106 protein-coding genes and 7 tRNA genes (1 of these 113 running past the window's edge) are annotated in these 115,343 nt (G+C 51.6%); 35 read left to right on the forward strand and 78 right to left on the reverse strand.

Annotated features, from left to right (window positions below; translation table 11 throughout):
- Both AACS05_RS05825 and wzz(fepE) read left to right on the forward strand, forming a co-directional pair.
- Window positions 1–3,175 (forward strand): enterobactin synthase subunit F (locus AACS05_RS05825; RefSeq protein ID WP_045440948.1); only part of this gene is annotated, 3,175 nt, incomplete at its 5' end.
- Between the two features lie 345 nt (window positions 3,176–3,520).
- A complete protein-coding gene (wzz(fepE), locus tag AACS05_RS05830; protein WP_045440950.1) occupies window positions 3,521–4,654 on the forward strand; it encodes an LPS O-antigen length regulator Wzz(fepE) in 1,134 nt (377 codons plus the stop codon).
- Between the two features lie 45 nt (window positions 4,655–4,699).
- Here wzz(fepE) and fepC read toward each other — a convergent pair whose 3' ends face one another.
- From fepC to fepD, 3 genes are read right to left on the reverse strand one after another with little or no spacing between them, the layout of a single operon-like run.
- On the reverse strand, window positions 4,700–5,497 hold the full coding sequence (gene fepC, locus AACS05_RS05835; RefSeq protein WP_045440968.1) for an iron-enterobactin ABC transporter ATP-binding protein: 798 nt from the start codon (window positions 5,495–5,497) through the stop codon (window positions 4,700–4,702).
- Window positions 5,494–6,486 carry an iron-enterobactin ABC transporter permease gene (gene fepG / locus AACS05_RS05840; RefSeq protein WP_045440970.1) on the reverse strand — a complete coding sequence of 331 codons (993 nt, stop codon included), beginning with the start codon at window positions 6,484–6,486 and terminating at the stop codon, window positions 5,494–5,496. Before fepG ends, fepC begins: the two co-directional genes overlap by 4 nt.
- Window positions 6,483–7,490: a Fe(3+)-siderophore ABC transporter permease gene (gene fepD / locus AACS05_RS05845; RefSeq protein ID WP_045440972.1), complete on the reverse strand. Its 1,008-nt coding sequence runs from the start codon at window positions 7,488–7,490 to the stop codon at window positions 6,483–6,485. Before fepD ends, fepG begins: the two co-directional genes overlap by 4 nt.
- A 154-nt stretch (window positions 7,491–7,644) precedes the next feature.
- On the opposite strand from fepD, the gene entS reads away from it, so the two are divergent.
- Window positions 7,645–8,889, forward strand: a complete 1,245-nt coding sequence (gene entS / locus AACS05_RS05850; RefSeq protein ID WP_045440974.1) for an enterobactin transporter EntS — start codon at window positions 7,645–7,647, stop codon at window positions 8,887–8,889.
- Between the two features lie 74 nt (window positions 8,890–8,963).
- Here entS and fepB read toward each other — a convergent pair whose 3' ends face one another.
- A complete protein-coding gene (gene fepB / locus AACS05_RS05855; protein ID WP_045440976.1) occupies window positions 8,964–9,923 on the reverse strand; it encodes a Fe2+-enterobactin ABC transporter substrate-binding protein in 960 nt (319 codons plus the stop codon).
- Between the two features lie 188 nt (window positions 9,924–10,111).
- Between fepB and entC the strand changes: the two genes are divergently transcribed.
- The 7 genes from entC (at window position 10,112) to AACS05_RS05890 (ending at window position 17,647) form a co-directional block, all read left to right on the forward strand.
- On the forward strand, window positions 10,112–11,287 hold the full coding sequence (gene entC / locus AACS05_RS05860) for an isochorismate synthase EntC (RefSeq protein WP_045440978.1): 1,176 nt from the start codon (window positions 10,112–10,114) through the stop codon (window positions 11,285–11,287).
- A gap of 156 nt (window positions 11,288–11,443) precedes the next feature.
- The gene (gene entE / locus AACS05_RS05865; protein ID WP_045440980.1) at window positions 11,444–13,054 is read left to right on the forward strand and encodes a (2,3-dihydroxybenzoyl)adenylate synthase EntE; all 1,611 of its coding nucleotides are present in this window, start codon (window positions 11,444–11,446) and stop codon (window positions 13,052–13,054) included.
- Window positions 13,055–13,067: 13 nt separating this feature from the next.
- Complete coding sequence (locus AACS05_RS05870; protein WP_045440982.1) at window positions 13,068–13,925, forward strand: isochorismatase; 858 nt, start codon at window positions 13,068–13,070, stop codon at window positions 13,923–13,925.
- A complete protein-coding gene (gene entA / locus AACS05_RS05875; protein ID WP_045440984.1) occupies window positions 13,925–14,680 on the forward strand; it encodes a 2,3-dihydro-2,3-dihydroxybenzoate dehydrogenase EntA in 756 nt (251 codons plus the stop codon). The genes AACS05_RS05870 and entA overlap by 1 nt, the downstream gene beginning before the upstream one ends.
- Before the next feature lie 2 nt (window positions 14,681–14,682).
- Window positions 14,683–15,096, forward strand: coding sequence for a proofreading thioesterase EntH (gene entH / locus AACS05_RS05880; RefSeq protein WP_045449489.1), 414 nt, complete (start codon window positions 14,683–14,685; stop codon window positions 15,094–15,096).
- 184 nt (window positions 15,097–15,280) lie between these two features.
- Window positions 15,281–17,386 carry a pyruvate/proton symporter CstA gene (gene cstA, locus AACS05_RS05885; protein WP_045440986.1) on the forward strand — a complete coding sequence of 702 codons (2,106 nt, stop codon included), beginning with the start codon at window positions 15,281–15,283 and terminating at the stop codon, window positions 17,384–17,386.
- Window positions 17,387–17,449: 63 nt separating this feature from the next.
- A complete protein-coding gene (locus AACS05_RS05890) occupies window positions 17,450–17,647 on the forward strand; it encodes a YbdD/YjiX family protein (protein WP_045440988.1) in 198 nt (65 codons plus the stop codon).
- Between the two features lie 11 nt (window positions 17,648–17,658).
- Here AACS05_RS05890 and AACS05_RS05895 read toward each other — a convergent pair whose 3' ends face one another.
- A complete protein-coding gene (locus AACS05_RS05895; protein WP_045440990.1) occupies window positions 17,659–18,747 on the reverse strand; it encodes an oxidoreductase in 1,089 nt (362 codons plus the stop codon).
- Between the two features lie 132 nt (window positions 18,748–18,879).
- Between AACS05_RS05895 and AACS05_RS05900 the strand changes: the two genes are divergently transcribed.
- Window positions 18,880–20,040 carry a pyridoxal phosphate-dependent aminotransferase gene (locus tag AACS05_RS05900; RefSeq protein ID WP_045440992.1) on the forward strand — a complete coding sequence of 387 codons (1,161 nt, stop codon included), beginning with the start codon at window positions 18,880–18,882 and terminating at the stop codon, window positions 20,038–20,040.
- Here the strand turns inward: AACS05_RS05900 and AACS05_RS05905 are convergent, their stop codons facing one another.
- The 4 genes from AACS05_RS05905 to dsbG all read right to left on the reverse strand — a co-directional run bounded on the left by AACS05_RS05905 (window position 20,041) and on the right by dsbG (window position 23,889).
- Complete coding sequence (locus tag AACS05_RS05905; protein WP_045440994.1) at window positions 20,041–20,658, reverse strand: IbrB-like domain-containing protein; 618 nt, start codon at window positions 20,656–20,658, stop codon at window positions 20,041–20,043.
- Window positions 20,643–21,866, reverse strand: a complete 1,224-nt coding sequence (locus AACS05_RS05910; RefSeq protein WP_045440996.1) for a phosphoadenosine phosphosulfate reductase — start codon at window positions 21,864–21,866, stop codon at window positions 20,643–20,645. The genes AACS05_RS05905 and AACS05_RS05910 overlap by 16 nt, the downstream gene beginning before the upstream one ends.
- Before the next feature lie 168 nt (window positions 21,867–22,034).
- Window positions 22,035–22,940 carry a DNA-binding transcriptional repressor CitR gene (citR, locus tag AACS05_RS05915; protein WP_045440998.1) on the reverse strand — a complete coding sequence of 302 codons (906 nt, stop codon included), beginning with the start codon at window positions 22,938–22,940 and terminating at the stop codon, window positions 22,035–22,037.
- A 202-nt stretch (window positions 22,941–23,142) separates the two neighbouring features.
- A complete protein-coding gene (gene dsbG, locus AACS05_RS05920) occupies window positions 23,143–23,889 on the reverse strand; it encodes a thiol:disulfide interchange protein DsbG (protein ID WP_045441000.1) in 747 nt (248 codons plus the stop codon).
- Window positions 23,890–24,262: 373 nt separating this feature from the next.
- Between dsbG and ahpC the strand changes: the two genes are divergently transcribed.
- The 6 genes from ahpC to AACS05_RS05950 all read left to right on the forward strand — a co-directional run bounded on the left by ahpC (window position 24,263) and on the right by AACS05_RS05950 (window position 30,918).
- Window positions 24,263–24,826, forward strand: coding sequence for an alkyl hydroperoxide reductase subunit C (gene ahpC / locus AACS05_RS05925; RefSeq protein ID WP_002894394.1), 564 nt, complete (start codon window positions 24,263–24,265; stop codon window positions 24,824–24,826).
- A 153-nt stretch (window positions 24,827–24,979) separates the two neighbouring features.
- The gene (gene ahpF / locus AACS05_RS05930; RefSeq protein WP_045441004.1) at window positions 24,980–26,545 is read left to right on the forward strand and encodes an alkyl hydroperoxide reductase subunit F; all 1,566 of its coding nucleotides are present in this window, start codon (window positions 24,980–24,982) and stop codon (window positions 26,543–26,545) included.
- Between the two features lie 225 nt (window positions 26,546–26,770).
- On the forward strand, window positions 26,771–27,331 hold the full coding sequence (locus tag AACS05_RS05935) for a TorD/DmsD family molecular chaperone (protein WP_045441006.1): 561 nt from the start codon (window positions 26,771–26,773) through the stop codon (window positions 27,329–27,331).
- Window positions 27,321–29,597 (forward strand): molybdopterin-dependent oxidoreductase, encoded by a 2,277-nt coding sequence (locus AACS05_RS05940; RefSeq protein WP_045441008.1) that lies wholly within the window; start codon window positions 27,321–27,323, stop codon window positions 29,595–29,597. Before AACS05_RS05935 ends, AACS05_RS05940 begins: the two co-directional genes overlap by 11 nt.
- Window positions 29,594–30,151, forward strand: coding sequence for a 4Fe-4S dicluster domain-containing protein (locus AACS05_RS05945; protein ID WP_045441010.1), 558 nt, complete (start codon window positions 29,594–29,596; stop codon window positions 30,149–30,151). The genes AACS05_RS05940 and AACS05_RS05945 overlap by 4 nt, the downstream gene beginning before the upstream one ends.
- Complete coding sequence (locus AACS05_RS05950) at window positions 30,151–30,918, forward strand: dimethyl sulfoxide reductase anchor subunit family protein (RefSeq protein ID WP_045441012.1); 768 nt, start codon at window positions 30,151–30,153, stop codon at window positions 30,916–30,918. Before AACS05_RS05945 ends, AACS05_RS05950 begins: the two co-directional genes overlap by 1 nt.
- A gap of 69 nt (window positions 30,919–30,987) precedes the next feature.
- Here AACS05_RS05950 and uspG read toward each other — a convergent pair whose 3' ends face one another.
- From uspG to citC, 10 genes are all read right to left on the reverse strand, one after another.
- Entirely contained in the window at window positions 30,988–31,416 is a 429-nt protein-coding gene (gene uspG, locus AACS05_RS05955; protein ID WP_005120854.1) for a universal stress protein UspG, read from the reverse strand.
- Between the two features lie 202 nt (window positions 31,417–31,618).
- Window positions 31,619–32,029, reverse strand: coding sequence for a nucleoside diphosphate kinase regulator (gene rnk, locus AACS05_RS05960; protein WP_045441015.1), 411 nt, complete (start codon window positions 32,027–32,029; stop codon window positions 31,619–31,621).
- A 146-nt stretch (window positions 32,030–32,175) separates the two neighbouring features.
- Window positions 32,176–32,982: a ribonuclease I gene (rna, locus tag AACS05_RS05965; RefSeq protein ID WP_045441016.1), complete on the reverse strand. Its 807-nt coding sequence runs from the start codon at window positions 32,980–32,982 to the stop codon at window positions 32,176–32,178.
- Between the two features lie 110 nt (window positions 32,983–33,092).
- A complete protein-coding gene (gene citT, locus AACS05_RS05970) occupies window positions 33,093–34,556 on the reverse strand; it encodes a citrate/succinate antiporter CitT (protein ID WP_045441017.1) in 1,464 nt (487 codons plus the stop codon).
- 23 nt (window positions 34,557–34,579) lie between these two features.
- The gene (gene citG / locus AACS05_RS05975; RefSeq protein WP_045441018.1) at window positions 34,580–35,485 is read right to left on the reverse strand and encodes a triphosphoribosyl-dephospho-CoA synthase CitG; all 906 of its coding nucleotides are present in this window, start codon (window positions 35,483–35,485) and stop codon (window positions 34,580–34,582) included.
- A complete protein-coding gene (citX, locus tag AACS05_RS05980) occupies window positions 35,457–36,008 on the reverse strand; it encodes a citrate lyase holo-[acyl-carrier protein] synthase (protein WP_045441019.1) in 552 nt (183 codons plus the stop codon). Before citX ends, citG begins: the two co-directional genes overlap by 29 nt.
- 2 nt (window positions 36,009–36,010) lie before the next feature.
- Window positions 36,011–37,543 carry a citrate lyase subunit alpha gene (citF, locus tag AACS05_RS05985; RefSeq protein WP_045441020.1) on the reverse strand — a complete coding sequence of 511 codons (1,533 nt, stop codon included), beginning with the start codon at window positions 37,541–37,543 and terminating at the stop codon, window positions 36,011–36,013.
- Window positions 37,544–37,552: 9 nt separating this feature from the next.
- Window positions 37,553–38,461, reverse strand: a complete 909-nt coding sequence (locus tag AACS05_RS05990; protein WP_045441021.1) for an aldolase/citrate lyase family protein — start codon at window positions 38,459–38,461, stop codon at window positions 37,553–37,555.
- Window positions 38,458–38,754 (reverse strand): citrate lyase acyl carrier protein, encoded by a 297-nt coding sequence (citD, locus tag AACS05_RS05995; RefSeq protein WP_045441022.1) that lies wholly within the window; start codon window positions 38,752–38,754, stop codon window positions 38,458–38,460. Before citD ends, AACS05_RS05990 begins: the two co-directional genes overlap by 4 nt.
- Window positions 38,751–39,827 (reverse strand): [citrate (pro-3S)-lyase] ligase, encoded by a 1,077-nt coding sequence (citC, locus tag AACS05_RS06000; RefSeq protein ID WP_045441023.1) that lies wholly within the window; start codon window positions 39,825–39,827, stop codon window positions 38,751–38,753. The genes citD and citC overlap by 4 nt, the downstream gene beginning before the upstream one ends.
- Window positions 39,828–40,212: 385 nt before the next feature.
- On the opposite strand from citC, the gene dpiB reads away from it, so the two are divergent.
- Together dpiB and dpiA are read left to right on the forward strand one after the other, a co-directional pair.
- Complete coding sequence (dpiB, locus tag AACS05_RS06005; protein ID WP_045441024.1) at window positions 40,213–41,874, forward strand: sensor histidine kinase DpiB; 1,662 nt, start codon at window positions 40,213–40,215, stop codon at window positions 41,872–41,874.
- A complete protein-coding gene (gene dpiA / locus AACS05_RS06010) occupies window positions 41,843–42,523 on the forward strand; it encodes a two-component response regulator DpiA (protein ID WP_045441025.1) in 681 nt (226 codons plus the stop codon). Before dpiB ends, dpiA begins: the two co-directional genes overlap by 32 nt.
- A 150-nt stretch (window positions 42,524–42,673) precedes the next feature.
- Here dpiA and dcuC read toward each other — a convergent pair whose 3' ends face one another.
- Window positions 42,674–44,056, reverse strand: coding sequence for an anaerobic C4-dicarboxylate transporter DcuC (gene dcuC, locus AACS05_RS06015; RefSeq protein WP_045441026.1), 1,383 nt, complete (start codon window positions 44,054–44,056; stop codon window positions 42,674–42,676).
- Window positions 44,057–44,515: 459 nt separating this feature from the next.
- On the opposite strand from dcuC, the gene pagP reads away from it, so the two are divergent.
- Both pagP and cspE read left to right on the forward strand, forming a co-directional pair.
- Window positions 44,516–45,079: a lipid IV(A) palmitoyltransferase PagP gene (pagP, locus tag AACS05_RS06020; protein ID WP_045441027.1), complete on the forward strand. Its 564-nt coding sequence runs from the start codon at window positions 44,516–44,518 to the stop codon at window positions 45,077–45,079.
- A 188-nt stretch (window positions 45,080–45,267) separates the two neighbouring features.
- Window positions 45,268–45,477, forward strand: a complete 210-nt coding sequence (gene cspE / locus AACS05_RS06025; protein WP_000034826.1) for a transcription antiterminator/RNA stability regulator CspE — start codon at window positions 45,268–45,270, stop codon at window positions 45,475–45,477.
- A 52-nt stretch (window positions 45,478–45,529) separates the two neighbouring features.
- Here cspE and crcB read toward each other — a convergent pair whose 3' ends face one another.
- Window positions 45,530–45,913 (reverse strand): fluoride efflux transporter CrcB, encoded by a 384-nt coding sequence (gene crcB / locus AACS05_RS06030; protein WP_045441028.1) that lies wholly within the window; start codon window positions 45,911–45,913, stop codon window positions 45,530–45,532.
- A 205-nt stretch (window positions 45,914–46,118) separates the two neighbouring features.
- Here crcB and AACS05_RS06035 point away from each other — a divergent pair, with 205 nt between their 5' ends.
- On the forward strand, window positions 46,119–46,907 hold the full coding sequence (locus AACS05_RS06035; RefSeq protein ID WP_045441029.1) for a deaminated glutathione amidase: 789 nt from the start codon (window positions 46,119–46,121) through the stop codon (window positions 46,905–46,907).
- Window positions 46,908–47,034: 127 nt separating this feature from the next.
- Window positions 47,035–47,238 carry a twin-arginine translocase subunit TatE gene (gene tatE / locus AACS05_RS06040; RefSeq protein WP_045441030.1) on the forward strand — a complete coding sequence of 68 codons (204 nt, stop codon included), beginning with the start codon at window positions 47,035–47,037 and terminating at the stop codon, window positions 47,236–47,238.
- An 85-nt stretch (window positions 47,239–47,323) separates the two neighbouring features.
- Here the strand turns inward: tatE and lipA are convergent, their stop codons facing one another.
- The 10 genes from lipA to AACS05_RS06090 all read right to left on the reverse strand — a co-directional run bounded on the left by lipA (window position 47,324) and on the right by AACS05_RS06090 (window position 56,947).
- Entirely contained in the window at window positions 47,324–48,289 is a 966-nt protein-coding gene (lipA, locus tag AACS05_RS06045) for a lipoyl synthase (RefSeq protein ID WP_045441031.1), read from the reverse strand.
- Window positions 48,290–48,550: 261 nt separating this feature from the next.
- Entirely contained in the window at window positions 48,551–49,192 is a 642-nt protein-coding gene (gene lipB, locus AACS05_RS06050; protein ID WP_045441032.1) for a lipoyl(octanoyl) transferase LipB, read from the reverse strand.
- A 224-nt stretch (window positions 49,193–49,416) separates the two neighbouring features.
- Window positions 49,417–49,680, reverse strand: coding sequence for a DUF493 family protein YbeD (gene ybeD, locus AACS05_RS06055; protein ID WP_003022706.1), 264 nt, complete (start codon window positions 49,678–49,680; stop codon window positions 49,417–49,419).
- Between the two features lie 106 nt (window positions 49,681–49,786).
- Complete coding sequence (gene dacA / locus AACS05_RS06060; RefSeq protein WP_045441033.1) at window positions 49,787–50,998, reverse strand: D-alanyl-D-alanine carboxypeptidase DacA; 1,212 nt, start codon at window positions 50,996–50,998, stop codon at window positions 49,787–49,789.
- Window positions 50,999–51,140: 142 nt separating this feature from the next.
- Window positions 51,141–52,235, reverse strand: a complete 1,095-nt coding sequence (gene rlpA / locus AACS05_RS06065) for an endolytic peptidoglycan transglycosylase RlpA (protein WP_045441034.1) — start codon at window positions 52,233–52,235, stop codon at window positions 51,141–51,143.
- 10 nt (window positions 52,236–52,245) lie between these two features.
- Window positions 52,246–53,358, reverse strand: coding sequence for a peptidoglycan glycosyltransferase MrdB (gene mrdB / locus AACS05_RS06070; protein WP_045441035.1), 1,113 nt, complete (start codon window positions 53,356–53,358; stop codon window positions 52,246–52,248).
- A 2-nt stretch (window positions 53,359–53,360) separates the two neighbouring features.
- The gene (gene mrdA / locus AACS05_RS06075; protein WP_045441036.1) at window positions 53,361–55,262 is read right to left on the reverse strand and encodes a peptidoglycan DD-transpeptidase MrdA; all 1,902 of its coding nucleotides are present in this window, start codon (window positions 55,260–55,262) and stop codon (window positions 53,361–53,363) included.
- A gap of 30 nt (window positions 55,263–55,292) precedes the next feature.
- Window positions 55,293–55,760, reverse strand: coding sequence for a 23S rRNA (pseudouridine(1915)-N(3))-methyltransferase RlmH (gene rlmH / locus AACS05_RS06080; protein WP_003022725.1), 468 nt, complete (start codon window positions 55,758–55,760; stop codon window positions 55,293–55,295).
- 3 nt (window positions 55,761–55,763) lie between these two features.
- A complete protein-coding gene (gene rsfS, locus AACS05_RS06085; RefSeq protein WP_045441037.1) occupies window positions 55,764–56,081 on the reverse strand; it encodes a ribosome silencing factor in 318 nt (105 codons plus the stop codon).
- 254 nt (window positions 56,082–56,335) lie between these two features.
- Window positions 56,336–56,947 (reverse strand): adenosylcobalamin/alpha-ribazole phosphatase, encoded by a 612-nt coding sequence (locus tag AACS05_RS06090; protein WP_045441038.1) that lies wholly within the window; start codon window positions 56,945–56,947, stop codon window positions 56,336–56,338.
- A gap of 96 nt (window positions 56,948–57,043) precedes the next feature.
- Here AACS05_RS06090 and cobD point away from each other — a divergent pair, with 96 nt between their 5' ends.
- Window positions 57,044–58,138, forward strand: coding sequence for a threonine-phosphate decarboxylase CobD (cobD, locus tag AACS05_RS06095; protein WP_045449491.1), 1,095 nt, complete (start codon window positions 57,044–57,046; stop codon window positions 58,136–58,138).
- On the opposite strand, the gene nadD is transcribed toward cobD, so the two are convergent.
- The 4 genes from nadD to leuS are packed head-to-tail and all read right to left on the reverse strand — an operon-like array spanning window position 58,113 to window position 62,977.
- Window positions 58,113–58,754 (reverse strand): nicotinate-nucleotide adenylyltransferase, encoded by a 642-nt coding sequence (gene nadD / locus AACS05_RS06100; protein ID WP_144243053.1) that lies wholly within the window; start codon window positions 58,752–58,754, stop codon window positions 58,113–58,115. The two genes, cobD and nadD, sit on opposite strands and share 26 nt — an antisense overlap.
- A gap of 1 nt (window position 58,755) precedes the next feature.
- Window positions 58,756–59,787 carry a DNA polymerase III subunit delta gene (gene holA / locus AACS05_RS06105; RefSeq protein ID WP_045441039.1) on the reverse strand — a complete coding sequence of 344 codons (1,032 nt, stop codon included), beginning with the start codon at window positions 59,785–59,787 and terminating at the stop codon, window positions 58,756–58,758.
- Entirely contained in the window at window positions 59,787–60,380 is a 594-nt protein-coding gene (lptE, locus tag AACS05_RS06110) for an LPS assembly lipoprotein LptE (RefSeq protein ID WP_045441040.1), read from the reverse strand. The genes holA and lptE overlap by 1 nt, the downstream gene beginning before the upstream one ends.
- A 14-nt stretch (window positions 60,381–60,394) precedes the next feature.
- The gene (leuS, locus tag AACS05_RS06115) at window positions 60,395–62,977 is read right to left on the reverse strand and encodes a leucine--tRNA ligase (RefSeq protein ID WP_144243054.1); all 2,583 of its coding nucleotides are present in this window, start codon (window positions 62,975–62,977) and stop codon (window positions 60,395–60,397) included.
- A gap of 235 nt (window positions 62,978–63,212) precedes the next feature.
- Here leuS and AACS05_RS06120 point away from each other — a divergent pair, with 235 nt between their 5' ends.
- Window positions 63,213–63,695 (forward strand): zinc ribbon-containing protein, encoded by a 483-nt coding sequence (locus AACS05_RS06120; RefSeq protein WP_045441042.1) that lies wholly within the window; start codon window positions 63,213–63,215, stop codon window positions 63,693–63,695.
- Window positions 63,696–63,763: 68 nt separating this feature from the next.
- On the opposite strand, the gene AACS05_RS06125 is transcribed toward AACS05_RS06120, so the two are convergent.
- From AACS05_RS06125 to miaB, 16 genes are all read right to left on the reverse strand, one after another.
- Window positions 63,764–64,375: a fimbrial protein gene (locus AACS05_RS06125; RefSeq protein ID WP_045441043.1), complete on the reverse strand. Its 612-nt coding sequence runs from the start codon at window positions 64,373–64,375 to the stop codon at window positions 63,764–63,766.
- Between the two features lie 17 nt (window positions 64,376–64,392).
- On the reverse strand, window positions 64,393–65,472 hold the full coding sequence (locus AACS05_RS06130) for a hypothetical protein (RefSeq protein ID WP_045441044.1): 1,080 nt from the start codon (window positions 65,470–65,472) through the stop codon (window positions 64,393–64,395).
- Window positions 65,472–68,045: a fimbria/pilus outer membrane usher protein gene (locus tag AACS05_RS06135; RefSeq protein WP_081918185.1), complete on the reverse strand. Its 2,574-nt coding sequence runs from the start codon at window positions 68,043–68,045 to the stop codon at window positions 65,472–65,474. Before AACS05_RS06135 ends, AACS05_RS06130 begins: the two co-directional genes overlap by 1 nt.
- A gap of 37 nt (window positions 68,046–68,082) precedes the next feature.
- Window positions 68,083–68,763, reverse strand: coding sequence for a fimbrial biogenesis chaperone (locus AACS05_RS06140; RefSeq protein ID WP_045441045.1), 681 nt, complete (start codon window positions 68,761–68,763; stop codon window positions 68,083–68,085).
- Between the two features lie 44 nt (window positions 68,764–68,807).
- A complete protein-coding gene (locus AACS05_RS06145; protein WP_144243056.1) occupies window positions 68,808–69,371 on the reverse strand; it encodes a fimbrial protein in 564 nt (187 codons plus the stop codon).
- A gap of 95 nt (window positions 69,372–69,466) precedes the next feature.
- Window positions 69,467–70,033, reverse strand: a complete 567-nt coding sequence (locus AACS05_RS06150) for a fimbrial protein (RefSeq protein WP_045441047.1) — start codon at window positions 70,031–70,033, stop codon at window positions 69,467–69,469.
- A gap of 525 nt (window positions 70,034–70,558) precedes the next feature.
- On the reverse strand, window positions 70,559–71,494 hold the full coding sequence (gene rihA, locus AACS05_RS06155) for a pyrimidine-specific ribonucleoside hydrolase RihA (protein WP_045441048.1): 936 nt from the start codon (window positions 71,492–71,494) through the stop codon (window positions 70,559–70,561).
- A 118-nt stretch (window positions 71,495–71,612) separates the two neighbouring features.
- Entirely contained in the window at window positions 71,613–72,338 is a 726-nt protein-coding gene (gltL, locus tag AACS05_RS06160) for a glutamate/aspartate ABC transporter ATP-binding protein GltL (RefSeq protein WP_045441049.1), read from the reverse strand.
- Window positions 72,338–73,012, reverse strand: a complete 675-nt coding sequence (gltK, locus tag AACS05_RS06165) for a glutamate/aspartate ABC transporter permease GltK (protein ID WP_045441050.1) — start codon at window positions 73,010–73,012, stop codon at window positions 72,338–72,340. The genes gltL and gltK overlap by 1 nt, the downstream gene beginning before the upstream one ends.
- Window positions 73,012–73,752, reverse strand: a complete 741-nt coding sequence (gene gltJ / locus AACS05_RS06170) for a glutamate/aspartate ABC transporter permease GltJ (RefSeq protein ID WP_045441051.1) — start codon at window positions 73,750–73,752, stop codon at window positions 73,012–73,014. The genes gltK and gltJ overlap by 1 nt, the downstream gene beginning before the upstream one ends.
- Window positions 73,753–73,914: 162 nt before the next feature.
- Entirely contained in the window at window positions 73,915–74,823 is a 909-nt protein-coding gene (gene gltI, locus AACS05_RS06175) for a glutamate/aspartate ABC transporter substrate-binding protein GltI (RefSeq protein WP_045441052.1), read from the reverse strand.
- A 404-nt stretch (window positions 74,824–75,227) separates the two neighbouring features.
- Window positions 75,228–76,766, reverse strand: a complete 1,539-nt coding sequence (lnt, locus tag AACS05_RS06180; protein WP_045441053.1) for an apolipoprotein N-acyltransferase — start codon at window positions 76,764–76,766, stop codon at window positions 75,228–75,230.
- A 24-nt stretch (window positions 76,767–76,790) separates the two neighbouring features.
- A complete protein-coding gene (gene corC / locus AACS05_RS06185; RefSeq protein WP_045441054.1) occupies window positions 76,791–77,669 on the reverse strand; it encodes a CNNM family magnesium/cobalt transport protein CorC in 879 nt (292 codons plus the stop codon).
- A 98-nt stretch (window positions 77,670–77,767) separates the two neighbouring features.
- A complete protein-coding gene (gene ybeY, locus AACS05_RS06190) occupies window positions 77,768–78,235 on the reverse strand; it encodes an rRNA maturation RNase YbeY (RefSeq protein WP_045441055.1) in 468 nt (155 codons plus the stop codon).
- Window positions 78,232–79,278, reverse strand: a complete 1,047-nt coding sequence (locus AACS05_RS06195; protein WP_019076268.1) for a PhoH family protein — start codon at window positions 79,276–79,278, stop codon at window positions 78,232–78,234. The genes ybeY and AACS05_RS06195 overlap by 4 nt, the downstream gene beginning before the upstream one ends.
- Before the next feature lie 267 nt (window positions 79,279–79,545).
- Complete coding sequence (miaB, locus tag AACS05_RS06200) at window positions 79,546–80,976, reverse strand: tRNA (N6-isopentenyl adenosine(37)-C2)-methylthiotransferase MiaB (protein WP_045449497.1); 1,431 nt, start codon at window positions 80,974–80,976, stop codon at window positions 79,546–79,548.
- A 145-nt stretch (window positions 80,977–81,121) separates the two neighbouring features.
- Between miaB and ubiF the strand changes: the two genes are divergently transcribed.
- A complete protein-coding gene (ubiF, locus tag AACS05_RS06205; protein WP_045441056.1) occupies window positions 81,122–82,297 on the forward strand; it encodes a 3-demethoxyubiquinol 3-hydroxylase in 1,176 nt (391 codons plus the stop codon).
- A 107-nt stretch (window positions 82,298–82,404) separates the two neighbouring features.
- Here the strand turns inward: ubiF and AACS05_RS06210 are convergent.
- From AACS05_RS06210 to nagB, 12 genes are all read right to left on the reverse strand, one after another.
- Window positions 82,405–82,479, reverse strand: a tRNA-Gln gene (locus AACS05_RS06210).
- 36 nt (window positions 82,480–82,515) lie between these two features.
- Window positions 82,516–82,590, reverse strand: a tRNA-Gln gene (locus AACS05_RS06215).
- Window positions 82,591–82,635: 45 nt separating this feature from the next.
- Window positions 82,636–82,712, reverse strand: a tRNA-Met gene (locus tag AACS05_RS06220).
- Window positions 82,713–82,733: 21 nt separating this feature from the next.
- A tRNA-Gln gene (locus tag AACS05_RS06225) sits at window positions 82,734–82,808 on the reverse strand.
- Window positions 82,809–82,845: 37 nt separating this feature from the next.
- A tRNA-Gln gene (locus AACS05_RS06230) sits at window positions 82,846–82,920 on the reverse strand.
- Window positions 82,921–82,943: 23 nt separating this feature from the next.
- A tRNA-Leu gene (locus AACS05_RS06235) sits at window positions 82,944–83,028 on the reverse strand.
- A gap of 8 nt (window positions 83,029–83,036) precedes the next feature.
- Window positions 83,037–83,113, reverse strand: a tRNA-Met gene (locus AACS05_RS06240).
- Window positions 83,114–83,336: 223 nt separating this feature from the next.
- A complete protein-coding gene (gene asnB / locus AACS05_RS06245) occupies window positions 83,337–85,001 on the reverse strand; it encodes an asparagine synthase B (protein ID WP_045441057.1) in 1,665 nt (554 codons plus the stop codon).
- Window positions 85,002–85,254: 253 nt separating this feature from the next.
- A complete protein-coding gene (gene nagD, locus AACS05_RS06250) occupies window positions 85,255–86,007 on the reverse strand; it encodes a ribonucleotide monophosphatase NagD (RefSeq protein WP_038638796.1) in 753 nt (250 codons plus the stop codon).
- 57 nt (window positions 86,008–86,064) lie between these two features.
- Window positions 86,065–87,285: a DNA-binding transcriptional regulator NagC gene (gene nagC / locus AACS05_RS06255; RefSeq protein ID WP_045441058.1), complete on the reverse strand. Its 1,221-nt coding sequence runs from the start codon at window positions 87,283–87,285 to the stop codon at window positions 86,065–86,067.
- 8 nt (window positions 87,286–87,293) lie between these two features.
- The gene (gene nagA, locus AACS05_RS06260) at window positions 87,294–88,442 is read right to left on the reverse strand and encodes an N-acetylglucosamine-6-phosphate deacetylase (RefSeq protein ID WP_045441059.1); all 1,149 of its coding nucleotides are present in this window, start codon (window positions 88,440–88,442) and stop codon (window positions 87,294–87,296) included.
- 60 nt (window positions 88,443–88,502) lie between these two features.
- Window positions 88,503–89,303: a glucosamine-6-phosphate deaminase gene (gene nagB, locus AACS05_RS06265; protein ID WP_003022803.1), complete on the reverse strand. Its 801-nt coding sequence runs from the start codon at window positions 89,301–89,303 to the stop codon at window positions 88,503–88,505.
- A 344-nt stretch (window positions 89,304–89,647) separates the two neighbouring features.
- Here nagB and nagE point away from each other — a divergent pair, with 344 nt between their 5' ends.
- The 4 genes from nagE to chiQ all read left to right on the forward strand — a co-directional run bounded on the left by nagE (window position 89,648) and on the right by chiQ (window position 95,703).
- Window positions 89,648–91,597 carry a PTS N-acetyl glucosamine transporter subunit IIABC gene (nagE, locus tag AACS05_RS06270; protein WP_045441060.1) on the forward strand — a complete coding sequence of 650 codons (1,950 nt, stop codon included), beginning with the start codon at window positions 89,648–89,650 and terminating at the stop codon, window positions 91,595–91,597.
- A 213-nt stretch (window positions 91,598–91,810) separates the two neighbouring features.
- Window positions 91,811–93,478, forward strand: a complete 1,668-nt coding sequence (glnS, locus tag AACS05_RS06275; protein WP_045441061.1) for a glutamine--tRNA ligase — start codon at window positions 91,811–91,813, stop codon at window positions 93,476–93,478.
- Between the two features lie 436 nt (window positions 93,479–93,914).
- Window positions 93,915–95,321, forward strand: coding sequence for a chitoporin ChiP (chiP, locus tag AACS05_RS06280; RefSeq protein WP_045441062.1), 1,407 nt, complete (start codon window positions 93,915–93,917; stop codon window positions 95,319–95,321).
- A 49-nt stretch (window positions 95,322–95,370) separates the two neighbouring features.
- Window positions 95,371–95,703 carry a ChiQ/YbfN family lipoprotein gene (gene chiQ / locus AACS05_RS06285; protein ID WP_045441063.1) on the forward strand — a complete coding sequence of 111 codons (333 nt, stop codon included), beginning with the start codon at window positions 95,371–95,373 and terminating at the stop codon, window positions 95,701–95,703.
- A gap of 50 nt (window positions 95,704–95,753) precedes the next feature.
- On the opposite strand, the gene AACS05_RS06290 is transcribed toward chiQ, so the two are convergent.
- From AACS05_RS06290 to ybfF, 9 genes are all read right to left on the reverse strand, one after another.
- Window positions 95,754–97,049: an MFS transporter gene (locus AACS05_RS06290; RefSeq protein WP_045441064.1), complete on the reverse strand. Its 1,296-nt coding sequence runs from the start codon at window positions 97,047–97,049 to the stop codon at window positions 95,754–95,756.
- A 55-nt stretch (window positions 97,050–97,104) separates the two neighbouring features.
- Window positions 97,105–98,244: a tricarballylate utilization 4Fe-4S protein TcuB gene (tcuB, locus tag AACS05_RS06295; RefSeq protein WP_045441065.1), complete on the reverse strand. Its 1,140-nt coding sequence runs from the start codon at window positions 98,242–98,244 to the stop codon at window positions 97,105–97,107.
- Window positions 98,231–99,634, reverse strand: a complete 1,404-nt coding sequence (tcuA, locus tag AACS05_RS06300; RefSeq protein ID WP_045441066.1) for an FAD-dependent tricarballylate dehydrogenase TcuA — start codon at window positions 99,632–99,634, stop codon at window positions 98,231–98,233. Before tcuA ends, tcuB begins: the two co-directional genes overlap by 14 nt.
- A gap of 97 nt (window positions 99,635–99,731) precedes the next feature.
- On the reverse strand, window positions 99,732–100,658 hold the full coding sequence (gene tcuR / locus AACS05_RS06305; protein WP_045441067.1) for a tricarballylate utilization LysR family transcriptional regulator TcuR: 927 nt from the start codon (window positions 100,656–100,658) through the stop codon (window positions 99,732–99,734).
- 129 nt (window positions 100,659–100,787) lie between these two features.
- Complete coding sequence (gene fur / locus AACS05_RS06310) at window positions 100,788–101,234, reverse strand: ferric iron uptake transcriptional regulator (protein ID WP_045441068.1); 447 nt, start codon at window positions 101,232–101,234, stop codon at window positions 100,788–100,790.
- Window positions 101,227–101,313: a ryhB-regulated fur leader peptide gene (locus AACS05_RS06315; RefSeq protein ID WP_100247215.1), complete on the reverse strand. Its 87-nt coding sequence runs from the start codon at window positions 101,311–101,313 to the stop codon at window positions 101,227–101,229. The genes fur and AACS05_RS06315 overlap by 8 nt, the downstream gene beginning before the upstream one ends.
- Window positions 101,314–101,523: 210 nt before the next feature.
- Window positions 101,524–102,054 carry a flavodoxin FldA gene (fldA, locus tag AACS05_RS06320; RefSeq protein WP_045441069.1) on the reverse strand — a complete coding sequence of 177 codons (531 nt, stop codon included), beginning with the start codon at window positions 102,052–102,054 and terminating at the stop codon, window positions 101,524–101,526.
- A gap of 155 nt (window positions 102,055–102,209) precedes the next feature.
- Entirely contained in the window at window positions 102,210–102,497 is a 288-nt protein-coding gene (ybfE, locus tag AACS05_RS06325; RefSeq protein WP_045441070.1) for a LexA regulated protein, read from the reverse strand.
- A gap of 128 nt (window positions 102,498–102,625) precedes the next feature.
- Window positions 102,626–103,399, reverse strand: a complete 774-nt coding sequence (ybfF, locus tag AACS05_RS06330; protein WP_045441071.1) for an esterase — start codon at window positions 103,397–103,399, stop codon at window positions 102,626–102,628.
- 195 nt (window positions 103,400–103,594) lie between these two features.
- Between ybfF and seqA the strand changes: the two genes are divergently transcribed.
- Window positions 103,595–104,137 (forward strand): replication initiation negative regulator SeqA, encoded by a 543-nt coding sequence (gene seqA, locus AACS05_RS06335; protein ID WP_045441072.1) that lies wholly within the window; start codon window positions 103,595–103,597, stop codon window positions 104,135–104,137.
- Between the two features lie 24 nt (window positions 104,138–104,161).
- A complete protein-coding gene (gene pgm / locus AACS05_RS06340) occupies window positions 104,162–105,802 on the forward strand; it encodes a phosphoglucomutase (alpha-D-glucose-1,6-bisphosphate-dependent) (RefSeq protein WP_045441073.1) in 1,641 nt (546 codons plus the stop codon).
- A gap of 52 nt (window positions 105,803–105,854) precedes the next feature.
- Here the strand turns inward: pgm and kdpE are convergent, their stop codons facing one another.
- The 6 genes from kdpE to kdpF are packed head-to-tail and all read right to left on the reverse strand — an operon-like array spanning window position 105,855 to window position 113,636.
- Complete coding sequence (gene kdpE, locus AACS05_RS06345; RefSeq protein ID WP_045441074.1) at window positions 105,855–106,532, reverse strand: two-component system response regulator KdpE; 678 nt, start codon at window positions 106,530–106,532, stop codon at window positions 105,855–105,857.
- Window positions 106,529–109,213, reverse strand: coding sequence for a two-component system sensor histidine kinase KdpD (gene kdpD / locus AACS05_RS06350; protein ID WP_045441075.1), 2,685 nt, complete (start codon window positions 109,211–109,213; stop codon window positions 106,529–106,531). Before kdpD ends, kdpE begins: the two co-directional genes overlap by 4 nt.
- 10 nt (window positions 109,214–109,223) lie before the next feature.
- A complete protein-coding gene (gene kdpC / locus AACS05_RS06355; protein WP_045441076.1) occupies window positions 109,224–109,790 on the reverse strand; it encodes a potassium-transporting ATPase subunit KdpC in 567 nt (188 codons plus the stop codon).
- Window positions 109,791–109,798: 8 nt separating this feature from the next.
- A complete protein-coding gene (kdpB, locus tag AACS05_RS06360; protein ID WP_045441077.1) occupies window positions 109,799–111,847 on the reverse strand; it encodes a potassium-transporting ATPase subunit KdpB in 2,049 nt (682 codons plus the stop codon).
- Between the two features lie 20 nt (window positions 111,848–111,867).
- A complete protein-coding gene (gene kdpA, locus AACS05_RS06365) occupies window positions 111,868–113,547 on the reverse strand; it encodes a potassium-transporting ATPase subunit KdpA (RefSeq protein ID WP_045441078.1) in 1,680 nt (559 codons plus the stop codon).
- Complete coding sequence (gene kdpF, locus AACS05_RS06370) at window positions 113,547–113,636, reverse strand: K(+)-transporting ATPase subunit F (protein WP_001670793.1); 90 nt, start codon at window positions 113,634–113,636, stop codon at window positions 113,547–113,549. Before kdpF ends, kdpA begins: the two co-directional genes overlap by 1 nt.
- Window positions 113,637–113,944: 308 nt before the next feature.
- Here kdpF and AACS05_RS06375 point away from each other — a divergent pair, with 308 nt between their 5' ends.
- The 3 genes from AACS05_RS06375 to phrB form a co-directional block, all read left to right on the forward strand.
- Window positions 113,945–114,151, forward strand: coding sequence for a YbfA family protein (locus tag AACS05_RS06375; protein ID WP_045441079.1), 207 nt, complete (start codon window positions 113,945–113,947; stop codon window positions 114,149–114,151).
- Window positions 114,152–114,249: 98 nt separating this feature from the next.
- A complete protein-coding gene (locus tag AACS05_RS06380) occupies window positions 114,250–115,206 on the forward strand; it encodes a YbgA family protein (protein ID WP_045441080.1) in 957 nt (318 codons plus the stop codon).
- A gap of 24 nt (window positions 115,207–115,230) precedes the next feature.
- A protein-coding gene (gene phrB, locus AACS05_RS06385; protein ID WP_045441081.1) for a deoxyribodipyrimidine photo-lyase crosses the window boundary here: on the forward strand, window positions 115,231–115,343 show its 5' portion. The gene runs 1,306 nt beyond the window's last position; only the first 113 of its 1,419 coding nucleotides appear in the window; it begins with the start codon at window positions 115,231–115,233; its stop codon lies off the right edge, out of view.

Genomic DNA, 115,343 nt, shown 5'->3' on the forward strand with positions numbered 1-115,343 from the left:
CCGTCAGCTTGCCGCTCGTATGCCCGACGTTCAGCGCGCGGATTTAGCACTGGCTCTGGTTGCATTATGGCTGGGACGTTTATGCAGCCGGATGGATTATGCCGCCGGGTTTATCTTCATGCGACGCATGGGGTCAGCAGCGTTAACGGCAACCGGTCCGGTACTGAATGTTCTGCCATTCGGCGTCAGTCTTGATGCGGCGGAAAGCCTGCCTGAACTGGCGAAACGCCTTGCCGGGCAGCTAAAGAAAATGCGCCGACATCAGCGCTACGATGCGGAGCAAATTGTGCGTGACAGCGGGCGAGCCGCCGGTGAGGAGCCGTTGTTTGGTCCTGTACTGAACGTGAAAATTTTCGACTATCAGTTAGACATTCCCGGTGTACAGGCGCAAACCCATACGCTGGCGACGGGGCCGGTTAACGATCTCGAACTGGCGCTATTTCCGGATGAAAATGGTGGCCTGAGCATTGAAATCCTGGCAAATAAACAGCGCTACGATGAAGCCACGCTGACACAGCATGCCTCGCGTTTAGCAGGTCTTATCGACCAGTTTGCTGAAAATCCGGCGCTGTGCTGCGGCGAGGCAGAGATGCTGCTGCCGACAGAACACGCACAGCTGGCGAAGATTAACGATACTGAAGTTGAGATCCCGTCCACTACGCTAAGTGCGCTGATTGCGACACAAAGCGATAAAACACCGGATGCCCCGGCGCTGGCCGATGCCCGCTATCAGTTCAGCTATCGCGAAATGCGCCAGCAGGTGGTTGCGTTGGCAAAACTTCTGCGCGAACACGGCGTGCGGCCGGGAGACAGCGTGGCGGTGGCCTTACCACGTTCCGTTTTCCTTACCCTGGCGCTGCACGGTATTGTCGAAGCCGGAGCCGCCTGGCTACCGCTTGATACCGGATATCCGGACGATCGTCTGCGGATGATGCTGGAAGACGCTAAACCCACGCTGTTAATCACTACCGATGAACAGCTGGCGCGCTTTAGCGATATTCCTGGGCTGGAAAGCCTGTGCTACAACGCGCCTCTGCCAGCGCGCGATTGCACGCCATTGGCGTTATCACAACCAGGCCATACGGCCTATATCATTTTCACCTCCGGATCGACGGGTAGACCAAAGGGGGTGATGGTAGGGCAGACCGCTATCGTTAACCGCCTGCTATGGATGCAAAATCACTATCCGCTGACGGCAGACGATGTGGTGGCGCAAAAAACGCCATGCAGTTTTGATGTTTCGGTATGGGAGTTTTTCTGGCCATTTATTGCCGGTGCAAAACTGGTGATGGCTGAGCCTGAGGCTCACCGTGACCCGATAGCGATGCAACATTTCTTTGCGCAATATGGCATAACGACAACGCACTTTGTGCCGTCAATGCTGGCGGCTTTTGTCGCTTCGCTGACGCCGGAAACGGCGCGGGAGAGCTGCGCCACGCTGAAACAGGTATTCTGCAGCGGTGAAGCCCTGCCGGCAGAGTTATGCCGCGAGTGGGAACAACTGACGCATGCTCCGCTGCACAATTTGTACGGTCCAACTGAAGCAGCAGTCGATGTGAGCTGGTATCCGGCCTGGGGTGAAGAACTCGCCGCAGTGACCGGCAACAGCGTGCCGATTGGCTATCCGGTCTGGAACACCGGCTTGCGGATCCTCGACGCCATGATGCGCCCGGTGCCTGTCGGCGTAGCGGGGGATCTGTATCTGACGGGGATCCAACTGGCGCAAGGGTATCTGGGTCGACCGGATCTGACGGCGAGCCGTTTTATCGCCGATCCGTTTGCGCCGGGTGAACGTATGTATCGTACCGGTGACGTGGCGCGCTGGCTTGAGTCTGGAGCGGTTGAGTATCTTGGGCGTAGTGATGACCAGCTAAAAATTCGCGGGCAGCGCATTGAGCTGGGCGAGATTGACCGGGTGATGCAGATGCTACCCGATGTTGAACATGCTGTTACCCATGCCTGCGTGTTCAACCAGGCAGCGGCGACAGGTGGCGATGCGCGACAATTGGTGGGATATCTGGTGTCTCAATCGGGTTTACCATTAGATATTCCTGCCTTGCAGGAGCGTCTGCGCGAGAAACTGCCTGCGCATATGGTGCCGACGGTCCTGTTACAACTGGCTGAATTGCCGCTTAGCGCTAACGGTAAGCTGGATCGTAAAGCGCTGCCAATGCCGCAGTTAGCGGCTCGAACGCCAGGACGCGCGCCGCAGCCTGGCACGGAATCAATGATTGCCCAGGCCTTCTCAGCTTTGCTGGCCTGTGAGGTCAATGATGTTGACGCTGACTTCTTTGCGCTTGGTGGCCATTCGTTGCTGGCAATGAAGCTGGCAGCGCAGCTGAGCCAGCTCTTTGCGCGTCAGGTTACGCCGGGGCAGATTATGGTTGCCTCCACAGTCGGACAACTGAGCGCATTGCTGGACGGCGCTGATGACGAACAGTCGCAGCGCCTGGGGTTTGAAGCGCTGCTACCGTTGCGCGAGAGTCATGGTCCGACGCTGTTCTGCTTCCATCCGGCATCGGGCTTTGCCTGGCAATTTAGCGTGCTGTCACGTTATCTCACGTCGCAGTGGTCAATTATTGGCATCCAGTCGCCGCGACCGAATGGGCCAATGCAGACGGCGGAAAACCTCGACGAGGTCTGTGAACATCATCTGGCAACGCTACTGCGCCAACAGCCTCATGGTCCCTACTATTTGTTGGGCTACTCGTTGGGTGGCACGCTGGCGCAGGGTATTGCGGCGCGTTTGCGAGCCCGGGGGGAAACCGTCGCGTTCCTTGGTCTGCTGGATACCTGGCCACCGGAGACGCAAAACTGGCAGGAAAAAGAGGCTAATGGATTGGATCCTGCCGTGCTGGCGGAAATCGATCGTGAGCGTGAGGCCTTTCTTGCTGCACAACAAGGGAATGCTTCGGAGGCATTATTCAGCGCTATCGAAGGTAATTACGCCGATGCGGTTCGTTTGTTAACTACGGCGCACAGCGCAAAATTTGATGGCAGAGCAACGTTATTTGTCGCCGAGAAAACGCGCCAGGCCGATCCGCAAACAGTCTGGGCTCCGTGGGTTGGGGAGTTAGCGGTATATAGCCAGGATTGTGCGCATGTCGATATTATTTCCCCGACAGCATTTGAAAGGATAGGTCCCGTTATAAATGCGTTGATCAATAAGCGGTAAACAAATCAGCATTGCGATAGATACCCGTCATACTTCAAGTTGTTTGGGTGTTGGTTACCCCAGTCGCTTATCAGGTAAGTGACTGGGGGTTCGATAAGTTGCTGGCTTCAAGCAACTCGAATAATTTTGGGGGGAGGTATTTGAATAAATCCATGATGTAAAAAATATGTTATTAATTTGTGTGTTTTTTTGTTTGTCTCAAACGTAAATGGAAAGGATATTAATTTCTAATACAACATTTGGTAGGCATTTACGTGTAAAGATTGTTTCAGATAATTCTGAGTAGCTGTTAGACTCCGGCTAAGGAAGTATTTTTCTTTTGGCAAAGATTTCAGGTTATACAGAATGTCATCACTCAATATAAAGCAAGATAGAGATTCGGAATTCACTGCTTATCCTCAAACCACAGTAAATGGAAATGAAATTGATTTAGTGGGCCTGATCGAGATTTTATGGCGAGCCAGGACGAAAATCATCGCTACCGTTTTCGCATTTGCCTGCATAGGCCTTCTGGTGTCTTTTCTGCTTCCTCAAAAATGGACCAGCGAGGCGGTTGTAACGCCAGCAGAACCTGTTCAGTGGCAGGAACTTGAGAATACGTTAACCAAATTACGTGTGCTCGACATGGACATTAGCGTCAGTCGTGGGGATGTGTTTAACCTGTTTATCAAAAAATTCCAGTCTCCATTACTTTTGGAAGAATATCTGCGCTCTTCACCCTATGTATTAGAACAATTGAAGGGTGCCGATTTCGACGAAATGGATCTTCATCGGGCGATCGTAAGGCTCAGTGAAAAAATGACAGCGGTTGACAGCAATTTGAGTAAAAAAAATGAAACCGCGCTCTATACCGCATGGACGTTGAGTTTTACTGCACCATTAGCAGAAGAAGCACAGGCGGTACTGACCGGCTATATCCAGTACATTTCCGATCTTACTGAGAAAGAAACGCTTGAGGATATTCGCAACAAACTGGCCATTAAAACCAGCTTTGAGAAAGAAAGACTCGAAATGGATCGGGTAAGGCTCAAGAATCAACTGGAAGCGAATATTCAGCGACTAAACTACTCGCTGGAGATTGCTAATGCTGCGGGAATTAAAAAACCCGTTTACAGCAATGGCCAGGCGGTGAAGGATGACCCTGATTTCTCTATTTCATTGGGTGCTGATGGCATTACGCGTAAATTAGAAATAGAAAAATCGGTAACAGATGTTGCGGAAATTAACGGTGAATTACGTAATCGCCAATATCACGTTGAACAGCTGTTATCGACGAATGTGAATGACGTCAATTTTACGCCGTTTAAATATCAACGTTCACCTTCACTACCGGTGAAAAAAGATGGACCGGCTAAATCGATGATCATTATTCTGGCAGCTTTGCTTGGTGGAATGATAGCGTGCGGTGGGGTGTTGCTGAGCCATGCCATGATGCATCGTAAACACAATGCAGAATTCCTGGGGCAGTCGTTGGTGTGAGTGATTTTGTATGGCGGCAGAAATGTCGCCATACACTACATCCCGTTATTTCTTGCGCCCAAGCGGCACTACTAACGGTGTTCCTGCAACGGGATCATCAATAATCATACAACGCAATCCATAGATTTTTTCGATGAGTTCCGCCGTGACAATCTCTTTTGGCGCACCCTCGGCAATGATTTTTCCATCACGAAGTGCAATCAGGTGCGTGGCATAGCGACAGGCCTGATTAAGGTCGTGCAGAACAGCGGCCAGCGTATATCCTTTCTCACGATTTAGCTCGCTCAGCAGTTCCAGCAGATCGATCTGATGGCTGATATCCAGCCAGGTGGTTGGCTCATCAAGCAACATAATGGATGTTTCCTGTGCCAGCACCATCGCTATCCATGCGCGCTGACGCTGTCCACCGGAAAGGGTATCCACACTTTGTGCCGCCAGGTGGGTGATGCCCGTGGCTTGCATAGCATTTGCCACTGCGTTTTCATCTTCTTGGCGCCAACGGGTAAATAACGGCTGATGCGGGTAGCGACCGCGGGCAACCAGCTCCTGTACGGTAATATCGCCAGGCGTGGTGGCGTTTTGTGCTAACAGACCAATTCTGCGCGCGACCTCTTTACTGGCGTAGTGCTGAATATGCTCCCCGTCCAGCCAGACCTTGCCGTGTTCAGGCGTCATCAGGCGGCTTAACGTGCGTAACAGCGTCGACTTACCGCAGCCGTTAGGGCCAATTATTGCGGTAAAGTGGCCGTCGGGAATTGATACATTAAGGTTTTCTGCCACGGTAAATTTGCCATAACCCAGCGTTAACTGGTCGCCACGCAAACGGGCTACTGATTCGGTCATTTTTTGCGGGACTCCTGAATTAACAAGACGATAAGATAAATACCGCCGAGGCTTACGGTGACAACGCCAACCGGAAGCTGATAAGGCATAAATAGCTGTTGGGCGCATAAATCGGCCATCAGCAGTAGCAACGCTCCGCACAGTGCTGACTGGGTTAATCCCCAACGTGCCGTGCCGCTAAGCCGGCGGGCAATATGCGGTGCGACAAGTGCAATAAAAGAAATTGGGCCAGCCAGCGCAGTGGCTGCAGCGGTCAGAACAACCGCAACCAGCATCATCATCAGACGCGAGCGTTCTACGCTGACTCCCAGCGCGCAGGCGCTGTCATCGCCCATTTCTAACAAGCGCAGACGGCGCACCAGCAGTGCGGCACATACCAACATCACGATAATCAGCGGTGCAGAAGGCCAGGTTTTAGCCCAGGTCAGACCGTTGAGCGATCCGGCGTTCCACAATCCAGCCGTCAACGCGGTTTCTAAAGACGCCTTCAGCAGCAGCCAGGTATTAAACGCCACCAGCATGGCACGAATGCCGATACCGATAATGATAAGTCGGAAAGTGTCGATACCATTACGCCATGCCAGCGCCCAGACCACCAGTGAGGTCAGGATCCCGCCGAGCATCGCCGCCAGCGCGATAGCGGTAAGATGCTGACCAAATAACACCATTGCTACCAGAACACCGCTCCAGGCTCCGGTATTGAAGCCCATTACGTCCGGACTGCCCAGTGGGTTACGCATCAGCGACTGGAATATCGCGCCGCTAACGCCCAGGGCCGCACCAATCAACAGCGCCATCAATACGCGCGGTAAACGCCATTCGGTCACAACCAGTGTAATGCTGCGCGGCGCATCGCCCAGCAGAGCGGCAATAATCTGTTGGGTTTCCAGCGTTACGACGCCGCTACGTAGGCTCCACAATCCGACTGCGAGGCAGCCCACAATCAGCAGCAGACAACTGATAAGTAATCTGCGGGGAAAATGCATCATGCACCACCTCCGCGTTGTTTACGCCGGACCAGGAAGATCAGTACCGGTGCGCCGATAAACGCGCTGACTACGGAGACGCGCAATTCGCCGGGGACAATCAGACGACCGATGATATCGGCAATCAGCAGCAAAGAGGGGGTTGCGAGTAGGGTCACTGGTAGCGACCAGCGATGATCGGCTCCCACCAGCCAGCGTGCCATATGTGGCATCATCAGGCCGATAAAGGCGATAGGACCGACAATAGCGGTTGCGCTACCGCACAGTACGGTAATCACCAACAGACCTATAAGTTGGGTGCGGGCGACTTTGCTGCCCAACGCGGTAGCGGTATCGCTTCCCAGGCTCAGGCTATTCAGGGAACGGCTCAGAAACAACGCGACAGCACCGGCAATAAGCACCGGAGCCAGCACCACTTTCAACGTTTGCAGGCTACGAATATCCAGCGATCCCGCTTGCCAGAAACGCAGCTGATCATAGACGTCCGGGTTGAGCAGGGCGATACCGCTGGATAATCCCTCCAGCACTGCCCCCAGCGCGACACCTGCCAGCGTCAGACGCACCGGGCTTAACTGTCCTCCACCCTGACTGCCGGTAAATGCCACAATCAGCGACGCGGCCAGCGCTCCGGAAAAGGCCATCAGCAACTGCTCTTGCGGGGAGGAAAAACCGAACAGCGATGCACCCAGCACAATGGCAAAGCTGGCCCCGGAATTGACACCGAGAATGCCTGGATCGGCAAGTGGGTTACGTGTGAGCGTCTGCATTAATGCGCCAGCCAATCCCAGCGCACCGCCTGCAAGGAGTCCTGCCAGCGTGCGCGGAAGTCGCGCATCCAGCACGATGGTGCAATCAGCACTTTGACAGGTGCCGGTCAGCGCATCCAGAACCACAGACGCGGGTATCGACCTGGCGCCAATAACCAGACTTAATGCGGTGGAGAGAACAAGTAATAACAATAGTCCGGGCACGGCAAAGGCGCGTGTCACGGAAACAGAGCATGACATATCAACTTCCCTGATAATGATAGTAATTATCGTTATCGATCTTATTTGGGTATGTTAGCATGTGCAGCCACAGAATGGATATTTAAAAAAACAGGTATGCACCTCATTCTTCAGGCTGCGACCTCAATGAGAGCATGTATCTTAAGGCTTTGTAATGAATAGAAAACCCTGGCTGCTAAATCTCAGCCTGTTAAAGACTCATCCTGCATTTCGCGCAGTCTTCCTTGCTCGTTTTATTTCCATCGTCTCTCTGGGACTACTCGGCGTCGCGGTTCCGGTACAGATCCAGATGATGACCCAGTCTACCTGGCAGGTCGGTCTGTCGGTGACGTTAACCGGTAGCGCAATGTTTATTGGTCTGATGGTTGGTGGTGTACTGGCCGATCGTTATGAGCGCAAAAAGGTGATCCTGCTGGCACGCGGAACCTGTGGTATCGGGTTTATTGGTCTGTGCCTGAATGCGCTACTCCCGGAGCCTTCACTGCTGGCTATTTATATTCTGGGCTTATGGGACGGTTTTTTTGCCTCGCTGGGTGTGACGGCGCTGCTGGCGGCGACTCCAGCGCTGGTTGGGCGTGAAAATCTGATGCAGGCCGGGGCGATTACCATGCTAACGGTACGTCTCGGGTCGGTTATTTCACCGATGATTGGCGGGGTATTACTCGCCACCGGCGGCGTTGAGTGGAACTATGGTTTGGCAGCCGCGGGAACCTTTATTACCTTGCTGCCGCTGCTCAGTCTTCCTGCATTGCCACCGCCACCGCAACCACGTGAACACCCGCTCAAATCGCTGCTGGCGGCGTTTCGCTTTCTGCTCGCCAGCCCGCTGATCGGCGGCATTGCGTTGCTTGGCGGCCTTCTGACGATGGCCAGTGCGGTGCGTGTCCTTTACCCCGCGCTGGCCATCGGCTGGCAGATGTCTGCCGCACAGATTGGTCTGCTGTATGCCGCCATTCCGCTGGGTGCCGCAGTGGGGGCATTGACCAGTGGGCAACTGGCGCACAGCGTTCGCCCTGGTTTAATCATGCTGGCCTCTACCGTGGCCTCTTTCTTCGCCATCGGATTGTTTGCGTTGATGCCGGTCTGGGCGCTGGGCGTTATCTGCCTCGCGCTGTTCGGCTGGCTGAGTGCGGTCAGTTCTCTGTTGCAGTACACGATGTTACAGACGCAGACGCCGGAAGCGATGCTCGGGAGAATTAACGGTTTGTGGACCGCGCAAAATGTGACCGGAGATGCCATTGGTGCGGCGCTGTTAGGCGGCCTGGGCGCGATGATGACGCCGGTAGCATCGGCGAGCGTCAGTGGATTTGGTCTGGTAATTGTTGGCCTGTTATTGCTGCTGTTACTGGGGGAACTACGTCGATTCCGTCAGGCACCGCCAGAACCCGATATCGCCTGAGGGTTTATCTGACCTGTGCCCTAAGCCGGGTAAGGCAAAGCCTTCACCCGGCAATGATGTAAAGCGGCTTCGACTTAACTAAACAGTGCAGCGAGACGTTGTAGTAACAGTGTGGCGCTGTAGTAATCCAGACGGAATGTTTCGGTTCCCAGCGCGTAAACGCGTTTATTTTGCACTGCAGGCAGGTGTGCAAGCAGGGGATTCGCGTAAATGGCGTCAGCGTCTTTGCTGTCTCCCGCAAACAGAAACAACGCTTCACCGTTCAGACCTGTCGCCAGGTTTTCACCACCAAGCTGGATGATATCGTGACGTTTACCCTGGCTCTGGCTGGTGTGCAGTCCGGCAGGCAGTGGTGCCAGTGTGAATCCCAATTGTTCCATCAGCTTGCCCTGCGCAGACTCTGGTGTCCACAGATTGGCGCTATGCGCGGCAGCGGTATACACCAGTGCGCTAACAGGCTGCGGCGGCAGGGTAATACGCTGTTTGACCGCCAGCAGTTGTTTATCAAACTCGGCAATACGCGCCGCTGCCTGTTCCTCATGACCGGTGATTTCACCTAACTGCGTCAGCAGTGATTGCCAGCTTTTGTCGTCGTAATTAATGATAAGCGTTGGGGCAATGGTGGAAAGTTGATCGTAGAGCGCGAGAGCGGAATCTCCTCCGGTGGCGCTGATCAGAATCAGGTCGGGCATTTGTGCCGCAACGGCTTCGGCGCTCGGTTCACCAATATACAGGCGGCTCAGCTTGCGGGCTTTTGCCACGTCACTCCACTGGCGTAAAAATCCCTGAGCGTCACCAATGCGATTGTTTGGCGTGGTAGCGCCGCTGGCGATGATGGGCGCATCAATGGCCAGCAGAGAGCCGGTCAGAGTGACGCTGGTGGAAACAATACGTTGAGGCTTTTGTTCCAACGTGTGCGTCCCCCGGCTGTCGGTAACCTGACGCGGCCAGTCAGCGGCATGACTTAAAGAAATTCCTGAAATAGACAGTCCAACCAGTAAGAGCGCAGTGCGGTAAAAAGCGGGGAGTCTCACAAATAAGCTTCCTGTTATCAATGTAGTTAATGCTTCTCATTTTCATTGTTACGGGACAGGTATGCAAGCCTAAGTCGCACATTGTGCTACCGCAAGAGTTGACATGCTGTCGCTTTGCTTTTAGGTTAGCGACCGAAAATATAAATGATAATCATTATTAAAACCTTTATCATTTTTTGGAGGATGATATGGATACGTCACTGGCCGAGGAAAAAACGCAGACTATGGCAACTCTCGCTCCCGACAATTTTTTCTTTATGTCGCCGTATCGTAGCTTTACGACGTCAGGATGCTTTGCCCGCTATGCGGAACCGGCAATTGATGGCGATTCGCCAGACAGCCCTTTCCAACAGAAAATGCACGCACTGTTTGCCGATGCTAAATCGCACGGTATCGCAAACCCCATCATGGTTGGAGCTATTCCTTTTGACACCCGCCAGCCGTCATCACTGTTTATTCCTGAGTCATGGCAGACTTTCTCCCGCACGGAGAAGCAAAAATCATCACGTTACTTTACCGCGCATCAGTCACTGAGCGTCATTGAGCGTAAATCGATCCCGGAACAGGACTTTTTTGAACAGATGGTTTCCCGGGCGGCAGCGCTGACGGCAACTCCGGAAGTTGACAAAGTGGTGCTGTCACGCCTGATCGATATCGAGACGGATGCTGTCATTGACAGCGGTGCGCTGCTGGAACGTCTGGTGGCGCAAAATCCGGCGAGCTACAACTTCCATGTGCCATTAGAAGATGGTGGCGTCCTGCTTGGTGCCAGCCCTGAATTGCTGTTACGTAAAGAAGGCGAACATTTTAGCTCACTGCCGCTGGCGGGTTCTGCTCGTCGTCAGCCGGATGATGTACTGGATCGGGAAGCGGGTATCCGCCTGCTGGCCTCCGAGAAAGACCGACATGAACATGAACTGGTGACGCAGGCGATGAAAACGGTTTTGCGCGAACGCAGTAGTGAACTGCAACTCCCGTCATCTCCTCAACTGGTGACGACACCAACGCTTTGGCACCTCGGTACACCGTTTGAAGGTAAAGCCAACGCCCAGGAGAATGCGCTGACGCTGGCATGCCTGCTGCACCCAACACCTGCGCTGAGCGGCTTCCCGCATCAGGTCGCCACGAAATTGATCGCTGAACTGGAGCCATTTGACCGTGAACTGTTTGGCGGCATCGTCGGTTGGTGTGATGCCGAAGGTAATGGCGAATGGGTGGTCACGATCCGTTGCGCGAAACTGCTGCGCAATCAGGTGCGTTTCTTCGCTGGTGCCGGAATTGTCCCTGCCTCATCTCCTGTTGCGGAGTGGCGCGAAACTGGCGCCAAGCTTTCGACTATGTTGAATGTTTTTGGACTGCATTAAGAGCCTGGTCCATCAGGTTATTTTATTTGCCAGTTTGGACACGGACAGCGCGGAGCAACCGGATCGTACTTGTAGTACGTGAGGATTGTGAGCACTGCCCAGGGGCAAACTGGCTGCAACAATATACGCCTTATTGACAGGCTCTAAGGAGTGATGATGAGTATTCCTTTCACCCGTTGGCCGGAAGAATTTGCCCGTCGCTACCGTGAAAAAGGCTACTGGCAGGATCTGCCACTGACTGACATTTTAACCCGCCATGCCGACAGCGATCACACGGCAGTCATTGATGGGGAACGCCATCTTAGTTACCGCCAGCTTAACCAGGCGGCTGACAATCTCGCCTGCAGTCTGCGTCGTCAGGGGATCAAACCCGGAGAAACTGCGCTGGTGCAGTTGGGCAATGTGGCCGAGTTGTATATCACTTTCTTTGCGCTGCTTAAGCTGGGTGTTGCGCCCGTTTTTGCATTATTCAGCCATCAGAGAACTGAGCTTAATGCTTATGCGACACAAATTGAGCCGGCGCTGCTGATTGCCGATCGCCAGCACGCGCTGTTCGCCGGTGACGATTTTCTGAACACGTTTGTAGCGCAGCACAACTCCGTGCGCGTGGTGCTGTTGCTCAATGATGAGGGCGAGCACAACCTGCAAAATGCGATAAGCCAGCCTGCTGCTGATTTTAGCGCCACGCCGTCGCCTGCCGATGAAGTGGCGTATTTCCAGCTTTCCGGTGGTACCACCGGCACACCAAAGCTGATCCCGCGTACTCATAACGATTACTACTACAGCGTGCGTCGCAGTAATGAGATTTGTCATTTTACTGAGCAAACGCGCTATTTGTGCGCTATTCCGGCGGCGCATAACTACGCCATGAGTTCACCAGGTTCGCTGGGCGTATTCCTGGCGGGTGGAACCGTGGTACTGGCGGCCGATCCGAGCGCGACGCTGTGCTTCCCGCTGATCGAAAAGCATCAGGTTAACGTTACGGCGCTGGTGCCGCCCGCGGTGAGTCTTTGGCTACAGGCGATTGGAGAGTGGGGCAGCAATGCGCAACTGGCTTCCCTGACGCTGCTTCAGGTGGGGGGGGCGCGACTTTCCGCAACGCTGGCGGCACGTATCCCGGCGGAAATTGGCTGCCAGTTGCAGCAGGTCTTTGGTATGGCGGAAGGGCTGGTGAACTACACCCGTCTGGACGACAGCCCGGAACGCATCATCAATACCCAGGGGCGGCCAATGTGTCCGGATGATGAAGTCTGGGTAGCGGATGCTGATGGTAACCCTTTACCACAGGGCGAAACAGGACGCCTGATGACGCGTGGCCCGTACACTTTCCGTGGTTATTTCAAAAGCCCCGAGCACAATGCCAGCGCGTTTGATGCTAACGGGTTTTATTGCTCCGGCGATCTGATCTCTATCGATCAGGATGGTTACATCACCGTGCAAGGGCGTGAGAAAGATCAGATCAACCGGGGTGGGGAGAAGATCGCCGCGGAAGAGATTGAAAACCTGTTACTGCGTCATCCGGCGGTGATCCACGCTGCGCTGGTCAGTATGGATGATGAGCTGATGGGTGAGAAAAGCTGTGCCTGGCTGGTGGTTAAAGAGCCGCTGCGTGCGGTACAGGTACGTCGTTTTCTGCGCGAGCAGGGCGTGGCGGAGTTCAAATTACCGGACCGTGTGGAGTGCGTTGAGTCATTGCCGCTGACCCCGGTCGGTAAAGTGGATAAAAAACAATTACGTCAGTGGCTGGCATCACGCTCACTGGCCTGAAGGAGAATAAAAGATGGCGATTCCTAAACTGCAGGCTTATGCACTGCCCACAGCGCTTGATGTTCCGGTGAACAAAGTCGACTGGGCGTTTGAACCAGAGCGTGCTGCGCTGTTGGTACACGATATGCAGGATTACTTTATCAGCTTCTGGGGCGAAAATTGCCCGATGATGAAGCAGGTGGTGGCGAACATCGCCGCGCTGCGCCAGTACTGCAAAGAACACAATATCCCCGTCTATTACACCGCACAGCCGAAAGATCAGAGCGATGAAGATCGGGCCCTGCTTAATGATATGTGGGGACCGGGTCTGACACGCTCGCCTGAGCAGCAAAAAATCGTTGATGCGCTGGCGCCGGACGAAGCGGATACCATTCTGGTGAAATGGCGTTACAGCGCATTCCATCGCTCTCCGCTGGAACAGATGCTGAAAGAGACCGGACGTAATCAGCTGATTATTACCGGCGTTTATGCCCATATCGGGTGTATGACTACGGCAACGGATGCCTTTATGCGCGATATCAAGCCGTTTATGGTGGCCGATGCGCTGGCGGACTTTAGTCGTGACGAACACATGATGTCGCTGAAATATGTGGCAGGGCGTTCCGGTCGCGTGGTGATGACGCAGGAGTTATTGCCGACACCTGTTCCCACCAGTAAAGAGGCACTACGCAGCGTTATTCTGCCGCTGCTGGATGAGTCCGATGAGCCGATGGATGATGAAAATCTAATCGACTACGGTCTGGATTCAGTGCGTATGATGGCGCTGGCGGCACGCTGGCGTAAAGTGCATAGCGATATCGACTTCGTGATGCTGGCGAAAAATCCGACGATTGACGCCTGGTGGAAACTGCTTTCCCGCGAGGTGAAGTAATGGCCGGGTTTGATTTCGCAGGTAAAACTGTCTGGGTGACTGGCGCAGGTAAAGGTATTGGTTACACCACGGCACTGGCGTTTGTTGACGCCGGTGCGCGGGTAACAGGGTTTGATCGTGAGTTTTCTCAGGATGTGTACCCGTTTGCCACTGAAGTGTTGGATGTGGCAAATGCCGGGCAGGTGGCTGAGGTGTGTCAGCGCGTGTTGCAAAAGAGTGAGCGGCTGGATGTGCTGGTCAATGCCGCTGGGATTTTGCGTATGGGGCCAACCGACGCACTGAGCCAGGAAGACTGGCAGCAGACGTTTGCTGTCAATGTCGGTGGCGCGTTTAATCTGTTTCAGCAGACGATGGCGCAGTTTCGTCGCCAGCAGGGCGGGGCGATAGTGACCGTAGCTTCTGATGCAGCGCACACGTCGCGGATCGGTATGAGTGCTTATGGGGCGTCAAAAGCCGCGCTGAAAAGCCTGGCACTGACTGTCGGTCTGGAACTGGCAGGCAGCGGTGTGCGCTGTAATGTGGTTTCTCCTGGATCGACCGATACTGATATGCAGCGTACGTTGTGGGTCAGTGATGACGCCGAACAGCAGCGTATTCGTGGGTTTGGCGAGCAGTTTAAGCTCGGTATTCCGTTAGGGAAAATCGCCCGTCCGCAGGAAATTGCCAACACCATTTTATTCCTCGCCTCCGATCTGGCCAGCCATATTACTTTGCAGGATATCGTGGTGGACGGCGGCTCTACGCTGGGAGCATGACGATGATCTGGAAACGACATTTAACCCTTGATGAACTGAATGCAACCAGTCAGAACACGCTGGTTGCGCATTTAGGTATCAACTATACCCGACTGGGTGATGATGTACTGGAAGCCGAAATGCCGGTGGATGCTCGTACCCATCAGCCGTTTGGTCTGCTGCATGGTGGCGCGTCGGCGGCGCTGGCGGAAACGCTGGGATCGATGGCGGGCTACCTGATGACTCGCGACGGACAATGTGTGGTGGGCACGGAGTTGAACGCGACGCACCATCGCGCGGTTTCGCAGGGAAAAGTGCGTGGTGTTTGCCAGCCGTTGCATCTCGGTCGTCAAAACCAAAGCTGGGAAATCGTGATTTTTGATGAGCAGGGACGTCGCTGCTGTACCTGTCGTTTAGGAACTGCGGTGATGGGGTGAAGTTGCCGACAGAGTAAAATGAAATTGCATTGTTAACAGGTAAATGAAGTGATCTAGTTAACAATGCAATGTAAATAGTCAGTAGTGTCTCGGGTTTATGTGGTTGTCAGGTTGTTAAATCCGGAAAAGATGTTATAGAAACAAAATGTAACATCTTTCTGGAACACGCAAACGGATAACAACTATGAACAAATCAGGGAAATACCTCGTCTGGACATTGCTCTCCGTCATGGGAGCATTTGCCCTGGGATATATTGCGTTAAACCGTGGTGAACAGATCAACGCGCTGTGGATAGTGGTAGCGTCGGTCTGTGTCTATCTTATTGCCTATCGTTTTTATGGCCTGTACATCGCTAAAAATGTACTGGCGCTTGACCCGACGCGTATGACGCCAGCCGTACGCCATAACGACGGTCTGGATTATGTTCCCACCGATAAAAAAGTGCTGTTTGGTCACCATTTTGCGGCAATCGCCGGGGCAGGTCCGTTAGTCGGTCCGGTGCTGGCGGCGCAGATGGGCTATCTGCCGGGGATGATCTGGCTGCTGGCCGGGGTAGTTCTGGCGGGCGCGGTGCAGGACTTTATGGTGCTGTTCGTTTCAACCCGTCGCGATGGCCGTTCCCTTGGCGAACTGGTGAAAGAAGAGATGGGGCCGACGGCAGGCGTTATTGCGCTGGTGGCATGCTTCATGATTATGGTGATTATCCTCGCGGTACTGGCGATGATCGTCGTCAAAGCGCTGACTCACAGCCCGTGGGGAACCTACACCGTGGCGTTCACCATCCCGCTGGCGATCTTTATGGGCGTTTATCTGCGCTATCTGCGTCCAGGTCGCATTGGTGAAGTGTCAGTCATTGGCCTGGTGTTCCTGGTATTTGCCATTATTTCCGGCGGTTGGGTTGCTGAAAGCCCGACCTGGGCACCGTACTTTGACTTTACCGGCGTGCAACTGACCTGGATGCTGGTGGGCTACGGTTTTGTGGCAGCCGTGCTTCCGGTATGGCTGCTGCTGGCTCCGCGTGATTACCTCTCTACCTTCCTGAAAATCGGGACGATTGTTGGCCTGGCGGTGGGTATTTTGATCATGCGCCCGACGCTGACCATGCCTGCGTTAACCAAGTTCGTTGACGGTACCGGTCCGGTGTGGACAGGTAACCTGTTCCCGTTCCTGTTTATTACTATTGCCTGCGGGGCGGTGTCTGGCTTCCATGCGCTGATCGCTTCCGGTACTACGCCGAAGATGCTGGCGAATGAAGGGCAGGCCTGTTTTATCGGCTACGGTGGGATGTTGATGGAGTCCTTTGTCGCCATTATGGCGCTGGTCTCCGCCTGTATCATCGATCCGGGCGTTTACTTTGCGATGAACAGCCCGATGGCGGTGCTGGCTCCGGCGGGTACAGTAGATGTGGTGGCTTCTGCAGCACAGGTAGTGAGCAGTTGGGGCTTTGCGATCACCCCGGATACTCTGCATCAAATCGCCAATGAGGTCGGGGAGCAATCCATTATTTCCCGCGCAGGTGGTGCACCAACGCTGGCTGTGGGGATGGCGTACATTCTGCACGGTGCGCTGGGTGGCATGATGGATGTTGCGTTCTGGTATCACTTCGCCATTCTGTTTGAGGCGTTGTTTATTCTGACGGCGGTTGATGCCGGTACACGAGCCGCGCGCTTTATGCTGCAAGACTTGCTGGGCGTGGTGTCGCCGAGCCTGAAGCGTACCGACTCGCTGCCTGCTAACCTGCTGGCGACAGCGCTATGCGTACTGGCCTGGGGTTACTTCCTGCACCAGGGCGTGGTGGATCCATTAGGTGGTATCAACACTTTGTGGCCGCTGTTTGGTATCGCCAACCAGATGCTGGCAGGTATGGCGCTGATGCTGTGTGCCGTGGTCTTGTTCAAGATGAAGCGCCAGCGTTACGCATGGGTAGCCCTGGTACCAACGGCGTGGCTGCTGATTTGTACGCTGACCGCTGGCTGGCAGAAAGCGTTTAGCCCTGATGCGAAAATTGGTTTCCTGGCTATCGCTAACAAGTTTCAGGCTATGATCGACAGCGGTAACATTCCGGCGCAGTATACTCAGTCACAGCTCACGCAACTGGTGTTTAACAACCGTCTTGACGCCGGGCTGACTGTCTTCTTCATGGTTGTCGTGGTGGTACTGGGTCTGTTCTCCATCAAAACAGCGCTGGCAGCACTGAAAGAGGACAAACCAACATCGAAAGAAACACCGTACGAACCGATGCCAGAGAATGTTGAAGAGATTGTGGCGCAGGCGAAAGGCGCGCACTAAAATTCTCTTAACCAATAAGCCCTCTCCTGAACGGGGAGGGCGTTTGTACGACAGGGAATTACTATGTTTGAAACGCTCTCAAAAGCCGGCAAATATTTAGGCCAAACCGCCCGATTAATGATTGGCGTGCCAGATTACGACAATTATGTTGAGCATATGCGCGTCACACATCCGGACCAGGCACCTATGAGCTATGAGGAATTCTTCCGTGAGCGGCAGGATGCGCGCTATGGTGGGAAAGGCGGCGCACGCTGCTGTTAATGCTCTTCATCTCACACGCTAAACGACTCCACCTTTTCAAATGCGGCACGCAGGGTTGCTGGTGTTAATGTCACCGGCAGCGCGTGAATAGATTCCATCGGGCGCAGAGTATGCGCAATCACTTTATCGATCTCGGCGTGGTTAGTGATATCTACTTCTAACTGGGCCAGCCGGGTAGGTAAATTGAAGCGCTGATAAGCGGCAATCAATTGCGCCAGCACATCGTCTTGTCCCAGCAGCGCGCTCTGCACCAGTATGCCGTACGCCACTTTGGTGCCATGTAAAAATTTCTCCGTCTGTGGGAGCACGGTCAGGCCATTATGTACCGAATGTGCTGCTGCCACGCGAGTGTAACGCTCACCCAGACCACCAACCATTCCACCACCAGCAATAATCGCATCCACCACATCGCAAAAAGCCTGGGTCAGTTCGCCGCGCTGTTTATCTGCCAGCGCCTGTTCGCTGCTTTCGAGCAGGACGTCGCGGATCGCCAGTGCGCCGTTGAGCCCAAGACGTACGGTTAGTGGCAAGGTTTCGGGTTGTGGCGCAAGTACGACGGCTTCATACCACTTCGCCAGCGTGTCACCGATACCCGCCAGTAAATACTCCTCCGGTGCATTAAGTAGGATCCGCGGCTCCACCAGCACCAGGAAATTGGCATCATCGAATATTTCGAAATGCAGTGCCTGACCGGCATCGTTATACCAGACAGAGAGGGGAGTCCAGGCCGCGCAGGTGGCGGCAATGGTTGGGATTGCCACGAAAGGTAAATTCAACCGACGAGCCAGCGCTTTAGCCGTGTCGAGCAGTGCTCCGCCGCCCACGCCAATCACTATGCTGCGGTCATCTCCCGCATCTTTTGCCAGTTGGCACACATCTGTTTCACTGCAATGTCCGGTAAAGAGCAGATGCTTTGCACCGGTGAGATTAAACGCCTCGGGCAGCCAGGGACGGGCAGCGGCGATGGCCCGTTCGCCATAAACCCAGACGGCGCGCGCGAGTTGCCCGGCAGAGAAAAAATCTTCCAGCCTGGAAAGGCTACCGGTATGGGAAAAATAATTGGCCGGGCCGGTGACGACGCGAATCTCGGTATTACTCATGTTGTGTTGTCCTTTTGGCTGTCCTGTCGAGGCAGGTTATTTTTATATAGACGTCTGAACGTCTTGATTGCCAAATACTAGCATCGTGTTATAGTGGCTTCAACAACAACATCACCCGCTGGGATAACAATAATGAGTAATAACCCGCTGATTGTGCAAAGCAAACTGCCAAATTTAGGTACCACTATATTCACGCAAATGAGCGCGCTGGCGCAGGCTCATCAGGCGATTAACCTCTCCCAGGGTTTTCCTGATTTTGACGGCCCGCACTATTTACAACAACGCCTGGCATATCATGTGGCGCAGGGCGCGAACCAGTATGCGCCGATGACGGGTGTACAGCCGCTTCGCGAAGCCATCGCTGACAAAACCGCCGGGTTGTACGGCTACAAGCCAGATGCTGATAGCGAAGTTACGATCACCGCAGGTGCGACAGAAGCGTTGTATGCCGCTATTACAGCTTTGGTTCGACCCGGAGATGAGGTTATCTGTTTTGATCCCAGCTACGATAGCTATGCGCCTGCAGTGGCGTTATCCGGTGGCGTAGTGAAACGCATTGCGTTGCAACCGCCGCATTTTCGTGTGGACTGGCAGGAGTTTGCCGGGTTACTCAGCGATCGTACCCGCTTGGTTATTCTCAATACGCCGCATAATCCTTCCGCGACAGTCTGGTGCAATGCGGATTTCGACGCGCTGTGGCAGGCGATTAAAGGGCATGAGATTTTTGTCGTTAGCGATGAAGTCTATGAACATATCTGCTTTGCCGCGCACGGGCACTCCAGCGTGCTGGCGCATCCGCAGTTGCGGGAGCGAGCTGTCGCCGTTTCGTCGTTTGGAAAAACCTATCATATGACCGGCTGGAAGGTCGGGTACTGCGTTGCGCCACAGGCCATCAGCGCAGAGTTACGCAAAGTGCATCAGTATTTGACCTTTTCAGTCAACACGCCGGCACAGCTGGCGCTGGCGGATATGCTGCGGGCAGATCCAGCGCATTATCGTGACCTGCCGACGTATTATCAGAAAAAACGTGATGTTCTGGTGGATGCGCTGCGTGACAGTCGGCTGGAAATTTTGCCCTGTGAGGGGACTTATTTTCTGCTGATCGATTACAGTGCAGTCTCTGAACTCAACGATGTTGAGTTTTGCCAGTGGCTGACCAAAGAGGTAGGTGTCGCGGCAATCCCGCTGTCCGTTTTCTGCGCCGATCCTTTCCCACATAAACTGATTCGTCTGTGTTTTGCCAAGCAAGAATCGACGCTGTTGGCGGCGGCAGAACGCCTGTCTTCGCTGTAGCTATTTCACAGTCCAGGCTTTGGAAAATCGACGGTCGGTAAATAACTCTTGCAGGCCGTTGATTTGTTTCAGTCGCAACACCTCGTCATTATCCATTCCCAACTCTGTGCTTATTTTCTCTTCGCTCCAGCCCAGTTGCGACAACTCTCTCACGATTTCAGACATGGCGTGAATTTGATGCCGCCCGCGGGCACGGTTATGGCGGATTGTCGCCGCCATACGTTCATGGCGTTCACGATGTAAACAGGTGACGGGAAGATAACCTTTTAACCGTGCTTTCAGTGAAGGTTTGTTTTTGCCTATTTCATGGCGGTGAAAACCATCGACAATCTCATACTCTTCTGCGCTTGATTCAACGACGACAATAGGTTGTGTGAATCCATCTGCCTCAATGGATTTCAGTAGCAGTTTTTTCTCCGGAGGAGCAACGTTGTTCGGGTTGTAATCATTCGGAGAGATATGTTCGTTTTTTATCCATAACACGCAATCTACCGGTTCATTACGAAATGGACTGACGCTGTGAATTGCCATTCTGAATTCATTGATGGCATCAATTCGTTCTTCTTCTGACAAACCAGAAAGAAACCCGGTAAGTTCCTGAGTTAATCGATGTTGCATAAGAGTCCCCATTCGTGACGTTTTGCTTTCATACGATCGCTATAACGTTGGTAGTTTTTAGGTTTAGTGGGACTAAATGAAAGGGCGCGGCACCAGTAGTCATTATTCAGGAGCACTTTGCAAATACGCCGCCACGACGGAATATCTTTTGAACCGATATCACCCTCTTGCATCAGAGGAATGTCATCTATTCCCTTATTCCTGTACCACTGTAAGTAGACCGCAATTTTGTTGCGGTAATGTTCTGCCGTTGGCACTGGCATGCTGTTCAACAGTAACAGGGCATACTCTTTCCAGTCTAAGTGCTCTGGCTTCAATATTTTCCGGTGACCGTAAAAATGGTTGTCCTGCCCGGCATAAATACCACCACTTTTCACGCCGCTAACGCGGGCGCACATGGCTGCCCAGCGCTCAGGCTCTATAACATGATACAGCCATAGCCCCTGGCGTTGTTCCGGTCCAAACGGTTCACAAATACGCATGTAACGTGTAGGAACGCCAGCCTGATACATCAGGTTATACAAGGGATTACACGGCTTTTGCGTTTTAGCGAACCACGTCCAGATGTCAGCAGTTTTCCAGTCATAAATGGGATAGATATACCAGGTATGCCCCCCAGGCGCTGAGGTGGTCCAGGGTTTATCATCGGCAAAGCGCTGTTTTCGCGAGTTAGCTATCGCTACAAAGCGGTTATATGACTCATCTGATCGTATACCTACCATCATGGCTGCTGGGCGTTTTTCAGAAAACCAATCAGCAAATTCGCGAACAAATTGCTCAAAGGTCATGCCGGATTGATAGAAGGGAAAATAAGACGGATCGGTAATAGCATCTGCGGGAGGTTGACGAACCCACTGTGCATTCGGTTCCCAGCACTGCCATTCGGGTTGATACTGTGAGAGTGAATTTTGTGTTGTTAGCGGTAACGCCACCCAATAAAACGCTTCGATAACATCAGAATAAAGTTCGCGTAACTCCTCTATATGATTGATTGTGCATGAAAATTGTGCCTCCCAGTCGATAAACAAGACGCTGATTTTTTTATGTAACTGGCGTGCAAGCATTGCTGTTAAATGCAGCATTAGCCCGGAATCCTTACCTCCTGATAACGAAACACATATGCGAGGTAAAGTCTCTAGCGTCCAGGATATGCGTTCCTGGGCCGCTTCAAGTACGTTTTGTTTAAGCGGGATTTTGTAAACAGACATATCAAATCCATATGAGATATTACGGGTGACATTCATAATAAATGCTCGTAATAAGATATGCTATTTTGCGTATCGTGCAATCTTTATATATAAATATTCAAATGTTGTATTTGTTACGTAATGACATTTTCTCCATGAATGTATTGTGTAAAAACCTGTTGTATCAAATCACATTCCACTATCCGTTATTTTTTTAATGGTATTAGCGAATCCCTGATTATTAAGTGATGCTCGGTTGTACATTAAAAAAAGCTGTACTTTGGGTAATGCTACATCAATTTTAATCTGTTTAAGATTAAGCGGTGCTGCATAAAAGTCGTAAGCCTCTCGCGGTACCAGACCAATAATATCGGTAGTGGCTATGATATTAGTTATGGAAATTAAAGAGTCACTGTAGAAACCGATTTTACGATTGGTTAAAAAAGAACTCGCTCTTGATTGAAATTCTTTAATGCCTGAGTCATCGGAGAGAAATAATGTAAATTGCTCTTCCAGTATTTGTTCAAGTGTACTGGATTGATTGATCCTTGGGTGATTTCCGCTGCAGATTAACACGTTTTCGATGGTTTTGAATGGGGTGCATATAATTGAGCGATTAGCAATCTGTGACAGCGTGATGATCAGATCAGCTTTTCGGTAAGCCAATAAATCTTCAGCTGTTTCTGCAGACATTAAGATATCCCGATGCTCAATTTCAACGTTCGAATCCTCTCTGAGATATTGAACTAACTTCATCACGCCTGTGGTGGTAATAATTTGCGGACTGTAAATGATAAATTTCTTCTTCAGCGTGGAGTTATTCATAATATTTATTGTCTGCTCCAGACTATTGAGATTATTTTCGAGATGGTGATGCAGATTTATCCCTGTCACGGTAGGGGTAATTCCCTTTCCGGAACGGATAAACAGAGGGTCATTAAACTGAGTGCGTAATCTATGTAGCGACTGGCTGACTGCGGATGGCGTAATGTACAGCGTTTCAGCTGCCTTGCTAATACTTAAATGTTGATAGATGCATTCAAAAATAACCAGCAGGTTGAGATCGAATTTTTTGAGGTCGTAAAGGTTAGCCATATATCCATTCCTGTCTTAGCTTTGCTCTGAAATATTCCGTTTCATTATGTCTAAGTTATTAATCATTCTTAGCGCATATCCATTTAAATTTTAATGAACAGTTAACTAAAACTAAAGTAGCACAGCCTGTGTTAATTGTACGAGGAAAAAGTGTGATGAGCGATCGATATGAAAATGATAATAATCACTCATCGTATTATCTTTATTCAGTGCCCATAATGATGTTCAATTTTTCCTTATCTGGCAAACCTACTTCCTGTTGCAATGTATTGTCTTTACTCATGTAATAGATTGCCGGTGTCACGTTAGCGCCCAAATCGTCCATTAATTTTTGATTGATATTCAGTGCCTTCAGTTGCTCTGAAGGGGGAGATGCCGGCATGTCCAGTTTCATTTTACCGCTGGAGGCCTCATAGTCGTGCCAGGTCTTAGCCGGATCTTTGGTTGCCAGAATTGCCGCCGCAGTAGCCGGGCTTTCGGGTTTAATCACGCCTACCAGCAGCGTTCGTAACTGAACTTTACCAGATTCAACCCATGGACGCGCTTGCTGCCAGAACTGTTTGCAGTACGGGCAGAAAGGGTCGGCAAATACATAGACGATAACCGGAGCCTCTTTTTTGCCGTCCAGGATCCAGTGTGCTTTTTCCATACGCTGCCACATTTCGCGCCCTGCAGGTGCATAGATTTCTTTTTCTATCAGCTCATTACTGAGGTTTTCGCCTTTTTCGTTATACATATAGCCGGAGATAGCATGTTTTCCGTCTGGTGTGACATAGATAGTCACGCCCATGTCCTGGTATTTTCCCAGGTAGCCTTTCATCCCACCCGGCGCGTCAAACGGCTTCAGGATTGTAATGCCTTGTTTCTCAATCGCTTTAACGGCGTCCGGGAGGTCTTCGGCGTGTACGACGGCAGGTAACAGGGCTAAGAGTAATGTACGTTTGAGCATTGATTTTCCTTATAAAATCAGAAGGAAAGGGGGCTGAGTTGTAAAACCTATCACAGCCATAGGTAAGACCGACAGTCTGTCGATTGCCCTTTCGTTCGCTGGGTGATGTAATCCCAATCGCTGTTACAACCTTTGTTAAGGTAATGTAGAGCGCAACACTTAGCCAGCACTGCTGGCACTGAAGTTATCTGCGGGTAACTCGGGTAATGGGGCTCCCTGCAAAGGGGGCCTTTTTTACTTTTGGCTTAGAGTTATCAAAATGGGTTGAGTCGGTTGTTAGTTAACGCTTATTGATTTGATAAAGGAAACGCATTAGCCCTGAGAAGAGATTTTCGTTAACTTATCCCTCAACGAAAACACGGAGGAAGTACAGATGTCTTTGATTAATACAAAAATTAAACCTTTCAAAAACCAGGCGTTCAAAAACGGTGAGTTCATCGAAGTAACCGAGAAAGATACCGAAGGTCGTTGGAGTGTCTTCTTCTTCTACCCGGCTGACTTTACTTTCGTTTGCCCGACCGAACTGGGTGACGTTGCAGACCATTATGAAGAACTGCAGAAGCTGGGCGTAGACGTTTACTCTGTTTCTACCGACACCCACTTTACTCACAAAGCATGGCACAGCAGCTCTGAAACCATCGCCAAAATCAAATATGCGATGATCGGTGACCCGACTGGCGCCCTGACCCGTAACTTTGACAACATGCGTGAAGATGAAGGTCTGGCTGACCGCGCAACTTTCGTTGTTGACCCGCAGGGCATCATTCAGGCAATCGAAGTTACCGCTGAAGGTATCGGCCGTGATGCGTCTGACCTGCTGCGTAAAATTAAAGCAGCTCAGTACGTTGCTTCTCACCCAGGCGAAGTTTGCCCGGCGAAATGGAAAGAAGGCGAAGCCACATTAGCTCCATCTCTGGACCTGGTTGGTAAGATTTAAGTCGCATAATTTGTAGGCCGGATAAACGCAGTGCATCCGGCATTCCACAGGCGCAAATTTGCGCCTGTTTCATTCCAGCACCATGACGCAAGTTGCATTAATGCAGTCCCGCGAAGTCGGCTTGCATGATGATGTTTCAGAGAGGGAAGAACAATGCTCGACACAAATATGAAAACCCAGCTCAAGGCTTATCTTGAGAAACTGACCAAACCTGTTGAGCTGATTGCAACGCTGGATGACAGCGCTAAATCGGCAGAAATCAAGGAACTGCTGACTGAAATTGCTGAGCTTTCAGAGAAAGTCACCTTCAAAGAAGACAACACTCTGGCAGTACGTAAGCCCTCGTTCCTGATTACGAATCCGGGCTCCAGCCAGGGGCCGCGTTTTGCCGGTTCCCCATTGGGCCACGAGTTTACCTCACTGGTACTGGCACTGTTGTGGACCGGTGGTCATCCGTCTAAAGAGGCGCAGTCTCTGCTGGAGCAGATCAGCGCCCTCGACGGGGATTTTGAGTTTGAAACCTATTACTCTTTGTCCTGCCATAACTGCCCGGACGTGGTGCAGGCACTGAACCTGATGGCGGTTCTGAATCCGCGTATCAAACATACGGCGATTGATGGCGGCACATTCCAGAATGAGATTACCGATCGTAACGTGATGGGCGTTCCGGCGGTGTATATGAACGGTAAAGAGTTTGGTCAGGGCCGTATGACGCTGACTGAAATCGTGGCAAAAATGGACACTGGCGCAGAGAAACGTGCAGCAGAAGAGCTAAATAAGCGTGACGCTTACGATGTGCTGATCGTCGGTTCTGGTCCTGCTGGGGCTGCTGCTGCAGTTTATTCTGCGCGTAAAGGTATTCGAACCGGCCTGATGGGCGAACGCTTTGGTGGCCAGGTACTTGATACCGTTGATATCGAAAACTATATCTCGGTGCCGAAAACCGAGGGGCAGAAACTGGCTGGCGCACTGAAAGCACACGTTGATGATTATGATGTTGATGTCATTGATAGCCAGAGCGCCAGCAAACTGGTTCCGGCGGCGACGGAAGGTGGCTTGCATCAGATTGAAACCGCTTCCGGCGCAGTACTGAAAGCGCGCAGTATAATCATTGCGACCGGTGCTAAGTGGCGCAACATGAACGTTCCAGGCGAAGACCAGTATCGCACCAAAGGCGTTACCTATTGCCCACACTGTGACGGCCCGCTGTTTAAAGGTAAACGCGTAGCAGTCATTGGCGGTGGTAACTCTGGCGTTGAAGCGGCTATCGATCTGGCTGGTATTGTTGAGCATGTGACTTTGCTGGAGTTTGCTCCGGAAATGAAGGCTGACCAGGTTCTGCAGAATAAAGTTCGCAGCCTGAAAAATGTCGATATCATTCTGAATGCACAAACAACCGAAGTGAAAGGCGATGGCAGCAAGGTTACCGGTCTGGAATATCGCGATCGCGTCAGTGGCGATGTCCACAATGTCGAATTGTCAGGTATTTTTGTTCAGATTGGCCTGCTGCCGAATACCAACTGGCTGGAAGGCTCCGTTGAACGTAACCGCATGGGTGAAATTATCATCGATGCCAAGTGTGAAACCAGCGTGAAGGGCGTTTTCGCGGCTGGCGACTGCACTACCGTACCGTACAAACAGATTATCATCGCCACCGGCGAGGGCGCGAAAGCATCGCTGAGCTCCTTTGATTATCTGATTCGTACAACTACAGCATAAGAAAAGTAAGACTCACCTGCAAAACCAAAACCGTCAGTTACCCACTGGCGGTTTTTTTATTTTCCCCGCCCCCTATTGTCAATTCTTGAAACAATAAATCTGATAAGACATCGTTTTTAACGTAGTGAATGATTTATTTAATCAAAGAATGATTTAGCCCTTTCGATATTATAACGCCTCTGTTTGTTACATATATTCATTATGTGAATGAGGAGCTTTTCATTCATGGATTTAAATTATGAAGCTCTGACGAAATTTGAGTCGGCAGGGTTGTTGTTACGTGATTTTTTTATTTCTTATGACGGGGGTTCACTTAAGTCTGCTTATATTTCACTGGCTGATGAATCGGGTAATTTCACTGGTCAGGACTGGCTGGATATCGAATACGATTTCAATGCGCTTTTTGTCGGCCCGTTAGCGTTGAAAGCTGCACCCTACGCCTCGGTGTACCTGGAAGACGAGGCGCTGGTGATGGGAAAAGCCACCTTGTGCCACCGGGAGTTCATGGAAAAACTCGGATTGTCTGCAAATCAAGAAAATAGCATACCAGATGATCATATTTCTTATGTCCTGGAGTTGGCTGTTTTACTGAGTGCCAATTCCAGGAAATCTGCTGAATATATTCCGGTATTTAATCAGTATGTAATGGAATATATAGCAAAATGGGTGCCGGATTATATCGATAAAATCAAAATAAATGCACAAACCGCCGCACTGCAAAACATAGCGGGAAAATTATCTTATTGGCTTGGTGAATTAATAACGAGAGTATCATATGAGCAATGAACAGGGACTTCTGAACAGACGTTCTTTTTTAAAGGGACTGGCTGCACTTAGTGCTGTAGCCGCCTTACCGGGGGGATTATTGTCATCGCGCTGTGCTTACGCGCAACCGCCAGTTCCATTTAACCCTAAAACTTACACTATTCATCGCAATGCATGCCCACGTAACTGCTACGACACCTGCAGCCTGAAAACCTGGGTGAAAGATGATGTGATCACCTTTGTGGAAGGGGCTACGGAGTCCACATTTACCCACGGGACGCCTTGCGTGAAAGGACTGACTTATCCTCGCCGGGTGTACAGCCCCGATCGCATTAAATATCCAATGGTTCAGGATGGCCGTGGTAGCGGCAAATGGCGTCGGGTTTCCTGGGATGAGGCGATGCAACGGATTGCCAAAAAAATGCTGGAAATCAAAAAGAAAGACGGCTCAATGCTGGGGCTGGCTCTGTCTAAATATTCCGGCAACCTCGGAGTGATGGGGTATGCCGTTGAAGGGATGATGTCTTCTCTGGGGTACACCACGCGCTTCGCCGGTACACCGTGCTGGCCTGCGGGTATTGATGCTCAGAATTACGATATGGGGGATATGTGGTGTAACGATCCGGAAGATTTTGTGAAAGCAAAATACATTATCATCTGGGGGGCAAACCCGGCGTGGTGCTCCATGCACACAATGAAGTACATCTACCAGGCTCGGGAAAAAGGCGCGAAGATTGTCGTTATTGATCCGCTGCTGACGCAAACGGCAGCAAAAGCCGACCTGTACCTGCGTGTTCGCCCTGGTTCAGATGGCGCGCTGGCCCTCGGCATGGCACGGCATCTGGTGAATAAGGGGCTGGTTGATCAGGATTTTGTGAACAACTATTCCCATGGCTACGCGGAATTTGAAGACTACCTGCGTAATAACGTCACTGTTGAGTGGGCGTCAGAAATTTGTGGTCTGTCAGCAGAAGTTATCCGCGAGCTGGCGGAGGAGTTTACCGCTGTTAATCCTGCCACCGTGTGGATTGGCTACGGTATGCAGCGGCACGTCAATGGCGGTGCAAACGTGCGAGCGATCGATGCCTTTGTGGCGATGACTGGCAATATCGGTATTGAAGGTGGCGGCGCTCGCTACGGACATTTGCAAACCTGGGGCTACAGTTACCACGGCATGATGCAGAAACCGCCAGAGGGTTCTGTGGGGATGAAAGGTGCTGGTGGCCCGGTGGGTGAGTTTGTCAGCGATAGCGGTGAAAAAAGCGAATACTCTGATCGTGCGTTGAATATCAACCAGACGGCACAGGGCATTCTCGACGCCAGCGAACCACCGGTACGAATGTTATGGGTGGCCTCTAAAAACCCGTTTGCCCAGGATTTCGATCGCAACAAGATGGTTAAAGCGTTCGACAAACTGGAAATGGTGGTTTGCGTCGATCAGTTCTTTAACGAGACTGTTCAGCATGCGGATATTGTATTACCCGTCACCACAACCTTTGAGCAATGGGATGTATCTTCGTCTTATTGGCACTATTGGTTATCCGTCAACCAACCGGCGATTAAACCGTTGTATGAGTGCAAAAGCGACCCGGAAATAGCCGCACTGTTATCTAAAACCATCAATAAACTGGAACCTGGTTCGTGTACCTTCCCGCAAGAGTTTGATGCCAAAAGCTGGCTGGATCAGGAATTCAATGAGGCGATGGGTAAACAATTTGGGATTGCTGGCTGGGACGACCTGCTTGAAGGGCCTCGCAAAGCGAAAATGGTCAGCTCTGCGGCCTGGTATGATCGCAAATTCAAAACGCCATCTGGCAAGTACGAGTTTAAATCTGAGCGCTGTGCGGAAAATGGCCACACTGCCTTGCCTGAATATAAAGCTGGTGCTATGGGAACGCTGCCGTTCCACCTGTTTACACCTCACCTCCAGTACGGATTGCATTCACAGTTCGTAAATCTGGACTGGATGCAGGTTTTCTGGCCTGAACCGTTCGTTTATATCCATCCGTTTGCCGCACAGAAAAAGGGTATTGCTGAAGGCGATCTCGTCAAAGTTTTCAACGAGGCGGGTCACGTTGAGCTGCGCGCCAAAATCACTACCAACGTCCCGGAAGATTTCCTTGTGATGTATGAATCCTGGTTCAATAAGCTTAGTTACAACGTCCAGAACGTGGTTAAGGACACTCCGGCCGATATGGGCAAAATGGCGACCGGTGCGCCAGGTGCGGCCATTCACAGTCAATTTGTTGATATTACTCTGTTGGGAAGTAAAGGAGCCGCAGCATGAGACGCGCGTTTTTAGTCAATAGCGATAAGTGCATCGGCTGCCGTGGCTGCGCGATGGCGTGTAAAAGTTTTAACCAACTGGAGCCGGAGCGGTACTGGCGTTATGTCTATCCGCTGGATAAAGAAATTTATCCGCATGAGGAGCGGGCATTTTACTCGCTGGCCTGCAACCATTGTGAAAACCCGGCCTGTCTTGCAGCCTGCCCGGTAGAGGCATACACCAAACGTGAAGACGGCGTGGTTGTGCATAACCCGGAGCGCTGCATCGGGTGTAAAAACTGTATCCGCAATTGTCCTTACGGCGCTCCGCGCTTTAATGAGGAAACGAAAAAAGCGGAAAAATGCAGTATGTGTTACGAGCGTCTTGATATCGGTATGAATCCGGCGTGTGTGAATGCCTGTCCGGTGGGGGCGCTAACGCTTATTGACCTGGATGCCGACCCCATACCAAATAATGCGGTGCAGTACCCGCCGGGATTCCCGCGTATGCCGCAGCTTAACCCCGGGACGCGTTTCATACTGGCACGTCAACCGAAGCAACCGGAGGGCAAGTAATGGAAAAATACGAACTTCCTCTGGTGGTCTTTACCGTACTCAGCCAGATGTCGGTGGGGATGACGTTAATCCTGACGTTGCGTACGCTGCGTGGAGAACTGGAAAGTAAACGTCTTTATTGGCTGGTCAGCGGACTGTTACTGGCGGCGGCATCCGTTGCGGCGGTATTACACCTCGCGCATCCGGATCGTGCCTACAATGCCCTGATTAACTTACAGCACGCCTGGCTGAGCCGCGAAATTCTCGGCGCAACGTTATACGGCGCGGCGGTCGGCGTAACGTTTTTGGCTAAAGGGCATAAGATCCCGGCTGTACTGGCATCCCTTCTCGGTATGGCGCTGGTGGCGGTGCAGGGCATGACCTATGCCGCGCCAGCGATGGTCGCTATCGCCAATGGTCTGACGATGCTGCTGTTCTTTATCACTGTATGGGTAATGGGTTGTGCGGCGATCCCACTGTTGAATCTCACGCCGGCAGTTGCTGCATTGCGTCAGGGGATCCTGGTCTGCATGGCGGTACTGATTGTCGCGCCGATTATCTGGCTAAGTGGTGGAACAATCATGCAGATGACGGCTCATGCCTGGCTTACATCCCCGCTTTACCTGGCAAGTCTGGTGTGCCTGGCGGTGGCGTTCGTGCTGAGCCGCAATGGTGAACGTAGAGCGAAAACACTCTTTGTACTGCTGTTCATTGGCGTGTTTTTGAGTCGTTTGACCTTCTTTGGTGATACCGTCAGCACCATCGTGAATATTGGTCATTTGTACTGAGGGCCATAAAATATAAACCCCAGCCAGGTAAAATCCTGGCTGGGGTTTTCTGTCTTATCTTAGTTCGAATTAACGCACAACCAGTACCGGTAGAGTTGCATGGCGAACCACGCTGGAGGCGTTAGAACCGAGGAGGTGCGTGCTAATTGACGGATTGCGTGAGCCAATGACCACTACATCCGCATTCAGTTCTTCACCCAACTCATTGACGACGTCACGCACGCTGCCAAAGCGGACATGCTGCTTGATCCGCGAAGGATCGATGCTGAAGTGGCCGACCATAGTTTGCAGACGAGTTTCTGCTTCGTGTTGCAGATGCTCTTCAAAACGGCGAACGTCAGCGGCAAAACGGTGCAGGCTTAAGCTGGCTGAACCCGGAAGCACATGCAGCAGGTGGATCACACCTTTATCTTGTGCCAGAAATTCTGCATGGCGAACAGCCTTGTCGCTCAGTTCCATTTCAAATACATCAACAGGCATTATGATTGTGTTGTACATAAGCATTCTCCTTGTCATTACATGAATACATAACAGCATACTATTAAATATGATTCTGTCAGTCACGACACAGATTTATGTTTTGCCAACAGAAGTGCGGGAAACAGCAATAAAGCTAATGCAACGGTGGGAGGAATGAAACCGGAAAGAGGATGCGGATGCATCCCCTGTAAGATAAAGCGGGTGCTTTGATAAGACAGAGTTAGCGCAGGTAGTCGCCCGCTGCTTCAGGCTGGTACTCAAGCGCAATGACTTCAAGGTGAGTTGATGTACCGCCTGGTAGCTCCCAGTGGATAGTGTCGCCAACGCGCAGACCCAGCAGGGCGGCACCAACGGGCGCCATTACCGAAAGCTGAGTATTGCTGTCAGTCATATTGGCCGGATACACCAGAGTACGCACACGGATTTCGCCATCACTCAGATTGCGGAACTTCACACGACTGTTCATGGTCACCACATCGTGCGGCATGGTTTCTGGAGAACACATTTGGGCACGATCCAGCTCGGCGTTTAAAGCGTCGGCAATCGGTAAACCAGCAAACGCAGGTTGCTCCAACAGGCGGTCAATGCGTTCGGCATCGAGGTCGTTAATGATGATAGTTGGTCTGGACATTTATTACTCCATGTCGTCGATACTGCGGGTGCGCAGGTAAATAATCCCAAAAGAAAACCCTCACCGTCAGGCGGCAAGGGTTTAACTTCACCGATGATACTGAGACTTACCCCAGGTTTGAAGTGATTTAGTTCACATTCAGGCGATCAATAACCGACTTTATCAAGTACGAATCGTTTACCGCAGTTACCAGGATGCGGTTGTGACAGGAACGATGTCGCAGAAAGCGGGGCGTTAATCATAGCGGCCTTAAGCGTAAATTGAATTTCCGTCAGATAAGCCGGGTTACCGTGGCAGCTTAATTTCACCGCTTTCACGCTCTCTTTGCCCCATGTTTTGGCAATTGCTGCGTCAAAATCATCGCGACTGACCGTTTTTCCATAGTTGTCCGCAAGAAAGACGCCCAATGCGCTGTTCTTTACTTCATTATTCAGACGCACCATCGTACCGAAGTATGCGTCAGGGTCAAAACCAAAGCAGGCCCCGTGTTTGGCGTATTCGTAACGCTCCAGGCAGGATTTACCACCGGCACCGGGCATCACAGTGCTTAGTTTTGCCGCACTTTCCGGTGACAGACCGGTTTGTGGTGCGGCACATTTACGACTGGCACGTGCTTCCGGCAGGTTGGGAATAGGGCGAGTTGCGCAGCCAAATCGCATCCACCGACGATTATCCACACCGCGCGCGGCGATTGATTTAGGCAGACCTGGCCACAAGCCGTGAACGGTCAGGAAATCCGCTTTGTTTGCGGTCTCTTTTTGCAGGCGGCATTCGTCGGGTTCCTGACGGTTACGTTCATGTTGACTCTGACAAAACCCAGTCTGCCAGGAGAGTGCCAGCACGTAGCTGCTAAAATCGCTGTACTGTTTTGCCTGAAGCTCGTCGGCCTGAGCCACTGAAACCGGGAGCACAAGCGTAGCCAGTAAAGAACAATAACGCCATCTTGATGTCATGATGAATTCGGATACTTATATGATTTCTGAATGTCATCTATTTAACCATAAAAAATGCCAGTCAGGTTTAGCTGACTGGCATCATTTTAGCTATGCGTTGAGCGGGGAGATTAGCTCCACATTGCCAGAATCGGCCAACCGACCAGCAGGAGCATAGAGATATAAATTACGCCGAAGATCGCGCCAAGACGCCAGTAGTCTTTTGACTTCACGTAACCGCAGCCGTAGATAATTACGCCAGGGCCGGTTGCATACGGAGTCAGACAACCCATGATACCGATGGACAGAACCAGCAGAATACACAGATGTTCCATCGGCACGCCCGGAATACCTTTACCGACGGCCAGAATAACCGGCAGCATGGTCGCGGTATGCGCAGAAAGGCTGGCAAACAGGTAGTGAGCAAAGTAGAACACCAGCACCAGTACGATGACAGTCGCATTAGGCGAGAAGCCTTCCAGGTGGGTGCTCATGGTATTGGCGAACCAGTCGATAAAGCCAGAACGGGTTAAACCGTTTGCCATCACCACCAGTGTAGCGAGGTTAACCAGCGTGTTCCATGCACTGTTATAGCGGGTGATGTCTTTCCACGGAACAACGTGCAGAGCCAGCATCAGGGAGACTGCCAGCAGACCTACTGCAGTCGCATCAATCAGTTCACCACCGAAGACCCACAAGCCTAAGCTGAGCAGGACCAGACCGATCAGGGTCATCTCTTTACGGGTCAGTTTACCCATAGTTTTGAGTTCGTCACCGGCCCATGCGGCAACTTCGGCACTATGCGTTACTTCCGGTTTGTACAGAACGTAGGACAGCCACGGGGCAACGATCAGTAAAATAATCCCGACCGGCAGGAAGCTCAGGAACCATTGCAGCCAGCTGATTTGAATGCCCGCGATTTTGTTAACGAACTCCAGGCCCAACACGTTCGGCGCAGCGCCGGTAACGAACATAGAGGAGCTAAGGCTGGTACTGATAACCATCATCCACATCAGATATCCGCCAATACGGCGAGCGGAAGGATCGTTCGGGAATGATTTAAACAGCGGCGGCAGGTTTTTGATAACCGGGAATACGGTACCACCGGTACGCGCGGTGTTGGACGGTGTAAACGGCGCCAGCAGAATGTCGATAATAACAATCGCATAGCCCAGCGTCAGGGTACGTTTACCCATGAATTTCACCAGGAACAGCGCGATACGACGGCCCAGGCCGGTGACTTCATAACCCAGTGCGAAAATGAAAGCACCAAATACCAGCCACACAGTGGTGCTGGAGAAGCCTGCCAGCCCCCATTTCAGAGCCTGTTTACCGGCGTTGAAGTCCGGGTTAGCCAGCTCTTTGGCATCAAAAAGCAGGTAATTACTGCCGATAACGCAAATTGTGACGGCAATGAAGCTAATCGCCGTTGCCGGGATTGGCTCGAGGATCATACCGACAATCATCGCCACAAACACGGCAAAGTAGTGCCAGGCCTGTGGAGGCATTCCATCTGGGACGGGGATAAGAAACATGACGCCCATTACAATCAATGGAGCGAATAACTTCCATATACTATCTTTTGATAAAGACATGAATGATTCTCCGGAAAGGATCTTTAATTGTGATAATGATGAACTTGCGAAATCTGGGCTAAGAACCAGGTGACGATCAGCAGATCGGCGCAGCCTCCAGGACTGAGATTGCGTTCGATGCACTGTTGGTCGAACTGGTGCAGGTAATAGAGATCGGCGGAGGTACGAATTCCCCCTCGCTGCAATAATTTGGCGGCGTACTGCTGTAGCCAGCGCAGACCTTCAGCGCCACCACGTGAAGCGACATTGGTGTCGCCATTGATAGACATCAGCAGCAATAATGTGTCGAGTAACGCCAGTTCAGGATCGCGACCCTGAGCCAGCAGTGCGCGGTAATGCGGCAGGGCATGCTCAATGACGAGCGGATATCCCGCTTCGGCTTCACCCCGTGCACCGGTTAATCCCAGTTGCTGATAAAGACGTTGGCCAGCCGTGAGTTGTTGATTGTTATGGCGCAGTTCGCGCTCGGTCAGGCCGCGGCAAAAAGTTGCCGCCGTAGAGCAAATGGTTTCTGCTGTAACAGCCTCACTCCGCTGGTGCAGGCGGCCGATGGCGGCGCACAGCAATCCCAGTGAAAAAATACTGCCTTTATGGGTGTTCACCCCTGCGGTGGCGCGAAACATATCGGCTTCGCAAGCCATGCCTAATGGACGCAGTCCTTTCAGCACATCTTCAGACGCCGACTGAGCACTAAATGCCCCATATTCAACGAAACGCGGCAGCCAGGCCTGAATGGCCTGTGCGCTACGGTGAAAATCCTCCAGCGCCATGTCTTTATGTGCGCCGTTATTAATGCGATCCACCAGACCGGGTTTTGGCGATAAGTTGACTTCAGTCAGCATGGCGCGCCACGCCAGCGTGGCGTAGGCGTCGGGTAAATCTACAGGAAGGACTGCGGTATCAGTCGATGTTGCGGGAATCGGCATCATGTAGCAGTTCCTCCATGCGAATAAGTAAGTCAGAAAGCGCGTGGGTTTTACCCCGCGCGCATTCGGCAGCGCTTTGTCCGCACAGCAGACAGCGGCGGGCAGGGAGCGCGAAGTGACGACGAGACAGTATTTCCCCCTCAGGGGTCAGGACATCGATATCCCATAACCGTCCCAGCGGGTGCGAATGCTCAAGCTCGATAGTGGCGAGCTTGAGGTTGTTGGCCGGTGCTGCAATGGACAATAAGCCTTCCGGCCCACTGGCTGAGACCAGTGCGGTTTGCTCCCTGACCGTCCAGGCTGATTTCTCCGCCAGCGTGAGCAGGGCGGTCATACCGTGGTTAAAGATCTGGCGGGTTAATTCGCTGTCTTTAATCGGACCTGGCGCTACCACAGTAAATGAGACCAGCGGCGCACGATGGCGCGCCAGCCAGGCATGCTGCCGGGCTTGTCTCTCATCACGGCTGGTGAGCAGCTCGGGAATAGAAACAGCATTGCGGGTGGCCAGTTCAGGGAGCAGGTGCATGCTTATTCCTTCACCTGATGCACAACGTCAATCACCGAACCATCGCGATAACGCACAACGGCAATCACGCGGTCGGTGAATTCGATGGCACGAGGTTGACCGGTGAGCTGCAGCGCGCGTTCGCGCAGCCATTCGATGGATACCACTTTCATACCGGCTTCTTTCAGGCGTTCAGCCAGTTCCGGACGAGCAGGGTTAACGGCAATACCGTGGTCAGTGACCAGAATGTCAACGCTGGAACCGGGCGTTACGCAGGTCAGTACGTTATCAACCAGCGTCGGGATACGACCACGCACCAGCGGCGCGACGATGATTGAAAGCGCTGCAGCGACGGCGGTATCGCAGTGACCACCGGATGCGCCGCGCAGTACGCCATCAGAGCCGGTCAGCACGTTAACGTTGAAGTTGGTGTCTACTTCCAGGGCGCTCAGTACCACAACGTCCAGACGGTCAACCGATGCACCCTTCGAACCCCAGTTGGCATACTGGTTGGCACTGATTTCGATGTGGTTCGGATTACGCGCCAGGGATTCTGCGGCGTTACGGTCGAAGCTCTGTACGTCAAGCAGTTTGCGGATTAAGCCTTTTTCATGCAGGTCAACGATGGTGGCAGTGATGCCGCCCAGGGCAAAGTCAGCACGGATGTCGCGGCTGCGCATTTTGTCTTCCAGGAAGCGGGTAACGGCCAGTGAAGCCCCGCCGGTTCCCGTCTGCAAGGAAAAGCCTTCGTTGAAGTAACCGGAGTTGGCAATGACGTCCGCCGCGCTACGGGCAATCAGCAGTTCACGCGGGTTGGTGGTCATGCGAGTTGCATCGGCGCCGATTTTGTCAGCATCGCCGACTCTTTCGATCTGTACGATCAGATCGACCTGATCCTGTGCGATGCTGGCCGGATTGTGCGGATAGGTCAGCAGTTGTTCGGTCAGCAGGACAACCTGTTTGGCGTTTTCAGCATCAATACGGGCGTAGCCCAGTGAACCGCAGCACGCTTTACCGGTGTAGCCGTTAGCGTTACCAAATTGATCGCAGGACGGTACGCCAAGGAATGCCACATCAATGCTTAACTCGCCGCTCTGTACCAGATGTACACGACCGCCGTGAGAGTGGACCTGTACGGGTTCAGCCAGCAGACCGCGGGAGATCTCTTCAGCCAGCGGTCCGCGCAGACCGGAAGTATAAATGCGGGTAACTACACCCTGGCGAATATGTTCAACCAGCGGAGCGTGGCAGTCGCTCAGGGAACTGGAAGCCAGTGTCAGATTTTTAAAGCCCATCGCGGCGATGGTATCCATCACCAGGTTGATCGTCAGATCGCCACCGCGGAATGCGTGGTGGAAAGAGATGGTCATCCCATCCTGTAAACCGGAACGACGAATGGCGTCTTCCAGGTTAGCGCACAGCTTTTTGTCACGCGGTTTTTGCGCCTGCAAATCCCGTTTTGCGGTGCTCTGATAAGCGGAAAGTTCGCTTTCTGCATGACGACTCCAGGTCGCCACGCGATCCTGTCGTTGAGATTGTTCGATTTTCTGCGTCATTTTTTTGCCTTATTCTTCGCGAATGCCGGAAAGTTCTGCACGGGAGATAACCAGAAGGGCGCGCTCGATTACCGGGCTGTCGACCATCTTGCCGTTCAGGGAAACAACGCCACGGCCTTCGCGGGCAGCAGCTTCAGCGGCTTCTACAACCAGGCGTGCATGAGCCAGTTCTTTGCGCGTTGGCGCATACAGGTTGTGCAGGAGTTCAATCTGACGTGGGTTGATGAGCGACTTACCGTCAAAACCCAACTGTTTAATGTGCGAGGCCTCGTGCAGAAAACCGGCTTCGTTGTTAGCGTCGGAATAGACGGTATCGAAAGCCTGAATGCCTGCAGAGCGCGCGGCTTGCAAAATTGAGCAACGGGCAAACAGCAGTTCGGTACCTTCCGGTGAGCGTTCAGTTCGCAGGTTACGCACGTAGTCTTCCGCACCGAGAGCAATACCGATCAGGCGTTCGGAAGCATGTGCAATTTCCACTGCGCGGGTAATACCTAAAGGCGATTCGATAGCGGCCAGCAGACCGGTGCTGCCTGGCTCGCGACCGCAGGCTTTTTCAATGCGCAGGATTTCGCTTTCGATATCGATAACATCCTGGGCGGTATCGGTTTTCGGCAGACGAACAATGTCAGCGCCGCCGCGAACGACCGCTTCCAGGTCGTTAATACCCCATTCGGAGTCAAGGGCGTTAACACGTACGATAGTTTCAACGTCGTGATACAACGGATGTTGCAAAGCGTGATACACCAGACGACGCGCGGTATCTTTCTCACGTAACGCGACGGAATCTTCAAGGTCGAACATCAGCGCATCGGCTGGATAGATAAACGAGTTGCTGACCATTGCGGCATTGGCGCCCGGCACGAACAGCATACTGCGGCGTGTGCGGGATTTACGTTGTTGCAAAGAAGCGGAAATCACTGGCAATCCTCCCATGGCAGTGCCGGAATACCGCTGGCGCGGGCCAGTAAAGCTTCCAGTCGCGCACGTAAAATGCAGTCCAGTGCGCCTTTATCATCAACATTTAATTGCACGCCGCTTACGTTATAGCGGGACAGTACGTCCAGAATGGTGGTGCGGATGGCATCGCCAAACTGTTTTTCAACGCTACTGTTGACCTGCAGGTCAATATCCTGCGTATCGAGAGGGGCGATGCGTATCATCACATCACCAGACTCAAGAGTGCCTGCGACGGCTGCCTGCTTTATTTTCATTTTTCACCTGTTGCTAATGCGGGGGTATTTTGGCGGACTACCGCGCCCGATGAGGCCCGTTCAACCATGCTTTGCAGATAGTGCAGAGTGGCTTCTGGTACCAGGGAGGCGATAGCCGTGAGATCTTTTTTAACCAGCAGCTTGCGCACCCAGGAGGCGGAAATCGGCATCTCCTGGAAGCACAGCCGCTCAATTTCCACCAGTTCAATCGGTGGGGCGGGGAGCGTTGGGGTCTCCAGCCAGTAACGCATATCGTTGTTGTACTGGGAGGTGACGGTGCAATACGGTTCAGTACCGACGAAGCGGTGCGTGACGCCAAGTGCCGGGGCCAGGTATTGGCGGAAGATTTTCAGGTCTATTTCGGTGTAGCAGTGGTTAATAACACTCTGCTCTTTAATGAAGTAGCATGGGAAAGTGGCACGGGAAATGATGTATTCCGATCCGCGATGCACGGTTAAACGCGGAATATCTTTGGTTCCTTTGAGTACCAGGTCCAGCCGATCTTCATAGGGAAAGCGTGAGGTGTCTTCTTTTACTAAAAACAGATGCAGCCAGTCGCACTGCGCGGCTGCCTGCTGGATCAGAAAACGGTGGCCGTTGGTGAACGGGTTGGCGTTCATGACGATGCAGCCAATTTTTTGCCCTTCATGGCGCTGTTTGGCCAGCGATTCGGCGTAACGTTTCAGGCGAGTGGTACTGTTTTCCATCAGCACCATAATGCCTGGTACGCTGGTGAGCGTAGAAAAACCACACTGTTTAAACAGCGACTCATACTCGGTTTTGGTATAGATGAAGAGGTGAGTGCAGTGCCGCTCATAGGCGAGATTGATTAGCTCAGTAGCCAGCGTCAGCGCTAAGCCTTCACCGCGTACGGATTCACAGATCGCGACGCATTTAATGATATTTCCAGCGATGCCACCACAGGCAATGAGGCGGTCTTCACGGGTGACGGTGATAAATACTTCAACGGTAGTGTCAACGCTCAAATCATTCTCTTTCAGAAATTGAGCGATAACCGCCATCTTTTTATTTTCTGAGCGTTTAACTTGCGTGAATATATTATTACCTAACATAGTAAAAAGAGCCCCGATGCTATATTTGTTACTGGGTTTCTGTTTTTGTTGCTCTGTTTAGCAACCTGATAACGTTTTTTTTGCAATTGAAGGGAATTGTTTTTTATTACGGAGTATTTCTTTTTTTCCCTGCTGTATACATCGTAAGGAGTATTTTGGAGGCAAATTTTGATTTATTTCACAATAAGTTAGAAGGTTTTAATGTGTTTTATGGTTTTAAGTTTTTTAATTAATTTAATCACCATTCGCGGTGTGGTTTTTATTTGTTTAATTGATTTAAGGTGGGGAATCTGTAACGATCCTGCTTTATTCTTCAACTTGTGAATAGAACATTTTTATTACAAATACAAAATAAGTTGTTGGTTAACGTCGGCAAGGAAAGTTTATGGTAATCCAGAAAAATAAAACACGGTTTTCTTTTTTTCGCAGGCTGGCGTTTCCATTACGTATTTTTCTGCTTATCCTGGTAGTTTCCATTCTTATCATTGCGGCACTGGCAAAATACTTCACCGCCAGCTTTGAAGATTATCTGGCGACGCATGTCCGCGACATGGCGATGAACCAGGCGAAGATCATCGCTTCCAATGACAGCGTTATCGCCGCAGTCAAACACCGCGATTATCAGCGTCTTGCGACCATTGCCGACAAACTGCAAAGTGGAACGGATTTTGACTATGTCGTAATCGGAGACAATCACTCGATTCGTCTTTACCATCCGAACCCGGAAAAGATTGGCTACCCGATGCAGTTCACCAAGCCGGGAGCTTTAGAAAAAGGGGAAAGTTATTTCATTACCGGTAAAGGATCTATCGGGATGGCGATGCGAGCGAAAACCCCCATCTTTGATGATGATGGCAAGATTATTGGTGTTGTCTCAATAGGATACCTGATTAGCAAAATTGATAGCTGGCGTTCGGATTTCTTATTGCCGATGGCCGGGGTGTTTATTCTGCTGCTACTGTTACTCATGCTGCTCTCCTGGTTTTTTGCTGCACACATCCGCCGTCAGATGCTCGGTATGGAACCCAAGCAAATTGCTCGCGTGGTCCGTCAGCAGGAAGCGCTGTTTAGCTCAGTGTATGAAGGTTTGATTGCCGTTGATCCTGAAGGATTCATCACGGCAATTAATCGCAGTGCGAGAAAAATGCTGGGGCTGTCATCGCCAGGACGGCAATGGCTGGGAAAACCGATTGATGAGGTTGTTCAGCCCGCGGACTTCTTTACTCAGCAGATTGCGGAGAAACGTCAGGATGCGATGGTGAATTTTAATGGGTTGAGCGTTATTGCCAACCGTGAAGCTATCCGCTCTGGTGACGAATTACTTGGGGCGATTATCAGTTTTCGCAGCAAAGATGAAATTGCTACCCTCAATGCGCAATTAACGCAAATTAAACAATACGTTGAGAGCCTGAGAACGCTACGCCATGAACACCTGAACTGGATGTCTACGCTCAACGGCCTGCTGCAGATGAAAGAGTACGATCGGGTGCTGGAGATGGTTCAGGGAGAATCTCAGGCTCAGCAGCAGCTCATCGATAGTTTACGCGGCTCATTTGCCGATCGTCAGGTTGCTGGTTTGCTGTTTGGTAAAGTGCAGCGTGCGCGGGAATTAGGGTTAAAAATGATCATTGTTCCCGGTAGTCAACTACATCAACTCCCTGAGGGGCTGGATAGCACAGAGTTTGCAGCAATTGTTGGTAATCTGCTTGATAATGCATTTGAGGCCAGCTTACGTACCCAGCAAGGGAATAAGGTCATCGAACTCTTTTTGAGCGATGAAGGGGATGAGGTGATCATAGAAGTGGCCGATCAGGGCTGCGGTGTGCCGGAAGCATTGCGTGAAAAAATATTTGAACAGGGTGTGAGTACCCGTACCGATGAACCAGGTGAACATGGCATCGGTTTGTATCTGATTGCAAGTTATGTGAGGCGCTGTGACGGGGTTATTACACTCGAAGATAATGATCCCTGCGGTACTTTATTTTCTCTATTTCTTCCGAAAGTGAAAAAAAACGATGACGGAACCATTAACGCTATTGATCGTTGAGGATGAAACGCTACTGGCGGAAATGCATGCTGAATATATTCGCCATATACCTGGCTTCAGCCAGATATGGCTGGCGGGTAATCTTGAGCAGGCGAGGATGATGATTGAGCGTTTCAAGCCGGGGTTGATTCTTCTGGACAACTATTTACCGGACGGCAAGGGCATCACCTTACTACATGAGCTGACCCAGGCGCGTTATCCTGGCGGTGTGGTGTTTACGACGGCTGCCAGCGATATGGACACAGTTTCAGAAGCCGTGCGTAGCGGGGCTTTTGATTACCTGGTTAAACCGATTGCTTATGAGCGCCTGGGACAGACGCTTACGCGCTATCAGCAGCGCAGACGCATGCTGGCAGGTAACGACAGCGCCAGTCAGCGACAGATTGATGAAATGTTTAATGCCTACGCGCGCGGAGAGCCGAAAGGGGATCTGCCCACGGGTATTGATGCCTTAACGCTGAATGCGGTGTTGAAATTATTTACCGACCCAACGGTACATCATACAGCGGAAACGGTAGCACAGGCGTTAACCATCAGTCGCACAACCTCAAGACGTTACCTGGAATATTGTGCCGGCCGCCATTTGATTATTGCGGAGATTATTCACGGTAAGGTAGGAAGGCCGCAGCGTATTTACCACGGTGGCTGATACCGTCATCCTTTAAGCTGCCTCTTTGCTGGCTGCCTTTAGAAACCCCAGTCACATCGTTATCTATATGTGACTGGGGATGTCCTCACTTGCTGCCTCAATGCAGCTTAAATGATTTTGCGTATCAAGGTCGGATATTAACTGGTCGCGTTAACCACCAATTACAGCGGATGTTGCAGGCACCATCACTTCAGTTGCGATAATCACAATCAACAACCCGACCATGACCGGAACAGAAGTCCGTTTTACCACTTCAAACGGTGAAATCTTCGCCATGCCCGCGACAGCCACAACCACGCCAGATACCGGGGAAATTGTGCGTCCAAGGTTTGATGCTTGCAGCATCGGGATGGAGAGGTATGCCGGGTTAATACCGGAAGAGTGTGCCAGTTTAGGGATCATCTCAACGAAGGCATAGAATGGCGCGTTACCGGAGCCGGTGGTCATTGCTGCCAACATGGTCAGAATAACCAGTACCAGCATCAGAATAATACTTGCTGAACCAAACGATGTAGCGATAGAAATCAGACTCTGGATAAAGCCGATAGTGCTGAGACCCTGGGCAAAAACACCGGCCGCGACTAACAGCATAACCACGTTAGCAAAGGCATCCGCCATTCCGCGATAGGCGACTTCCAGACCTGAGAACACCTTCTGGGTATTGAATCCACGCACAAACTCCAGAACCGCAGCGATGAGCATGCAGAGGACCAGAATAGTGATGATGTGCAATTGTGGACCCCATTTGCCATCAAAAATCAGTACGCCAACGATAGGGGTAAACGGCAAAATGGCATAAAAAGACGGAGCAGTTGTGGTGATCTCGGCCACGTCTAACATTTCGTGTGAGATGTTCTCTTTTTTATCCAGATAGCGCTGCCAGAAAAAGTGCGCAATAGCCATACCGATAATGGCGGCGATGGAAATTGGCAATGTTGTTTTAAACGCGAAGTCGATCAGCGGCATTTCTGCTGCTTTTGCTGCCAGAACCACATCCCCTGAGGTTGGAGAAAGAATGATGGCGGCAGGAGATGCACAAATGGCTGCTGCAGCACCGCGGCTGATTCCAACGTTAACCATGACCGGAAATAGCGTCGCCATCAATAATACACCCAGCCCTGTCGCGGAGGAGACCGCCAGTGACATCAGGCAGGCAACAAAATAAGCGGCAATCATCAGAATATAAGGCGAGTTGATATATTGCAGAGGTTTCGAGGCCAGCTTAACGACCATATCGTTCGCGCCAATATGCGTCATATAGGCGGCAAAACCGCATAGCATCATAATCATCATGCCGAGATCGCCACCACGGCTCATCAGCAAAATTTTAATATATTCAACAATGTCTGTCGCTGTATAGCCAGTCGTTGCCGCGCTGGAAGGCAGAACTTTGTGTCCCATCAGGGCGCTGACAATCAGTAAAACCAGACCACCGACAAATAGTACACCGGTCGCCGAATAACCTTTAATGATGTAGCGTGCTACACCCACAATAACCACAACCCCAATAAGGAGTTCAATAAATGTCAACATTGTTTCCCCTGTCGCGTAAACGCCCAGAAAGTAAAAAATAAAAAAGAGCATAAAGTGGAGTCAGAATGTGCCTAATAAACGGTCATCGCTTGCTGATTAAAATCAATAAAGATACGGATTAAACCGATGGCCAAGGCATTTTTCAAACATAGCCGATGAAAAGGGAATATCGCAATAAAAAAAGAGTGAGGTGCAGTTGTTGTACGTTATTTGATGCGTTATTGATATTATTGTGTTAATAAATTGTAGAATTATTTGGAGGGTACTCGTAAAACAAGCAATCCAGGTTAATAAAAGTTACGAGTTACATGCGAAAAGGCTTAGTAAATATATGGATAATAACCATTAAATTATACGCTATAGAATAATCTGATTTTTTAAAATAGTATTTTTTGTTAAGCTGTCATTAAGGTTGAGTTTGCTACAATTAATCTTAAATTTCTGGACGGTAATTAAGTTGTGATTGTCGCTAAACGATATTTATTCATTTTTTCATTTCTTTTTATTCAGTTAACTATTATTCCTCAGGCCTATGCGGAAGATAAAGGCTGGTTTGATACTTTTAAAGATAATGTCAGTGAAACCTGGCAGCAGCCGGAACATTATGAGCTGTATGTGCCCGCTATTACCTGGCATGCGCGCTTTGCCTACGATAAAGATAAAACAGATCGCTACAATGAACGTCCCTGGGGGGCTGGATTTGGTCAGTCGCGTTGGGACGATAAAGGCAACTGGCACGGACTTTATATTATGGCCTTTAAGGACTCCTACAATAAGTGGGAGCCGATTGGCGGCTATGGCTGGGAAAAAACCTGGCGACCACTGGTTGATGATAACTTCCATATGGGATTGGGTTTTACGGCGGGCATGACGGCTCGTGATAACTGGAACTACATCCCGGTGCCCGTGTTGCTGCCGCTGGCATCAATCGGTTATGGCCCGGCAACGTTTCAGATGACCTACATTCCAGGAACGTATAACAACGGAAATGTCTACTTTGCCTGGCTACGTTTCCAGTTTTAAGGGGCTACCTGTATTGTCAGTTGGAATATTAAAATCCCTTTAATAACAAAATGATATGAACTTTACCTGAAAAATAACGCGACATTTATCACTTTTTGGCAAGGTTTGACTGGACAAACAGCACCACAATTGTTGTACTGATACCCGACACAGCATTTGTGTCTATTTTTCATGTAAAGGTAATTTTGATGTCTAAGATTAAAGGTAACGTTAAGTGGTTTAATGAGTCCAAAGGATTCGGTTTCATTACTCCGGAAGATGGCAGCAAAGACGTGTTCGTACACTTCTCTGCAATCCAGACCAATGGTTTTAAAACTCTGGCTGAAGGTCAGCGTGTAGAGTTCGAAATCACTAACGGTGCCAAAGGCCCTTCTGCTGCAAACGTAACCGCTCTGTAAGCATACGACAGCAAGAATTCAAAACCCGCTTAATTGCGGGTTTTTTTTGTCTTCAATGTGCGGTGGAGGCGGAAACCAACCAGAATGCCAGTGCCGTCATCGCAAACGACCCCAGCAGATTAATCAGCACATTCACCATCGCCCAGCCAAAGCGTCCATCCTGCAGTAAAAACACCACTTCTGCGGAGAATGTAGAGAATGTTGTCAGCCCTCCACAAAAGCCCGTGGTAATTAGCACTTTCCACATTGGGTCAATGTGGGTCATGCGATTGAACCACGCCAGCCCCATGCCAATGATAAACGCGCCAATAAGGTTTGCAGCCAGCGTACCTAAGGGAATGGCTTGATGAAGCGGGTTAAACCGCATACTCAACATCCATCTTGCAACGCTACCTGTACCACCACCTATAAAAACAGCTAATAGAAGTTGTAACACGGCATAATCCTGCTATTTGATTTTATACTCATCATACTTCAGGTTGTTGATGCGTTGACTGCGCACTTTCATCCCAGTCACATAGTTATCAATGCGCCAGGGGACTTGTGCGCTTGCCGCAACCTGAAGTATGTAGAGTATACAGGGCGAATGTAACGCTGAGTCATTATTGTTGATGAGCTTAACAAATTTTTCTGGAGGGAATATGTTCGTTGCAGCAGGGCAATTTGCCGTCGGTCCCTCATGGGAGAAAAATGCAGAAACGTGCGCCTTATTGATGTCACAGGCTGCCAGAGAGGGCGTATCGTTGCTGGTACTGCCTGAAGCACTGCTGGCTCGTGACGATCTTGACCCGGATCTGTCCGTGAAGTCTGCTCAACTATTAGAGGGGGGATTTCTGACGCGGTTGTTACGTGAAAGCGCACAAAACGATATGACAACGATTCTGACCATTCATGTACCTTCATTGCCTGCCCGGGCGTTTAACATGTTAGTTGCTCTACGAAGAGGAAAGGTTGTTGCCCATTATGCGAAATTGCATCTCTACGATGCCTTTTCGATTCAGGAGTCGCGTAATGTGGATGCAGGCGACGCCATAGCGCCGCTGTTGGACGTAGACGGGTTAAAGGTAGGGTTAATGACCTGCTATGACTTACGCTTTCCTGAGCTGGCGTTAGCCCTCGCTTTGCAGGGGGCAGAAATCCTCGTCTTACCTGCGGCATGGGTTAGGGGATCTATGAAAGAACATCACTGGGCTACGCTGCTGGCGGCAAGAGCGCTGGATGCCACCTGCTACTTGATTGCGGCAGGAGAGTGCGGTAATAAGAATATCGGTCAAAGCCGGGTGATCGATCCCTTTGGCGTGACCATTGCTGCCGCTGCAGAGACACCCGCGCTGATTATGACAGAGGTTTCTGCTGAGCGGGTGAGGCAAGTCAGGGCTCAACTTCCGGTGTTACGTAACCGGCGCTTTGCGCCACCGCAATTATTATGACGTTTTTTTAAACAAGGCTTGATTCACCTTGTTACAGATTGCTATTGTGTGCGCGCGTCGAAAGGCCGTTAATATTCTCAGGTTAATATGGCGCTTATGCAGCCTGGTTTAAGTCAAGAAGGTATCTATGGGTGAGATTAGTATTACCAAACTGCTGGTGGTTGCCGCACTGGTCGTTCTGCTGTTTGGTACCAAGAAGTTACGTACACTGGGTGGAGACCTGGGAACGGCAATTAAAGGCTTCAAAAAAGCGATGAACGATGAAAATGCCGATGCGAAGAAAGATGCTGACGGTAGCGTTCAGGCTGAGAAGCTTTCTCATAAAGAGTAATGTCTGGAAGACCATTGCTCTGCATGAAAAAAAACCGGCAATTTGCCGGTTTTTTATTGCTGAAATGTAAGCGAGTATTACGCGATTACTTAACTTCCAGCCCTTTTGCCTGCATATCTGCATGGTAAGAAGAGCGAACAAACGGACCGCAGGCGGCATGGGTAAAGCCCATCGCCATTGCTTCGGCTTTCATTTCATCAAACTCATCCGGGCTAACATAGCGCTGAACCGGCAAATGGTGACGGCTTGGCTGCAAATACTGCCCCAGCGTCAACATCGTTACGCCATGACGGCGCAGATCGCGCATAACTTCAATGATTTCGGCATTGGTTTCACCCAGACCCACCATCAGACCTGATTTGGTTGGGATCTCCGGATGCGCTTCTTTGAAACGTTCCAGAAGTTTCAGCGACCAGTTGTAATCAGCACCCGGACGAACGTTGCGGTAAATACGCGGCACGTTCTCGAGGTTGTGGTTGAATACATCTGGCGGGGTTGCCGTAAGGATATCCAGCGCGCGATCCATACGACCACGGAAGTCCGGTACCAGCGTTTCGATTTTAATCGTAGGGCTTTTCTCACGGATAGCAGTGATGCAGTCAGCAAAGTGCTGAGCGCCACCATCACGCAGATCGTCACGGTCGACTGAGGTGATGACGACATAGCGTAGCGCCATGTCTGCAATTGTCTGAGCCAGTTTTAATGGTTCGTTGGCATCAGGGGCAACCGGACGTCCATGGGCAACGTCACAGAACGGACACCGGCGGGTACAAATTGCGCCGAGGATCATAAAGGTTGCGGTTCCGTGATTGAAACATTCAGCCAGGTTAGGGCAGGAAGCTTCTTCGCACACAGAGTGCAGGCCATTTTTGCGCATTGCTGCTTTGATGCCCTGGATGCGAGTGGAGTCCGCTGGAAGTTTTATTTTCATCCATTCCGGTTTACGCAGCAGGGCTTCGCGCTCTGTTGCCACATTTTTTACCGGGATAAGAGCCATCTTATCGGCATCGCGGTATTTAACACCGCGTTCCATCACAATGGGTTTACTCATAGCGTGCGTGTTCCAGTTGCGAATAACGAAGGAAAGCGTTTCAATTCAAGGGAATGTTGTATTTATCAACTATTTTTGAATTAGTGATACGCAGTATATCATTGAAACGGGCCATAAAGCAGCCTGACAGGCTGGCAAAATGTAAAATAGTTGTTGTTTTGTGCCATTTGCCCAACATTTGCTGTGGCAAAGTATGCCCCGCTTTTCAGACGTCACTTTGATCGTATGACCTGTCATATCCAGGTCCTTCAATGCGCACGTTTAGTCCGATATATATTCATGAGGCGGGTTGCCCAGCAGCGCTAAGATGTTTGCTAACAAGCGAGGGCGGACGCTCTCTGTTGTTGCATTACTATCCCACTGCGATACCTTCGCCATCTCCATCCCGGCATAGCCGCAAGGATTGATGCGCTGGAAAGGTGACAAATCCATATCCACATTTAACGCTAAACCGTGAAATGAACATCCTTTACGGATACGTAACCCTAACGAGCAGATTTTCTTTTCACCAACATAAACGCCTGGCGCGTCGGCTCGCGGGTGAGCGTCGATGCCCATTTCAGCAAGGGTGTTAACAACAGTGTTTTCCAGCAGCGTGACCAGTTCGCGTACACCCAGCTTACGTCGCTTCAGGTTCAACAGAACATACATAACCTGCTGGCCTGGTCCGTGGTATGTCACCTGACCGCCACGGTCGCTCTGGATAACCGGAATATCCCCCGGCATCAGTACGTGCTCTGCTTTACCTGCCTGACCCTGAGTAAAGACAGGATAATGCTCTACCAGCCAGATTTCGTCATGGCTGTTTTCATCGCGGGTATCGGTGAATTCGTGCATGGCCAGAGAGACTGGCTCGTAAGGCTGAAGACCAAGCTGGCGGACAAGAATTTTATCCTGATACAAAACGGCATCTCCGTAGATACTCGTCGTCTTTCAAGTGGCAGGTAGGGTGTTGGCGCTAACTCACACCAGTCACTTACTTGAATAAGCTCCCGGGGATTCGCTGTCTTACCGTCTTACTGCAACTCGAAATTCAGAGTAGAGAATGTAAAAGAGGGGAAAAGTATATCACAGGGGCGGGGGAGAGAGGTTACCCGAGCGGAGTGCTCCGGGTAACCGACAGGCTTTTACAGCACCATACGAACGATGTCGATATTGCCTAATTCTTCGTACAGTGTTTCAACCTGCTCAATGTGCGTAGCAGTGATCGTAATAGAGACCGAGTGGTAGTTGCCTTTGCTGCTCGGTTTTACCGTTGGGGAGTAATCACCTGGCGCATGGCGCTGTACCACTTCAACCACCTGATCAACCAGCTCAGGCAACGCCTGCCCCATTACTTTGTAAGTAAATGGAGTAGGGAATTCAAGCAGTTCGTTAAGTTTGGTTTTCATGTCAGCTCCGGCGTTACATCAAAAAATAATAACTCCCACGCTGAGTGGGAGTTATCTGGATACCTAGTATATGGGGACGTAAATCACACTTTCAAGTGTTCAATTTTTAGCCAAACCAGTGATGGAACATTAATTTAATGTAATCAATGATTTTACCAAAGAAGTTACCTTCCGGGATTTCCTGCAGTACAACCAGTGGACGTTGTTCAATGGTTTTCCCATCCAGCTGGAAGTTAATAGTGCCGACAACCTGGTTTTTCTGCAGCGGAGCATGCAGTTCAGTTGTATTCAGAACATAGCTCGCTTTCAGGTCTTTCATACGGCCGCGCGGAATAGTCAGGTAGACATCTTTATCAACGCCTAACGATGCACGATCGGTATTACCAAACCAGGCTGGTTCAGAAGCGAACTCTTTACCGACTTTCAGTGGATTTACGGTTTCAAAGAAACGGAAGCCCCAGGTCAGCAGTTTTTTGCTTTCGGTTTCACGACCTTTATAGGTGCGACCACCCATGACTGCGGAGATCAGACGCATCTGACCTTCGGTTGCCGATGCCACGAGGTTATAACCAGCCTTATCGGTGTGACCGGTTTTAATCCCGTCAACATTCAGGCTGTTATCCCACAGCAGACCGTTACGGTTTAGCTGACGGATGCCGTTAAAAGTGAACTCTTTTTCTTTATAGATAGAGTATTCATTAGGCACGTCGCGGATCAGTGCCTGACCAATCAACGCCATATCGCGTGCAGAGCTGTACTGACCTTCAGCATCCAGGCCATGAACGGTCTGGAAGTGGGTGTTTTTCAGCCCCAGCGCATTCACATAGCTGTTCATCAGACCGACGAAAGCATCCTGGCTACCGGCAGAGAAATCGGCCATTGCTACACAGGCATCGTTACCTGATTGCAGGTTAATCCCACGGATCAGCTGTGAAACGGGAACCTGCATACCCGGCTTGAGGAACATCAGGGATGAACCTTTAAATACCGGGTTTCCTGTAGCCCACGCGTCATTGCCGACGGTGACCAGATCGGTTTCTTTGAACTTGCCTGCTTTCATTGCCTGGCCGATGACGTAGCTGGTCATCATTTTGGTCAGGCTGGCGGGATCGCGGCGTGTGTCAGCATTTTGTTCTGCCAGAACTTTGCCTGAATTGTAATCGATCAGGATATACGACTCCGCATCGATCTGCGGAACGCCCGGGATCATGGTTTTGATATTCAGGTCATCGGCATGGGCAGCAGAGAGAGAGGCTGCGCAGAGAGCCGCGGTGAGCGCCATGCGCTGCACGAAACGAGCGGAAAAAGTGGTCTTCATGGTCTGAACTACGACGTCCGTGATGAAATTAAAAAAAGTGCCCTACTATAGCAAATGCGTAACTTACAGGCATCCGACTTTCCGCGTGACTTTGTTAATGTCATTTACAGAAATTGACAACTCGGATACCTGGTTTACGTTACTACACGCCGGTGATGAAGGACTGTAATTGTGCTTCGGATTGAAGACGTTGCTGCAACGTAGAGGCTTCAGCTTTGCTGGCGAACGGCCCCATCTGAATACGCCAAACGGCACCGTTTTGTACCACACGGCCCGGAACGCCAAACTGCTGGCTTAAACGTTTCTGATACTGCTGCGCGCGGCTCTGCTCACTGACGGCACCAACCTGAACCACATAACGCCCGTTGGCTGTTGCCGCAGGAGTGACGGCGGCAGCGGGAGCGGATACCGGAGCGGTTGAGGTGACTGGCGTAGCGACAGTGGGCTGTGGAGCAGGCGTTGGTTCGCTGCCTTCCAGCACACCAGCGGCGAGCGTCGTTGGTGCACCGAGGAAACCACCGCTATTAACCGGCGCGCCGGTTGGGTCATCGCTTTTCAGCGTTGAATTACTGATAGGGCGGATATCCGTTTGCGGCTGACCTGCATCCGGCGCGGAAGGCATACCGCCACCACCGCTCAAATCCGGACGTGAGGGCAGGGCGTATGTTTGTTTCGCAACAGTCGTACAGGCCATGCCGGGTCCTGACAAAGAACCATCCGGCGCGACGATAATAGGATCTACGCGCACTTTGGTGTTGTTCGAGGTGTTCAGGCGATCGGCGGATGCACGCGAAAGAGAGATGATGCGATCGTTACCATAAGGGCCGCGATCGTTAATGCGCACCACGATCATCCTGCCATTGGCCAGGTTAGTTACCCGGGCATAGCTTGGGATCGGTAGTGTCGGATGCGCCGCAGTCAACTGCATCGGATCGAACGCTTCCCCTGAAGCGGTTAAATTGCTACCAGGTTCCGCATCGTAAATAGCAGCCAGACCGGCCTGACTGAAGCGAGAGGGATCCTGGACTATCTTGTAACTCTTACCGTCACGCTGATAATCCTGATTCGCCGTCGGGTTCAGGGGTTCAAAGCGCGGATCGGCCCCGCTGATTTCAACAATCGGACCATTACACACCGCAGGCTGCGGCGCGACAGCAACCTGTTGCTGACCATCATCATTCGAACATGCCGCGAGCATTCCTGCTGCGATGCAGATTCCAAGCCACTGCTTACGCATTGCGTACCCCTTACACGCTTTTCGACAACATTTTTCTATGGGTGTGGATCGACATGACAATCCCGAACCCGGCCATCAGCACTATCAGTGCAGAGCCTCCGTAACTGACCAGTGGGAGTGGAACCCCTACAACGGGCAGAATACCGCTCACCATACCAATATTTACGAAGACATAAACGAATAATATCAACATTAAACCGCCAGCCATGACGCGACCAAAGGTCGTTTGCGCTCGGGCAGCGATCCATAATCCGCGCATAATCAGCAGAATGTACAGCGTCAGCAGTATTAATATCCCGACCAGGCCAAGCTCTTCGGCTAAAACGGCAAAGATAAAGTCCGTATGACGCTCGGGTAAAAACTCCAGCTGTGACTGCGTTCCGTGTAGCCAGCCTTTACCGCGCAGACCGCCGGAACCAATAGCAATTTTAGACTGAATAATGTGATAACCCGCACCCAGCGGATCGGTTTCTGGATCGAGAAGCATCATTACACGCTGGCGCTGGTAATCATGCATCAGGAAGAACCAGAGTATCGGGATAAACGCTGCGACCAGTACAACGGCGACGCCGATTAAACGCCAGCTTAAGCCTGACAGGAACAGAACGAACAAACCGGAAAGGGCAACCAGGATAGAGGTTCCCAGGTCAGGTTGCGCGGCAACCAGCAGGGTAGGCATGAAAATCAATACCAGCGCAATGGCGGTATTCTTCAGCGATGGCGGACAAACATCACGGTTAATAAAGCGAGCCACCATCAGTGGAACGGCAATCTTGGCAATTTCAGAGGGTTGAAAACGCACGATGCCCAAATCGAGCCAACGCTGCGCGCCTTTGGAAATCGCGCCGAATGCATCCACCGCGACCAGCAGGATGATACAGATGATATAGAGATAGGGCGCCCAGCCTTCATAAACCCTGGGGGGGATTTGCGCCATTACCACCATGATCACCAGACCCATCGCGATCTGGCCTACCTTGCGCTCCATCATGCCAATATCCTGGCCGCTGGCGCTCCAGATAACCAGCGAGCTGTAAACCAGCAGCGCCAGCAAAATGAGTAACATAGTGGGATCGATATGAATTTTATCCCAGAATGTCTTTTTGTTCGGATTATCCGTCACGATTATTGGTCCTCAGCTGCTGCAACCGCTGGGTTTTCCGCAGGCAGATTGGTGTTGTTGTCGCCCAACATAATGTGGTCAAGGATCTGGCGCATGAGTGTACCTACAGCCGGACCGGCGCCACCGTTTTCGAGGATCATCGCGACGGCGACCTCAGGTTTATCGTAGGGCGCGAATGCCGTCATCAGCTTATGGTCGCGTAAACGTTCGGCGATTTTATGCGCATTATAGGTTTCGTTGGCTTTCAGACCAAAGACCTGCGCAGTACCGGATTTCGCGGCAATTTTGTACGGTGCGCCAGCAAAATATTTGTGTGCGGTACCGTTGGGGCGGTTCGCTACGCCATACATACCGTCTTTGGCGATTTCCCAGTAACCGGAGTGAATGTCACCGACGGGAGGTTCATGCGGCTGTACCCACGGCACTTGCTTGCCGTTTTCCGCTGTGCTCATCAGCAGATGTGGGACTTTGACCATGCCGTCATTGATAAGGATCATCAGCGCCTTACTCATCTGGATAGGGGTTGCTGTCCAGTAGCCCTGACCGATACCGACCGGAATTGTATCACCCTGGTACCACGGCTTTTTAAACCGTTTTTGCTTCCATTCGCGGGTAGGCATGTTACCTGCGCGCTCTTCGGCGAGATCGATGCCAGTGTAATGGCCGTAGCCAAATTTACTCATCCACTCCGAAAGTCGATCTATCCCCATATCATAGGCGATTTGATAGAAAAACGTATCTGCCGACTCTTCCAGAGAGCGGGTGATATTCAGATGACCATGGCCCCACTTTTTCCAGTCACGGTAGCGTTTTTCAGAGCCGGGCAACTGCCACCAGCCTGGATCGAACAGGCCGGTATTACGGGTAATCACGCCCGCGCTTAACGCGGAAACCGCCACGTAAGGTTTAACCGTTGAAGCAGGGGGGTAAACACCTTGCGTCGCGCGGTTAACCAACGGGGTATTGGGATCGTTAAGTAACCCTGAATAATCTTTACTGGAGATACCATCTACAAACAGGTTAGGATCGTAGCTGGGCATTGAAACCAGCGCCAGTACACCACCGGTGCGCGGGTCTGTTACGACAACGGCGGCGCGGCTACCCGCCAGCAGCGTTTCGATATACTGCTGAAGCTTCAAATCAAGCGTGAGATAAATATCATGCCCGGCCTGCGGTGCGACCTCTTTTAACTGGCGAATGACGCGACCACGGTTGTTTACTTCAACTTCTTCATAACCGGTCTGGCCGTGAAGTACATCTTCGTAATAGCGCTCGATACCCAGTTTGCCAATATCGTGGGTGGCAGCATAGTTGGCCAGCTTGCCGTCTTTATCCAGGCGTTCAACGTCTTTATCGTTGATCTTTGATACGTAGCCAATAACGTGAGTCAGCGCTGAGCCGTAGGGATAGTAACGGCGTTTGTAACCTTTTACTTCGACGCCAGGAAAACGGTACTGATTAACGGCGAATCGCGCCACCTGCACTTCCGTCAGGTTTGTTTTCACAGGGATTGAAGTGAAGCGATGGGAACGTGAACGCTCTTTCTTAAAGGCGGCAATATCGTCGTCATTCAGATCAACCACGCTCCGTAGTGCGTCCAGCGTTTGCTGAACGTTATCGACCTTCTCCGGCATCATTTCTATTTGATAGATGGTGCGGTTTAGGGCGAGGGGAATGCCGTTGCGGTCATAAATGATGCCGCGGCTGGGCGCGATAGGCACCAGTTTGATACGGTTTTCGTTTGAGCGGGTCTGATAATCAGTGAAACGAACGATTTGCAGATTATAAAGGTTGGCGATCAGCACACCAGTGAGCAGCAAAATCCCCAAAAAAGCAACCAGCGCCCGACGCACAAACAGCGCGGACTCAGCCGTATAGTCGCGAAAAGAATTCTGTAGTTTCATCCGCTGCTTAATCTACTCAAGACTCAATGATCACTCACGGTGATATGGATGGTTGGTGGTAATGCTCCACGCCCTGTACAGACTCTCTGCTACCAGTACCCGAACAAGCGGGTGAGGAAGGGTTAATGCAGAGAGTGACCAGCTTTGTTCCGCTGCGGCTTTACAGGCTGGGGACAGTCCTTCCGGTCCGCCAATCAGGAGACTGACATCACGACCATCCAGTTTCCAGCGTTCCAGCTCGGTTGCCAGCTGTGGCGTATCCCAGGGTTTTCCGGGAATATCGAGGGTGACGATGCGATTTTTGCCTGCGGCAGCCAGCATCTGTTCACCCTCTTTGTCGAGAATGCGTTTTATATCCGCGTTCTTGCCGCGTTTTCCTGCCGGGATTTCGATAAGCTCAAAGGGCATGTCTTTTGGAAACCGGCGGAGATACTCCGTAAACCCGGTTTGCACCCAGTCAGGCATTTTTGTACCCACAGCGACAAGTTGCAGCTTCACGCATTAACTCCAGAGTTTTTCCAGTTCGTACAGGCGACGGCTCTCTTCCTGCATAACGTGGACAATCACATCGCCGAGGTCAACAACGATCCAGTCAGCTACGTTCTCGCCTTCTACGCCAAGCGGCAACAGGCCAGCTGCGCGGGATTCCTGAACAACGTGGTCAGCGATAGACATGACATGGCGGCTGGACGTGCCAGTGCAGATAATCATGCAGTCAGTGATACTGGATTTGCCCTGAACGTCTAAGGCGATGATGTCTTGACCTTTCAGGTCATCAATTTTGTCGATTACAAAATCCTGGAGTGCTTTACCCTGCAAGTGTTCCCCCTGGGTGAAAAGAGTTAAAAACGTCTGTTAGTATACCTGAACCAGAGGCGATATCGGGACAAATGTCTCCGAAAGCGCTTTTGAAGTGCGCTATCATCCCACCCCACGCAACAGAATGCATCGCCATTTTTGTAAAACAATTTCTGCAAAGCTCTGAAGGGCGGGAAAAGTCAGGCTGCGGAGAATAGCAGCCTGTCATGGGGTGTCAATGGGCGAAAGGCTCCTGAGCAGAAAAAACAGAGCTTTCACTCACCTTCGTGCCAAACTGCCCGGCTATTCAGGACTTTCAGCACGGCAAAATTGTCACAGAAATCAATCGCGCTCCAGCAACCTTGTTCGACGCGAAAATGCCACATTGACGCCGCAGGCATTGACAGAAGACGGGCGATCAACACGCTCAAAACACCCTGATGGCTGACCACAAGCAGGTTCTCGCTTTCTTTATAATCAGCCAGTTGTGCAATAAACCGTTCAACGCGTTGTGAAAACGCCTGAAATCCTTCGCCATTGGTCGGCGTTGCATTTTGCCAGTCGTTACACCATATGGCGTAATTCTCTGCGTCCTCACGCGCAAGGTCGCGATGATGACGCATTTCCCAGTCGCCAAAGAACATCTCGTTTAGCTCAGGCATAATACGTAGCGGAACGTCGCGATCCGCCAGGATCAACTGTGTCGTATGGCGAGCTCGCTCAAGTTCACTGCACAGCACGTGTTCAACAGGAACGTTGCGTAACAGCGTCGATAACGTTTTGGCCTGAGCAATTCCCCGCTCAGTCAACGACGTAGGCGCATGGCCGCTGTATAACCCGGCCACATTGGCTTCGGTTTCTCCGTGGCGTACTAACCAAAGTCTCATTGTTTCCTCGTGAGGCTATTCGCACAAAATATGATGTTTGCCCTGATTGCGCAGAGATTTTTCAATAAAATACTCTTTTTTAAGTGGAGCGGCACGATGTCTTTATTGAAGAGCGCGCATGGCGGGAACACACGAGAAGCCGCAGCATTGTTGGGCATCCCGCCTGAGCAATTGCTGGATTTTAGCGCGAATATTAATCCGCTGGGTATGCCAGCAAGTTTAAAACGCGCGCTGATCGACAATTTGGATTGCGCTGAACGTTACCCGGATGTCGAATACGCCCATCTGCACGCTGCACTGGCGGAGCATCACCACATTCCGTCCTCGTGGATCCTCGCCGGAAACGGTGAAACAGAGTCAATCTTTACGCTGGTTAATAGCCTGAAGCCGCGCCATGCGATGATCGTTATCCCTGGATTTGCTGAATACCGCCGGGCGCTGCAATGGGGTGAATGCGCAATACATGAATTTGCGTTGTGTGAAGAAGACGGCTGGCAGCTTACTGATGCCATTCTTGATGCGTTAACGCCGCAACTGGACTGCCTTTTTCTCTGTACGCCCAACAACCCTACCGGGCTGTTGCCCGATAACCACCTGCTACAAGAGATCGCAAAACGTTGTGAAACCCTCGGAATTGCCCTGATCCTTGATGAAGCGTTTATTGATTTTATTGCCGGTGAGCAGGGATTCATCCCGCTGTTGCAAGCGAATCCACATATTTGGGTACTGCGCTCACTAACCAAGTTTTATGCGATCCCTGGACTGCGTTTGGGGTATCTGATCAACAGCAATGAGCAGGCCGTCGCGCACATGCGCAGTCGGCAAATGCCCTGGTCAATCAATGCATTTGCCGCCCTGGCGGGAGAGATGATCCTGCGGGATAGCGCCTATCAACAGGCAACATGGAAATGGCTGGAGCAAGAAGGGAAGCGTTTTGATCAGCAGTTGAAAAATCAGCCCGGTTTAACGGTTTATCCTGGTCTGGCAAATTATCGCCTGTTGCGTTGCGATCGGGCTGGTATTGATCTGCAAAGATCGCTACTCGAGCAGCATATTTTGATCCGCAGTTGCGCTAACTACCCGGGGCTGGATGCGCGTTATTACCGGGTAGCTGTTCGTGGTGAGGAGGAGAATAACCGTCTGCTGGCGGCATTAAGCCTCACGCTTAACGGTACAGCCCTTGCTGATTGATATAGTCCAGAACGGAACCGGGCAATAAGTCGTCGCATGGCTCGCCCTTTTCGATACGCTCGCGAATAAGCGTGGCGGAAATATTGAACCACGGCGTTTCTGCCAGATAAATCTTTCCTGAGGGAAGGTTGTGTAAGTCATCTGGCGTGTGGGTCAGATGACGTTCCAGCCATTGTTGATGCCGTTCCTGAACCATTTCCAGCGGATACCCCGGACGTCGACATACGATGAGGTGGGTATTCTCCAGGATGGTGTCGGAGTCGTGCCAGGAAGGGAAGGTGAGCAGCGAGTCCTGACCAATAATAAAGGCCAGCGGAACCTCCGGACCTTGCTCCGCGCGCCACTCTTTTAGCGTCTGTGCGGTATAGGAGGCGGTATCACGTTTCAATTCACGTTCATCCAGGATAAACAATGGTTTATCGGCGATTGCCAGTTCAACCATATGCTTACGCTGTGCACTGGAGGCCTCAGGTTGTGCACGATGGGGCGGCACATTATTAGGCATGATGATGACCCGGGAAAGGCCAATCAGATTAGCCAGAATTTCAACGGGTTTAAGATGACCATAATGCACCGGATCAAAGGTGCCACCGAACAGAGCCTGCAATGATTTCATATCAACCATCAATAAATACATCGGCCAGTGGTTTATGGCACAGCAAAAGGGAAAGTCCCTCAAGCTCAGCCCATACTGACTGACCGTAGTCTTGTTTAAGCGTTATTTCCGTACGTGTTAGCAGCGTCACTGCCTGACGTAGCTGCTCAGGAGACAGCCGATTTAGCGCATCTCCCATCATGCCACGACGATTTTGCCACACCCGATGTTTATCAAACAACGTGCGTAACGGCGTATGGGTAGACTGGCGTTTAAGATTTACCAGCAGCAATAGTTCACGCTGCAGAGTTCGCAGCAGAATGACCGGTTCACTACCTTCAAGGCGCAACTGCTGCAAAATGTGCAACGCGCGTTTGCTTTTGCCCATCAGCAGCGCATCCACCCAGTGGAAGGGGGTAAAGTGTGCGGCATCGTTAACGGCTTGCTCCACGCGCGGAAGCGTGAGTTTGCCATCGGGCCAGAGTAATGATAATCGATCCAGCGCCTGTGCCAGCGCTAACAGATTGCCTTCATAGCAATAGCACAATAGCTGGTTGGCGGCGTCATCCAGTTGCAGGTTATTTTGCTTCGCCCTTGCAGCAACCCAGCGCGGAAGCTGTGCCTGCTCTGGTGTCTGGCAACTGATCTGGACCGCATTGCTTGCCAGTCCGCTATACCATGCGGCATTTTCCTGCGCTTTGGTCAGCTTATTGCCGCGAACAATCAGCAGCAGATCGTCATGGAGCAGGGTGACGAGCGTGGCAAGCTGTTCGTTAATCGCTGCATTTGGACCATTTTCGGGCAACTGCAGGAGCAAGGTCTGACGGCTGGCAAACAGGCTCATTGCCTGGCACAGTGAAAAAATAGCGCCCCAGTCGGTGCTGGTGTCGATGGTGAAAGCGTGGTGTTCTTCGAACCCTTGCGTAGCGGCAGCCAGACGAATCGCGTCCTGGCTTTCCTGTAACAGGAGGGGATCGTTGCCCAGTAGTAAATACGCCGCGCGCAGCCCTTCTTTGAGCTGTGCGCGGAGTTGTTCAGGGTACAACTTGAGCATCAGTTACCCAGCGTGGTGGAAACACGCGCCGGAGAAGATGCTGGCGCTGCTGTTTTCGTCACCGCAGGCTGTACATCATCACTGGATGACTGAGCATCGGCGATATGTACGCTTGGCAGCTTACGAATCAACTGTTCGGCTGCTTTGTCATACATCTCTTTGATGATCATATCCTGCTCGTTATCCTTCGCCAGTGCCGCTTGTGGGTTGTCAAAGAACGAACGATAGACTTTAGCGCTGATCGGATAAATATCATGTCCAGGAATCAATACCGAGGCATTGACGGACATCACCATCTGGTATTCAGCCGTTTGACCGTTCTGGAACACAGACGCCGTATCCTGAGAGATGCTGACCGCACCAAGACGTAAGGACGTGACATCTTTACGCATTGAACCGTCTTCAAGCAACTCCACGCCGTTAAGACGCAGCTGATTACGTACCGCACGGCTTAAGGGGCCGTTCGGATCGCCTGAGTTCAGAATCATAGTTTTCATCGTGGGGGGCACCTGCGTGGTACTACGCAGATGCCAGCCACACCCGGCGGTGACCAGCACCACCAGGGATAACAACAATGTTGTCAGATGTCGCACGCTTCCTCCCGCGCTTAGCCAACGACCAGATTGAGGAGTTTACCTGGTACATAAATCACTTTACGTACGGTAACGCCATCAAGATATTTTGCCACCAGGTGTTCCTGGCCAGCACGTTCACGAACCTGCTCTTCAGTGGCGTTTACCGGAACGGTGATTTTGCCACGTACTTTACCGTTAACCTGGACAACAACCAGCGTAGAGTCTTCGACCATTGCGCTTTCGTCAGCAACAGGCCATGGCGCGTTGTCGATATCGCCTTCGCCTTTCAGCGCCTGCCACAAGGTGAAGCAAACGTGAGGGGTGAACGGGTTCAGCATACGTACAACGGCCAGCAACGCTTCCTGCATCAGGGCGCGGTCCTGTTCGTCTTCGGTCGGTGCTTTCGCCAGCTTGTTCATCAGTTCCATAATTGCCGCAATCGCGGTGTTAAAGGTCTGACGACGGCCGATATCATCGGTAACTTTAGCAATAGTTTTGTGAACGTCACGGCGCAGAGCTTTCTGATCTTCGCTCAGGCTTTCAACGTTCAGGCTGGCAACATCACCCCTGGAGGTGTGCTCATAAACCAGTTTCCAGACACGTTTCAGGAAGCGGTTTGCCCCTTCAACGCCAGATTCCTGCCATTCCAGGGTCATATCAGCCGGAGAGGCAAACATCATAAACAGACGTACGGTGTCCGCGCCGTAACGCTCAACCATCACCTGCGGGTCGATACCGTTGTTTTTAGACTTGGACATTTTGCTCATGCCGGTATACACCAGGTCATGACCTTCCGCGTCCTTCGCCTTAACGATACGGCCTTTTTCGTCGCGCTCAACGATCGCGTCAACCGGAGAAACCCAGTTACGTTCGCCGTTTGCACCAACGTAGTAGAAGGCATCTGCCAGCACCATGCCCTGACACAGCAACTGTTTCGCTGGTTCGTCAGAGTTCACCATGCCCGCGTCACGCATCAGTTTGTGGAAGAAGCGGAAGTAGAGCAGGTGCATGATGGCGTGTTCAATACCGCCAATGTAGATGTCAACCGGCAGCCAGTAGTTCGCGGCTTTAGAGTCCAGCATGCCTTCCTGATACTGCGGGCAGGTATAGCGCGCGTAGTACCATGAAGATTCCATAAAGGTGTCGAAGGTGTCAGTTTCACGCAGCGCAGGCATACCGTTAACGGTGGTTTTCGCCCACTCAGGATCGGCTTTGATCGGGCTGGTGATACCGTCCATGACCACGTCTTCCGGCAGAATAACCGGCAGTTGATCTTCCGGGGTTGGCAGTACGGTGCCATCTTCCAGAGTAACCATCGGGATCGGCGCGCCCCAGTAACGCTGACGGGAAACACCCCAGTCGCGCAGACGGTAGTTGACTTTGCGCTCACCAACGCCTTTAGCGACCAGTTCGTCGGCAATGGCGTTGAACGCGTCTTCAAAGGACAGACCGTCAAATTTACCTGAGTTGAACAGCACGCCTTTTTCAGTCAGAGCTTGTTCGGACAGATCCGGTTCTGAACCGTCAGCAGCCAGAATGACCGGCTTAATGTTCAGACCGTATTTGGTGGCAAATTCGTAGTCGCGCTGATCGTGGCCAGGAACGGCCATTACAGCACCCGTGCCGTATTCCATCAGCACGAAGTTCGCCGCCCATACCGGGATCTCTTCGCCAGTCAGCGGGTGAATCGCTTTAAAGCCAGTGTTGACGCCTTTCTTCTCCATGGTTGCCATTTCGGCTTCGGCAACCTTGGTGTTGCGGCATTCGTCGATGAAAGCAGCCAGTTCCGGATTGTTTGCCGCCGCTTTCTGCGCCAGCGGGTGACCCGCTGCAACCGCCAGATAAGTGGCACCCATAAAGGTGTCCGGGCGGGTGGTGTAAACGGTGAGCGTGTTGTCATAACCGGTGACATCGAAGGTGATTTCCACGCCTTCAGAACGACCGATCCAGTTACGCTGCATCGTTTTCACGGTGTCAGGCCAGTGATCCAGGTTATCCAGGTCGCGCAACAGTTCGTCAGCGTAAGCGGTGATTTTGATAAACCACTGTGGGATCTCTTTACGCTCAACTTTGGTATCGCAGCGCCAGCAGCAACCGTCGATAACCTGCTCGTTCGCCAGTACGGTCTGGTCGTTCGGGCACCAGTTGACCGCAGAGGTTTTCTTGTACACCAGGCCTTTTTTATACAGCTCGGTGAAAAACTTCTGTTCCCAGCGGTAATATTCCGGGGTGCAGGTCGCCAGCTCGCGGCTCCAGTCATAACCGAAGCCCAGCATTTTGAGCTGGTTTTTCATGTAGGCGATGTTGTCGTACGTCCATGGTGCCGGGGCAGTGTTGTTTTTAACCGCCGCGCCTTCAGCTGGCAGGCCGAACGCATCCCAACCAATGGGCTGCAGGACGTTTTTGCCCAGCATACGCTGGTAACGGGCAATCACGTCACCGATGGTGTAGTTACGTACGTGGCCCATGTGTAGTCGACCAGAAGGATAGGGAAGCATAGACAGGCAGTAATACTTCTCTTTGCTCTCGTCTTCGGTAACTTCAAATGTGCGCTTCTCATCCCAGTGAAGCTGTACTTTGGATTCTATCTCTTCCGGGCGGTATTGCTCTTGCATGGCAGCCAGTGGTCCTGTTTTCAATACAGCTACAAACGTAGCTTTAGATGTGGTGTTTCAGATCCGCATAGCATAGCCCAAACGCCCGCGTCAAAACAGCCTTTCGCGCATTCAGCATTGAATTCTCGCAAGGATAAATCTTGCACGAATTTACATACTCTGTGGACAGTCTTGCAAAGCGTTTCGTAAATAACGTCTATTATTATAGACAGTTAACGACCCAGGAGGCGAAGCGATGAACAAGGTTGCTCAATATTACCGTGAACTGGTGGCGTCACTTAGCGAACGTCTGCGCAATGGCGAACGCGACATTGATGCGCTGGTAGACCAGGCGCGCCAGCGCGTTATGCAGACCGGGGAGTTAACGCGAACCGAAATCGATGAGCTGACGCGGGCCGTCAGGCGCGATCTGGAAGAGTTTGCGCTGAGTTATGAAGAGAGTCTCGACGAGGAGACTGACAGCGTCTTTATGCGAGTGATTAAAGAGAGCATCTGGCAGGAGCTGGCGGATATTACCGATAAAACGCAGCTGGAGTGGCGTGAGGTATTCCAGGATCTGAGCCATCACGGCGTGTATCACAGCGGTGAAGTGGTGGGGCTGGGCAATCTGGTGTGCGAAAAATGTCATTATCATCTGGCGGTGTACACGCCGGACGTGCTGCCGCGCTGCCCTAAGTGCGGGCATGACCAATTCCAGCGGCGGCCATTTGAGCCGTAATGCGGCGTAAAAAATGGCCCGGATACTCTCCGGGCCAGATGTTTTATACGAGGAGACGCTAACCGGGTTCAGGGAACAATCAGCGTCATGTAAATACTGGCTTTGACATTTCCCGGTACCGCCGCCGACTGGTCGGTCAGATAGGTTAATTTCCCGGCAAAGGTTAACACGATAGAATCATCGCTTCCGCTCGCGGCCGGTAGCGTGTAAGCAGCGAAATTGCGAATCGCACCGTCACTAATATCCCCTCCCGTGCCCATCACCTTCATTTGTACCCCGACGCCTTTCGCCGGATTCTCACCATACGCATCATCCAGCTCATTGGCGAAAACAGTGCCATTATCGCCGTCAACCGTTTCGCCTTCAAAACTGATAATAGCCCCGTTGCCATCCGGACCGTTTTTCACACAGTCCCCGGTTATGGTGAGCGTGCTGTTGTTAAATGAGACCCAATTAAAGGTTGGCTGTATTGCCACCTCGCCCATATCGAGATCCATAATTTCTACATTGCCCTTAATGTCACAGGAGGCATTAATCACCCCAGTGACGCTGATGGGAATATCGACACCCAACCCCTTTTGCATATACTCCCCACCCATAGGCTCCCCAGCCGCCAGGGGCAGACAACTGACCCACAGAAGAAGCGCAGCGCCAGAGTATTTGAATAAATAATTGTTCATAGCGTGTCCCTCGCGCATTACTGAATTTTAATGTTCAATACCGCAGTGGATTGAAACTGGCCGGGTTTTATGTCGCCAAATCGGTAGTAGTAGGCGAAGAGATAAAACGAAAGCTTCGGTGAGACAGAGCCGATATCGCCATTCCGCAAATACATCGGTTGGCCGAATATCACATCGACTTTGTTCTCTTCGCTCGTTTCTCCATCCTCATTAATTTTGTACCGGAATGTGGCGCCGAGCCCCTCTGTGTAACCGTCACCTTTTACTGAATCCAGAACGTTATCCGTCCCCGGATGAAGATTGCCCGTATCACTGATTGTGAATTGCACATTCAGATCGCTGTCGCACCTAAAAGGTCCTATCACTTGACGTACCTTCGTTGAGTTAAGCCTTCCAAGACCATCGTGTTCGCCTGGGTCCTCTGCCAAATGGTTGGCCATGACGGTTCGCATAGTAAAGCTAAGCTCCGATGTCGATGGTACATTGCATGTTGCAACAGCACGGGAGCCGCTGCTAATACCAAAGAGAACCGATTCAGAAAGGGAACCCTCCTCTCCCCCAGCGCGCACTTTAAGTATGGGTTGCTCGCTAAAAACCCCGCCTTTTGGGTCCTTTGGGCCAATAGCCCAAAACTCATACTTCGGGTATTTGGCAACAGTGAAGTACCGAGGTAGGGTGTCCTCTGAGGCAGGAATCTCCCAACGCCTGGAGGTAAATGACCCGTTGGTTAACACCACTTTCTCTTCCATGCCGGAAAAGTTATTCATTGCAATATCCGCCGTAAGCTTCACCCCGATGCCGGAAATCGACGTTTGCTGCGCATCGTACACCCCCGCAGGGGCGTTGGGGGACACCATCTCCAGCTCTATCCACCCGCCATCTTTATTACACTTGACACTACCGGCAAAGCTGTCACCCACTTTATATGAGACTATCATCGGGTTCGGATCGTCGTACTTTGTATACCTCAGCCACACCCCCCCATAATATAAGCCTTCAGTTGGATTCGGACTCACAACCTGACAGTTCGCCAACGCGCTCTGGGAGCATCCTACTGCCAGCGCGCCCACCATGAGTAAAACCAGCTTCCCTTTCATTATTTACATTCTCCTTTGGCTATCGTTACCCCGGTGACCGGCGGTGTCGCCGCACTGTGGTACACCATGCGACAGGATTGATTATTGCCCCACTTCGCCAGCAGCGTGGTGTTATCAATCAGCCCTGCGAGGTACACCTCGCCATCATTACCGACAATCGCGCTTTGCCCGGCGCCGCTTTCCTGTGTCACCATCGCACCAAACGGCACTACGCTGCCGTTGCTGCGCAGCAAGGTAACCAGCGCTCTTTCACCGACATTTGCCTTGTATTCTGCCCGCACCAACGCGCCTCGCGTTGGCACCAGCGTCTGGCTGGTTTCTGTCAGATCGATATCTTCCGGCAGCGTTTCGGTATCCAGATTCACTTCGTTTTCACGGTATGGCGTCATGGTGTTCACCACCGTATACCCCCGGAAGTCGGTACGAACCCCGTCGTTATTCGCTACCCGCACACCGGACGCTCCTGCAATTTTCACCAGCGCGTTGGTTTCACCCATCTCCTGTGCCAGCGTTACCCCGTTGGCGTGAGCGATCACCGACCCCGACATACCGTAGTCGGTCCTTTTGCTATAATCATCGTAACTGTAGCCGCCCTGAACCGTACCGTAGGTCCCGTTGTAGGTTGCGCGCAGGCTGCCGTTATAGGTGTTATCGTCGTCGTCAACGTCGACGTAACCTTGTTGCACACTCCAGTTCAGCGCGTCGCCTTCCAGGGCATAGCCGCTAAGTGTGGCAGAGTGAACCGTGTCGCCACCCTTGGTTGAGTTCATGCTGTAGGTCGCCCATGACTTCGGCAGCAGTTTTTCCAGCGGTACGGAGATACTCAGCGAGAAGACTTCATCTTTGCTGTAGCGTTCGCGCCGGTCATAGGATTGGGTGTTCTTGTTGTAGCTGTAGCCCAGGCTGTAGCTCACCGCGCGCCAGTGGTTGTTCCAGCTTACCCGCCAGGAGTTCATCTGTTGCCCGGTGTTCCAGTAATCCTCGCGTACCAGCGAGCCGGATATTGAACCAAAGTTACCGCCAAACGGTTGGCTCAGGCTGATTTCACCCCGGTTACGACGCCGGTCAGGAAGGATAGGGCCGCTGTTACCCCAGGTATCGAGGATGTCCGCCATCTCATAGTAACCGTCACTGTTGTAGCGGTATCCTGCCATGGTGAGGGTTGTGCCCGTTTCCTGGATAGATTTGCTGTAGCGAATGCGTGATGATTGCCCGCTCTCTTTTACCTCTTCATCAATCGGTTCTTCTGGCGTACCCCAGGATTGCGTGACATCCACAGACAGCGCCCCCCAGCCCCCCATATTTTTACCCAGTCCAATGGCCAGCGACTGGTAATGGCTGGCGAACTGCCCACCGCCGTACAGGGTTAGCCCCCAGGGCAGGCCGTAGCTCGCCGAGGCCTGGGTAAACGACGTTTCATTCACCCCTGAATCATCCGGGCGATAGCGCCCGGTGGTTATTGCATAATCCAGCGTGCCTTCACGCTGCAGGTTGGCCAACGATGCGTACGGCACGACAAAGTTCTGTTCTGAGCCATCCTGCTCTTTTACCGTAACGTATAAATCCCCGGAGCCGCCCGTTGAGTACAAGTCCTTGATGGAGAATGCACCCGCAGAGACATAATTCTGATAAATAACGTAATTGTTTTGCCGGACGATAATCTGCGCGTTAGTACGGGCAATCCCCTGTACTACCGGTGCGTAGCCACGCTGCGAGTCGGGCCGCATGCTATCGTCGCTTTCGATTTGCGCACCGGTAAACGGCACACTGGTAAACACATCGGAATTGGTCATGCTCTCGCCAAGGGTCAGTTGGCTACCCCAGGCCGGAATATTGCGCTGGGCATACGTGTACGCAGAATCCCATTCCTCGCTGCCGTCGTCATTATGGTTCCACGTCGAGTAGTTGCGGATACGCCAGGCACCGATATTCATCCCCGGCCGCAGGTTGGCGTACCGGCTATCAGATATGTCGCCGCCGTGTCGCTGGCGGGTTTCATCGCCGGTGAAGTCATAGTTGAGGATTAGCGCGTTGATACCTTCATCCCAGTCTTCCGGTGGAATATATCCCCGGATGTCGTTGGCCAGCGCTGCCTGCGGAACGCTTATCTGTAATTGCTGTTTATTAAAATCAAAGAGGGTGGAGAGGCTTTCAATCGCCAGCAGATTCGCGCAGTCATTGCCTTTCTGCGTCAGCGCAGGGTAGGCGGAAACATTGACGCCGTATTTTTTTAGCTGCGCGACGCTGAGGCAAGGGGTTAGCTGGCCGTCATTATCAACGGAGAAGTTTATATTCTGGGTATCAACCCGACGCTTGTTGACCAAAATATCAACGCGATAGTTGCCAGGAGGCTGACCGCCTTTTTCAAATACCGAGAGATCTACCGGCATCTCGCCGGAGCCGGAGTGCTTAAAAAATGCCGAGTTGAAACGCGAAGGCGTGGACATCGCCTTTTTCGTATCCGTGTTGTTTTCAGCCGCGTAAATAGGTGTACAGCTTAATCCACAGGCCAGCATAATTCCCAGCGCCAGCTGGGTTTTATGAAGCGGCGCAGATGTGGTTATTATTTTCATGTCAACCATCCATCAATAAGGATAACTAATCCATCAGTCAAATATGTGTATGGAAATCTTCGCCAACACCACCCTGGTCATTTATTATTGCGAACGATACATCTCCCCCGGTTACGCCTTTCGGTAAATCAAAACGGGCACTTTCGCCTGGGGCCACATAGGTGACGTGTTCCACCTTTTTGCCAGCGACGGTTATTTTGCTGAAGTTAAAATAGTAGGCGGAAGCATTGTTCACCTGAATCTGATTTCCGCTGCGTTGCCAGGTGAGTTTATTTTTTTGGTTAGCCGGAATGAAGTTATCTAATGACTTTGGACGGTAAATTAATTTAATTACCGTATTTATCGCGATCTGAATGCTGTTGTCCGCTTTTGACTCGCTGGGTATGCCTTTAACATTCAGCCAGAATAAAGATTCTTTATTTTCTGGCAGTGGGGTGGTGAGAATAATGCGCAGTACATTCTTTTGCTTAGGGTCAAGGCGGAACAACGGCGGTGTAATGATAAATGGCGCTTTCTGCGCTTTATTACCATCCGGCATCTCAACCCATGACTGTACTAAATAAGGAGAACTGTCAGGGTTTTCCAGGTTAATGGATGCCTCTTTTTTCGCGCCGTTATAAATGACCCGCGTTCCCATTAACGACACGTTGGCATAGGCACTGGATAAGGTGAATGCGCCTAATAGCATACCGATAATGATTTTTTGAATTCCCTTCATTGCTTATTTCCTCGAAAACCAAAATATAATTACACCAAAGCTCGTTAATTTTGCTTGATTTCAACGGTAACGGTAGTGGCCGTTTTCCCGCTGGTAACTGTGTCACCAATGCGCATATATCCGGCCTCAAGCTGAAACTTAACGTCTTTGGTGGTATCTATATAGTGCAGTGACGATGGCTCACCATCGCCAAGAAATGTGCCGTCCGGATAAAAAGCCCCGGTGGAGTCAACATATTTCAGGTAGTGCGCTACGCCCTCGGCTTCGCCGCTGCTGGCTATTGCATTTGGGTAATTACTGACCGGCATTCCGCTAAACGTCAATGTGTACTGACCGTTTTGCCCACACTGGCTGATGGATGCATTAATCGTCTCGCGACCTTCAGGGACAGGCGCGCCTAAGCTCACTTCATTGACATCTTTCTTGCTGACGGAGGCAAGATCAATCACCGGCCCGCCCTCTAATATGATCTTGCAAGCTGATGCTACCAACCTGGCGTATACATCCAACTTGATAGAATCTACTACTTCTTCAGCCCATGCTGGTGAATTACCTATCAGCATTAGGGGAATAATCGTCGCGAGAACAATTTTCCTGGTTTGTATCATCCTGGATATCTCCCTCAAACAGGCGTGTGAAAACACAATGTTGCGGATATATCCCCTCAAGGAGGGGATATATTGATTACACCCGTTTGTGCAAATTACTGACGATAATATACGTTCAGCGTTACCACAGATTTGGTGAGACCGGCTGGCGTATTTTCACCATCAACTTCAGCCGTTTTCAGATAACCTGATTCAATCGGGAAACTAAAGCCCGTACTTGATTGTGCTTTAGTGCGTTCATCGTTATCAAGGTATACCTGGTTTCTGGATGGGTTAGTCAAATATACGTGGTCTGATATATGAGTAGGACGCGCATCTCGCAGGTAATGCGCAACAACTGTATTTGATGGTGCTTCAGTGTTCACAATACCGTTATCATACCCTGGCGGGATGTCAGCAATGAAGTTTAATTCAACTTCGTAGCCTGCCGGGCAATCTTTAATCATGAAATAGTCAGCCTGGTTTGCCAGTTCGCTACCTATACCGGTCTCTTTCACCTGTGCAACGGTCACGGTACGCAGATCGATATTCGCATTACCGTTCTCACCAATGGTGCAACCTTTTTCGATGATTTCACCGTTAATGGTGATGGTGTCGCTTGCCATAACGTGGCCGGAAATCAGTGCGGCCATTACGGATGCTGCTAAAAGTACCTTTTTCATTTAAAACTCCATTTTTTCATGTCAAAAACATGGTACTAACGATGCAAAAAGATATTTATCTTTCTCGTAAATATATTGATGCAGATAATAAATAGTAAATCTGCAACGAAAAGATTGTAGCCATGGAGATTCATACAATAAAATTGTTTAACCAAATATATCGCACACAGCAATTAGGTAAAAAGAAATAATATTCACCGTGAAAAGGAATTTGGCTTTTTTCTGAGTTGATACCACAAGAAAACAAGGCTATGTAGATGATATGTTTATTAATCGATGTAATATGAACGCTTTTAAGAACATATCAGAAAGTTGTTTTTAAGAATATATTTAGATTCTGGCCCTGTAGGTCTTTGTTCTTGATAATGAGATTACAGGTAAAAGTAGGATAGCTTCGTACCTTTTGGCCTTCTTTTCTCTTCGGGCTAAGATCCGGAAAAAGGATTCATTAAGCTATGTATTCTCTCGACTAATACGAAACAAGGCCATCGCATTTTATTACGATGGTCTTAATCAAGACATTCATTACGCGTAAAATTTCAATCTTTTCGCCAGTAAATCGACAAACCCCTGGCGATCAACATCGACCATCACCTTCGCGTTCGGTTTATTCCCCGTCAGGAAGTAGTAATCTACGACCGTCATGCCCTGCGTGTATTTCCCCTGCGTTTCCACGCCAACCCATCGTTCTACGGTGGTGAACAATTCGGGTTGGAGAAGCCAGGCGATGGTACACGGGTCATGCAATGGCGCGCCGATAAAGCCCCATTTTTCGTCTTTGTGGTATTCGAGGAAGAAATCCAGTAATTCGGCCACGATGGTGGAAATCGGGTTGCCGATAGCGCGGAAGCGCTCGGTGTCTTCATGATAAATCTGCGCTTTGTGCGTGACGTCCAGCCCGGCCATGACAATAGGGATCCCAGACTGGAAGACGATTTCTGCGGCTTCCGGGTCAACGTAGATGTTGAACTCGGCGGCAGGTGTCCAGTTACCGAGCGCCATTGCACCGCCCATGATCACAATTTGCGCGATTTTATCGTGCAGTTCCGGGTGGCTATTAAGCAACAGGGCGACGTTGGTTTGTGGTCCGGTTGATACAAGCGTCACCGGTTCGTGGCTTTCGCGCAGTGTTTTTGCCATCAGTTCGACGGCGTTACAGTTAAGCGGTGCGAATGAGGGTTCCGGCAGAGCCGGGCCGTCAAGACCGCTTTCGCCGTGAACGTTGTCGGCGATAATCAGTTCACGCATCAGCGGTTTTACCGCACCGCCCGCCACTGGGATATCAGGGCGTTTCAGCAGCGTCAGCATTCTTAGCACGTTACGCAGGGTTTTCTCCGGCGTCTGGTTACCGGCAGAGGAGGTAATGGCTTTCACTTCAAGTTCGGGAGAAGCGAGTGCAAGAACAATGGCGATCGCGTCGTCATGACCGGGATCGCAATCAAGAATGATCGGCAGTGCCATAGCAATTCCTTGTTCGCGTGATTTTGTAACAAGGTTAAAGCTGGCTAATGAAATGAACGAGAATAGAAATGCTAAAGCGTGATGTAACGCGCACTCTACCGAGTGCGCGCAGGAAGAATTAATGCAGAATTTTAGCGAGGAAGTCTTTGGCGCGGTCTGATTTCGGGTTGGCGAAGAAGGCCTCTTTTTCCGAGTCTTCAACAATTTTCCCTTCATCCATAAAGATAACCCGGTTAGCCACTTTACGCGCGAAGCCCATTTCATGAGTCACCACCATCATGGTCATGCCTTCATTGGCCAGTTCAACCATAACGTCCAGTACTTCGTTGATCATTTCAGGATCAAGTGCCGATGTGGGTTCGTCAAACAGCATGGCGATAGGGTCCATACACAGCGCGCGGGCGATAGCAACACGCTGCTGCTGACCACCGGAGAGCTGCGCCGGAAACTTATTGGCATGGGCTGATAACCCTACGCGTTCGAGCAACTTTTGCGCTTTTTCTCGAGCGGGCGCTTTATCACGTTTGAGCACTTTTACCTGGGCCAGAGTCAGGTTCTCAATGATCGACAGATGGGGGAACAGTTCAAAGTGCTGGAACACCATGCCGACGCGGGAACGTAGTTTTGCCAGATCGGTTTTTTTATCATTCACAACGGTACCATCAACGGTGATGATACCCTGCTGCACAGGCTCCAGCCCGTTTACCGTTTTGATTAGCGTTGATTTACCGGAACCTGACGGGCCGCAGACCACCACCACTTCACCTTTTTTCACTTCTGTGGAGCAGTCGGTCAGCACCTGAAAGTGACCATACCATTTAGAAACATTTTTCAGGGTAATCATTAAACTGTCCTTTTCTTCAAATAGCTGACCAACAACGATGCGCTCAGACTGAATACAAAATAGACGGCGCCAGCAAACAGGATCATCTCAACCTGAGTGCCGTCACGCTCGCCAATGGTGGAGGCGGTGCGGAAGAAGTCTGCCAGACTCAATACGTAGACCAGGGAGGTGTCCTGGAACAGTACGATGCCCTGGGTAAGCAGCAGCGGAACCATGGCGCGAAATGCCTGTGGCAATATGATGAGCTTCATCGATTGCCAGTGGGTCATCCCCAGTGCCAGCGCAGCGCTGGATTGCCCGCGGGAAATACTCTGGATCCCTGCGCGGATAATCTCCGAGTAGTAGGCGGCTTCAAACATCGAAAACGCGACCATTGCTGAGATCAGACGAATATCGGTTTTCGGTGACAGACCCAGCACGTTTTGCAGGAAGCCAGGCACGATCAGATAGAACCACAGCAGCACCATCACCAGCGGAATGGAACGGAATACGTTAACGTATATTTTCGCAAACCAGGCAATTGGCGCGAAGCTGGACAGACGCATGACCGCCAGGATGGTTCCCCAGACGATACCGATGATGACCGCCGTAACGGTAATTTTCAGCGTGATGAGCAGCCCATCCAACAGATACGGCAGGGAAGGGACAATCGAGCTCCAGTCAAAATCGTACATTATTTGCCTCCTATGTTGCCAGGCAGGCGGATTTTACGTTCGACAAGATTCATCACCAGCATAATAAAGGCGTTAATCAGTACATAGGCCAGGGTAATGGCCGTAAACGATTCCCATGCGTGGGCTGAGTAATCCAGCAGTTTTCCTGCCTGTGCCGCCATATCGACCAGACCGATGGTCGAGGCGATGGCTGAGTTTTTCACCAGGTTCATCATCTCTGAAGTCATCGGCGGGACGATCACGCGGTAGGCGTTAGGCAGCAGAACATAGCGGTATGCCTGTGGCAGAGTCAGACCCATCGCCAGCGCTGCATTTTTCTGCCCGCGAGGCAGAGACTGAATCGCAGCGCGAACCTGTTCGCAGACGCGAGCGGCAGTAAACAGCCCCAGACAGATCATCGATGAAAGGAAGAACTGAATATTGGGATCCAGTTCAGCCTTGAACCACATGCCGAGATTCTCCGGCAGCAATTCAGGGACCACCAGATACCAGGTGAAGAATTGTACAATCAGCGGAACGTTGCGAAACAGTTCAACATACAGCGTGCCGAGCCCGGCAAGGAAGCGGTTGGGAACAGTACGTAAAATACCGAACAGAGAACCCACCAGGAAAGCGATAATCCAGGCAGTGATAGATAACGCGACCGTAACCTGGAAACCACTCCAGAGCCAGCCGAGATAGGTGGTGTTGCCGAACGGGGCTTGTTGTAAAAAAATGCCCCAGTTCCAGTCTATAGACATAAATCTACTCCAGAAAAAAAAGGGTAGCAGCGCTACCCTCGAAGATTGTTATCCAGCGTTTTTCGGTTTTCGAGCCTGATGGGGAACGACCATCAGGCTTATAGTCTGTCCGTGCTGAAAAACAATCGAGAGGGCAAGGTAAACTCGCCCCATTTATTTTAGTTAGTTAAGTGCTTTGTCATTCGGTTCTTTGAACAGGGCTTTCATCTCGTTTGACAGCTCGAAATTCATGTTCAGGTTTTTCGGTGGAATTGGGTTTTTAAACCACTTATCAAACCATTTTTCTGCTTCACCGGAGGTCTGAGCCTGAGCGATGGTGTCATCCATCAGCTTCTTGAATGCGACGTCGTCTTTACGCAGCATACAGCCGTAAGCTTCCTGAGATTGCGGCTTACCGACGATCTCCCAGTTGTCCGGTTTCTTCGCTTTCGCGCGCTCGCCAGCCAGCAGTGCGTCATCCATCATAAAGGCAACGGCGCGACCGCTTTCCAGGGTACGGAAAGAGTCACCGTGGTCTTTCGCGCTGATGATGCGCATATCCATTTTTTGTTCTTCGTTCAGCTTGTGCAGCAGCACTTCAGAGGTAGTACCGGAAGTGACGACCACGGCTTTGCCTTTCAGATCCGGGAAGTCTTTAATATCGCCGCCTTTTTTCGCCAGCAGACGCGTGCCTACAACGAAAATGGTGTCAGAGAAAGCAGCTTGCTTCTGGCGTTCAACGTTGTTGGTGGTGGAGCCACATTCAAAGTCGAAGGTCCCGTTTTGCAGCAGGGGAATACGGTTTTGCGAGGTAATCGGAATCAGTTTTACCTGCAGGTCAGGCTTGTTCAGCTTTTTCTTCACGGCTTCAACGATCGCGTTGGAGTAATCCTGTGAATAACCGACCACTTTTTGCTGATTATCGTAGTAAGAAAACGGAACCGATGATTCACGGTGCCCGACGACGATCACGCCATTTTTTGCGATCTTGTCCAGCGTGCTGCCTGCTGCGGGCGCTGCGTCTTCTGCATGCGCCAGACCGGCGGACATTCCCATAACCAGCATGGCAGTGGCGAGCTTACGTAATTGCATATCCAACTCCTTTATCGTCTGCGCCAGGGACGCATTGATACCCATTGTGATGTTGTTATTGTTTGCAACTTAAATGTGCAGTCTTGTGTGTGTTTGTTAACATTTAGTTTGGATGAATGTAAAGAATTTGCTGTGTTATTGTTTATTTTTGCGAAGTGCGCCGCACCGTTTAGGGGCAAAAATATCTTGTTGCACTTTTTAGGTGCTACCAGTGATCCGCTTTGGTGCGACCAGGTTGCACATTCATCCAAATTGCTATTGTGTTATTTAATAAAGCAATTGACGTGCCAGAATGGGAAGTTCGGTGGGTTTCGATGCAGGATAGTATTTAGCTTATCCGGCCTACAGTGAGGTTGTAAGCCGGATAAAATGTTTTCGCGCCGTCATCCGACGGTACAGCCGCTTTACTTACGACGTTGACGCAGACTCATCAACACTGCGCCAAAACCAAGCAGTGCGGTGATAAGCCACAGCGGCCAGTTGCCGGTACGGGCATAAGGTGTGAGACCCGTTGTCGGCGTGACGCTGGTGGTCAGTACCTGGCGGGTAAACTGCGGGATCATGGCCTGCACGTCACCCTGCGGACCAATCACCGCGGTAATCCCGTTATTGGTGCTACGCAGTAGCGGACGCGCCAGCTCCAGGGAACGCATACGTGCCATCTGGAAGTGCTGCCACGGGCCGATGGATTTACCAAACCAGGCATCATTGGAGATGGTCAGCAAGTAGTCCGTATCCGGACGGAAGTTATCGCGTACCTGTTCGCCAAGGATAATTTCGTAGCAGATTGCCGCAGTCAGTTTAAAACCGTGTGCGTGCAGCTGTGGCTGGATATACGGGCCACGGCTAAACGAGGACATTGGCAGGTCAAAGAACGGCGCTAACGGGCGCAGAATCGATTCCAGCGGAACAAATTCACCAAACGGTACCAGATGGTTCTTGTTGTAGCGATTTGTGGAGTCGTAGCTGTACGGACTGTCTTTACCCAGCGTGATGATGGTGTTGTAGGTATTGTAACGATTCTGTTTGTTGAGGCGAGCGTCAACAATCCCGGTGATTAAGGTACTGTTTTTGGATTTTAACAGGTCATCCATCATGCTGAGGAAACGCTGCTGATTGATTTCCAGATCCGGGATGGCGGACTCCGGCCAGATAATCAGCTGTGATTTACCCATCTCGGGCTGGGTAGCGTCGAGATAAATCTTCAGCGTGTTGAGAAGTTGGCCCTCATCCCACTTCAGTGACTGCGGAATGTCGCCCTGTACCATGGAAACCTGGGTGGTTTTTTCCGGTTCGAGGGTATACCACTGAATGTAGCGTAGCGGGAAGGGCAGGGCGAAAAGCACGACGGCCGCCACCAGCGGACGCCAGTTACGCGTGACTAACGCCAATACCAGCAGACCGCTGACCATCATCAGCAGGAAGTTAATCGCCTCAACGCCCATTACCGGTGCCAGCCCTTTCAACGGGCCATCAATCTGACTGTAGCCAAACTGCAGCCACGGGAAGCCGGTCAGCACCCAACCGCGCAGAAATTCGGTTATCTGCCAGACAACCGGTGCGGCGATCGCCACCCGTAGCCAGGTGGTTTTCGGCCACAATCGCGACAAAATACCGGCAAACAGACCGGTGTAGAGCGAGAGGTACGCGGCAAGCAGTACCACGAGGAAAACGTTAACCGGTCCCGGCATACCGCCAAATTGCGCGATGCTGACGTAGACCCAGTTGATGCCGGAGCCAAAAAGCCCCATTCCCCAGAAATAGCCAATAGCGGCAGACTGGAGTGGGCGGCGGTTGAGGGTGAGAGCCTGCAGGCCCATCAGCGAAACAATCGCTGCAGGCCAGATGTCATACGGAGAGAAAGCCAGCGTCCCGCAGGCACCGAATAATAACGCCAGCAGCAGGCGAATGCGCTGGCGTTCAATTAATGGGGCAAATGCCATGTAGTCTTTGATCCAGTATCGGGTTTATTCGTCCAGTTTGGGCTGGGGTGAGTCGTCCGGAATTCTGACATGAACCTGAATAATACGACGGCTGTCGGCCATTGCTACTTTGAACTGGTAACCATCGATGTCGATAGTCTCACCGCGAGCGGGCAGATGACCAAAGGCCTGCATGACCAGCCCGCCAATGGTATCCACTTCTTCGTCGCTAAAGTGGGTGCCAAAGGCTTCGTTGAAGTCTTCAATTGGCGCGAGCGCTCGGATAGTCCATGTATGGCGACTGAGCTGACGGAAATCAATATCGTCTTCTTCGTCGTACTCATCTTCGATTTCACCGACGATCAGTTCAAGGATGTCTTCAATAGTCACCAGACCAGACACTCCGCCGAATTCGTCGATGACGATAGCCATATGGTAACGCTGAGAACGGAACTCTTTCAGCATGCGGTCAACACGCTTGCTCTCAGGTACGACAACTGCCTGGCGTAACACTTTTTCCATGCTGAAGGCTTCGGAATCGCTGCGCATGAACGGCAGCAAGTCTTTGGCCATCAGAATCCCTTCAATGTGATCTTTGTCTTCGCTGATCACCGGGAAACGCGAGTGAGCAGACTCGATAATAACATCGAGGCATTCATCCAGGGTCTGGTTGCGTTTGAGGGTAATCATCTGGGAGCGGGGGATCATGATGTCGCGAACGCGTTGGTCCGCAATGTCCATCACCCCTTCGAGCATATCGCGCGTATCTTCATCGATAAGGTCGTTCTGCCCGGAATCACGGATCAGCTCCAACAGTTCGTCGCGGTTTTTAGGTTCACCGTGGAAAAGTTGGCTCAGTAACAGGGAAAAAAATCCCTTTTTGCTGTTTAAGGTGTCACTACTGTGTGAATTGTCGTCGCTCATGGCGTCGTATGGGTTCTCATGTTAGTTAATATTAAGCACGTCGAGCAAATACTCTGCGTCAGACGGCAACAACAACCGCCGGGCGTTAGCCCGGCAGCTTATTCTTTCTCGGCAATGTACGGATCCTCATAGCCCAGAGCAAGCATAATCTCTGTTTCAAGGGATTCCATCTCTTCCGCTTCGTCGTCTTCGATATGGTCGTAACCCAGCAAATGCAGGCTACCATGCACCACCATATGCGCCCAGTGGGCTTCCAGCGGTTTGCCTTGCTCCTGCGCTTCTTTTTCAACTACCTGGCGGCAGATGATCAGGTCACCCAGCAGCGGCAGCTCAATCCCCGGAGGCGCTTCAAACGGGAAGGAAAGCACGTTGGTAGACTTGTCCTTTCCGCGATAGGTCAGGTTCAGTTCGTGACTTTCGGCGTCATCAACCAGGCGAATAGTCACTTCTGATTCTTCCTGGAACTGCGGGATCACTGCATCCAGCCATGCCTGAAACTGACTCTCTTGCGGTAAGCCGGATTCATTTTCACATGCCAGCTGTAAATCGAGGATAACCTGACTCATTTTTGTTCCTGTTCCTGAGCTTCGCGTTTACGTTCCGCAGCCAGCTCGGCTTTTCGTTTTTGTTCTGCTTCTTCCCAGGCCTCATACGCCGTCACGATACGGGCAACTACCGGGTGGCGCACCACGTCTTCGCTATGGAAGAAATTAAAACTAATCTCGTCGACTTCAGCCAGCACTTCGATGGCATGACGCAGGCCGGATTTGGTGCTGCGCGGTAGGTCAATCTGGGTAATGTCGCCAGTGATAACGGCTTTGGAGTTAAAGCCGATACGAGTCAGGAACATTTTCATTTGTTCGATGGTGGTGTTCTGACTCTCATCAAGAATGATGAACGCATCGTTCAGCGTACGACCGCGCATATAAGCCAGTGGTGCGACCTCAATGACGTTACGCTCAATCAGCTTCTCTACTTTCTCGAAACCGAGCATTTCGAACAGAGCGTCATACAGCGGGCGTAAATACGGGTCGACTTTCTGGCTCAGATCGCCTGGCAGGAAACCCAGTTTTTCACCGGCTTCAACCGCCGGACGGGTCAGCAGAATACGGCGGATTTCCTGACGCTCAAGCGCATCTACCGCCGCGGCAACGGCAAGGTAAGTTTTACCCGTACCTGCAGGGCCAACGCCGAAGGTGATGTCGTGGTCAAGAATGTTGGCGATATACTGCGCCTGATTCGGCGTACGCGGTTTAATCACCCCGCGTTTGGTTTTGATGTTCACCGCTTTGCCAAACTCAGGCACGCTGTCTGCGCTCTGTTCAAGAACACGCGCTTCTTTGATCGCCAGGTGAATTTGTTCTGGCTCGATGTCCTGCGTCTGGCCGCGCATCGGGGCGGTATCAACGTAGAGACTGCGTAAAATATCTGCCGCAGCGGTGACGCAAATCGGACGACCGGTCAGTTTAAAGTGGTTATCGCGGCGGTTAATTTCGATGCCGAGGCGACGTTCCAGCTGTTTGATGTTGTCATCAAACGGACCGCAAAGACTCAACAAACGGGCGTTGTCTGCGGGTTCAAGGGTGATTTCTCGAGTGTCTATGTTCAAACCGTTCCTCTTATGCATGTATCGCCGGACGTTGAACATTCACCGGCATGTAAGGAAATTATTCACGCCACAGAGAAAAGGCGCAAGCATTGCGATAAATATGGGGATTGGGTAAGGAATTGCAAGGCCGCCTGTCATACTTCAGGCTGCAGATGCGTTGGCTTCGCTTGTTCACCCCAGTCACATAGTTATCTATGCTCCTGGGGATTCACGCTCTTGCCGCCTTTCTGCAGCTCGAATTATTCAGGGGGAGGTGATGCCTTAAGATTAAGGCTGATAAATACCTACGCCGAGATCGTTTTCTTTGCGGGTGCGTGCAATGACTGACTCAGGACTTTCTGCGATGCGCAGGCCCATTTCGTCTTCAGTGCGTACCACTTTACCGCGCAGAGAGTTGGTCCAGACGTCGGTAATTTCAACGTCTACGAACTTACCAATCATTTCCGGGGTGCCTTCAAAGTTCACCACACGGTTATTTTCGGTACGTCCAGACAGTTCCATAATGCTTTTACGCGACGTGCCTTCAACCAGAATACGCTGAGTCGTGCCGAGCATACGGCGACTCCAGGCCATCGCCTGCTGGTTGATACGTTCCTGCAGAATATACAGACGCTGTTTTTTCTCTTCTTCCGGAACGTCGTCAACCATATCGGCGGCTGGTGTGCCAGGACGCGCAGAGAAGATAAAGCTGTAGCTCATGTCGAAATTGACGTCAGCAATCAGCTTCATGGTCTGCTCGAAATCTTGCGTGGTTTCACCAGGGAAGCCAACAATGAAGTCAGAGCTAATCTGGATGTCCGGGCGCGCGGCGCGCAGTTTACGGATGATCGCTTTATATTCCAGCGCGGTATGGGTACGGCCCATCAGGTTCAGGACGCGATCCGAACCACTCTGTACCGGCAGGTGCAGGAAGCTCACCAACTCCGGGGTGTCACGATAGACTTCAACGATATCATCGGTGAACTCGATCGGATGGCTGGTGGTAAAGCGAATGCGATCGATCCCGTCGATAGCGGCAACCAGACGCAGCAGGTCGGCAAACGAACCAATTGTGCCGTCGTAGTTCTCACCACGCCAGGCGTTGACGTTTTGCCCCAGCAGGTTCACTTCACGTACGCCCTGAGCTGCAAGCTGGGCGATTTCGAACAGAATGTCATCCGCCGGGCGGCTGACTTCTTCACCACGGGTGTACGGCACCACGCAGTAAGTACAATATTTATTACAGCCTTCCATGATGGATACAAACGCGCTTGGACCTTCAGCACGCGGTTCAGGCAGGCGGTCGAATTTTTCGATTTCCGGGAAGCTGATATCCACCACCGGGCTACGGGTGTTGCTGCCGCGAACTTTATTGATCATTTCCGGCAGGCGGTGAAGCGTTTGTGGCCCAAAAATAATATCGACATAGTGTGCACGTTGACGAATGTGATCACCTTCCTGAGAGGCAACACAGCCACCGACACCAATAATAAGATCGGGATTTTTCTCTTTTAAGAGTTTCCAGCGACCTAACTGGTGGAAAACTTTTTCCTGAGCCTTCTCGCGGATTGAGCAGGTATTCAACAGCAACACATCCGCTTCTTCCGCCACATCGGTCAGTTGATATCCGTGAGTGGCATCCAGCAGATCGGCCATCTTCGATGAATCGTATTCGTTCATCTGACAGCCCCAGGTTTTAATATGGAGTTTTTTGGTCATCGACTTGCTCTTGCGAAATTGTGGCTGAAATGCAGGGCGCATAGTGTACTGCTTTGGCGCGGTTGTGACCAGTATGACCGATGTCAGCCTCAAGGGGTAAAAAATCCTGTAAACTTACACAATACATGTAACAGGATGATTGACCATGACAAATCAACCAACGGAAATTGCCATTGTCGGCGGGGGGATGGTCGGCGGCGCGCTGGCGCTTGGACTGGCGCAGCATGGATTCTCGGTAACGGTTATTGAACATGCCGTTCCTGCGCCGTTCGTGGCTGACGGACAACCTGATGTGCGTATTTCGGCGATTAGCTCGGCATCTGTGTCGCTGTTGAAAGGGCTGGGCGTCTGGGATGCGGTACAGGGTATGCGCAGTCATCCTTATCGTCGCCTGGAAACCTGGGAGTGGGAAAACGCTCATGTGGTGTTTGATGCCGCTGAGCTTAAACTGCCATTGCTGGGCTATATGGTGGAAAACAATGTCCTGCAACAGGCGCTCTGGCAGGCGCTGGAAGCCCATCCAAAGGTGACTTTGCGCGTGCCGGCATCACTGATCTCGCTGCATCGCCATAATGACCGGCATGAGCTTGAGCTGGCAGGCGGTGAAAAGATCACTGTGAAGCTGGTGATCGGTGCCGATGGGGCGAATTCTCAGGTACGCCAAATGGCTGGAATTGGCATTCATGCCTGGCAGTATGCGCAATCCTGTATGTTGATAACCGTTAAATGCGAGAACTCACCAGGAGACAGCACCTGGCAGCAATTTACCCCTGACGGTCCTCGCGCGTTTTTACCGCTGTTCGATAACTGGGCTTCGCTGGTGTGGTATGACTCTCCGGCAAGGATCCGCCAGTTGCAGAGTCTCAGCATGCCGCAGCTACAGGCCGAGATCACCAAACACTTTCCTGCACGGCTCGGACACGTTACACCAGTCGCAGCGGGCGCGTTTCCGCTTACTCGTCGCCATGCGTTGCAATATGTGCAGCCAGGTCTGGCGCTGGTGGGTGATGCCGCGCATACCATTCATCCGCTGGCGGGGCAGGGGGTTAATCTGGGATACCGCGACGTTGATGCCCTGATTGATGTGCTGGTTAATGCCCGTAGCTATGGTGAATCCTGGGCCAGTCAACAGGTGCTGAAACGCTACCAAAACCGTCGTATGACCGATAACTTCATTATGCAGAGTGGGATGGATCTGTTCTACGCCGGGTTTAGCAACAATCTGCAGCCGCTGCGTATTATGCGTAACCTCGGGTTAATGGCGGCAGAGCGAGCCGGTGTGTTGAAGCGTCAGGCGCTGAAGTATGCGTTAGGGTTGTAGTGCGTATGCGGGCCTACGCAATTCGCCGTAGGCCCGATAAGCCTTTTGCCATACGATATTGAGAGCGCAGAAAAGCAAAAAGCTCGCCAAAGCGAGCTTTTTTAATATGGCTGGGGTACGAGGATTCGAACCTCGGAATGCTGGTATCAGAAACCAGAGCCTTACCGCTTGGCGATACCCCAACGGGTGCACCCACAAAGTGGACGACTTTTTGAAATTGGCTGGGGTACGAGGATTCGAACCTCGGAATGCTGGTATCAGAAACCAGAGCCTTACCGCTTGGCGATACCCCAACAATTTTTTTGGATTTACCGAATTAAATCGATACGTCCTTAATATGGTGGCTACGACGGGATTCGAACCTGTGACCCCATCATTATGAGTGATGTGCTCTAACCAGCTGAGCTACGTAGCCATATATTATCATATTCTTCGATGGCTGGGGTACCTGGATTCGAACCAGGGAATGCCGGTATCAAAAACCGGTGCCTTACCGCTTGGCGATACCCCAATGACCGTCGCGGTGAACCGCTATATCGAAGAAAAAATGGCTGGGGTACCTGGATTCGAACCAGGGAATGCCGGTATCAAAAACCGGTGCCTTACCGCTTGGCGATACCCCATCCGTGCAACGCTTACGGGTGAATGGTGCGGGAGGCGAGACTTGAACTCGCACACCTTGCGGCGCCAGAACCTAAATCTGGTGCGTCTACCAATTTCGCCACTCCCGCAAAAAAGATGGTGGCTACGACGGGATTCGAACCTGTGACCCCATCATTATGAGTGATGTGCTCTAACCAGCTGAGCTACGTAGCCATCTTTTTTTCGCGTTACCTTATCGGCGTTGCGGGGCGCATTATGCGTATTGAGCTTTGAAGCGTCAACCCCTTTTTCATGGAAAATAGCTGGAATGTGACTGTTTGGTTAGGTTGCGAACAGCATGACGCAATATTCGGCAATTATTAGTTATTAATTGTTTTTCCGCACGTTAAATCGACATAAAAAAAGAGCCCCGTAGGGCTCTTTTCTGATGATTTGCTTACTTATAAGCTGACTGATGCACACCAACTGCACGGCCTGATGGATCGTTCATGGTTTTGAACGCTTCATCCCATTCAATTGCTTTTGCTGAAGAACAGGCGACAGACGGGCCGCCAGGCACGCATTCAGCAGCGCTTGCTACCGGGAACAGTTCTTCGAAAATCTCACGGTACAAGTACGCCTCTTTCGATGATGGCGTGTTATACGGGAAGCGGAAGCTGGCGGTTTCCAGTTGCTGGTCGGAAACTTGCTCTGCTGCCACTTCTTTCAGCGTGTCAATCCAGCTGTAACCGACGCCGTCAGAGAACTGCTCTTTCTGACGCCACGCCACGCTGGCTGGCAGGTAAGATTCAAAGCATTCGCGCAGGACATGTTTTTCCATTTTCCCGTTGCCACACATTTTATCCTGCGGGTTGATGCGCATCGCCACATCGAGGAATTTTTTATCCAGGAAGGGAACGCGGGCTTCGACACCCCAGGCAGACATCGCTTTGTTGGCACGAGCACAGTCAAACATATGCAGCGCTTGTAGTTTACGCACGGTTTCTTCATGCAGCTCTTTCGCGTCTGGCGCTTTATGGAAGTAGAGATAGCCGCCAAAGACTTCGTCTGAACCTTCACCCGACAGCACCATTTTAATGCCCATCGCTTTAATTTTACGAGACATCAGGTACATCGGCGTTGAGGCGCGAATTGTTGTTACATCGTAGGTTTCGATGTGATAGATGACGTCGCGGATCGCATCCAAACCTTCCTGCACGGTGAAGTGGATCTCGTGATGCACGGTGCCTAAATGGTTCGCCACTTCTTGCGCGGCTTTCAAATCTGGTGCGCCTTCCAGACCCACAGCGAAGGAGTGCAACTGAGGCCACCAGGCTTCGCTGCGTTCCTGATCTTCAACACGACGCGCCGCGTATTTTTTGGTGATGGCAGAAATAACGGAGGAGTCCAGGCCGCCGGACAGCAGTACACCGTAAGGGACATCTGACATCAGATGGCTTTTGACGGCGTCTTCCAGCGCCTGACGCAGTTCGTTTTTATCCGTCACATTGTCTTTTACCGCATCGTATTCAAACCAGTCGCGCTGGTAGTATTGACGAATTTCGCCATCTTTGCTCCACAGATAGCTACCGGCCGGGAATTCTTTAATCGTGCGGCACACCGGAACCAGCGCTTTCATTTCTGAGGCAACATAGAAGTTACCGTGTTCGTCATAGCCCATATACAACGGGATGATCCCGAGATGATCGCGGCCAATCAGGTAGGCGTCTTGTTCGCTGTCGTACAGCGCAAAGGCAAACATACCCTGCAGGGAGTCGAGGAATTCTGGCCCTTTTTCCTGATACAGCGCGAGGATAACTTCACAGTCAGAACCGGTTTGGAACTGGTAGCGGTCGCCGTATTCAGCGCGTAACGCCTGGTGGTTATAGATTTCACCGTTCACCGCCAGAATATGTGTTTTTTTCATGTTGTACAGCGGCTGAGCACCTGCGTTGACGTCGACAATCGACAAACGCTCATGTGCCAGAATGGCGTTATCACTGGCGTAAATACCCGACCAGTCCGGGCCACGATGACGCATCAGACGGGACAATTCCAGGGCTTTTTTACGCAGCTCAACTGCGTCTGTTTTAATATCGAATACGCCAAAAATAGAACACATAACCTTCTCCGTTAACCTGTTGCGTGATGCTTTTTGTGTTTGCTTGATTAAGAAAATGCCGCAAAGGCGGTGGGGGCGCAAGAAGTTTGGCATGCTGAAAGTAAAAAACTCAATGATGATTATTGAATGGTGAAAAAAGATTACGTAATAAGCGTATTTATTGATGAATTATCAGTAAATCGGCAGTTTTATTGAATGGAGTGATTTTGTGTGCCGGATGGCGCGTTTACGCTGATCTCCGGCACAGAAGTGCTTAGATAACATCTATCTCGGCAACGGAAGGGTAGATCCAGCTTGGTCGGAACGGCATGCTGTCGATATCGTCAAGCGTGGATACGCCAGACAACACCAGGATGGTTTCAAGGCCAGCCTGGAAGCCTGCCAGAATATCTGTACGCAGGTTGTCACCGACAATAACGGTCTCTTCGGAGTGCGCCTGCATTTTGTTGAGTGCCGCGCGAATAATCCATGGGCTGGGTTTACCGACATAAAATGGTTTACGCCCGGAGATCTTTTCGATACCGGCGCAGAGCGCACCACAGGCGGGATAAAAACCGCGGCCATGGGTATCCGGGTTGGTCGCGATAAAGCGCGCGCCATTGGCAACAAAATATGCCGCTTTATGCATCATGTCCCAGTTGTAGGAGCGCGTCTCGCCGACAATCACGAAGTCGGGGTTAACATCGGTAATGGTAAAGCCGGCTTTATACAGTTCGTGGATCAGCGCGCCTTCACCCACGACGTAGGCTTTTTTCCCTTCCTGGCGACGCAGAAAATCGGCAGTGGCCATGGCGGAAGTATAAAAGACGCTATCGGGGACATTCACACCCGCCGTGGCGAAGCGGTTCGCCAGATCCTGCCCGGTCTGAGAAGGGTAGTTAGTCAGCAGGACTAACGGCAAACCTTTTTCTAGGATGCCGGTCAGAAACTCTGCCGCACCCGGTACGGCAACATTGTCGTGCATCAGCACGCCGTCGATATCACAAATTACATTCTTGATGGTCATGAACTACCCAGGGAATTTGTCAGGAGTCTGATAGTAACCCAATATTCTATGAGAGCATTAATTTTCCAGCAAACGTTGCAGCAACGAACCGTTGAGCATAGCGCGTTTCACCAGCGCAAATGCGCCAATGGCTGAGCGGTGGTCCAGCGTGGAGCGAACCACGGGCAGATTGTGGCGAAACGCCTTCAACGCCTGGGTATTAATGCAGCTTTCTATTGCCGGAAGCAGCACTTTATCTGCCTCAGTAATCTCACCGGCAATGACGATTTTTTGCGGGTTAAACAGGTTAATGGCGATAGCGATGGTTTTGCCAAGATGGCGACCAACGTGCTCAATGACTTCCGACGCCAGGTTATCGCCTTTATTCGCAGCCTTACAGATGGTTTTAATGTTGCAATCATCCAGCGTCAGTCGACTCGGATAGCCTTGCTTGAGTAAGTTTTGTACGCGATGCTCAATGGATGCGTTAGCTGCAATAGTTTCCAGACAGCCAAAATTCCCGCAGTGGCAGCGTTCACCCAGCGGCTCAACCTGAATATGACCAATTTCACCGACGTTGCCGTTGCGACCAATGAAAATTCGGCCATTTGAGATGATCCCAGCCCCGGTCCCGCGATGGACGCGCACCAGAATGGAGTCTTCGCAATCCTGACTTGCCCCAAAATAGTGCTCGGCAAGCGCCAGACTGCGGATGTCGTGGCCGACAAAGCAGGTTACCTGAAAACGTTTTTCCAGCGCTTCGACCAACCCCCAGTTTTCAACCTGAATATGCGGCATGTAGCGGATAACGCCGCTTTCGGGATCAACCAGCCCTGGCAGAATGACAGAGATAGCAATCAGTTCACGGATTTTCCGCTGGCAGCTATCAATAAAGGTGGAAATCGTATTGAGCAGCGCATACTCCAGCGTTTCCTGTGTGCGCTCGGGAAGAGGATAATGCTCTTCTGCGACCGCTTTGCTGCTCATATCATAGAGTGTGAGCGTGGTGTCGTGGCGGCCCAGGCGTACGCCGATAGCGTGGAAATTGCGGGTTTCGGTGACGATAGAAATAGCGCGGCGGCCTCCAGTGGAGGCCTGCTGATCAACCTCTTTGATCAGCCCGCGTTCAATCAGTTGACGCGTAATTTTTGTTACGCTGGCGGGGGCAAGTTGGCTCTGCTCGGCAATCTGAATTCGCGAGATTGGCCCATGCTGGTCAATCAGGCGATAAACTGCCGCGCTGTTAAGCTGTTTTACGAGATCAACATTACCTATTTGAGCTTGTCCGCCTGGTGTCATTCTTTCTCTTACTCAGTAACGACCTCGTTGCCATTAACGATGGTCTTGATAATTTTAAAGTCGTGCGTGAACGCGGTCAGGTTGGCTACTTTGCCTGGCGCGATGCTGCCGAGTTGTTTGTCGACGCCGATTGCGCGAGCAGGGTAGAGAGTCGCCATGCGCAGGACTTCATCCAGTGCAATACCGCAATGTTCAACCAGATTACGTACGCCTTCGATCATGGTTAACGAAGAGCCGCTCAGCGTGCCGTTCTCATCCACACACAGTCCATTGCGGTAGTATATTGTTTTACCAGCGAAAATGAACTGTTCAATATTTGCACCTGCCGGGGCGGTTGCGTCGGTCACCAGGCACAGTTTGTCACCTTTCAGGCGCTTGGCGTTACGAATATTAACGTAGTCAACATGCAGACCGTCGGCGATGATACCGCAATAAATATCGGCCTCATCAAGTATTGCGCCTGCCAGACCTGGTTCGCGGCCAGTAATATAAGGCATCGCGTTGAACAGGTGCGTTGCAAAGGTGATACCCGCACGGAATCCAATTTTGGCTTCTTTTACCGTTGCGTTAGAGTGGCCTGCTGAAACGACAATACCTGCATTTACCAGCTTTGTTATCACTTCGGTTGGGACCATTTCTGGTGCCAGCGTCACTTTGGTGATGACGTCCGCATTATCGCACAGGAAATCGACCAGCGCAGCGTCAGGCTGACGGACAAAACCCGGATTATGGGTACCTTTTTTCACCAGGTTCAGCCACGGACCTTCAAGGTGAAGTCCTAATGCCTGGTTGGGGTGTTTCGCCAGGTATTCGCGCATTACGCGAACACCTTGTTTCATCAGGTCATCGCTGGTGGTAATTAGCGTGGGCAGGTAGTTAGTGCAGCCTGATTTTTCATTGGCTTTCTGCATGATTTCCAGCGTCTCAACGGTGACGGCTTCTGCCGTATCGTTAAACTGTACGCCGCCGCAGCCGTTTAACTGCACATCAATAAAACCGGGGGAAATAATGGCCCCATTCAGTGAGCGTTGTTCAATCCCGGACGGTAATTCCGTCAGTGGGCAGACGCTGGCTATCAGGCCATCAGCGACAACAATCGCATGGTCATCAAGAATTTCGTGACCGGTAAAAATCCGGCCCTGGGTTAAAGCATACATTCCGACCCCCGATTTCAAAAAATGCCGCCCTGCAACTTTTTCGGCAGGGCGGAGATACCATTACAGACCTTTAATATTTTCCGCTTCTAACTCGTTGAAGTATTTCAGCGTTTTCACTTTCAGTTCCATTGTTGAAGGCTCATCGCAGACAACGACGGCTTTCGGATGCAACTGCAGGCAACTGATGGTCCACATATGGTTGACGTTACCTTCAACGGCTGCTTGCAGCGCCTGTGCTTTTTGATGGCCCAGCACCAGGATCATCACTTCTTCAGCATCCAACAGGGTGCCAACACCTACGGTCAGCGCATATTTAGGCACCTGGCTTACGTCGCCATCAAAGAAGCGTGAGTTAGCTACGCGAGTGTCATGAGTCAGCGTTTTGATACGTGTGCGGGAAGCCAAAGAAGAGGCAGGTTCGTTGAACGCGATATGTCCGTCGTTGCCTACACCACCCATAAACAGATGGATTTTACCGTAAGAACGGATTTTTTCTTCATACTGACGGCATTCTGCATCAATATCCGGCGCGTTACCATTGAGGAGGTTAATATTTTCTGCTGGAATATCAACATGATCAAAGAAGTTACGGTGCATGAAGCTGTGGTAGCTTTCCGGATGCTCTTTCGGCAAACCTACATATTCGTCCATGTTGAAAGTGACAACATGTTTGAAGCTCACCTGGCCCGCTTTGTGCATTTCGACTAATGCTTTATAGGCTGTCAGCGGTGTACCACCAGTTGGCAGGCCCAGAACAAACGGACGATCTGCCGTTGGTTTAAACGCGTTAATACGGTTAACGATATGGCGAGCAGCCCATTTGCCGACTTGTTCAGCGGTATTCAGGGGGATCAGTCTCATTCTTCACCTCAAAAGTAAATGTAAGCAATTGGCGGATTGAGTCGCTGTGCTGTATTAAGCGTAACCTGGTTTTGCATCGGTAAGGATCAATCCGTTTCGATTTTTTGAATGATAAAATAAGTTTTCGTAGTTAGCCAGTGAAAGGGAGGGTTTATAACGATATTTGGTGACTGGAATCACAAAAAACATGCTTTTAATTTGCGATACGAATTAATTTTTCACACACTCTGAATGTAGATGAATGGTTAATATCGTTGTTCCAGAAAATCTTGTTGTTGGTAATGGTCGCACAATAAAAATATGGCTTCAAAGGAGCCTAATCGGGGTCTCGTAGGGGGAATAAAATGAATATTTTAGGTTTTTTCCAGCGGCTGGGTAGGGCGTTACAGCTCCCCATCGCTGTGCTGCCTGTCGCGGCACTGTTGCTGCGATTTGGCCAACCAGATTTGCTTAACGTACCCTTCATCGCGCAAGCGGGTGGGGCCATCTTTGATAACCTCGCGTTAATATTTGCCATCGGTGTGGCATCCAGCTGGTCAAAAGACAGCGCAGGTGCGGCAGCGTTGGCAGGTGCGGTCGGTTATTTCATATTGACCAAAGCAATGGTTACCATCAACCCGGCGATCAACATGGGCGTGCTGGCAGGTATTATTACCGGTCTGGTCGGTGGTGCGGTGTATAACCGCTGGTCTGGAATCAAACTGCCTGACTTCCTGAGCTTCTTCGGCGGTAAACGCTTTGTGCCAATCGCCACCGGTTTCTTTTGCCTGGTGCTGGCTGCTATCTTCGGCTACGTGTGGCCGCCGGTGCAGAACGCTATCCATGCAGGTGGTGAGTGGATCGTGGGCGCTGGCGCGCTGGGTTCCGGTATCTTTGGTTTCATCAACCGTCTGCTGATCCCAACCGGTCTGCATCAGGTTCTGAACACCATTGCCTGGTTCCAGATTGGTGAATTCACCAATGCGGCAGGCGCAGTATTCCACGGTGACATCAACCGCTTCTATGCGGGCGACGGCACTGCGGGTATGTTCATGTCAGGCTTCTTCCCGATCATGATGTTTGGTCTGCCGGGTGCGGCGCTGGCGATGTACTTTGCAGCACCGAAAGCACGTCGTCCGATGGTTGGCGGTATGCTGCTGTCTGTGGCGATCACTGCGTTCCTGACCGGTGTTACCGAGCCGCTGGAATTCCTGTTCATGTTCCTGGCACCATTGCTGTACCTCCTGCACGCACTGTTAACGGGTATCAGCCTGTTCGTTGCAACGCTGCTGGGGATCCACGCGGGCTTCTCCTTCTCCGCAGGTGCTATCGACTACGTGTTGATGTACAACTTGCCGGCAGCAAGCCAGAACGTCTGGATGCTGGTAGCGATGGGGCTGGTGTTCTTCGTCATCTACTTTGTGTTGTTCAGCGCGGTTATTCGCATGTTTAACCTGAAAACGCCGGGCCGCGAAGATAAAGAAGACGAAATTGTTACTGACGAAGCAAACAGCAATACCGAAGAAGGTTTAGCGCAACTGGCCACCAACTACATTGCTGCGGTTGGCGGTACGGATAACCTGAAAGCGATTGACGCCTGTATCACTCGTCTGCGTCTGACCGTTGTCGACTCTGGTCGCGTCAACGATGCGATGTGTAAACGTTTAGGCGCATCCGGTGTGGTGAAACTGAACAAGCAAACTATCCAGGTCATCGTGGGTGCGAAAGCAGAATCCATCGGCGACGAGATGAAGAAAGTTGTGGCCCGTGGTCCGGTTGCAGCAGCGTCTGGTGAAAGTGCACCAGCAGCAGCGGCTCCGGTTGTCAAACCGCAGGCGGTCGCGAATGCGGTAACTGTCGAAGCACTGGTTTCTCCGATTACCGGTGATGTGGTTGCCCTGGAGCAAGTTCCTGATGAAGCTTTCGCCAGCAAAGCGGTAGGTGACGGCGTGGCAGTGAAACCGACGGATAAAATCGTTGTTTCCCCGGCAGCAGGCACCATCGTGAAGATCTTTAACACCAACCATGCGTTCTGTCTGGAAACAGAAAAAGGCGCGGAAATCGTTGTCCATATGGGTATCGATACCGTTGCGCTGGAAGGCAAGGGCTTTAAACGTCTGGTTGAAGAAGGTGCAGAAGTTACTGCAGGTCAACCTATTCTGGAAATGGATCTGGAGTATCTGAACGCCAATGCACGTTCAATGATTAGCCCGGTTGTTTGCAGCAACAGCGATGATTTCGGTGGTCTGGTGATCAAGGCCGAAGGTCATGTGGTTGCAGGTCAAACGCCACTGTACGAAATTAAAAGTAAATAATCGCTGTAGCCGGATAAGGCGCAAAGCGCCGCGATCCGACAACTAACACGCGATATTTAAGCGGCGGGGGATTATCCTCCGCCGCTTTTTTTTGCAGCAATTGCCCCCATAATGCCTGTCTGATACGTATTTTGCGTAACTAAGGGTTGTCAGTCTGTCCGGGTTATAAGATCATACGCCGTTATACGTTGTTTACGCTTTGAGGAATCCACGATGAGTGAGGCTGAAGCCCGCCCGAGTAACTTTATTCGTCAGATCATCGATGAAGATCTGGCCAGTGGTAAGCACACCACTATCCATACCCGTTTTCCGCCGGAGCCAAATGGCTATCTGCACATTGGCCACGCGAAATCCATCTGTCTGAACTTTGGTATTGCGCAAGACTACCAGGGCCAGTGCAACCTGCGTTTTGATGATACGAACCCGGTTAAAGAAGACATCGAGTACGTTGAATCGATTAAAAATGACGTTGAATGGTTAGGTTTTCACTGGACTGGCGATATTCGCTACTCTTCGGATTACTTCGATCAACTGCACGCTTATGCGGTAGAGCTTATCAACAAAGGTTTGGCGTACGTCGACGAACTTTCTGCTGACGAAATCCGTGAATACCGCGGTACGCTGACCCAGCCGGGCAAAAACAGTCCGTTCCGCGATCGTAGCGTCGAAGAGAACCTTGAACTGTTCGAAAAAATGCGTACCGGTGGCTTTGAAGAAGGTAAAGCCTGCCTGCGTGCGAAAATCGACATGGCTTCACCGTTTATCGTTATGCGCGATCCGGTGCTGTACCGCATTAAGTTTGCCGAGCATCATCAGACCGGTAACAAGTGGTGCATCTATCCGATGTACGACTTTACCCACTGCATCAGCGATGCGCTGGAAGGTATCACGCATTCACTGTGTACGCTGGAATTCCAGGACAACCGTCGTCTGTATGACTGGGTGCTGGATAACATCACTATTCCGGTTCATCCGCGCCAGTACGAATTCTCGCGCCTGAATCTGGAATACACCGTGATGTCCAAGCGTAAGCTGAACCTGCTGGTTACCGACAAGCATGTTGAAGGCTGGGACGATCCGCGTATGCCGACTATCTCTGGTTTGCGTCGTCGTGGTTACACGGCCGCTGCTATCCGTGAGTTCTGCAAACGCATCGGCGTGACCAAGCAGGACAACACCATTGAGATAGCCTCTCTGGAATCCTGTATTCGTGAAGATCTGAACGAAAACGCTCCGCGCGCGATGGCAGTTATTGATCCAGTGAAACTGGTTATCGAAAACTATCCGCAGGGTGAAAGCGAACTGGTTACCATGCCGAACCATCCGAATAAACCGGAAATGGGCAGCCGTGAAGTGCCGTTCAGCGGTGAAATCTGGATCGATCGTGCTGACTTCCGCGAAGAAGCTAACAAGCAGTACAAGCGTCTGGTAATGGGCAAAGAAGTCCGTCTGCGTAATGCTTATGTTGTTAAAGCCGAGCGTGTAGAGAAAGATGCAGAAGGTAATATCACCACTATTTTCTGCACCTATGATGCTGATACGCTGAGCAAAGATCCGGCTGATGGGCGTAAAGTAAAAGGCGTTATTCATTGGGTTAGCGCTGCACATGCGCTGCCGATAGAAATCCGCCTGTATGACCGTTTGTTTAGCGTACCAAACCCAGGCGCCGCGGACGACTTCCTGTCCGTCATTAATCCTGAGTCACTGGTTATCAAACAGGGTTACGGCGAGCCGTCGCTGAAGTCTGCAGTTGCGAGCAAAGCGTTCCAGTTTGAACGTGAAGGTTACTTCTGCCTCGACAGCCGCTACGCAACAGCGGACAAGCTGGTATTTAACCGTACCGTTGGTCTGCGTGATACGTGGGCGAAAGCGGGCGAATAAACCGCAGCAATACATCCTTTCAAACGCCGCATTCTGCGGCGTTTTTTTTGCCAGAAAACACGTAACAACTCTGTTTGCGGAGCAAAATAATTATTATTCAGGAATGAGTTTTTCCATTTCTTATTTTTGAATCAAAACCTTGAGTTAAGAGCTTCTCTGGACTGAAACCGATTTCATCTTCATGGAAAACAAGCATTTTTTCATTTTTTCAACGCTTTTTTATTTCTCGATGAAAATGTAACAGAAAGCGATGAAATATGTGCGGTTGCTCATGTTCTTACATAATGGTTACAAAAAGAGATTGATAATTCGCGTCGCGAAAAATAGTCTATCCATTGTAGTCAATGAGGTTTTCTCAGCGCTACTTTTTTAATTTTTGTTTTTTCGCTGTTCGCTTTTAGTCGGCAGCATTTTATACGTCAAAGAGGATTAACATATGCGTACGTTTAGTGGCAAACGTAGTACGCTGGCGCTGGCTATCGCCGGTATTACAGCAATGTCGGGTTTGGTTGTCGTTCCCCAGGCGCAAGCCGAAGGTTTTTTTGATGATTCAACACTGACTGGCGGCATCTATTACTGGCAGCGCGAGCGTGACCGTAAAGATGTTACCGATGACGACAAATACAAAACCAACCTTTCTCACGCCACCTGGAACGCTAACCTCGATTTCCAGTCCGGTTATGTGGCCGATATGTTCGGCCTTGATGTGGCTGCTTTTACCGCAATTGAAATGGCGGAAAATGGCGACAGCGGGCATCCAAACGAAATTGCATTCTCGAAAAAAAATAAAGGCTATGACGAAGATTATTCCGGCGATAAGAGCGGAATAAGTCTGTATAAAGCGGCGGCGAAATTTAAGTTTGGCCCGACCTGGGCGCGTGCCGGTTATATTCAACCTACCGGGCAGACTCTGCTGGCTCCGCACTGGAGCTTTATGCCAGGGACCTATCAGGGTGCTGAAGCTGGTGCCAACTTTGACTACGGCGATGCTGGCGCGTTGAGCTTCTCCTATATGTGGGCAAACGAATATAAGGCTCCGTGGCACACCGAAGTCGATAAATTCTATCAGGCCGATAAAAAGACTAAAGTTGATTACCTCCATTCCATCGGCGCTAAATATGATTTCAAAAATAACCTGTTGCTTGAAGCGGCATTTGGTCAGTCCGAAGGCTATGTTGATCAATACTTCGCTAAAGCCAGTTACAAATTTGATTTAGGCGGCAATCCGTTTACTACCAGCTATCAGTTCTATGGTGCGCGTGACAAGGTTGATGACCGCACCGCTAGCAACATTTATGACGGTACAGCCTGGCTGCAGGCGCTGACCTTCGGCTACAAAGTGGCGGAAGTGGTTGATCTGCGACTGGAAGGAACCTGGGTTAAAGCAGACGGGCAGCAAGGTTACTTCCTGCAGCGTATGACCCCGACGTATGCGTCTTCAAACGGTCGTCTGGATATCTGGTGGGATAACCGTTCTGACTTCAACGCCAACGGTGAAAAGGCCGTCTTCTTCGGTGCGATGTACGACCTGAAGAACTGGAACCTGCCTGGCTGGGCTGTGGGTGCATCATACGTTTACGCATGGGATGCCAAGCCATCTACCTGGCAGATCAACCCGGATGCGTACTACGACAAAAATCGTACTATCGAAGAATCATCTTACAGCCTGGATGCGGTCTACACCCTGCAGGACGGTCGTGCGAAGGGCACTATGTTTAAACTGCACTTCACCGAGTACGACAACCATTCAAACATTCCGAGCTGGGGTGGTGGTTACGGCAACATCTTCCAGGATGAGCGTGACGTGAAGTTCATCGTTATTGCTCCGTTCACCATCTTCTAATGCCAACAGCGGCGGGCCTGGTGCCTGCCGCATTGTTGAGGAGTGTGCTATGAAAAAATTGATACTCATCACCGTTATGGCATCGGGGCTGGTGGCCTGTGCACAATCACCGGCACCGAAAGAAGATAGCCGTCTTAAAGAAGCCTACAGCGCATGCATTAATACCGCGCAGGGCTCACCGGAGAAAATAGAGGCCTGCCAAAGCGTGTTAAACGTGCTGAAGAAAGAAAAGCAGCACCAGCAGTTTGCCAATGAAGAAAGTGTTCGCGTGCTGGATTACCAGCAGTGTATTCAGGCTACGCGCACGGGCAACGATCAGGCTGTCTCTGCCGATTGTGACAAGGTCTGGCAGGAAATTCGCAGCAAGAACTCGGCAAAATAAAACGCGGTTCGAACAAAACGGGCGGAGATATTTCTCCGCCCGTCTGCATTTCAGAGTTTATTGTCTGCCGGTTGATAATTTCGGCTTAAACGGACAAACAGCATTGCCGTGGCGGAGAGCCCGCAAAGTGCTGCACACATCAGCCACCATCCAGGTGAACTTTTATCTCCTGTTAACTGAACCAACGCTGTTGATATTACTGGCGTCAGACCGCCAAAAATAGCAGTGGCAAGACTGAAAGCCAGTGAAAAACCCACTGTACGTACATAAACAGGCATCACCTCAGTGAGCGCTGCAACCATTGCCCCGTTGTACATGCCAAAAAAGAACGAGAACCAAAGCAGTACCAACGTCATACGGGTGAAATCTGGCGCGGCAGTCAGCCAGTGCATTACAGGCCAGGTGGTGATCAATGCGAGCACGGTAATACCCATCAGCACCGGACGACGGCCAATTCGGTCTGAAATTGCACCTCCAATTGGCAGCCAGATAAAGTTAGAAATACCGACCAGCATGGTGACAATAAGGCTGTCGCGGGCGCTGAGGTGTAGCACGGCTCTGCCGTAGGTCGGGGTATAAACGGTGATAAAGTAAAATGTGGTAGTGGTCATTGCCACCAGCAGCGTACCCGCTGTGATGAGGCGCCAATTTTTGATGATAGTGGTGAAAATTTCCCTGGTGTCGGGACGGTGCGTGCGTTGTAAAAATGCGTCAGTCTCCTGAAGCGAGCGGCGGAGAACGAAAATCAAAGGAATAATCATGCAACCAATAAAAAATGGAATGCGCCATCCCCATTCAGAGATCTCATCGTGCGCCAGCGTGGCGTTCAGACCGTAACCAATCAGAGCCGCCACCACAATGGCAACCTGTTGACTGGCAGACTGCCAACTGGTGTAGAAGCCTTTATTCCCCGGTGTGGCAATTTCAGAAAGATAAACAGAGACGCCTCCTAACTCCACACCAGCAGAGAATCCCTGCAATAATCGTCCCAGTAATACCAGCGCAGGGGCCAACAGACCGATACTTTGATAGCCGGGAACCAGGGCAATTAGCAGGGTACCGCAGCCCATAATCGCGAGCGTCACCATCAGCCCTTTACGGCGACCAATTCTGTCTATGTAAGCTCCCAGTACAATTGCACCAACAGGTCGCATTAAGAAGCCCGAACCGAAAACGGCAAAGGTCAGCATCAGGCCAGCAAATTCACTCTCTGCGGGAAAGAACGTTTTTGCAATATAGGTGGCGTAAAAACCGAACAGAAAAAAGTCGAACTGTTCGAGGAAATTACCGCTGGTTACCCGCAGTATTGCGCCGAAAGTACCAGCGCGCGATGGTTGTTGTGTCATTGGGTTTGCTCTCCATTGTCTTTATCTTGTTTTTATAGAGGTAAGAGTGTGTGGGTTAGTCGCCTGCGACTCCCGCCTGTTTTCCGCGCCGTCTTTCTATTGCCCACTTGAGTAAGGAAGCGCAGCGGTAAAATCCGTGGGCAAATTTTCCGTAAGGAATGGTCAGAAAGAGTGCCATGACTACGCCGAGATGAATGGCCAGCAGAATAGCCATCCAGGAGGTGTCTCTACCTGCCAGCAACGCTAAACCAGTCAGGCTGGTCAGTAGCAGCAGCAAAATAAAACCGCGATCCATTGGTTTTTGCCGCGCGTCACCATGTAGCGGTGAGCGCTTAAGATTCAGCCATAACAAGCCAGCAGGGCCTACAACTAAACCAATACCGCCCAAGGTGCCAAGGATCACTGGAAGACTAAAGAACGGGTAGGGTGCTTCTATACCTGCGAAGTAGTGATAGCCCGTCGCTACGATGGTGGCGGCAAAGCAGAGCATAAAACCGTAGAAGGTGAAGTGATGGAAACGGCGACGCATCAGAGTGAAGGCATCATCCGCTTCGTTACAACCTTTGCCGTGCCCACCGTCGAGATATTTCAACGTCAGCGCATTGTGTGAGGCTTCAGCAATTTCCGCGGAACGCGGCATACCCGGGGAGATCTCTCGCCAGAAGCGGATCACGCCTGCCATAAGCAAACCTATTGCCAGGACAAAAACAGAGCCAAACATCCATGCCAGCAGGTTATGCGGAAAAATTTGATAGAAATCCCCGGCCAGTGGAGGATGGAGTAATGAACCCTTTAAACCCATGGCGAGGAGCAGAAACACGATAAGGCCGAAAACCAGCGACAGCGTCGTGGTTACGCCTGCCCGATGATAAAGCGCGCCAAAGGCCGCGGGTTGGGCGTAGTGCTGATAGGTTTCCAGCCGTACTTCCGCCATCGCTTTCGGTACATTGAGAGCAAATTCATGGGGCGGAGCATATTGGCAGGCGTGCAGACAAGCACCACAGTTATGGCACAAGTTTGCCAGATAGTTTATATCCGCTTTACCAAATTCCAGACGCTGAGTCATTGCCGGAAAAACTGCGCAAAAACCTTCGCAATAGCGGCAGGCATTACAGACCTGCATCACACGTTCAACCTCTGCTTCCGGCTCGGTGAGAATTTGCGCTTCAATGATCAATTTCTCAAGCTGCTTCATGATGAGCCTCCTTTTGTGCAGCCAGGGCGGCCTCTTTTCCGGCAATACAGCCAAAAGTTGTGCCGATAGACATTCCTACACCAGCGGTATAGCCTTTACCCAGCACGTTGCCCGCCATCATCTCTCCGGCAACGAACAGGTTGCGGCTTGGCTGTCCGGCAAAGTGTACTGCGGCATGTTCGTCCACTTTCAGCCCCAGATAGGTGAAGGTGATCCCCGGGCGTAAGGCATAGCCATAGTAAGGTGGCGTATCTAATGGTCGTGCCCAGTGGGTTTTCGCCGGTGTCAGACCTTGTGTTGCGCAGTTATCCAGCGTGGTGTGATCGAATTGCCCAGGCAGGCAGGCGCTGTTGTACTGCATGATGGTGTGGGTAAAGCGTTCGGCATCCAGTCCCAACTGGCGAGCAAGCTCTGTCAGCGTATTGGCCTGTGCGCCAGGAAAGACCGGAGGCATGAAGTGGCCGATCGCTTTACTGTCGATAATGGAGTAGCCAATTTGTCCGGGCTGATGGGCAACCAGCCGTCCCCAGATAGCGTAACGTTTTGGCCAGAAATCTTCGCCTTCATCATAAAAACGTTCAGCATCACGATTTACCACTATGCCCAGCGAGACACAGTCCACACGGGTGCAAATTCCGCCATCGTATAATGGTGCTCTGGCGTCAATCGCCACGCAGTGTGACTGGGAGGGATCGCCGACAATGTCCGCCCCGGCATCGATCATAAATTTAAGCAGTACGCCCTGGTTAAAGCGTGTGCCGCGAATAAGAAAGTTATCCGCAGGCCACTCGCCGCGGGCATTCTTGCCCCACGCCTCCCGCAGCCATTCGCGGTTAGATTCAAACCCCCCGGCGGCAAGCACGCAGGACTTAGCCACAATGCGCTCTTTGCCTGCCAGTGCCGCTACGAACTCGCCATTATGCAGTTCTAGCGCCTGGACCGGTGTGTTATAGCGAATTTGCACGCCCAGCTTTTCTGCGCTGCGATAATAGGCATTCACGAGAGCTTTTCCGCCGCCCATAAAGAAGGCGTTAGTGCGTGCCACATGCAAAGCACCGGAAAGAGGGGGTTGAAAATTAACGCCGTGCTGGCGCATCCAGTCGCGACATTGCGAAGAGGTACGTATTACCAACCGCGCCAGTGCTTCGTTGGTATTTCCTTCAGTTACACGCCAGAGATCCTGCCAGAACTCCTCTTCTGGATAGCTCTCCACCAGGACATCCTGTGGGGCATCATGCATACAGCGTAAATTACGCGTGTGTTGGGAATTCCCTCCGCGCCATTCTCGGGGGGCTGCTTCGAGCAGTAATACAGAAGCCCCTTGCTCCCGGGCGGTTAAGGCGGCACATAATGCGGCATTGCCGCCGCCAATCACCAGAACATCAACCATCGTATACTCCATTACCATTTAACTAATTGTTAAATTTGTAATTAAAATGTATACGTGTAAGTTGTGTGGGCGCTACGCTGTGATGCTAAATAGCCCTTTAGTTATTGTAAAGAATTGCGCCTGGCCAGCTTCCTGCTTCCACCAGTTGACACATCACTTTGGTCAGTATCACGCGGGCAGCGAGACCTGCGGGGGTAAGTTCATCATCAGAAAGGCTGACAAGAAAATTAGGGCGGCTAAGTATTGGATTATGGACGCCGATCACTCTTAGCGTCTCTTTATCGAGATGCGAAATCGCCGCGCCGGGTTGTAATGTGGCACCGATTCCACTGCGAACGGCGCTTATCAACAGCGTCAGACCATCAATTTCTGTAGTGATCTCAATGTTCAGAGCATGTTCCTGGCAGATGGCATCCAGTCTGCCGCGCAGGCCGTGACCCGGGCTTGGCATTATCAATGGAATATTAACCAGCTGGGCAGGGGCGATATTGTCATCCGTAATATCATCCAGTAAAGCATGGGTGCCAATCAAAAATAGCCGTTCTTCGAGAATCGGTCTGGCGCTCCAGCGCAGGATTTTTTCCTTTTGAAACACCACTGCTAAATCAATTTGGCGGGTATTAATCATCCGCTCCAGGTTACCGGAGAGGCTTTCCACCACATGCAGGCGGACATCTGCATAGTTTTCCCGCATTGCATTAATGAAAGGCACACCGAGCACGGATGCGGTACTGGGAGCCATTCCGACGCTGACGTGTCCGGAAAGCCGGGCCTCTCGAGCCGCGAGGATCGCATCGTCTGCGTGACGTAATGCCAGTTGTGCCTGGGAGTAAAAAGCCAGTCCGGCGCTGGTGGGCGTCACGCCACGAGAGGTTCGTTGCAGCAGGCGAATAGCGAGTTCGTTTTCCAGCCGGGTCATTTGCTGGCTGAGAGCCGAAACACCAATATTGAGATCGAGCGCCGCGCTGCCCATACTGCCGGTTTCTACAATGCGAACATAATAGCGTAGCTGGCGAAGCTCCATTTCGGCTCTCCGATGAGGTAGGGTGAATTTTACATTAAAGCTGCATTGACCCGAAAGGAAGAGGCCCCCGGCCAGGTTTAGCTTATAAAAAAAGCCAACCGCAGGGTTGGCTTTTCAGAAAACATCATATTATTTGGCGTCGTGCGCATGCTCATCTTCGCGGCAATCGCCTTCAGCGCAGTGACCGTACAGATAGAGGCTATGGTTGGTTAAGCGAATACCATGTTTAGCCGCAATCTCACGCTGACGCGCTTCGATGGAATCATCGCTGAATTCGACCACTTTGCCACAGTCGAGGCAAATCAGGTGATCATGATGATGCTGTTGGGTTAATTCGAAGACGGATTTGCCACCTTCAAAATTATGGCGGGTTACAATACCGGCATCATCAAATTGGTTCAGCACGCGATACACGGTCGCCAGACCAATCTCTTCACCCATGTCTATCAGGCGTTTGTATAAGTCTTCCGCACTGACGTGATGGTTATCCGGTTCCTGAAGAACTTCCAGAATTTTTAAACGAGGAAGCGTTACTTTCAGGCCAGCCTTCTTTAATGCGGTATTATTGTCAGTCATGCGGAATCTGTCCTGTAGCTAAGCGGTTCACTTCATTAACAGAAGTGACAGAAATTGCACTTGAGATAATGCGTATCATTATAGAACTGCCATGTCTAAATGAAAACAGCAAGTCTCTGGCAAATATTGTTAATCAAAACGTGGTATCGCCGACAAACACTCTGTGCAATACCCGATTGGCATCCAGCCATTGTACAGGGTCAGGCGAGAAAGTTACAAATTTGTAGCAATTATTTTGATTGGTTTTATCTATTGATGCGGCGTAGATACGTTTCTACGCCGCATGAAATCAGGCGTTAATGATTTCGTCGAGATGCAGCTCTTCAGAAATCTGTTTAACCCATTTTTCTACGCGTTCAGCGGTCAGCTCAGGCTGGCGATCTTCATCAATAGCCAGACCGACAAAGTGGTCATCATCAGCCAGGCCTTTAGACGCTTCAAAGTGATAACCCGCCGTTGGCCAGTGACCGACGATGGTTGCGCCGCGTGGTTCGATGATGTCGCGGATGGTACCTAACGCATCACAGAAATATTCTGCGTAGTCTTCCTGGTCGCCGCAGCCAAACAGCGCAACCAGTTTACCGTTAAAATCAATGTCTTCGAGAGTAGGGAAGAAGTCGTCCCAGTCACACTGCGCTTCACCGTAATACCAGGTTGGGATACCGAGCAGAAGAATGTCATACCCTTCCAGGTCTTCTTTGCTGCTTTTTGCAATGTCATGTACATCGGCAATGTCTTTACCAAGCTGTTTTTGAATCATTTTTGCGATGTTTTCGGTGTTACCGGTGTCGCTGCCGAAAAAGATGCCAGTGATTGCCATGAGTAAAATAACCTCTTGAAACTTATTGAAATGGTGGTGGCGCAATGCCCACGGATAAGGGCAATCATAGCAGAACAGTCAGGCATGCGGAAACAGCAAACACGCGGGACTGCACTCTGTGCTACACGATTTATGATTTAGAGCAGAAATTCAGACTATGCCTGACCACGCAACGTGGTGAGTTGGTTCATCAGCATCTCTTCGATGAGTTCACTGCGACTCATGTTACGCGCGTCCGCCAGCTCGTTCAGAGCGTCAACGGCGTCGGCATTCAGTTTCAGTTCGACACGCTTAAGCCCGCGAACTTTGTCGCGTTTAAGCTGATTACGTTTATTAATACGTAACTGTTCATCACGCGAAAGCGGATTGGTTTTGGGTCGTCCCGGGCGACGCTCCTGCGCGAACAGATCTAATGTCGTACGGTCCGTTTGTTCTTTGGCCATGATCTTGGTGACTTCGGGGAAACAATCAGCCAGGCGTCTGCCCGGATGGATAGCGCGCCATCATACATCAGCAGGGGGGGCGCGCCAACGCCCACGCACGTAATCGCGCGCGGACGCTGAGTTTTTAATCAGTTGGCCTTGTCCGTCAGATAACGACGGATGGCGCGTAGGACCGCATCTGGTTTTTCTGCGTGTACCCAGTGGCCTGCACCTGCAATAACATGCGCCCTTGCCTGAGGGAATTGCGCCAGTAATTGGTCACGGTACGCTTCGGTAACATACGGCGAGTTTCCACCAGGGATGAACAGCGCCGGATGATCCCATGCAGGTATGGTTTCCCAGCCCACAATATGAGGATACTGGTCCCACAATGCGGGGACATTGAAACGCCACTCGCCGTCAACAAAGGATTTCAGCAGAAACTGGATTACGCCTTCTTCTTTCAGGTACTGGCGCATCACGCTTGCCGCCTGCTGGCGTGATGCGGCTTGTGCATCCGTCACGGCATTAATCGCCGCAAAGATCTCATCGTGACGACGGACATGGTAGTCAACCGGTGCAATATCGATAGCCACCAGTTGATCGATACGTTCAGGTGCCAGCGCGGTTAGCGCCATCACCGCTTTGCCCCCCATTGAGTGACCAATAAAAGTCGCTTTTTCTATTTGTTGGGCGTCCAGTGTATCCAACAGGTCTTGCGCCATGGCCGGGTAATTCATCTCTGGCGAACGAGGGGAGAGCCCGTGATTTCGCATATCAACCTGAATGATGTCGTGATCGACTACCAGGTCACGTGCCAGTATGCCCAGGTTATCCAGGCTGCCAAACAGACCGTGAACCAGGACGATGGGGGAATTATTGTGCAGGTTTTGTGCAGATTGCGCTCGGATATTCAATTTCATGGCAAAGTTCTTTTTTTCACACTAGCGGGTTAGGGTATCATGTTGACCATTCTGCCACAGGGCTGCAACAACTACGGTTACTCCGAGTTTTTCTGGCCATCAGGCTTGACGCTATCCGCTGTTGGGATTTGCCTTTACACTAGGTGTAATAATCCCAACAACTTGTATTCAGCTAAGACACCGCACTGGATTAAGATGAAAACGATTGAAGTTGATGATGAACTCTATAGCTATATTGCCAGCCACACCAAGCATATCGGCGAGAGCGCATCCGACATTTTACGGCGTATGTTGAAGTTTTCTGCCGCATCACAGCCTGCCACTCCGGTGGTAAAAGAAGTCCGCGCCGTGCAACCTGTCGTGGAAGCCAAGCCGGTCGACCCCGTTAAAGATAAAGTGCGCGCCATGCGTGAACTGCTGCTTTCCGATGAATATGCGGAACAGAAAAAAGCAGTGAATCGCTTTATGCTGGTGCTGTCTACACTCTATTCACTGGATCAGCACGCGTTTGCTGAAGCAACGGAGTCGTTACACGGTCGCACACGCGTCTATTTTGCAGCGGATGAACAGACGCTGCTGAAAAATGGTAATCAAACCAAGCCGAAACATGTGCCTGGCACACCGTACTGGGTGATCACCAACACGAATACCGGCCGCAAATGCAGCATGGTTGAACACATCATGCAGTCAATGCAATTCCCTGCGGAATTGATTGAAAAGGTTTGCGGAACAATTTAATCCTTGCATTAGAGGGACCAGGCAATGGCAATCCACAAGCGTGCAGGTCAGCCTGCACAACAGAGTGATTTGATTAACGTCGCCCAACTGACGGCACAGTACTATGTACTGAAACCAACAGCCGGGAATGCTGAGCACGCCGTTAAGTTCGGGACATCCGGGCATCGTGGTAGTGCAGGTCGTCACAGTTTTAACGAGCCGCATATTTTGGCAATCGCCCAGGCCATTGCCGAAGAACGTGCGAAAAACGGGATTACCGGGCCTTGTTATGTGGGCAAAGACACCCATGCGCTGTCTGAACCGGCATTTATCTCTGTACTGGAAGTGTTGGCGGCAAACGGTGTTGATGTCATCGTGCAGGAAAATAACGGCTTTACGCCAACGCCTGCCGTGTCAAATGCAATCCTGGTCCACAACAAAAAAGGCGGCCCGCTGGCTGATGGCATTGTCATCACGCCGTCTCACAACCCGCCGGAAGATGGTGGCATTAAATACAACCCGCCAAACGGTGGTCCGGCAGATACCAACGTCACTAAAGTGGTGGAAGATCGTGCCAACGCGCTGCTGGCTGATGGACTTAACGGTGTTAAGCGAATTTCACTGGATGCGGCGCTGGCGTCGGGTCACGTGAAAGAACAGGATCTTGTGCAGCCGTTCGTGGAAGGGCTTGCAGATATTGTCGATATGGCAGCGATTCAAAAAGCGGGTCTGACGCTGGGTGTCGATCCGCTGGGTGGCTCCGGTATCGAATACTGGAAGCGTATTGCCGAGCACTACAAACTGAATCTGACCATTGTTAACGATCAGGTTGATCAGACCTTCCGCTTTATGCATCTCGACAAAGACGGTGCTATCCGTATGGACTGCTCTTCCGAGTGTGCGATGGCGGGTCTGCTGGCGCTACGTGATAAGTTCGATCTGGCATTTGCTAACGATCCAGATTATGACCGTCACGGCATCGTCACTCCGGCCGGGTTGATGAACCCGAACCACTATCTGGCAGTCGCGATCAACTATCTGTTCCAGCATCGCCCGCAGTGGGGCGAAGACGTTGCCGTTGGCAAAACGCTGGTGTCTTCAGCGATGATTGACCGTGTGGTGAATGATTTAGGACGTAAACTGGTTGAAGTACCGGTTGGCTTTAAATGGTTTGTTGATGGCCTGTTCGACGGTAGCTTCGGCTTCGGCGGCGAGGAGAGCGCGGGGGCTTCTTTCCTGCGTTTCGACGGTACACCGTGGTCGACCGACAAAGACGGGATCATTATGTGTCTGCTGGCGGCCGAAATTACTGCCGTGACCGGTAAGAACCCGCAAGAGCATTACAACGAGCTGGCCGCGCGTTTTGGTGCGCCGAGCTATAACCGTTTGCAGGCAAGCGCGACCTCCGCGCAGAAAGCAGCGCTGTCTAAACTCTCTCCGGAGATGGTCAGTGCCAGCACGCTGGCGGGTGATCCGATCACCGCGCGTCTGACGGCGGCGCCAGGCAATGGTGCTTCTATCGGCGGTCTGAAAGTGATGACTGACAATGGCTGGTTTGCCGCACGTCCGTCAGGTACTGAAGACGCCTATAAAATCTACTGCGAGAGCTTCCTGGGTGAAGAACACCGCAAGCAGATTGAAAAAGAAGCGGTTGAGATTGTCAGCGAAGTGCTGAAAAACGCGTAACCAGAAAAGGAGCCGAAAGGCTCCTTTTTTACATCTGGCACCCGGTGAAATATCACGGCATAAACCGATAGCCAATCCCGGTTTCGGTTATAAAGTGACGAGGGCGCGCCGGGTCTACTTCCAGTTTCTGGCGCAAGTGCCCCATATAAATTCGCAGGTAGTGGCTGTGCTCGACGGCGTTGGGACCCCAAACCTGATTCAACAGCTGACGCTGGGTCAGCACCTTCCCGCTGTTATTGAGAAGTATCGCCAGCAGGCGAAATTCAATTGGCGTCAGGTGAATTTCCTCTTCGCCACGATGTACCAGACGCGCGGCAATATCCACTTTCACATCGGAAAAATGCACGACTGGCTCGGGTGCGGGTCCAATAGCGTGGCGGCGTAATGCCACACGCAAACGCGCCTGCAGTTCGCCAATGCCAAACGGCTTGCTGAGATAATCATCAGCACCGGCATCCAGTGCGGCGATTTTGTCGCTCTCTTCACTGCGAGCTGAAAGCACTATAACGGGAATAGCGCTCCATTGTCGCAGGTCGCGAATAAAATCAGTGCCGTCACCGTCTGGCAGGCCGAGATCGAGAATGATGAGATCGGGTTTACGCGTTGCGGCCTCCAGCAGGCCACGTTGCAACGTTTCTGCTTCATACACGCGCAGACCATCGGCTTCCAGCGCGGTGCGCAGAAAGCGACGAATGGCCTGTTCATCTTCAACAATCAATACGTTTGTCACATATCCTCATGAAAATCTTCAAGTTCAGGGGGTAATTCTTGCGGCAGTGTAACACGGAAGCAAGCGCCACCCTGCGGTCGATTATGGGCGGTAATGGTCCCGCCATGCACGTCGACAATAGCCTGGCAAATTGCCAGTCCCAGCCCAACGCCCGGTACTGATGACTCTTTGTTCCCCCGGGAAAACTTGTCGAAAATACGTTGTTCCTGGCCTGACGGAATGCCAGGCCCGTTATCCCACACGTCCAGTTGCAGGTGTTCGCCCTCAACCTGTGCTTCAATTCCTATTTGTGCCTGCGGGCCTGCGTATTTGACGGCGTTTTCCAGCAGATTAATCAGCACTCGTTCAAAGAGTGGCCCATCAACGTGTATCAGCGTCAATGGCTCAGGAAGTGACAGATTAATTGGTGCAGCCAGGCCAGGCTCCAGCATCTGTAAGGCGCTGCCCACCACTTCCTCCAGCGTTAACCACTCTTTCTTAAGATTAAAGCCGCCAGACTGAATTCGCGCCATATCCAGCAGATTATTTACCAGCCGGGTCGTGTTAAGGACATGCTGGCGAATTTCGCTGGCCTGACGGGCGTGCTTCGAGCCTTCCGTTGCCAGATCCAATGTTAAAATCTCCGCCTGACCGAACAGCACCGTTAACGGCGTGCGTAAATCATGAGAAAGGGCGGCGAGCAGGGCGTTGCGGATGCTCTCGCGTTCGCTGGCAAATCGCGCCAGCTCTTCGCTGGCAGTCAGCGCCAGTCGCTCCAGGGCGCTGGCAACCAACAAGGTAAAGGTTTCCAGCAGTCGTTGTTGTTCCGGGATCATCAACTGTCGAAGATTCCCCGGTTCTACTATCAACAGTCCATACGTTTTGTCGGCGCTTTTTAACGGTAAGATCTGATACGGTACGCCCGGTAAGGTATCGGTGCCGGCCCCGGCCGGTTGTCCCTTATCAAAGCTCCAGCGGGCAATGGCATCATCCCAGGGCGTCGTGCCTTGTTGATGCGTCAGCGGAGCCAGTTTGCCGTTCTCATCGGGCAATAAAACCTGACTGCGGGCCTGAAAGGTTGAGGTAATAAACTGCTCACTGGTGGCAGCGATATCTTGTTGACTCCGCCCCACGGCCAGGGCTTTGGACATCTCGTACAGATGCCGCGTGCGCTGTTCCCGGTAGCGAGCGACTCGTGCCTGATAGCGCACTCCTGCGGTCAGATTCCCGATGACCAGACCGACCGTCAACATAACGGCGAATGTGAGCAGATACTGGACGTCCGAAACGGCCAGCGTACCGCGCGGGGCAATAAAGAACAGATCGAAGCTGGCGACGTTAATAAAGGTCGCCACCACAGACGGCCAGCGTCCGTAGAACAGGGCGATCACTACCACGCCTAACAGGTAGAGCATTACCAGATTGGCGGCATCAAAGGCAACCAGCCACTGCATGGCTATCAGCGTTGTGAAGGCGCACAGTGCAGCTGCAACCAGACAGCCCTGAATCTGTACCCGCCACTTATCTTTAAAGGTACGCGTGTCAGCAGCCTGAACCGCCGGACGTGGAGGGGGATCGTCCAACGCGACAATCATCAGATCGAGATCCGGTGCGCGATGGGCCAGCTTGTCGGCAAAAGAATCACTGCGCCACCTGCGTCGCGTTGTCGGACGCCCCAGCACGATTTTTCCCAGATTGTGCTCCCGGGCGTAGCGGACGACCGCTTTATCTTCTGCGGGATCGGAGAGGGTGGCTGTTTCTGCTCCTAATTCCTGTGCCAGTCGCAAGGCGCCAAGAATTGCGCGACGTTGCTTTTCGGGTAACTGATGCAGTGCGGGTGTTTCGACATACACGGCATGCCAGACACTACCGAGACGTGCAGCCAGACGTGCGGCGGCACGCACCAGCTTTTCGCTGCCGGTGTTGTGTCCGATACACAGCAGGATGGCATCGCGGGTGTGCCAGACTTTTTCCTCTCCAGGGTGACCTCGCCAGGCGCGCATTTGATCGTCTACCCGATCAGCTGTACGTCGCAAGGCCAGTTCGCGCAGTGCGATCAAATTGCCTTTGCGGAAGAAGTGTTCGATAGCCCGTTCTGCCTGACCGGCAATATAGACTTTGCCTTCGTTCAGACGTTGGCGCAGATCGTCAGGGGGGAGATCGACCAGTACCACATCATCAGCCGCATCGAAAAACGGATCGGGGACGGTTTCGCGGACCTGAATACCGGTAACGCCGCTGACGATATCGTTCAGGCTTTCCAGATGCTGAACGTTAACAGTGGTAAAGACATCAATGCCAGCTTCCAGCAGTTCTTCGATGTCCTGCCAACGGCGAGGGTGACGCGAGCCTGGCGCATTACTGTGCGCCAGTTCATCCATTAAAATCAGGGCCGGGCGACGGGCAAGGGCGGCATCGAGATCAAACTCGCTGATGTGCCGCCCACGGTGTGACTGGCGTTTCAGCGGCAGCACGGCGAGTCCGTCCAGCAGTGCGGCGGTCTCTTTACGCCCGTGAGTTTCCACCACGCCGATCAACACATCCAGCCCTTGCGTCCGTAACCGCTGGGCCTCAGCCAGCATAGCCCAGGTTTTCCCGACTCCAGCGCAGGCACCGAAGAAGATTTTTAGTTTTCCCCGGTGCGGGGCGGCGGTCTGTTCCAGTAAGCGATCCGGATTGGGGCGCAAGGGTTCTTCTGTCATGACCTTTTTCTCAGCGCTTATCCAGCGCTAAATTAAGTTCCACCAGGTTCACTACCGGCTGGCCGATAAACCCGACCAGCGGCTTATGCGTGTATTGTGCAACTAACTGCGTTACCTCTTCAACGCTGAGGTTACGGGCTTGCGCCACGCGGGGGATCTGCCAGGCTACCGCGTTCGGTGTCAGATTATTGTCCAGTCCACTGGCAGACGCCGTGACCAGTTCCACCGGAACAACTGGGTTAGCCTGCGGATTTGCAGCACGCAGCGCGGCAATCCTGCTTTGCAATTGTTTATCCAGCTCCGGGTTGCTGGCCGCCAGGTTACTGCCGCCTGAACCCATTGGATTATAGGGCATTTCCGCCGTCGCTGAAGGGCGTCCCTGAAAATAACCGGCGGCGGTAAAGTTCTGGCCGATGAGTTCAGAGCCGCGAACGACCTGACCCTCACGGAGCAGTGACCCGTTAGCCTGATGGGGAAACCACCATTGCCCCAGTGCGGTTGTCAGCAATGGATATGCTCCGCCGGTGATAAGTATCAGGAAAATCAATGTTGATAGTGCAGGACGTAATCCACTCATCTGAAACCTCACACCAGACCCAGCAGGGTCAGCAATAAATCAATCACTTTGATACCAATAAATGGCACAACCAGACCGCCCAGACCGTAGATCCACAAGTTACGGCGCAGCATGGCGGAAGCCGATAACGGTTTATAGCTCACGCCCTTCAGCGCCAGTGGGATCAGAAAGACAATAACCAGCGCATTGAAGATGACCGCGCTCAGGATTGCCGAATCCGGCGAATGCAGGCGCATCACGTTAAGTGCGTTGAGCTGCGGGTAGGTTGCGGCAAACGCAGCCGGGATAATGGCGAAATATTTCGCAACGTCGTTGGCAATACTGAAGGTGGTCAGCGAGCCACGTGTCATCAGCATCTGTTTGCCAATATGCACCACTTCAATCAGTTTAGTGGGGTTAGAATCCAGATCGACCATGTTGCCCGCTTCCTTCGCGGCCTGGGTCCCGGAGTTCATGGCAACCGCCACATCTGCCTGAGCCAGTGCGGGGGCGTCGTTGGTTCCGTCGCCGGTCATCGCCACCAGACGACCTTCCGCCTGGTACTGACGAATAAGTGCCAGCTTGGCTTCCGGTGTGGCTTCCGCTAAAAAGTCATCCACCCCGGCTTCTGCCGCAATCGCGGCGGCGGTTAGCCGGTTGTCGCCGGTGATCATCACCGTTTTGATACCCATTTTGCGCAACTGGGCAAAACGTTCTTTGATCCCGCCTTTAACGATATCTTTCAGCGCAATCACACCCAGCACGTGCGAACCTTCGGCAACGACCAGCGGCGTCGCACCAAGGCGAGCGACGTTTTCGACCTTCTGCTCAACATCGGCAGGGAAGTGCCCTCCGTTGGCTTCGACGTGACGACGAATGGCGTCTACTGAACCTTTGCGGATCATGCGGTTGTCGATATTGATACCGCTCATCCGGCTTTGTGCGGTAAACGGTACAAATGTGGCGTGCAGCGATTGCACGTCGCGTATGCGCAGATTAAAGCGCTGTTTTGCCAGCACCACGATGCTACGACCTTCTGGCGTTTCATCCGCCAGTGACGAAAGCTGTGCGGCGTCGGCCAACGTTTTTTCATCAACGCCCTGGGCGGGAAGAAAATCTGAAGCCTGACGGTTGCCCAGCGTAATGGTGCCGGTTTTATCCAGCAGCAGTACGTCCACGTCACCTGCTGCTTCTACCGCTCGCCCGCTGGTGGCGATGATATTCGCACCCAGCATGCGGCTCATTCCGGCGACGCCAATTGCGGAGAGCAGGCCACCGATAGTGGTGGGGATCAGGCAGACCAGCAATGCAACCAGAACTGTGACGCTGACCGCGCTGCCGCCCCAGGCGGAAAACGGCCACAGCGTAGCGGTTGCCAGCAAAAAGACGATGGTCAGGGCGATCAGCAGGATCGTCAGCGCGATTTCATTTGGCGTTTTCCGCCGTTGGGCGCCTTCGACCATTGCGATCATTCGGTCGAGGAATGTTTCGCCGGGGTTCACGCTGCATTCGATCACCAGCCAGTCGGAGAGGATGCGAGTTCCTCCGGTAACTGATGCGAAGTCACCGCCGGATTCGCGGATAACCGGCGCAGATTCACCGGTAATCGCGCTTTCATCCACCGATGCGCCGCCTTCGATGACTTCGCCGTCGCAGGGGATAATATCGCCTGCTTCAACCAGCACCACATCCCCTTTACGCAGTTCGCTGGCAGGAACATGATCCATTGACGAGCCGTATTTGGGTTCGCGTAATTTACGTGCGAAAGCTGTTTTTTTCACCCCTTTCAGGCTGTTGGCCTGTGCTTTGCTACGTCCTTCCGCCAGCGCCTCGGCAAAGTTGGCGAACAGAACGGTCACCCATAACCAGAGACTTATCGCCCCGGTAAACATTGGGTTCCCGATCATGTGCCCGGTTGCCATCGCTACGGTTATCAGCGTGGTCAGCAGGCTGCCGATCCAGACGATAAACATGACCGGATTGCGCCACTGGGTATGTGGGCTTAATTTTTTGATGGCGTCCATAAGCGCTTGCGCGACCAGAGAGGGTTCGAACAGCGCCAGTTGCTTGCGACTCATAATAATGTGCTCCGCATCGCTCAACGTAAAGAGAGGTATTCTGCGACCGGGCCAAGCGCCAGAGCAGGAATAAAGGTAAGAGCGCCAACCAGTAACACCGTACCGATTAACAACCCGACAAACAGCGCACCGTGTGTGGGCAGAGTGCCAGGGCTTGCGGGTTGGCTCTTTTTACCGACCAACGACCCGGCAATTGCCATCACCGGAATAATGACGCCGAAGCGCCCGAAGAACATGCAGAAGGCCAGCAGGCAGTTCCAGAATGGGCTGTTGGCGCTTAACCCGGCAAAGGCGCTACCGTTGTTGTTCGCTGCAGACGATACGGCGTACAGCACCTCACTGAAACCGTGTGGTCCAGGGTTGAGCATCGCGCTGCGCCCGGCGTCGCTCATCATGGCAATCGCTGTACCAAGCAGCACCAGTGCAGGGGTAACCAGAATCGCCAGCGCTGTCATTTTCATTTCGCGCACGTCGATTTTCTTACCCAGATATTCCGGGGTACGGCCAATCATCAGTCCGGCGATAAATACGGCCAGCAGAACAAACAGCAGCATGCCGTATAAACCTGAACCCACGCCGCCAAACACCACTTCGCCAATCTGCATCAACCACATTGGCACCATCCCGCCCAGCGCGGTGAAAGAGTCATGCATAGCGATGACCGCCCCGCAGGATGCTGCCGTCGTGACGACCGCAAACAGACTGCTGACCAGCACGCCAAAGCGGCTCTCTTTACCTTCCATGTTGATATTGCTGTCTGCGCCAAACGCCATCAGATGTGAATTACCCTGAATCTCAGCCCACATCACGATCGCCACGCAGATGACAAAAATCAGCGACATTGCCCACAGCAGAGTACGTCCCTGACGGCGATCGCCCACGACGTCGCCAAAAGCAAAGCACAGGGCGGCGGGAATTAAAAAGATCGCCAGCATCTGCACCATGTTGGTCAGTGCGGTTGGATTTTCAAACGGATGTGATGAGTTAGCGTTAAAGAAGCCGCCACCGTTAGTGCCGAGCATCTTAATGGCTTCTTGCGAGGCGACCGGACCCATCGGCAGCAGTTGTTTAGCGCCTTCAAGCGTGGTGAACGCCTGGTAAGGCAACAGGTTTTGCAGCGTGCCTTGCTGTATAAAAAACAGGGCGATGAGCAGAGCAATGGGCAGCAAGATCCATAACGTAATGCGCACCAGATCCACCCAGGCGTTACCCAGCGTGTTCATACTTTGGCGTGTGAAGGCGCGGATCAGGGCGAAAATCACCGCGATGCCGGTCGCCGCTGACAGGAAATTCTGTACGGTCAGCCCGGCCATTTGGCTGAAGTAGCTTAAGGTGGTTTCGCCGCTGTATGACTGCCAGTTGGTATTGGTGACAAAACTCACGGCGGTATTCAGCGCGAGATGCCATGAGAGTCCCGGCAATTGCTGAGGGTTCAGTGGCAGCAAACCTTGCGCCATCAGCATCGAAAACAGCACCAGCAGACCCAACATATTGAGTGCAAGAATTGCCAGCAGATACTGCTTCCAGTTCATTTCGTGTTGCGAAATGCCCAGCCCACGCCAGAGCACACGTTCAATGCCGGTCACGCCCGGCAAGGATGCGTTATTGATAAGCCTTGCCAGCCCTGCGCCCAATGGTCTGGCTACAACAAAAAGAACCAGTAAGAAACTGGCGATGAGTAAAAATCCTTGTGCCGCCATCAGAACGCCTCCGCATTGATCAGGGCATACACCAGATAACCTAATAATAAAAACACCAGCACAATGCCGGTTATCACGCCTGCACTCACGGTGCACCTCCAGTGGCATAAATGTGATAACCAGAGCGTAGTTTTTTGGTTGCAAAGATTTCGCAAAAATCGGCGGGCGGGATGTAAAAAAAGTATAAAAATGGCAAAGGCCATTATTTAACTAATGATTAGTATTAATTTAACTTTTATGTAACTAAATTACGAATTTAAGTTAAACGAAGCATCAATAGATAAAAATAAGTGGTCGGATGAGTAGTAAAATTACACACAAGGCGGTATTATTTTCATCAGTTAACCAAGTTTATTTTTCCGGTGCGATTCACCGAACAGATATAGGGGAGAAAAGTATGGATCTTTACAAAGAATATCCAGCACATGTTGTCTTATTACGCCGTACTTTCGCCGTTGTGGCGGGCGTGCTGGCGCTACCGGTCATGCTGTTCTGGAAAGACCGCGCCCGTTTTTACAGCTACCTGCACCGCGTCTGGTCGAAAACCAGCGATAAGCCGGTGTGGATGGATCAGGCTGAAAAAGCGACCTGCGATTTCTATTAATTTATCGAAATTGCTCAAGAAAACCGCTAACAGTAATGTAGCGGTTTTTTTTATGCTCCGACGTCTACACTTATTCAGATAACGGATAAGGAGTTGTGATGAACGAGAAAATCCCGGTGGGTATCAGTGCCTGCTTGCTAGGTGCTAACGTTCGCTTTGATGGCGGACATAAACGGCTGGCTTTTGCCGTGGAAGACCTGTCTCCGTGGGTGCGCTTTGAGCCAGTGTGTCCGGAAATGGCCATTGGATTGCCAGTGCCTCGTCCTGCGTTACGTCTGGTAAAAAACGATGATGGTGCTATTTCTCTGCGTTTTAGCGATAAGCGGGAAGGGAACCTCACTGATGCCATGACGGTTTTCAGTAACCAACAGATCGGGCAGTTTGAACATCTGTGCGGCTACATCGTCTGCGCAAAATCCCCCACCTGCGGAATGGAACGTGTCCGCGTGTACGATGCTGACGGTAAAAATAACCGCAAAGCGGGACGCGGTATCTACACATCATTATTGATGGACGCATATCCGTGGTTGCCAGTAGAAGAGGATGGGCGGTTGCATGACCCGCAAATCCGCGAAAACTTTGTTGAACGAATGTATGCGCTGCATGAACTAAATGGTATTCGTGAGCAAGGACTGACACGCGGAGCACTGATTGACTATCACAGTCGCTATAAGCTGTTGCTGTTGACGCATTCTCAGCCAGCATATCGGGAGCTCGGGCGTTTTGTGGCAGCGGTTCACGAATGGGAAAGTCTGGATGCCTTTTTTATCGCTTATCGCCAGCAGTTGATGGCTTTGATGTCGCATCAGGCTACCCGGCGTAACCATACTAATGTTTTGATGCACGTTCAGGGGTATTTTCGTAAGCAGCTCAATGCTCGTCAGCGTCAGGAACTCGCAACGCTGATTGATGATTATCGGCGCGCAACGCAGCCACTGCTTGCTCCCGTGACGCTGCTCAAACACTATATGGCAGAATACCCGGATACCTGGCTTTCCGGACAGCGCTACTTTGATCCCTGGCCCGCAACGTTACGTTTGCGCTATGGAAGCTAATTGTCTTATTGATTTGGGAGCTTTATGACCACCCATTTGGTCTGGTTTCGTTGTGATTTACGTCTGCACGATAATCTCGCCCTCGCCGCCGCGTGCCGTGATCCTTCTGCTCAGGTACTGGCGTTATATATTGCCAC

The sequence above is a fragment of the Citrobacter sp. S-77 genome (assembly GCF_963864895.1).
Taxonomy (GTDB): Bacteria; Pseudomonadota; Gammaproteobacteria; order Enterobacterales; family Enterobacteriaceae; genus Citrobacter; species Citrobacter murliniae.

Bases quoted from the DNA above. Each gene is read 5' to 3' on its own strand.
- fepC (WP_045440968.1), bottom strand. From the start codon at position 5,497: ATGACCGAATCAGTAGCCCGTTTGCGTGGCGACCAGTTAACGCTGGGT.
- fepG (WP_045440970.1), bottom strand. From the start codon at position 6,486: ATGATGCATTTTCCCCGCAGATTACTTATCAGTTGTCTGCTGCTGATT.
- fepD (WP_045440972.1), bottom strand. From the start codon at position 7,490: ATGTCATGCTCTGTTTCCGTGACACGCGCCTTTGCCGTGCCCGGACTA.
- entS (WP_045440974.1), top strand. From the start codon at position 7,645: ATGAATAGAAAACCCTGGCTGCTAAATCTCAGCCTGTTAAAGACTCAT.
- entC (WP_045440978.1), top strand. From the start codon at position 10,112: ATGGATACGTCACTGGCCGAGGAAAAAACGCAGACTATGGCAACTCTC.
- entE (WP_045440980.1), top strand. From the start codon at position 11,444: ATGAGTATTCCTTTCACCCGTTGGCCGGAAGAATTTGCCCGTCGCTAC.
- AACS05_RS05870 (WP_045440982.1), top strand. From the start codon at position 13,068: ATGGCGATTCCTAAACTGCAGGCTTATGCACTGCCCACAGCGCTTGAT.
- entA (WP_045440984.1), top strand. From the start codon at position 13,925: ATGGCCGGGTTTGATTTCGCAGGTAAAACTGTCTGGGTGACTGGCGCA.
- entH (WP_045449489.1), top strand. From the start codon at position 14,683: ATGATCTGGAAACGACATTTAACCCTTGATGAACTGAATGCAACCAGT.
- cstA (WP_045440986.1), top strand. From the start codon at position 15,281: ATGAACAAATCAGGGAAATACCTCGTCTGGACATTGCTCTCCGTCATG.
- AACS05_RS05890 (WP_045440988.1), top strand. From the start codon at position 17,450: ATGTTTGAAACGCTCTCAAAAGCCGGCAAATATTTAGGCCAAACCGCC.
- AACS05_RS05895 (WP_045440990.1), bottom strand. From the start codon at position 18,747: ATGAGTAATACCGAGATTCGCGTCGTCACCGGCCCGGCCAATTATTTT.
- AACS05_RS05900 (WP_045440992.1), top strand. From the start codon at position 18,880: ATGAGTAATAACCCGCTGATTGTGCAAAGCAAACTGCCAAATTTAGGT.
- AACS05_RS05905 (WP_045440994.1), bottom strand. From the start codon at position 20,658: ATGCAACATCGATTAACTCAGGAACTTACCGGGTTTCTTTCTGGTTTG.
- AACS05_RS05910 (WP_045440996.1), bottom strand. From the start codon at position 21,866: ATGTCTGTTTACAAAATCCCGCTTAAACAAAACGTACTTGAAGCGGCC.
- citR (WP_045440998.1), bottom strand. From the start codon at position 22,940: ATGGCTAACCTTTACGACCTCAAAAAATTCGATCTCAACCTGCTGGTT.
- dsbG (WP_045441000.1), bottom strand. From the start codon at position 23,889: ATGCTCAAACGTACATTACTCTTAGCCCTGTTACCTGCCGTCGTACAC.
- ahpC (WP_002894394.1), top strand. From the start codon at position 24,263: ATGTCTTTGATTAATACAAAAATTAAACCTTTCAAAAACCAGGCGTTC.
- ahpF (WP_045441004.1), top strand. From the start codon at position 24,980: ATGCTCGACACAAATATGAAAACCCAGCTCAAGGCTTATCTTGAGAAA.
- AACS05_RS05935 (WP_045441006.1), top strand. From the start codon at position 26,771: ATGGATTTAAATTATGAAGCTCTGACGAAATTTGAGTCGGCAGGGTTG.
- AACS05_RS05940 (WP_045441008.1), top strand. From the start codon at position 27,321: ATGAGCAATGAACAGGGACTTCTGAACAGACGTTCTTTTTTAAAGGGA.
- AACS05_RS05945 (WP_045441010.1), top strand. From the start codon at position 29,594: ATGAGACGCGCGTTTTTAGTCAATAGCGATAAGTGCATCGGCTGCCGT.
- AACS05_RS05950 (WP_045441012.1), top strand. From the start codon at position 30,151: ATGGAAAAATACGAACTTCCTCTGGTGGTCTTTACCGTACTCAGCCAG.
- uspG (WP_005120854.1), bottom strand. From the start codon at position 31,416: ATGTACAACACAATCATAATGCCTGTTGATGTATTTGAAATGGAACTG.
- rnk (WP_045441015.1), bottom strand. From the start codon at position 32,029: ATGTCCAGACCAACTATCATCATTAACGACCTCGATGCCGAACGCATT.
- rna (WP_045441016.1), bottom strand. From the start codon at position 32,982: ATGACATCAAGATGGCGTTATTGTTCTTTACTGGCTACGCTTGTGCTC.
- citT (WP_045441017.1), bottom strand. From the start codon at position 34,556: ATGTCTTTATCAAAAGATAGTATATGGAAGTTATTCGCTCCATTGATT.
- citG (WP_045441018.1), bottom strand. From the start codon at position 35,485: ATGATGCCGATTCCCGCAACATCGACTGATACCGCAGTCCTTCCTGTA.
- citX (WP_045441019.1), bottom strand. From the start codon at position 36,008: ATGCACCTGCTCCCTGAACTGGCCACCCGCAATGCTGTTTCTATTCCC.
- citF (WP_045441020.1), bottom strand. From the start codon at position 37,543: ATGACGCAGAAAATCGAACAATCTCAACGACAGGATCGCGTGGCGACC.
- citD (WP_045441022.1), bottom strand. From the start codon at position 38,754: ATGAAAATAAAGCAGGCAGCCGTCGCAGGCACTCTTGAGTCTGGTGAT.
- citC (WP_045441023.1), bottom strand. From the start codon at position 39,827: ATGTTAGGTAATAATATATTCACGCAAGTTAAACGCTCAGAAAATAAA.
- dpiB (WP_045441024.1), top strand. From the start codon at position 40,213: ATGGTAATCCAGAAAAATAAAACACGGTTTTCTTTTTTTCGCAGGCTG.
- dpiA (WP_045441025.1), top strand. From the start codon at position 41,843: ATGACGGAACCATTAACGCTATTGATCGTTGAGGATGAAACGCTACTG.
- dcuC (WP_045441026.1), bottom strand. From the start codon at position 44,056: ATGTTGACATTTATTGAACTCCTTATTGGGGTTGTGGTTATTGTGGGT.
- cspE (WP_000034826.1), top strand. From the start codon at position 45,268: ATGTCTAAGATTAAAGGTAACGTTAAGTGGTTTAATGAGTCCAAAGGA.
- AACS05_RS06035 (WP_045441029.1), top strand. From the start codon at position 46,119: ATGTTCGTTGCAGCAGGGCAATTTGCCGTCGGTCCCTCATGGGAGAAA.
- tatE (WP_045441030.1), top strand. From the start codon at position 47,035: ATGGGTGAGATTAGTATTACCAAACTGCTGGTGGTTGCCGCACTGGTC.
- lipA (WP_045441031.1), bottom strand. From the start codon at position 48,289: ATGAGTAAACCCATTGTGATGGAACGCGGTGTTAAATACCGCGATGCC.
- ybeD (WP_003022706.1), bottom strand. From the start codon at position 49,680: ATGAAAACCAAACTTAACGAACTGCTTGAATTCCCTACTCCATTTACT.
- dacA (WP_045441033.1), bottom strand. From the start codon at position 50,998: ATGAAGACCACTTTTTCCGCTCGTTTCGTGCAGCGCATGGCGCTCACC.
- rlpA (WP_045441034.1), bottom strand. From the start codon at position 52,235: ATGCGTAAGCAGTGGCTTGGAATCTGCATCGCAGCAGGAATGCTCGCG.
- mrdA (WP_045441036.1), bottom strand. From the start codon at position 55,262: ATGAAACTACAGAATTCTTTTCGCGACTATACGGCTGAGTCCGCGCTG.
- AACS05_RS06090 (WP_045441038.1), bottom strand. From the start codon at position 56,947: ATGAGACTTTGGTTAGTACGCCACGGAGAAACCGAAGCCAATGTGGCC.
- cobD (WP_045449491.1), top strand. From the start codon at position 57,044: ATGTCTTTATTGAAGAGCGCGCATGGCGGGAACACACGAGAAGCCGCA.
- nadD (WP_144243053.1), bottom strand. From the start codon at position 58,754: ATGAAATCATTGCAGGCTCTGTTCGGTGGCACCTTTGATCCGGTGCAT.
- holA (WP_045441039.1), bottom strand. From the start codon at position 59,787: ATGCTCAAGTTGTACCCTGAACAACTCCGCGCACAGCTCAAAGAAGGG.
- leuS (WP_144243054.1), bottom strand. From the start codon at position 62,977: ATGCAAGAGCAATACCGCCCGGAAGAGATAGAATCCAAAGTACAGCTT.
- AACS05_RS06120 (WP_045441042.1), top strand. From the start codon at position 63,213: ATGAACAAGGTTGCTCAATATTACCGTGAACTGGTGGCGTCACTTAGC.
- AACS05_RS06125 (WP_045441043.1), bottom strand. From the start codon at position 64,375: ATGAACAATTATTTATTCAAATACTCTGGCGCTGCGCTTCTTCTGTGG.
- AACS05_RS06130 (WP_045441044.1), bottom strand. From the start codon at position 65,472: ATGAAAGGGAAGCTGGTTTTACTCATGGTGGGCGCGCTGGCAGTAGGA.
- AACS05_RS06135 (WP_081918185.1), bottom strand. From the start codon at position 68,045: ATGAAAATAATAACCACATCTGCGCCGCTTCATAAAACCCAGCTGGCG.
- AACS05_RS06140 (WP_045441045.1), bottom strand. From the start codon at position 68,763: ATGAAGGGAATTCAAAAAATCATTATCGGTATGCTATTAGGCGCATTC.
- AACS05_RS06145 (WP_144243056.1), bottom strand. From the start codon at position 69,371: ATGATACAAACCAGGAAAATTGTTCTCGCGACGATTATTCCCCTAATG.
- AACS05_RS06150 (WP_045441047.1), bottom strand. From the start codon at position 70,033: ATGAAAAAGGTACTTTTAGCAGCATCCGTAATGGCCGCACTGATTTCC.
- rihA (WP_045441048.1), bottom strand. From the start codon at position 71,494: ATGGCACTGCCGATCATTCTTGATTGCGATCCCGGTCATGACGACGCG.
- gltL (WP_045441049.1), bottom strand. From the start codon at position 72,338: ATGATTACCCTGAAAAATGTTTCTAAATGGTATGGTCACTTTCAGGTG.
- gltK (WP_045441050.1), bottom strand. From the start codon at position 73,012: ATGTACGATTTTGACTGGAGCTCGATTGTCCCTTCCCTGCCGTATCTG.
- gltJ (WP_045441051.1), bottom strand. From the start codon at position 73,752: ATGTCTATAGACTGGAACTGGGGCATTTTTTTACAACAAGCCCCGTTC.
- gltI (WP_045441052.1), bottom strand. From the start codon at position 74,823: ATGCAATTACGTAAGCTCGCCACTGCCATGCTGGTTATGGGAATGTCC.
- lnt (WP_045441053.1), bottom strand. From the start codon at position 76,766: ATGGCATTTGCCCCATTAATTGAACGCCAGCGCATTCGCCTGCTGCTG.
- corC (WP_045441054.1), bottom strand. From the start codon at position 77,669: ATGAGCGACGACAATTCACACAGTAGTGACACCTTAAACAGCAAAAAG.
- ybeY (WP_045441055.1), bottom strand. From the start codon at position 78,235: ATGAGTCAGGTTATCCTCGATTTACAGCTGGCATGTGAAAATGAATCC.
- miaB (WP_045449497.1), bottom strand. From the start codon at position 80,976: ATGACCAAAAAACTCCATATTAAAACCTGGGGCTGTCAGATGAACGAA.
- ubiF (WP_045441056.1), top strand. From the start codon at position 81,122: ATGACAAATCAACCAACGGAAATTGCCATTGTCGGCGGGGGGATGGTC.
- asnB (WP_045441057.1), bottom strand. From the start codon at position 85,001: ATGTGTTCTATTTTTGGCGTATTCGATATTAAAACAGACGCAGTTGAG.
- nagD (WP_038638796.1), bottom strand. From the start codon at position 86,007: ATGACCATCAAGAATGTAATTTGTGATATCGACGGCGTGCTGATGCAC.
- nagC (WP_045441058.1), bottom strand. From the start codon at position 87,285: ATGACACCAGGCGGACAAGCTCAAATAGGTAATGTTGATCTCGTAAAA.
- nagA (WP_045441059.1), bottom strand. From the start codon at position 88,442: ATGTATGCTTTAACCCAGGGCCGGATTTTTACCGGTCACGAAATTCTT.
- nagB (WP_003022803.1), bottom strand. From the start codon at position 89,303: ATGAGACTGATCCCCCTGAATACCGCTGAACAAGTCGGCAAATGGGCT.
- nagE (WP_045441060.1), top strand. From the start codon at position 89,648: ATGAATATTTTAGGTTTTTTCCAGCGGCTGGGTAGGGCGTTACAGCTC.
- glnS (WP_045441061.1), top strand. From the start codon at position 91,811: ATGAGTGAGGCTGAAGCCCGCCCGAGTAACTTTATTCGTCAGATCATC.
- chiP (WP_045441062.1), top strand. From the start codon at position 93,915: ATGCGTACGTTTAGTGGCAAACGTAGTACGCTGGCGCTGGCTATCGCC.
- chiQ (WP_045441063.1), top strand. From the start codon at position 95,371: ATGAAAAAATTGATACTCATCACCGTTATGGCATCGGGGCTGGTGGCC.
- AACS05_RS06290 (WP_045441064.1), bottom strand. From the start codon at position 97,049: ATGACACAACAACCATCGCGCGCTGGTACTTTCGGCGCAATACTGCGG.
- tcuB (WP_045441065.1), bottom strand. From the start codon at position 98,244: ATGAAGCAGCTTGAGAAATTGATCATTGAAGCGCAAATTCTCACCGAG.
- tcuA (WP_045441066.1), bottom strand. From the start codon at position 99,634: ATGGTTGATGTTCTGGTGATTGGCGGCGGCAATGCCGCATTATGTGCC.
- tcuR (WP_045441067.1), bottom strand. From the start codon at position 100,658: ATGGAGCTTCGCCAGCTACGCTATTATGTTCGCATTGTAGAAACCGGC.
- fur (WP_045441068.1), bottom strand. From the start codon at position 101,234: ATGACTGACAATAATACCGCATTAAAGAAGGCTGGCCTGAAAGTAACG.
- AACS05_RS06315 (WP_100247215.1), bottom strand. From the start codon at position 101,313: ATGATACGCATTATCTCAAGTGCAATTTCTGTCACTTCTGTTAATGAA.
- fldA (WP_045441069.1), bottom strand. From the start codon at position 102,054: ATGGCAATCACTGGCATCTTTTTCGGCAGCGACACCGGTAACACCGAA.
- ybfE (WP_045441070.1), bottom strand. From the start codon at position 102,497: ATGGCCAAAGAACAAACGGACCGTACGACATTAGATCTGTTCGCGCAG.
- ybfF (WP_045441071.1), bottom strand. From the start codon at position 103,399: ATGAAATTGAATATCCGAGCGCAATCTGCACAAAACCTGCACAATAAT.
- seqA (WP_045441072.1), top strand. From the start codon at position 103,595: ATGAAAACGATTGAAGTTGATGATGAACTCTATAGCTATATTGCCAGC.
- pgm (WP_045441073.1), top strand. From the start codon at position 104,162: ATGGCAATCCACAAGCGTGCAGGTCAGCCTGCACAACAGAGTGATTTG.
- kdpD (WP_045441075.1), bottom strand. From the start codon at position 109,213: ATGACAGAAGAACCCTTGCGCCCCAATCCGGATCGCTTACTGGAACAG.
- kdpC (WP_045441076.1), bottom strand. From the start codon at position 109,790: ATGAGTGGATTACGTCCTGCACTATCAACATTGATTTTCCTGATACTT.
- kdpB (WP_045441077.1), bottom strand. From the start codon at position 111,847: ATGAGTCGCAAGCAACTGGCGCTGTTCGAACCCTCTCTGGTCGCGCAA.
- kdpA (WP_045441078.1), bottom strand. From the start codon at position 113,547: ATGGCGGCACAAGGATTTTTACTCATCGCCAGTTTCTTACTGGTTCTT.
- AACS05_RS06375 (WP_045441079.1), top strand. From the start codon at position 113,945: ATGGATCTTTACAAAGAATATCCAGCACATGTTGTCTTATTACGCCGT.
- AACS05_RS06380 (WP_045441080.1), top strand. From the start codon at position 114,250: ATGAACGAGAAAATCCCGGTGGGTATCAGTGCCTGCTTGCTAGGTGCT.